Origin of the sequence: Aeromonas enteropelogenes, assembly GCF_000819845.1 — a bacterium.
GTDB classification, from domain to species: Bacteria; Pseudomonadota; Gammaproteobacteria; order Enterobacterales; family Aeromonadaceae; genus Aeromonas; species Aeromonas enteropelogenes.
Genome location: NZ_CDCG01000018.1, coordinates 190,126 through 289,204 on the forward strand (window position 1 = coordinate 190,126; position 99,079 = coordinate 289,204).

The following is a 99,079-nucleotide window of genomic DNA, read 5'->3' on the forward strand; positions in this document are numbered from 1 at the left end:
GAGCCGACCAACCACCTGGACATCGAAGCCATCAACTGGCTGGAAGAGTTTCTGAAAGATTTCCGTGGCGCCATCGTCTTTATCTCCCACGACCGTGAGTTCATTCACAAGCTGGCGACCCGGATCATCGATCTCGATCGTGGCGTGATCACCTCCTGGCCCGGCAACTACGACGAGTACCTGCAGGGCAAGGAGGAGTGGCTGCGGGTCGAAGAGCTGAAAAATGCCGAATTCGACCGCAAGCTGGCCCAGGAAGAGGTGTGGGTGCGCCAGGGGATCAAGGCGCGCCGGACCCGCAACGAAGGCCGTGTGCGCGCCCTCAAGGCGATGCGCATGGAGCGGACCCAGCGCCGTGAGTTGCAGGGCAAGGCCAAGCTGCAACTGGACGAGGCGGGACGCTCCGGCAAGCTGGTGTTCGAAGCCGAAGGGCTGGGTCTCGATTTTGGGGAGCGCACCCTGTTCCAGGGGCTGGATCTGCAGGTGCTGCGTGGCGACAAGATTGCACTGGTCGGCCCCAACGGCTGCGGCAAGTCCACACTGATCAAGCTGCTGCTCGGCCAGATCGACGCCACGCGCGGTTCGGTACGCCAAGGTACCAACCTGGAAGTGGCCTATTTTGACCAGTACCGCGAGCAGCTCGATCCCGAGAAGACGGTGGTGGACAACGTGGGGGAGGGCAAGCAAGAGGTGATGGTGCGCGGCCGCTCCCGCCACATCCTCGGCTACCTGCAGGACTTCCTGTTTGAGCCCAAACGGGCCCGCACGCCGGTCAAGGCGCTGTCGGGGGGCGAGAAAAACCGGCTGCTACTGGCCAAGCTGTTTCTCAAGCCCAGCAACCTGCTGATCCTCGACGAACCGACCAACGATCTCGACGTCGAGACCTTGGAGTTACTCGAAGAGCTGCTGGCGGACTACCCCGGCACCCTGCTGCTGGTGAGTCACGACCGTCGCTTTATCGATAACACGGTCACCGGCTGCTGGTTGTTTGAAGGGGATGGCCGCATCAGCGACTATGTCGGTGGCTATGCCGATATGATGGCCACCCGGGCCCAGCAACAGGCGGCGCTTCAGGCCAAAAGTGCCCCGAGCAAGGCCCCCGAGCCCGTGGTGGTGAGCGAAGCGCCGAAGAAGAGCAAGAAGCTCTCCTACAAATTGCAACTGGAGCTGGATGGTTTGCCTGCCCGTCTCGAGCAGCTGGAAGCGGAGCTGGAGGCCCTGCAAGGGGAGATCAACCAGCCCGGATTCTTCTCCCTGCCTAGCGATCAAACCCAGCCGAAACTGGATGCCCTGAATGCGGCCGAGGCGGCGCTGGAAGAGGCGTTTGCCCGTTGGGAAGAGCTGGAAGGACTCAAAAATCAGGAGTAAGTTCCCTGTAATTAAAACTTAATCCAGTTCAGTGTCTTGTGTCACACAGGCCGGTTAGTATGGCAGTTTTTGTTTGACCGGCCCTGTTCACTGGGGTAAAGATGAAAGCGACCGATGGAAAATTGGTCGCTTTTTTTGTTCCACGAAGAGGGTCGTAGATGATGAAGAGACAGAAACGGGACCGTCTGGAGAGAGCTCGTGCTCGTGGTTATCAGGCTGGCGTTGTCGGCAAACAGAAAGAAGCGTGTCCGTATCAATGCCTGGATGCCCGCGGGCACTGGCTTGGAGGTTGGCGTGAAGCCATGGAAGGGCGGGGCTCAGGCCTCTTCATGAAGTAACCGGTACTTCATCACTCATGACAAAAGGAAAGGGGCCATCGAGGCCCCTTTGCGTTGCTGTTCATCATCTGTTTTTGCAGATCAGAATGCGGTGGTGTCCTTGAACAGGCCCACTTTCAGGTCGGTCGCGCTGTAGATCGGACGACCATCCACCTCGACCACGCCATCGGCGATGCCCATCACCAGCTTGCGGTTGATCACGCGCTTGAAGGTGATCTTGTAGGTCACTTTCTTGGCGGTCGGCAGGATCTGGCCGGTGAACTTCACTTCACCCACACCCAGCGCACGGCCCTTGCCCGGGCCGCCTTTCCAGCCGAGGAAGAAGCCGACCAACTGCCACATGGCATCCAGGCCAAGGCAGCCAGGCATCACGGGATCCCCCGGGAAGTGGCAGTCGAAGAACCAGAGATCCGGCGTAATCTCGAGCTCTGCCAGGATCTCGCCCTTGCCATGCTCACCGCCGTGGTCGTTGATCTTGACGATGCGATCCATCATCAACATGTTGGGGGCGGGCAGCTGACTGTTACCCTCACCAAATAATTCGCCACGGCTGCAAGCGAGCAGCTCTTCACGAGTAAAAGACTCTTTGCCCTGTTCACACAGAGAAAGGCGGGCTTCCATGGTGGTATTGTCTGGGGTCACGCTGTATATCCTTCAAGTGGGTCAAAGCGGGGCCAATTTAGCGTACAGTTGTGCGCTAAACAACTCCGATCACTTCGTTACCTGTCCAGCAGCCGTGCCAGCAGGGCACGCAGCCCGGTGGGCTTGACGCTGGTGCCATTTAATTCATCCAGCCGCTCCTGAATGCGGCCAAACAGGGTATCCGGCATATCCGGCTCGCCGGCCACGCACCCTGTCAGCAGCTCGATGGCTTCCTCCACATGGTCCACCGGATGGATATGGAACTGGCCTGCTTCCACTGTGGCTATCACCTCATCGGAGAGGTTCAGCTGCTGGGTATTGGTGCCCGGCAGAATGATCCCCTGTTTGCCGGTGAGACCGTGGATCTGGCACACCCGGAAGAAACCTTCGATCTTCTCGTTGACGCCCCCCACAGCCTGCACATTGCCAAACTGATCGACGGCGCCGGTCACCGCGAAGTGCTGGTAGATGGGCTGGCGGGCGAGGGCAGAGAGCAGGGCGCACAGACCGGTGAGAGAGGCGCTGTCGCCGTCAATCTCGTGATAGGACTGCTCGAACACCAGATTGGCCGACAGCGGCGAGGGGTTCTCGGCACCAAATTTGTTGGAGAGATAACCGTGGATGATCATCATCGCCTTGGCATGGATATGGCCGGCCAGTTCAGCCTTGCGTTCGATGTCTGCCACATCGCCATCCCCCAGATGCACTGTGGCGGTGAGGCGCACCGGTTCACCGAAATCATACGGGTGGCCCGAGACCTGGATGACGGAGAGGCCGTTGATCTGGCCTATCTCTTCGCCATCGGTTTGCAACAGGATCTGGCCATCGATAACCCCTTGATCTGATTGTTCAACCAGGTAGTTGAGGCGGTAATCCTGTTCCTCCAGCGCGCCGCGAATATGGGCATCGGTGACTACTTCCGACTCCAGCTCCCGAGCTAGGCTGTCCGACATGCGCATGATGGCGGAGAGCTGTATCTCGGACAGGGAGAGCCACTCCTGATGATCGCACAGGCGGCTGGCATGACGGCAAATGGCGGCAAGGGCTTCCGGGGTGAAATCCAGCAGGTTCCAGCGCTGGCGCAGCCAGGCCAGATATTGCAAGAATTCGGGCAGTTGTTCCTCTATGTTGACCTCGGAAACCAGATCGGCGCGCAGGAAGATACGCTCCGACATGTCCCGGTCCAGCATCTGGAATTCCGCCACATCGAGGCGATCCCCCACCAGGATCAGCTTGAGCTTGAGCGGGGTTGCCTCAGGGGTGAAGAAGGGGGTAAGGGTTTTGCCTTCCTGATAGGCAATCCAGTCCAGCTCGCCCTTTTGCATGGCATTTTTCAGCTTGAACCAGAGGTGAGGCTGATCGAGCAACTCGTCCAGCTGCAGGATGAGATAACCACCGTTGGCCTGGCGCAGCAGACCCGGCTCCAGCAGATGCTGGTTGGCATAGACGGAGCCCTGCTCTGTCTGGTAGTTGATGGAACCGAACAGGGTATCCCAGTTGAGATCCCGCCCGTAAATGATCGGCGCCTGCTGATCTTCGTGATGGATCAGCAAATTGATCAGCACGGGATGCTGGAACTCCAGTCCCAGGGCGACGTGGGCGGCGAGATCGGTCAGGAAGTCATCAATCTTGGGATCGTTGTTCTGCTTGCGCATGATGCGGGTCACCAGACGCTCGGCGTCCAGATGGTGGCTCATCAACTTTAGCAGTTCACCCACCATCTCACAGAATTCGATGCCGGTTCCCGGTTGCAGCCGCAGCCAGATGGGCTTGAACGGGTTGTTGAGGTTTTCGGTATAGCAGAGGTCGAACAGGTCGCCATCCTTGCCGTTGGAGTCGGCGATCAGCGTCTGGCAGACCCCTTCATAATCGGCGCCGGGAAAACCGTTGAGCAGCATGACCGGACAATCGCCATCGAAGCTGGCCAACCGTTTGACCGCCGAAATGGCTCTGGGCTGCAAGGCTGCAAAGGGGATGGGTTCAAGCTCACTGAGCATGGAAAACTGTTCAATTGCAAAAGCGGGTTTTAGTTGTTCTGATGTTAATTCAGCCACTTAAGACATCCGGTCGAAAAATAGGATCAATTGTTGCCATTATACACAGTTCAACTAGTGGTGACAGGAAACAAGGAGCCTGTTTATAGGCTCCTTGTTTCCTGCTGCATTAGGGTATGCAATTGATTTTTAGGCGCAAAATTCAGATCTTGGCACCGTGCTCGAAGGCTATGGCAACAGCCAGCGGGTGCTGCGATGACGTGATACCATCCAGCTTGTCAACAAGGAGGCCGCACCGCTTAGGGTGACCCATAGCGGGATCGCCCATACAGGGTTGCCTTCTTGCAGCATGGTGTAGTTTTTTAGCGGCCACAGGAAGATAGGGTGTAGCAGATAGATACCCAGACTGTGTTGACTGATGACATTCACGCCTTGCTGCCAGGACAAGGGCAATCTGGTGGCCCAGGTTCGTGCCAGGACAAATATCATGCTGGCGATCACCACGACATTGAGGGTCTTGTAGGAAAACCATAGCCCCACGCTGTACTCGCCCTGGGCAAGACTTAATGCGACCACTTCACTGACAGTGAGATAGAGAGCCCCCAATCCGGACAGTGTCAAAAGCTGCAGGCTCCATCGGTTGCTCGGCCACTTGTGGTACAACAGATAACCCAGTGGCAAATACCCGGAAAACAGCCACAAATCGTTGCTCCATAGCCCATCAACACCAAGCAGGAACAGGGTCGTTGTGATGAGCCACGGCACAACCAACCAGTAGAGGAGGGGATCACCCCAGCGCTTGACGCCCCATTGCAGAAACGGGATCACCAGATAAAGCGGGATGAAATAATAGAAAAATCCGAGATGGTAATAAGTTGCCTCTTGCGGGCTGGCGAGCAGGGTTTGCCAGGCCGTGCCGCCCTCAAAGCCACTGGTGCTCCATCCCGATAACCATGCATAGAACAGCGACCATACGACAAACGGGATAACTACTTTCCCCAGTCGACGCCGCACATAGTAGCGAAGATCAAATGGGCGCCGATCGCTTAGCATCAGCGCGCCGCTAATCAGAATAAATATGGGCACGGCCCAACGGCTCGCGCCGTTGATAGCAACTGCGGTCACCCATTGATTAAACGGTATCGTGCCGAGCGAGTCGCAATAGGTGGCGACTACATGGATGGCGATCACCGCAACAGCGGCCATCACTCGCAATAAACTGAAGAAAAAGACACGCTGCTGCATTTCTGTTCCTGTTTATGGGGGATGTGATATGGGTGAAGGCCAAATGTCATCATCCTGTGCCCATTGGCCGCATGATTGGACTGACTTGGCGTGTGATAAGAGCAAGAAGAGAAAATGGAGGGCTCGACGGAGTAGAGATCGTCGAAATGGTGCACGCCTGAATCGGCCATCACAGCGTGCAGGGGAACATAAAGTCGGGTTATGGGATGACGGGTGACAAGCCACAATTGCAGAAGAGCCAGCAGGAATGGACTTGCACCGGTTACCCATAGTCATCCCGTTTGCGGTAGAAAATACACGGCAACAAGCAAAAGCTTGCAGTACCGTAGCACCCATTTTCTCGTCAGTTCGAAAACGGTACACCTAGGCCAGCGTCAATGAAATGCACCCAGCCATGCGGCGCGTCATGGGCTTACGCAGTAATCAGGCTCGGTGTGTCACTCGATACAACGAGACCGGCTAAGCAAACAAGCTGTAGGGGGTTGATTCTATAAGGATGTCTAGAGTTTATCTCTATATGTTATTTAACATAATATACATTATGCGCAGTGTCGTTGGGTGGGAAGCGTTGAGTTGGAGACCCGTGGTAACATTGAAAATCATGCAACATGCAAGTGGGATTTCTCATGGATTACACATTGATTTCAGGCATTGTTGGCGGTTTGGGGATTGGTACATTGTTGAATTCGATCATCAGCAACTTTATCGCCAGGTCTGCAAAGCGTACCGACCGTCTTTATGAAGAAAAACGAAATGCTTACCTTGGTTTGTTGGACGCACTTCACAAAGCGGCTGTCCATCCATCGGATGCTGCATCGAAGGAGTTCGCTTTGTGGCAGACGCGTTGCAATCTGTTTGGTTCCGAAGAGGTTTCGCGATATACGCAGAGAATTATTGATACCAATGACGGGCCTCGGTCAGAAAGAAATGACGCGTTCGATGGTCTCCTCAAAGCGATGAAAACGGATCTGGCGAAATGAAATATGGCTTACCAAGCTGGATAGCTCTGTCAGCCATGAGATATATGATCGATTTCTGCAAGTGCCGTCCGCCATTAACAAGTTAGCTAGGCCTGCGGAGATTCTTTTGCACAACACACTACCGGTCTGGTTCCCTGCAGATCGCCTGTAACACATACGCATTGTGTGACACCGCAGAGCACGCGTTTAGCAATGACGGAACCAATATGGGATCTGGATGACGCGTTGATCGAACAGATTCATCCCAGTTGCCCATCATTTTTATCCAGGAGGCTCTTGTTGCTTTCGTTGAGGTATTTGTGGGTGTGTATAACCCCATCACCTTGCTCCATAATGCCAATGCCGATAAATGGGGTTATCGGCATTATTTGAGAATTTCAATTGGCCGAATTTATCCGTTTCTTCGATATGAGCATGCCCTTTAATCAGGCGATAGCGAAATGTTAACCGACCAATTTGTTTAACAACCCGAGACGCCTCTTCCAACCCAACTTCAATGAGCTTCCTGGCTATTTGGAAATAGAAGATCCCCCGACCGTCAGATCCACCCAGGCCTCCTCGCTCACCATGATTTCGCGCTCAGCTGGATAATCGAATAGCCTGTTCCTGGTGTGAGGTGTTATGGCAATAACAATAGATCCCCCTCCCCCTGATCCGGCATCGTGAAGCCACGATATTTGGCAAGACGGGAAGTGGGCGATAAGAAGGGAAGATGTTGACTTCTGCGGGAAACAAATCACATGGCCGTCCCTGGCCAAGGCCCCATGCATGGGGTCCCTCCCCTGCCCCTGTCAATCAACCTAACGTCATAAAAGAAGCTGAGAGTTGAGTGTGGTGAATATATTGTTTTCTGATCTGTTATCTCTCACTTTTTAGCCAAGTCGATCCAGTGGCTTTTTCTGGGCACTCTCATGTCGCTCGCTATTGCTGATATGCAGATATTTCGAGGTGGTATCTATGCTGTCGTGGCCGGCATCGGCCTGGACGTGAGAGAGCGGTCGGCCGTTGAGATTGATATCGTGAGTGATGCCGGTGTGGCGGATGGCATGGGGCGACAGTTGGCGCATCTCGGCCGCATCCTGAGCAAAGCCATCCTGCTCGGCATGATCGGCTCCCTTGGCGATCACCATCATGATGAGATCCCGCAATTGACGGATCCCCAGATTGGCGTTGAGTTGCCCCTGTTCGCGACCATGACCTGCCGCCTTGTGCCGGATAAAGAGCGGTGTCTGTTCGTCCGGCGCCGGCAACGGCGTCAAGCCCAGAAAACGGCGGTAGCGGCCAAGAGCCTCTAGCAGCGCCTGCGACACGGCCACGGTTCGCCGTTTGCCACCCTTGCTCTGGGGAATGTAATAGCCCCAGACGCCGGTTTTGCGATCCCGGCGAAATTGCCCCATGACGGGGGTAAAGCCCGGTCTGGCGGCCACTTCCGAGATCCGCAGATAACAGGCGTACATCAGTATGGTAAGAAATCGGCTGCGTTCGTGCTGCTCGGGATTGTCGCTGGCCAGCCACTCGGCGGCCTGCATGACATAGGACCATTGCAGCTCGCTGAAAGATTGCACCTGATCATCCGGTTCCTTCTCCACCGGGTGTTTCATCCGCTGCAACAACAGCACCGGGTTTCTGTCCATGTACTCTTCCTGGATAAGGTACTGGAAAAAGGCTGACAGGATGGCGAGCTTGGTCTTCATCGCCTGCTCGCTCAGCCGATATGGTAGGGCCCGCCCGAGATCCTTTTTGCCGAGAAAAGGTCGCCAATGGGGATTAGGCAGGCGCTCCCCCCACTCTTTGTCCAGCACGAACTGCGCCACATTGCGATAGGCAATCAGCTCCTGTGGTGGGGACTGGCAGTAGTCCAGATAGCGCATCATGATGCGGCGAGTCAGATCTTTGGGGCTGATGGCGGCCTCGCGAAAGCACCAGTGGAAAAAGGTGGTCAGCTCGCTGCGGTAGGTCTTGTAGTTGTTTTCGTTATGGCGCTGTTCCAGCAGCCAGTCGACCGCCAGTTCGTAGACCAGCCCGGCGTCGGGGACATCGTTCAGGCTGAGGTTGGCTAGATAGAGATTGACCTGGGTATTACCGGCTTCCAGGTAGGCCAGACCGTCAAAAAGCGGCATGGCGGGGGGCAAAGAACAAGTTGGATGAGTCATGGTGTAGCTTGTAATGATGATGCTATGGCTTGGCAAGAGTGCATTGATTCAAGGGTAAGTTCAGGGTGTGGATACAAGACCCGCTCGGTTGCCAGCTAATCAGGCTCCCTGACCTGCGGGGCTGCGACTATCGATAAGTCGATGCTGTTAGGCCCGGCATCAGGCCGATACGGCGCTGGCGACCGCACTCTAAATACGGCTCTGATTTATGCAATCAATATGCAGTGTTGTTAAAAAATTATCGGGGTAAATACCAATAAAAATGACTAAAAATGCTGATTTGGTGAATGCGGTAGATATTTACCCCAGGCGCGGCGTATCAGGGGTCCTTAGGCCACCTGCTTGAGCGGCTTCTCTTTGCGTTTGGTCGGCGCCTGTTCATCTTCCTTGCCGCCTGTCGTCTGCAGCTTGCCGCCACGCAGCAGGGTTTGCAGTCGATCACGCTGTTCGGCCAGGTAGAATGCCAGGCTCTCTTGCTGCTGCGGGGCCAGCTCGATGGGGGCCTCTTCCAGCAGCAGCATGAGCTCGTCCGCCGTATCCAGCAGCTTGTCATAGGCATCTGCCTCTTTCTTGCTGGCAAAGGTCATCTTCTCCACTCCCCCACGAACCACGACATATTTGATTTCGACAGCCATGATGGCCTCCTCTTGGTGTTGGTCAGTAGAGTGTATGTATGGATATACAGTATTGCAAACAGGGGAAGGGAAAAGTGCGATGGAGGAAGCAGCTATTGACGTCGTTAGATAGTAAAGTGTCATTTGGCTTCTAGGTCTGACTGGTCGGAGCATGGATTGATGACGATCGTACAACACCTGTTTATCCTGCTGATGGTGGAGGTGCTGTTGCTCGGGGGCATTGGCCGCCTGGTGATGGATCTCCCCTGGCTGTTGACCCTGCTGTGGGTGGCGCTGACTTTGCTGATGTTGCGCTGCCTGGTGGTGCTGGGCAGCTGGCTGTTCACCCGCTTTTACCCCTCCCCGGCTATCAGCCTCTGGGCCAGGGTCAAGATGATGGCTGGCGAGATGCTTGCCTACCTCTACACCTTCACCTGGCTGCTCCCCTTCGAGCCGCTGCTGATGGCCCCCGATCGGTTGCCACCCTGCCGGCGTCCCGTGTTGCTGGTACATGGTTATGGTTGCAGCCGCGGGATCTGGCGCACCCAGCGAGCCAGACTTGAGGAAGCTGGCCATGTGGTGGCGACCATCACCCTCTCTCCGCCCTTTGGTCATATCGACGAGATGGTGCCCCTGCTTGCCCGGCGGATTGACCATGTGCTGGCCCAAACCGGTGCCAGCCAGCTGGTGCTGATCGGTCACAGCATGGGGGGGCTGGTATGCCGCGACTATCTGGCGGTCGCAGGCGGTGACAAGGTGGCCGCGCTGATCACACTGGCGACCCCTCATCAGGGCAGCCAGCTGGCGATGCTGGGGGTGGGTGCCAATGCCCGCGAGATGGAGCCGGGCTCCGGCTGGTTGCAACGCTTTGCCAGCGTGCCCCTGTGCGTGCCCGGGGTGTCGGTGCGCACCAGCCACGACAACGTGGTGATGCCCCAGGAGCGTCAGCGGCTGGACGGGATGGAAGATATCGAACTGCCCGCTCTCGGCCACCTCTCGCTGCTCTACTCCCGTCGCACCACGGATCTGCTGCAGGGGCTCTTGAAACGCTTCTGAAAAAAAACGGGCCTGATCACTCAGGCCCGTTGTGTTTATGACTTCTTTCGTGTTGCTAGAAGTGGATCCCCTTGATCAGGGTCGAGACCGCGACCTGATCGGCGGTTGCCTTGGATTGATCGCCATCTTTGGGGTCGGCAAAGGTGCGAAAACTCGTGTTCATGATCACCTGGGCCACTCGCGGGGCCAGAGCATGGACCACCTGACCGAAGACCCCGAGGCGGGTCGCCAGCCGTACGTGCTTGTTGATGATGGTGTCGCACACCAGATCGGCCGCCTCTTCCGGCGTCATCATGGGCACCTGGTCATAGACCTTGGTCGGCGCCACCATGGGGGTCTTCACCAGCGGCATATTGATGATGGAGAAGTTCACCCCCTTGTCGGCAAACTCGGAGGCCGCGGTGCGCACCCAGGCGTCGAGGGCCGATTTGGAGGCAACATAGGCCGAGAAGCGCGGCGCATTGGTCAGCACCCCGATGGAGGAGATGTTGATGATGTGCCCCTTCTTCTTCTCGATCATCCCTGGCAGTACTCCCATGATCACCTTGAGCGCTCCGAAGTAGTTGAGCTGCATGGTGCGCTCAAGATCGTGGAAGCGATCGAAGGAGTCCTCGATGGAGCGGCGGATGGAGCGACCGGCATTGTTGATGAGGATATCGACCCCGCCATGATCCGCCACGATTTGTTGGGTGATGGCTTCCCCCTGTGCCAGATCGGCCAAGTCACCCTGATAGACCTGCAGTGACAGGCCGAGTTCGGCAAATTCGGCCCGGGTCTCGGCAATCTTCTGCTCATCGCGGGCGATGGTCACGACGATAGCCCCCGCCCCTGCCAGTTTGCGGGCCGTGGCCCGACCAATGCCGGAAGTGGCGCCGGTGACCAGTACCACCTTGCCCTCGACTCGGCCGCGCAGGGTGCGGTCGATGAAGAGCTCGGGATCGAGGTGGCGCTCCCAGTAGTCCCACAGACGCCAGGCGTAACTGTGCAGCGGTGGTACCTCGATGTCGGTTCCTTTCAGTACGCGCTGGGTCTCCCGGCTGTCGAAGCGGGTCGGATAGTTGATGAGGCGAAATACATCCTTGGGCAGCCCCAGATCGGCGATGGCGGCATCGCGGATGCGGCGCACCGGCGTCATGGTCATCAGCATCGCCATCAGGTGGCGCGGGATAAAGCTGAACAGGGAGGCATTGATGCGGATGGCGGGTTCCGGGGCGTGGGCGGCGCGGGAGAAGGTGCTGAGCATATCGCCGACCCGCATCGGGTTGGGATCCGTCAGGTGGAAGGTCTTGTTCTCCTCCCCCGCCTGATGAGAGATGTGGGCCATGGCATCGACCACGAAGTTGACCGGCACCACGTTGATGCGTCCTCCTTCCACCCCGATGGCGGGCATCCAGGGGGGGAGCAGGCGACGCAGCTTCTGGATGGTCTTGAAGAAGTAATAGGGGCCGTCAATCTTGTCCATCTCGCCGGTGTTGGCATCCCCTACCACGATCCCGGGCCGGTAGATGCGCCAGGGCACCATGCACTCCTTGCGCACGATCCCCTCGGCCTCGTGCTTGGTCTGGAAATAGGGCAGATCGAGCTGCTCGGCCTCCTCGAACATGTCTTCCCGAAACAGGCCGTCGAACAGGCCGGCTGCCGCGATGGAGCTGCAGTGATGAAACTGGCGGGCGCCCAGCTGGGCCGCCAGCTGTACCGCCTGACGGGTGCCGTCGACGTTGACCTGCTGCTGGACGCCCGCCTTGGCGTTGAGATCATAGATGGCGGCCAGGTGAAAGAAGTGATCGATCCGATCGCGAAGCTCCCCTTGCAGCGCCTCTGTCACTCCCAGCAGCGGCAGCGTCATATCCCCGAATACCGGAGTAGCTCGTCCTTCATCCACCTGCCAGTAGTCGTGAAGCTCAGGTAATTTATCCTGATTGGCGGCGCGCATCAGAAAATAAATGTGATTGTCAGGGGATTGTGCCAGCAATTTCTTAATCAACCTGCGCCCGATAAAACCACTTCCGCCTGTGATGAAATAGTTCATGTTATGGTTCCGCTACTGATTTTACTGTTAGTTGATGTTAGGTATATCACGATTCATATGGGAATCTTCAATACAATTACCGGTTCGTGAGCCATCCCTAAATTCAGTTAATCGACTATTTCGTTATTAGGTAGAACCCTCTATTTTTTGTCCATAGACTGAAGATGAAAAATCAGTAATGCCTCAACCGGATTGCCGTTGTCGTTGTCGCCATTACATGTATCTGCCGTTATTCAAGGAGCAATATCATGGCTAAAAAACTTAAAGCGCTGGCCGGTTCGGTCACCGACAACCAACTCGCCTCCACCATCAAGGAGTCGACCCAGCAGATCTGGTTGGCAGGGCTCGGTGCCTATTCCAAAGCCCAGGAAGAGGGTGGCAAGATCTTTGACGCCCTGGTGCAGGAAGGGGAAGCTCTGCAGGCCAAGACCCGCCAGAGCGCCGATGAGAAGATCGCTGCCGTGGCCGACAAGACTGCCGGTACCTGGGGCCGTCTGGAGCAAGTGTTCGAGGAGCGCGTCGCCCGTGCGGTGGCCAGCCTCGGGATCCCGACCCGCAAGGACATCGACAAGCTCTCCAAGCGCATGGCCGAGCTGACCGAGGTGGTGCAACAACTGCTGGATGCCCAGGAGGGCGAGGCCCCAGCCGCCGAAGCCAAACCCGCTCCAGCCAAAAAGCCGGCCCCCCGCAAGGCTCCGGTAAAGAAAGCGCCGGTCGCCAAAGCCAAGGAGGCGGTCGCTGAAGAGGCTGCGGATCTGCTCTCCGCCGCCGAAGAGGCGGTAAAAGAGGTCAAGGCCAAGGCGGAAAGCGTCCTCCCTTGATCCCCTGACGGTGCACTGCTAATCGAGACCGGCCCATGCCCTGCGCTGGGCCGGTATCGTCATGAAAAGTGTCATGGAGAGGGAGGCGACTATGAGTACGATCGCGATGGCCCTTGCCGGCGGCGGCCCACTTGGTGGTATCTATGAAGTCGGTGCCTGTGCGGCGCTCTCCGACAGCATCCGTGGGCTGCGCCTCGAACATGCGGATATCTATGTGGGGGTCAGCTCAGGCGCCGTGGTCGCCTCGGCTCTGGCCAACGGCATTTCGCCGGAGAAACTGGTGCGGATCCTGCTCAGTGACGATGCCGGCGAGATCTTCGACCCCGCCACCCTGCTGCGTCCTGCCTTTCGTGAATATGTCGCGCGCCTTGGCACCATACCGCCGCTGGCGTGGCAGAGCCTGACCCACTATCTGGCCGCCCCCTGGAAACACAGTCTGTTCGAATCCCTGCAGGGGCTCGCCAAGGCGATCCCGACCGGCCTGTTTGACAACCGTGGGGTGGATCGCATCCTGACCCAGTTCTTCTCCCGTCCCGGTCGCAGCAACGATTTTCGCGAGCTCAGTAGCCGCCTCTTTGTGGTGGCGACCGAGCTCGATACCGGTCACCCGGTGGCTTTCGGCAGCCCGGGGTACGACGATGTGCCCATTTCGGCCGCGGTGCAGGCCTCAGCCGCCCTGCCCGGCCTCTTTCCCCCTTCGCTTATCAACGGTCGTCACTATGTGGACGGGGCGCTGATCAAGACGCTGCACGCCTCGGTGGCGCTACAGGAGGGGGCGGATCTGGTCCTCTGCATCAATCCGCTGGTGCCCTTCGATGCGGACATGGCGACCAGCGAGCCCACCAATCTGGTGGATAGCGGCCTGCCGGTAGTGCTGGCCCAGACGTTTCGCGCCATCATCCACTCGCGCATGCATGTGGGGATGGACCGTTACCAGCATCAGTATCCCGATGCCGACGTCCTGCTGTTTGAACCCTCCCCCGCCGATGGCGAGATGTTCTTTACCAATGTGTTCAGTTACCGGGATCGCCGCCGTCTGTGCGAGCACGCCTATCAGCACACCCGTCGGGATCTCTGGGCGCGGCGCGAGATCCTGGCCCCTGTGCTGGCCCAGCATGGCCTCGAGCTCAATCTGGCGGCGCTGACGGATGAACAGCGCTCCCTGCTCACCCCCAGCACGGATGCGGTGGCGGCTCTCGACCGCTCGCTCGAGCAGTTGCAGCACTGGCTTACCCGCCGCTATGGCCAGGGGACTCGGCGCCCCGTGTCAAAGGAGTAACATGGAACGCAAACCCAAGCGGCGCACCCGTGAGCGGATCCTGACCACCGCCCTTGCCTGCTTCAACCAGCAGGGTGAGAGTGCCGTCACCACCACCGCCATCGCGGCCGAGGTGGAGATAAGCCAGGGCAACCTCTACTACCACTTCCACAACAAGGAGGAGATAGTCAACGCCCTGTTCGGCGAATTCGAGCAGGAGATGACCCGTCTGCTCGATGCGGTCAGCGCCCCCTCCGACGAGCCGGAAGATATCTGGCTCTTCCTGCACCTGATGTTCGAGACCATCTGGAAATACCGCTTTTTCTACTACGACATCTCGGCTCTGATGAACGGCTATCACCGGGTCGAGCGGCACTTTTCCGCCCTGCTGCGGCGCAAGGAGCAGACCGCCGCGGCCATTTGTCACCATCTGCAAACGGTGGGGCTGATGTCGGGCACCTTGCAGCAGATTCAGTCGCTCGCCGTCAATATCGCGCTGGTGGGCACATTCTGGATTTCCTATCAACGGGCCCTGCACCCTGGCGAGGACGCCGATATCGCCCGCGGCGTGTTTCAGGTGATGCAGCTGGTGGCCCCCTATTTGCGCGAGGATGCCCGTGTTCATCTGGACGCCCTCGCCCACCACTACACCAGCAAGGTGTGAACCACATGCAACAGGGAGAACATGCATGACAACCTCACAGTCCCAACTCTCCGATTTCATCCCTTTCCCCTTTCCAGGCGGGGCCTATGAGTACCCGGGCGACGAGCTGGCCGAACAGTGGGCCAGGCTGCATCAGGGGGATGCCGAACCCTGGCCCGAAGATCCCAAGGTGCAGGATGCCTGGCGCGCCTACCACGCCGGGGATTTTGCCCGGGCGGTGGCCCTTGGCAACGACGCCGGGGAGGCAGGGCTCAATGTGGTGAACAAGGCGCTGGTGATCCACGCCAGCTACCTGCTGGAGGACAAGTACGCCAAGCGGGCCGCCTTCGAGCTTGCCGCCAGCAACGCCGAGAAGCTGCAAAAACGGCAGCCTGACAATGCCAACGCCTGGTATTTTCACGCCTTGGCGCTGGGGCGTTACAGCCAGGTGATCTCCATCTCCAAGGCGCTTTCCCAAGGGATCGGCGACAAGATAAAGAGCAGCCTGGAGAAGGCCCTGGCGCTTGCCCCCGAGCACGCTGAGGCGCATATCGCCTTCGGGGCCTGGCATGCGGAGATCGTCGACAAGCTCGGTGCCATGATAGGCGGCCTCACCTACGGGGCGAAAAAGGAGGAGTCAGAGCGCCACTTCCAGGCGGCGCTGGCCCTTATTCCGGACTCCGCCATCGCCCGTATGGAGTACGCCAATGCCCAGGTGATGCTCTATGGCAAGAGCCGTTTGAAGGCGGCCGAGGCCCTCTATGCCGAGGCGGCCAGCTGCGAGCCGGCCGATGCCATGGAACGGCTGGATGTGGAAGCGGCTCGTGATGAACTGGAAGAGGAGTAACGATTCCGGATTCCGTTTAGCGCAAACAAGGAGGCCAACCGTCGGGTTGGCCTCTGTTTTTTTAAGCAAAGGGCATGCGAGGTGGCGGCTCAGCCCAGCAGCGCATCCAGCCCATCCGGATCAAACAACAGCTCGGGATCCATCAACACCAGCAGCAACAGTTGCTCGAATTCCACCGCGAAGCGTTCCACTACGCTGTCGGGATCCGGCACTCTCAGCTTGTCGGTGATAAGGCCGAGCTGCACCTTGTTGTCGTAGGAGAGGATCGATACCCCGACCCCGATATCGCCGGCCTGGGGTACCCAGAACAGCGGCTGGCGCAGGCGGGCTCCCGCCAGATAGAGGGTCTGCTGGGGGCCCGGCACATTGGTGATGACGGCACTGGCCTTGGCCGAGAGCAGATCGACCGCCTGCTGCTGCACCGTCTTCGGGGCCATGCCCAGCACCTCCAGCAAATTGAGCACCACCACAGGCTGCAACGAGCTGCGCAGGGCCTGCATCCGATCGCGCACCGTGAAGAGCCGCTGCAGCGGGTGTTCGATATCAAGGGGCAGATCCAGGGCCACCAGCCCGAAGCGGTTGCCAAGGGCGCCATCATCGTCTGGCGCTCGCATATTGACCGGCACCAGGGCGCGGATCTCAATCTTGTCAGCGTCCTCCCCGTGGGCCTGCAGGTAGTGGCGAAACGCGCCGGCGGTAGCCGCGATAAGCAGATCATTGACCGAGCAGCCGAGCACCTTGCCCACCGCCTTGATGTCCGGCAAGGGGATCTGCTGCGACCAGGCCACCCGCTTGGTGCTGCCGGTCTTGCCCTTGAGGCGGGAGGGGGAATCGTCCGCCAGAGTGGCGATGTTGCACAGCTCGCCCGCCACGTCACGGCCGGTCTTGAGATAATCCACCGCCCTGGTCGGGTGAGTGAGTACCTCGACGTATTTGGACCAGAGGGTGCCGGTGAGTTTGAGCCCGGCCCGCACCAGGCGGCTGCCTTGATGCGACTCCTCCTCTTCCTCGTTATCCTCATCTATGCGGGGTTCGGACAAGGGAGTTGCGGCCGGTTTGGGGGTGTTGTCCATCATGGTGAGCATGGCCTTAACCAGGGAAAAACCGTCCCCCATGGCGTGATGGATGCGCACCACCAGCGCCTGACCGCCAAGCGAGGTGTCGGTCAGGTGCATGTCCCACAGGGGGCGCTGCGGGTTGAGGGGGGTGGAGGCAAGATCGGCCACCAGCTTTTCGAGCTCCAGCTTGCCCGCCTCGCCCGGCAGGATCACCCGTTTGAGATGCTGATCGAGATCGAAGTCGGGATCGTGGCGCCAGTAGTAGCTCCCCCCTTCCAGCACGGCACGCTGGTGAAAACGTGGTTGCAGGGAAATGGTGTGACGAAGACCTTGTCTCAGGCGCGCTTCGTCGAGCTGTCCGTCAAACATCAATACCCCGATGATCTGCATCAGGTTGTTGGGTCTGTCCATGCGCAGCCAGGCGGTATCGACGCAGGAGATAAATTCACTCAATGGCATCTTTGTTTCCCTACAAAATGCATTTTCGAGCTCATCAGTCATGCCGAACGGCATATTGGCATGGGGCATGTGCACGGTGAAATGACAATAAAAAGAGACGGCTTTCAATTAAACAAAACAAAAAGAGTTGTGTGGTATTCAAGCAGCCTGAGGCAGATTATTTATTCCCTGGTTAAATAATCGGCTCGTTTCAAAAATAGATATTCAAACAAGGCGTCTTGCGAAAATTTATTATCCGCGAGGCGCATTGAAAGAGTTTTAAACGGATTTCGGGCAAGGGAGCCGATGTTTCACATAATCGAGGATCTCCTGCTCCAGCACGCTGCGTACCGGCAACAGCATCAATCCCAGATGCACTTCAAGATGCAGGGAGTCTTCGTCGAGAGTGAGCAGCCCCTGTACCCCGGAGCCGCGAAAGCGCAGTTCCGTCTCCTCCTCGTTCGCCCATTCGCAGTCAAGCTGGTAGCTCTCCCCCATATCCTGGGCGATGGCTTCGGCGGCCAGTCGCGCTGCCGCCAGGCCCAGTTCATGCTGGCGGCTGACCTGAATGGTGGAAAGTGGGTTGCTGCCGCTGCGCGAGTCATAGAGGAACATGGCGAATACCTGCTGGGAAATGTTTATTGATATTAAACACATGTTCACGACAAGTGAAAGAGGTGTGCCAATAAATGGGACTCACTTAACAGAGTCGGTGGTCTGCCACTGGGCACCCGGGCTTGCCATTTATTCCCGGCCGCCGGCGCGTTACACTTTCTCTGACGCTATGGCAAAGCCACTGATTTTTCGACCCTTTGTTTATCCCCAGGCCAGAGAGCACGACATGACCCATCAGGATGACGCGAGTATCCAGGAGCGGCTCTATAGCCAGCTCAACCGGGTTGCCTCCCTGCGCGAGCAGATCCGCACCCACCCGCAAGACAGGGCGGACCGGGACAGGCTGCGCCAGTGGCAGGCTGACCGGCTGGGGCGCACCCATCAGGATCTGCTGCAAAGCGATCGTTATGGCCCGGCAGCCGAGTTCTTCCTGACCGATCTCTATGGCCCCGGGGATTGTGCCCGCCGGGATGCGGACGTGATGCGGGTGATGCCGACCGCCGAGCGTTTCTTGCCCGAGTCCGGCCTCAAGGTACTGGCCCAGGCGATCGAGCTTGATGCCCTCTCGGAGGAGCTCGACTATCTGATGGTAGTGGCGCTGCGCCGCATCGATGGCATCGACCCCATCAGCGCGACCCATTACGCCATCGCCTATCGCGCCGTGGGAGAAAGGGCGCGGCGGGAGCAGCAGATTGCGCTGGTGGGCGAACTGGGCGCGACCCTGGATCGACTGGCCCGAAAGCCCCTGCTCGGTACCACCCTCAAACTGGTTTCCGGACCTGCCCATCTGGCGGGGCTTGGCGAGCTCTTCTCCTTCGTCGAGCGCGGCTATCGGGTCTGCCACCAGATGGGGCGGGCCGATGAGTTTCTGGCCACCATTGCCAGCCGCGAGACGGCGATCATGGACGCCCTGTTTGCCGGGGATACTGACGTGCTGACCTAAACGGAGGGATTGGCGGGCAGTCAGCGCGTTGCGCCTCTTTTCCGATAACCAGGGTAAGAAAAAGCGGGCCATATGGGCCCGCTGTCGTAGTTGGGTTTTTTAGATGGCCAGTATGGCGGCAGATCAGATCACCAGCAGATCCATGAAGGTGTGGACCGGGGTGCTGGCCAGCTGTTTGCCATCCTGGCAGAGGGCGAGGATCTCCCCTACCCGCTTGGCCGGGAAACGGGTCGCCAGATTGTGGCGGAATTTCTCCACCAACAGCGGGATCCCCTCCTCACGGCGGCGGCGGTGACCGACCGGATACTCCACCTCCACCTTGGCGGTGTGAGTACCATTCTTGAAGAACACCTGGATGGCGTTGGCAATGGAGCGCTTGTCCGCTTCAAGATATTCGCGGCTATAACGTTTGTCCTCCTGCACCACCATCTTGTCTCTCAACGCATCGATGCGGGGATCGGCGGCGATATCGTCCTCGTAATCCTCGGCGATGAGGCGACCGAAGATGAGGGGTACCGCCACCATGTACTGCAGGCAGTGATCCCGATCCGCCGGGTTGTTGAGGGCGCCCACCTTGCTGATGATGCGAATGGCCGACTCATGGGTGGTGAGCTCGATGCGGTCGATCTCATCCAGCCGCCCCTTCACCTCGCCATGGAGCTTCATGGCGCACTCCACCGCGGTCTGGGCATGGAATTCGGCCGGATAGGAGATCTTGAACAGCACGTTCTCCATCACATAGCTGCCATACCCCTGATGAAGGGCGAACTGGTTACCCTTGAACAGGACGTCGTAGAACCCCCACTTGGGGGCGCTCAGCACGCCGGGATAACCCATCTCGCCGCTCATGGTGATGAGGGCCAGGCGCACCGCGCGGGATGTCGCATCCCCCGCCGCCCAGCTCTTGCGCGAACCTGCGTTCGGCGCGTGGCGATAGGTGCGCAGGCTCTGGCCATCGACCCAGGCCTGGGAGACGGCATCGATCACCTGATCCCGGGTGCCCCCCAGCATGTGGGTCACCACGGCGGTGCTTGCTACCTTGACCAGCACCACGTGATCCAGGCCCACCCGGTTGAAGGAGTTCTCAAGCGCCAGCACACCTTGAATTTCATGGGCCTTCACCATGGCCACCAGCACATCGGCCATGGTCAGCGGCGCCTTGCCCTCGGCCACGCGGGTACGGGAGAGCCAGTCGGCGATGGCCAGGATCCCCCCCAGATTGTCAGAGGGGTGTCCCCACTCGGCAGCGAGCCAGGTGTCGTTGTAGTCGAGCCAGCGAATGATGGCGCCGATATCCCAGGCCGCCTTGACCGGATCGAGGCAGAACTGGGTGCCGGGCACCCGGGCACCAAAGGGGACGACAGTACCGGGCACTATGGGGCCCAGGTGCTTGGTACACTCGGGAAAGCGCAGGGCCAGCAAGCCACAGCCCAGGGTATCCATCAGGCAGTGGCGGGCGGTGTCGAGGGCCGCTTGGCTGGTAATGGGGTGGCTGCAGACGTAATCGGCAATATCGACCAGTACCTGGTCAGGATCGGGTCTGTGGTTGACGTCGACGTTGGCGGACATCGTGATTTCCTTATCGTTGTTGTAGAGAGACAAAATGACGGGGGGCCGGGCCGACGTAATCGGCGCTCGGGCGGATGATCCGGTTGTGCTCGCGCTGCTCCATCACGTGGGCGCACCAGCCGGTGACCCGCGAACAGACGAAGATGGGGGTGAACAGCTTGGTCGGGATCCCCATGTAGTGATAGGCGCTGGCATGGAAGAAGTCGGCATTGGGGAAGAGCTCTTTTTCTTCCCACATCACCTTCTCCGCCTCGCAGGAGACGCGGTAGAGACGATCATCACCGACGGCTTGGGCCAGTTGCTCCGCCCACCCCTTGATAATGACGTTGCGCGGATCCGAGGTGCGATAGACCGCATGGCCAAAGCCCATGATCTTCTCCTTGGCTGCAAGTTTAGCCAGCAGCTCGCGTCTGGCCTGGGCCTCGTCCTGCCAATCCTCGATCATCGCCATGGCCGCCTCGTTGGCGCCACCGTGCAGGGGCCCACGCAGGGTGCCGATGGCGGCGGTGATGCAGGAGAAAATGTCGGAGAGGGTCGAGGCGCAGACCCGGGCCGCGAAAGTAGAAGCGTTGAATTCGTGCTCGGCATAGAGGATGAGGGAGACGTGCATGACGCGCCGCTCCAGCTCGCTCGGGGCTTTCTGGTGCAACAGCGCCAGGAAGTGGCCGCCGATGCACTCCTCGTCGGTATCCAGTGGGATGCGCATGCCTTCGTGGCTGAACTTGTACCAGTAGATGAGAATGCCCGGGAAGGCCGCCAGCAGGCGATCGGCCACCTCGTGTTCACGTTCGAAGCCATCTTCCGGCTCCAGATCTCCCAGCATGGAGCAACCGGTGCGCAGCACGTCCATGGGATGGGCATCGGCGGGAATGCGCTCGAGCACCTCCAGCAGCGCGGCTGGCAGGGCGCGCAGGCGACGCAGTTCGCGTTTGTACTCCTGCAGTTGCTGCTTGCTCGGCAGTTCGCCCTTGAGCAGCAGGTAGGCGACCTCCTCGAACTGGGCGTTGTCGGCCAGCTCCTTGATGTCGTAACCGCGATAGGTGAGCCCGGTGCCGCTCTTGCCCACGGTGCAGATGCTGGTCTCCCCCGCACTCTGTCCGCGCAGGCCGGCGCCACCCAACGGTTTTTGCTGTCCCATTGCCTCTTCCTCCTAGTCCCTGGATGTGAACAGACGATCCAGTGTCTGTTCGTAGTGGTGATAACCGAGGAAGTCGTAGAGTGACTCCCGGGTCTGCATGGTCTCCACGACGGCGCGTTGGTGGCCATCCTGGCGAATGTGTTGATAGACGTTGAGAGCCGCCTGATTGGCGGCGCGATTGGCACTCAAGGGGTAGAGCACCATGTCGACCCCGTGGGCGGCGAGCTGCGTTTTATCAAACAGCTCGGTTTTGCCGAACTCGGTCATGTTGGCGAGGATCGGTACCCCGGCCGCCTGCTTGAAGAGATCGTACTGGTCAAGCTCGGTCACCGCCTCGGCGAAGATCATGTCGGCCCCGGCGGCCACGTAGGCGGCGGCGCGCTCCAGCGCCGAGCCAATCCCCTCCACCGCCAGTGCATCGGTGCGCGCCATGATGACGAAGTGTTGATCCTCTCGGGCATCCACCGCCGCCTTGATGCGATCGCACATCTCCTCCAGAGAAACCACCGCCTTGTTGGGTCTGTGACCACAGCGCTTCTGGGCGACCTGATCTTCCATGTGGACGGCAGCCACCCCTGCCCGCTCGAAGGCCCGCACCGTGCGGGCGATGTTGAAGGCGCCGCCCCAGCCGGTGTCGATGTCCACCAGCAGTGGAACACGGGTCGCCGCCGTGATCCTTTCAGCATCGGTCAAGACGTCGTTCAGGCTGGTCATGCCAAGATCCGGCAGGCCGTAGGAGGCATTGGCCACCCCGGCACCGGAGAGATAAAGGGCCTGAAAACCGCTACGCTCGGCCATCAGCGCCATGTAGGCATTGATGGTTCCGACGATCTGCAGGGGGCGTTCATTGGCGAGGGCGGTGCGAAAACGCAGGCCCGCCGAGGGGGGCAAACTGGACATCATGACTCCTTTCATCTGTCTGGTTAACTCATCTAATATCACGTTTACGTTAACGTCAATCATACTTTCGTGGCAGACCCGCGCCAGGCAAGACAGATGACGGCTTTTAAGGTAAATTTCACCAATTCCTTCAACAGGTTGAATCGTATGATGGAGCCCGGTTCCGTGATCGTTTGCCCGGCGTGTGACTTGCTCATTCAGCGCAAGGCATTGCCGCTGCGTCGCCATGCCCACTGCCCGCGCTGTCACCAGCATCTCTACGGCCGTTACGCCTTTCGCCCCTCGCAACTGATGGCGCTCACCATCACGGGGTTCATGCTGCTTCCCTCCGCTTTTTTTGAACCCCTGCTCTACCTGCGCCTCGCCGGCGTCAATTCGGACGCCAACCTGCTGCGGGGGATCATGGTGTTGTTTGAAGAAGGAGAGCTCTGGGTTGCCAGTCTGGTGCTCTGGTGCGCCGTGCTGGCGCCGGTGGGGTTGCTTGGGGGGATCTTTGCTCTCGCCTCCGGGCTCGCCAAGCGCTGGCATCTCCTGGCGCCAACCTTGAAGGCAGTGGAGGTGTTTCGTCACTGGGCCATGCTGGAGGTCTACATCGTCAGCCTCCTGGTGGCCCTGTTCAAACTGGTCGATATCGCCGATGTGCGCCTCGGCGGCGGTTTGCTGAGCCTTGGCATTTTGATGCTGCTCAACATGACCCTGCTTATCCTGTTTGATCCCGCCCCCTACTGGGAACGTATTCCTCTCAAGGAGCCGCAACGTGACCAGCGCCCGTGAACTGGGACTGTGCCGCTGCCACACCTGCGGCCTGCTGGTGCGCTATCAGGTCGGTAGCGTTTGCCCACGTTGCGCCAGCAAATTGCAGGTGCGGATCCCCCGTTCCCTGGCCTGGTCATGGGGCTTTCTGGCGCTCGCCACCTTCATGTTGTTGCCTGCCAATCTCTTGCCCATCACCCATTTTTACAACAAGGGGTTGCTGCAGTCTGACACCATCTTCAGCGGCATCATGGCCCTCTATCGCAGCAAGATGGGGGGTATTGCCACCATAGTGCTGACCGCCAGTATCCTGGTACCGGTGGGCAAGATCCTGGGGCTGGGCTGGATTTGCTGGCAGTTGCAACGCAGCAAGCCGGTGCGTCGCAAGCGTCAGCTGTTGATGTACCGGGTGATCGATTTCATCGGCCGCTGGTCGATGCTGGATCTGTTCGTCATCTCCCTGATGGTCGCTCTGGTGGATCGCGGCGTCATGCTTAGTGTACGGGCCGGCCCCGGTGCCACGGCCTTTGCCGGAGTGGTGGTGCTGACCATGATGTCGGCCCGTATGCTCGATACCCGCCTGCTGTGGGACAAAGCGGCCCGTTGAATCATTCTCTGTGTTTAGTCGATACGCTGTCGAAGGCAGCCAATAAGGAGTCACTATGATCGGGGCTGAACCCGTCATTGAAAAACGTCGCTGGTTATCGCCGGTCTGGTTGTTGCCCCTCATTGCCCTGCTGCTGGCGGGCGGCTTTCTCTATCAGCAGATAGCGAGCCGGGGCCAGCTTATCCAAATCAACTTTGCCCAGGGCAACGGCATCCTGCCCGGCAAGACCCAGATCCGCTATCAGGGGGTTGCCGTCGGCGTGGTGCAGGAGCTGGAGCTGGCCGAAGATGGTCGCAAGATTGCAGTCATGGCCAAGATAGAGAGCAGCGCCCGCTCGCTAATCCGCAAGGGCTCCGATTTCTGGCTGGTGAGCCCGAAGGCGTCCCTTACCGAGATCTCGGGCCTCGATACTCTGGTCTCCGGCAACTACATCAACTTGCAACCGGGGCGCGAGAGCAACCCGTTTGAAGATACCTTCGATGCTCTGGAAGGCCCTCCCCCGGGGTATCAGGCGCAGGGACGTATGCTGCACCTGACCGCGGATTCGCTGGGCTCGGTAGGAATTGGCTCCAAGCTCTATTTTCGTGGTATCGAGGTGGGCAGCGTCATCAACACCCGCCTCGGCCAAGACAACCAGAATGTGTTGCTGGATCTGGTGATCGAGCCCCGTTTTGAGCACCTCATCAAGGCCGATACCCGCTTTTGGAACATCAGCGGCATCAAGGGCTCCTTCAGCCTGGCCGGCGTCAACGTCGAGGCTGGCAGCCTGACTTCCATCCTGAGCGGCGGTATCGCTTTTGATTCACCAAAAACCTCACCTGAGGCTGAAGCGGGACAAATCTTCACCCTCTTCAAGGGACTGAATGAAGCAGCCCGGGGGACACGCATCGCCATCAATGCGGGGGACCTGCCAGTCAAGGAGGGGATGCCCATTCTCTTCGAAGGGATCGAGATTGGCCGCATCGACCCGATTATCCTGACCGACAAGGGGCGGGACGTGACGGCGCTGATCAACCCGGAGCAGGCCTGGCGGATCACCGACAAGAGCCAGTTGGTCTGGGAGAGTGCAGCGCTCTCCCCCACCGGGGTCAAGCATGCGGATCGCCTGCTGGCTGGCCCGGCGATTCGTCTGGACTATGTAGCGGGCAACCAGGTCGAGCAGATGACGCTCACCGACCGAGCCCCCCAGACGGGGACCCGCATCAGCCTGCAGGCCGAGGATCTGGCCGGGCTCAATCAGGATGCGCCTATCTGGTACAAGGGATTGCAGGTGGGCCGCATCAACCAGCTCATCCTCGACAAGCAAGGCAATGCCAGCGTCGAGCTGATGATCCAGCCCGAGCACCAGCACCTGCTGGCTCGCGCCCGCTTCTACCGGGCGGCGCCGTTGCAGATCGCTGCTGACTTGAGTGGCATCAAGGTCGAAACCAGTCCGGCCAGTGCCTGGCTCAGCGGCGGCATCAAGCTGGTGCAGGCTGCCAGTGGCGAGCGGATCAACCGCCTCTATCCCAGCCGGGAGCTGGCACTGCTCGGCAGCCAGGATGCCAAGCCGCAGCGCTGGTTGCTCAAGGCCGCCCAGGCAGATGGCATCGGCATCGGCACGCCCGTGCACTATCTGGGGCTGGCAGCAGGCAAGGTCACACAGTTGCGGGCCATCAACGAAGGAGTCGAAATAGCGCTCGAGATCGACGGTGTCTATGCGCCCCTGCTGGCGAAGCAGCCGCAATTTTGGAAAAAGGCAGCGGTCGATGCCAGGGTCGGGGTCGATGGCGTCAAGGTGAAGGTCGGTAATCTCGCGACCCTGCTGCGCGGTGCCATCGAGTTCGATCTGCTGGGCACAGGTCGCAGCAGTCATCAGTTGTTTGACAGCAAGGAGCAGGCCACCGCGAGGGTGCGGCCACTCACCCTGGTTGCCGAGAGCAATCCTGGCCTTGGGGTGGGCAGCCCGATCCGCTATCGCGGTGTCGAGATCGGCAAGATTGAACAGATCGAACTGGAACCTGCGCTGGGTCAGGTGATCTTCAAGGCGCAACTGGATGGTCAGTATGCCGAACGCTTCCTGCAATCCGGGGCTCGTTTCACTCTGGTACAGGCCAAGCTGGGTCTGGGCGGGGTGAATCATCTCGATACCCTGATCAAGGGCGCCTTCGTGGAGGCCTTGCCCGGCAAAGGGGCAGGTAAAGAACGTTTCCCGCTGAGTCAGACTGATCCCGTGGGGCTGGCCTTGACCCTCAAAAGCCCGTCAGTCAATGGCTTGAGCGTCGGCAGTCCCCTGCTGTTTCGCAAGATGGTGGTCGGTAGCGTGACCAGGGTCGCTCTGGCCCGTGATGGCAGCGAGGTGCTGATCGATGTGAACGTCAACAAGGAGTATGCCCATTTGGTACGAGCCCACTCCCGCTTCTGGAACGTCTCCGGCGTCAAGGCTGACATCGGTCTGACCGGCGGCACCATAGAGGTGGAAACGGTGCAGAGCCTGCTGGCCGGTGGTATTGCCTTCAACACCCCGGAGCGGGACATGGGGCCGACCGTCAAGGCAGGCCACCGCTATCCGCTCTATGCCAAGGCGGAAAAAGAGTGGCTGGAGTGGAGCCCCAGGATCCAACCCTGAGCGCCTCCTCTTTTTAACCACAAACCTTGACCACAAGCCCGGCTCTGCGCCGGGCTTGTTATTTTTCCCGGCACCAGCGTTCAGGATTTCACTGGGCATGTGGTAAAATGCGCCCCTTTTTCAGGTCTGACGAGACGGCGCCGTGCACGACAATACCTACCTTCCCGATCATTTTTTATGTCATATCGCGGCCATCATGCCGGCTCACCTCGCCATGGAGGAGTTCGTAGCCAGCTGTCGGCGGCCGCTACGGCGCAGTATCCGGGTCAATACCCTGAAGATCTCCGTGTCTGACTTTGTGGCCAAAATGGCCCCCCTTGGCTGGCAACTCGATGCCGTGCCCTGGTGTGACACCGGTTTCTGGCTGACCCGGGCCGATGAAACCGTCCCTCTTGGCAACACGGCGGAACATCTGAGCGGTCTCTTCTATATCCAGGAGGCGAGCTCCATGTTGCCGGTGACGGCGCTTTTTGCCAGCGACAAGATCAAAACCGACGGCATGTTGCTCGATGCTGCCGCCGCCCCCGGCTCCAAGACCACCCAGATCGCCGCGCTGATGAACAACCAGGGGATGCTGGTTGCCAATGAGTACTCCAGCAGTCGACTCAAAGTATTGAGTGCCAATATCCAGCGCTGCGGCGTCACCAATGTGGGCATGACCCATTTCGATGCCAAGGTATTTGGCCAATGGTTGCCGGAGACCTTCGACGCCATTTTGCTCGATGCCCCCTGCTCCGGCGAAGGGACGGTGCGCAAAGACGAGGATGCCCTGCGCAACTGGAGCCTGGAGAGCATCGAGGAGATCGCGGCGGTGCAAGCCGGCTTGCTGGAGAGCGCCTTCCATGCCCTCAAGCCCGGCGGTGTGCTGGTTTACTCCACCTGCACATTGAGCCAACAGGAGAACCAGGCCATCTGCCAATCCCTGCTGGACAAGTTTGGCGATGCCTTGAGCTTTGACTCGCTGGCTAGCCTCTTCCCCGGGGCCGAGCAGGCATGCACAGCGGAAGGATACCTGCACGTTTGGCCCCAAATCTTCGACAGTGAAGGTTTTTTCGTCGCCAGATTGCGCAAGCACCACTCAGTGCCCAACACCATGTTCAAGCCGGGCAAACTCGGCAAATTCCCCTTCTCGCCGCTGCCGGCCAAGGAGGCAGATCCCATGGCGCGCGACATCGCAGCCACGTTTGGGGTGGCGCTGCAGGGACAGTTATTTGGCCGCAATGACGAGATATGGTGCTTCCCCGCGCTGTTCGAACAGGTTCAGGGCAAGCTGCGCTTCGATCGCATTGGCTTCAAATTGGCAGAGACCTTCAAAAAAGGCTATCGCCTCACTCACGAGTGGGCCCTGGCCCATGGTGACCTGGCAACCCGGGGATTTGTCGAGCTCGACAGTACAAATGCACGGGAGTTCATGATGGGACGGGATGTCTGGCCCGAGCAGGAGGCTGGCGCCGGCGAGGTGATCGTACGTTACCAGGGACATACCCTGGGGATGGGGAAATGGGTCGGCAGCCGGGTCAAGAATGCCCTGCCCCGCGAGCTGGTGCGAGATACCAATCTGTTTGCCGAATGACCACAGGTTAGAAAGGGTTGGGCTCCGCCTCTGTTCGAGTCTGGAAAACCCACACTTCGGTTGAACTTTTCGTCGGATCTTGAAAAGCCGGGTTCATTGTCTAAGCTTAAGGCAATCCGAACACCAGTTAGCGCACGGCTCTGCAAGGAGCCAATTCCCCTATGCCAGGTACAAGGAATTGGTACCTGGCTTTTTTTATATCTGATGTTTCCCCTTCCCAGCTACTCGACAGGTTCGAGCAAGGTTTCCTTGACCGGGGATGGCGATGACAAGATCTCATGCTGATAAAGCAGATCGATCGCCTGCTCTATCAGGGAAGCCTGACTGTCTTCAAGATGAATACCCAATTCATGCAAACGTGCGGCATGGCGATTGCTGATCCAACACTGCAGACGGGTATGGGTTTCCTGTTTGCGCTTCACATGTTGGCGCTGACGCTCTGCATTATCGAGGGCCGAATTCTCTTTCGTTTCCTGACTCATAAGTGCTACAAACTTTAATTACCAACCTTGTTATCTCTCACCTTCAATACCGACAAGGTATGGACAAGAGAAACTCCCCGCTCCCCCGTTCGAAATGGGGGCCTTGTATAAGCGCGATAAATATACCACCAGATCAAAGAGATATCATTTAACATAAAATTGTGAGTGACGCGGTAATGATTACAGCAATCCATCAAGCGCATGGTCGGAGAACTTGTTTGCATCGTCGAAGTACTCCTGCAAGGTACGCATGTCTTTGTGGCGAGTCACTTCGATGATCTTGTTCATGGGTTTGCCTGCGGTCACCGCCGAGGTAATAAAGCCTCGGCGCAAACTGTGACCACTGACATAGAGATCATCAATGGCCTGGCCAGTACGACGCTTGATCATCAGGTTGATGCCTTGCGGACCGAGCGGTTCCTCCGTGAGTTGCCCCCAACGGTTCATCCGGCGAAACAGTGCCCCCTCCTTGATACGGCTTTTTTCCAACCAGCGCTGTAGTCCCTGAACCGGACAATATTGCTTGCCAGGCACCAAAGCTATTTCGGTTTCGTGCAGCTGATGTTTGCTGGGTTTGAGACGAAGCCTTATCCCCTGCCCCACAAAATCCAGGTCGCAGACTTCAATTCGTGCCGCTTCCGATCGGCGCAATGCGCCACTGAACATCAGCAGCAACAAGGTATGGTCACGAAGGCCCGCCAAGGTTGAGGTATCGATCCCGCTCAGCACTCTGGCCAGAGGTTGTAGTGTCAGGGCACCAGTTTTGCGCTTTCGGTTGTCACCGAGCCGCACTATGCCGCGCATCATCTCCTTGATTTCGGGATGTTCGGTTGGCATGGGGTGAATGCCTTTTTGCTTGAAGGCGTAGCGGATCCCAGCCAGTCGTCTCACCAGAGTAGCCGGCTTGCGCGGCTCGCCATTACGTAGCTCCCCCTTGCCCTCTTCCTTATCCAGCCATACCCAGTCGGCTAATACCCCATCGGCCTGATCCGCCAGAAAGTTCATGATGTCGTGATGGGTTGTTTGCAGTGGATCAAGCCCATGCAACTGGCACCAGAATACGAAGATGCGGGTATCCGCCTGATAGGCATTGAGTGTGGAATCAGCCTTGGCACTGCGTAGAAATCGCCTGGCCCGGCTATTTAGCTGGGCATCAAAGACGGTTTGCAGTGACTGATGTGCGGGGTTTGAAAAAGTAGGGTAAGCCACGTAACACTATGATTCTATGTGAAGTTTCGAAAGATCTTACAGGATCTTCAAGATCCTTCAAGTATCGATAATGAATATTATCGATACTTAAGAGGCTTCATTTCATAAAGTAAACACCGAGGACAATCCTTTATTTTTTAAGACACTCGTTAACTCGTTTAGCAGCAACATTGGCATGAAGAAATATCTTTTGTGAGAGATAGCGTATGGGGAACATGGAAAATGTGAATACCATGAGTCTGATTTTTAAAGAAAATGCCCCGCTTTTGCGGGGCATTTTGTGACTAAGGTTTGGCTAGTTTGAACAATTCGAAGAAATTCCGGCTAGTGGCTTCTGCCAATTTGGCCAGGGGGATCTGACGGAGATCTGCAATAAACTGGGCAACATCTCGTACAAACGCGGGTTCGTTCTCCCTCCCCCGATGGGGCACGGGGGCAAGATAGGGTGAGTCCGTTTCGACCAGCAGTCGCTCCAGAGGCAGCGCCTTGACCACGGCTTGCAAGGCAGATGCATTCTTGAAGGTCGCAATACCCGATATGGAGATATAAAACCCCATCGCCATGGCGGCCTCGGCCATTTCCAGGGATTCGGTGAAACAATGCAGCACGCCGCCCACCTGATCAGCCCCCTCTTCACGCATGATCTGCAGCGTATCTTTCTGGGCATCACGGGTATGGATGATGAGTGGCTTGTTCAGGGCGCGCGCTACCCGGATATGTTCACGGAACGAAGCTTGCTGCACCGCCTTGTTTTCCGGCGAATAAAAATAATCGAGCCCGGTTTCACCGATGGCAACGACACGGGGATCGGCGGCTTGGCGCAGCAGGAGATCGGCATCGACACCCGGCTCTTGATTAAGCGGATGCACCCCACAGGACGCAAACACCTGGGGATAAGGCGCAATCGCTGCCATCATGGTTGGAAACTGCGCCTGGGTGACGCTCACACACAAAAAATATCCCACATCCAGCTTCGCCGCCTTGGCCAGGACATCTGCCATATCGGTTTGCTTGCTGCCATAGCTGAGGCGGTCAAGATGACAGTGGGAATCAACGAGTAACATAAACAACCTTTCTTTTCAGATCTATAACCAGCGGCTGAGCCAGTTCATCAGATGGATGGTGGGATTGGAAAGCTGTCCCGGCTGACAAACAGCCTTGAGGGCGACCAGCTGCTGCTCCGCGTCGAGCAGTTTTTCGCTGGAGTGTTGCTCGGCCAGCTGTCCACTGAGCGCCGCCAGATCCGGCATCGCCAATTGATGATGGCCACAGCCAGCCTGGATTTTTAGAGCATCACATAAAAAGAGTTGCAACCAGTGCAAGCGGACCTGTGTCTCCTGACCCAGTTGTGAGCAGAGTACGGTTGCCTTGCTCGGCGCCTTGCCGAGGGCCACGAAGTGCTCCAACAATTCGCGACGGGCGCCATCCTGTTGCTGCTCGATATAGTCGAGTACCCGCAACGGTGCCCCCTGACAGATCCGCACCTGAGCCTGGGTGGCCTGATGACCTTGCTCGGCGAGCCAGGACAAGGTCTCCCCTTCCGCCGGCAACTGGCAGACATGTTTGTGGCAACGGCTGAGAATTGTGGGCAGCAGGCGGGAAACCTGGGAGGCGATCAGCAGCAGCAAGCTGTCGCCAGCCGGTTCTTCCAGCGTCTTCAGCAGAGCATTGGCCGCCGATTCCGTCATTCGCTCCGCATCGGGAATGATCACCACCTTGCCACGCCCCAGCTGGGCAGACCCCTGCAGCCGGTTGCAAATATCGCGAATGGCCTCGACCCCGATGGTTTTCCCCTCACGGGATAGCTGACCCAGATCCGGGTGATTGCCCTTGTCAAACAGTTGGCAAGAGTGACAATGACCGCAGGGCTCTCCCCGATCCGGTTGCTGACAGAGGTGAAGGCGGGCCAGGCGTTCCGCCAGCTGCTCCTTGCCAAGACCGGGATCGCCCAGCAACAACCAGGCATGGCCCAGCCGCCCACTGGCGGCTGTCTGGCTCAGGGCCTGCCAGTCGGGGATCAACCAGGGATACATAAATGCGTATCCAGCGCGCTTTCGATGGCGGCTTTTACCTGATCCGGAATCTGCTCTGCATCGATCACCACAATGGAATCATCTTTGGCCGCGAGCTCAAGGTAACGGTGGCGGGTACGTTCAAAAAAACAGAGCTGTTCGAGCTCGATGCGATCCAGCTCACCGCGATGACGGGCCCGCTGTAAACCAACGGCAGGATCGATATCGAGATAGAGAGTCAGATCCGGTTTGAAGTCACCGAGCACCGCCTGCTTGATGGCACCAATCAAGTGGGCGTCGATGCCGCGGCCGCCCCCCTGATAGGCCTGGGAGGAGAGATCGTGGCGATCCCCCACTACCCAGATCCCCTCGGCCAGCGCCGGCTTGATGCGGGTTTCCACCAGTTGTACCCGGGAGGCATACATCAACAGCAGCTCGGCCTCGATGGTGAGCCGCTCGTCGTGCACCTCCTTGACGATGCTGCGCATCCGCTCGGCCAGCGGCGTGCCACCCGGTTCGCGGGTGCACTCGATGCGGTCGATGCCATGGTTATGCAGATAATCGGTGACATAACGCACCGCGGAGCTCTTCCCTGCCCCTTCCAATCCTTCGATCACGATAAATTTAGACATTAGGACTTCTTCAATATGTATTCACGAACCGCCCGATTGTGTTCATCGAGGGTCTTGGAAAAATGGTGGGCACCGCCCCCTTTGGCGACAAAATAGAGATAATCGGTCGACTTGGGATTAAGGGCTGCCTCAATGGAGGCCTTGCCAGGCATGGCGATGGGGGTGGGCGGCAAGCCGTCGATCACATAAGTGTTGTACGGGTTCTTGTCGGTCAGATCGCTGCGGCGGATATTGCCATCGTAGCGATCCTTCACCCCGTAGATCACGGTGGGATCGGTCTGCAGCTTCATGCCAAGACGCAACCGGTTGACGAAGACAGAGGCAATTTGTGCTCGCTCCTCTGGTTTGCCGGTCTCCTTCTCGATGATGGAGGCCATGATCAGCGCTTCATAAGGGGTCTTGTAGGGCAGGTTGGCCTGACGTTTTTCCCAGCTCTGCTGCAGGAAGGCTTCCATATCCTGATGCGCCCGCCGCAAGATGGAGAGATCGCTGGCATGGGTGGTATAGGCATAGGTTTCCGGCAGGAACCACCCTTCGAGCTTGCCATTTTCAATGCCAAGCTCGCGGGCCAGTTCGTCCTCGGATTGCTCCACCGTCAGGCGCTCCAGATAAGGGGCGCTAGAGAGCTGCTTTTGCCAGTCCTCGAAACGGGAGCCTTCGACAAAGGTCAGACTGAAATGAAACTCCTTGCCCGAGGCAAACAGGGAGAGCGTCTCCTTGAGCGGGGCTCCCTCCTTGATTTCATAGGTGCCTGATTTGATCGCGACCAGTTCGGGATGACCCCGCAACCAGAGCCGCACCGCCCAGGGGCTGGTTTCCCCCTCCCCCAATTCGGCGATCAGACGAGCGGCATGGGCCCCTTTCTCCACCGTAAAGAGCCGGGTCGGCCCCTTGTTGGTAAGGGTCTCCACTTGTTGCCACTTGTAATGCACATAACCCCCGGCGGCGGCCACTGTCAGGGCCGCCCCCGCGAGCAGGGTGTAAAGCCGATTAAACTTCAATGACCAAACGCTCCTGTAAACGACGACTCAATACTGCTGCGGGGTAGCGAAACGCTTCAATGCCGTTGACCGGCACCACACCCATCAGGGTGTTGGTGAGCCACACTTCTTCCGCTTGTCGCAGTGACTCCAGCGGAGCCTCTACCACACGCAACTCAATACTCATCTGTTTCAACATCATCATGATCTTGCGCCGCATGATGCCATCGACACCGCCACGGGCCAGATCGGGCGTGAACACCGTCTTGCCCCGACGCCAAAACAGATTGGCACTGACCCCTTCCACCAGACAATCCCTGCTGTTCAGCACTACTCCTTCGACTGCACCGCGACTGACTAGTTCGCTTTTAAGCAACACTTGTTCCAGTCTATTCAAGGTCTTGAGACCTGCCAGCATGGGAGCATCGCCAATCCGCTGCCGGCATACCAGCATCTCGATCCCGCTTTGTTGCCATTCGCTGTAATGTTGCGGGAAAGGCGCAAGGGAGAGGATCCGGGTGGGATGCCGGCAGTCACTGCCATCATAACCACGTCCACCTTCGCCACGTGTCAGGACAACTTTGGCCACACACTCTGCTTGTTCGGCCACGAGCGAATCAAGTTCCTCTGCCAGCAGCTCCCAATCCGGGTCTGTGATCCCCAGACGGAGGTTAGCCTGCTGCAGCCTGGCCAGATGGGCAGGCCACTCCAGCACTCGACCATTCCTGACCGCCATGGTAGTGAAATGGCCATCTCCATAGGCAAGACCGCGATCCTTGGCCGAGATGGCATCGACATTCATTCCATTGATAAGCAAGGGATCCCTCCGATAAAAAAGGCCCGATACCGGCAGTATCGGGCCCCTGTCATTGCCCTTCGGCAAATTATACGCGTTTGAAGATCAGTGAACCATTAGTACCGCCAAAACCGAAGGAGTTGGAGAGGGCGTATTCGAAGTTCCCCGGCTTGGCCACGTGAGGAACCAGATCCAGGTCACACTCCTCATCCGGGTTATCCAGGTTGATGGTCGGCGGCGCGATCTGATCGCGCAGGGCCAGAACGGTAATGATGGCCTCAATGGCGCCCGCAGCACCCAACAGGTGACCGGTCATGGACTTGGTGGAGCTGATCATCAGGGACTTGGCATGCTCGCCAAATACCTCTTTCATGCCACGCAGTTCGGCAACATCGCCCAGCGGAGTGGAGGTGCCGTGCGCGTTGATGTAACCGATCTGCTCGGGCGCGATCCCGGCATCCTTGATGGCGTTCTTCATGGCGCGAGCACCACCATTGCCATCGGCGGGAGGCGCTGTCATGTGATAGGCATCGCCACTCATGCCAAAGCCAACCAGCTCGCCATAGATCTTGGCACCACGGGCCTTGGCATGTTCGTACTCTTCCAGCACCAGTACACCGGCACCGTCACCCAGCACGAAACCATCGCGATCCTTGTCCCATGGACGGCTCGCCTTCTGCGGTTCGTCGTTGCGGTTGGAGAGTGCCTTGGCTGCGGCAAAGCCGCCCATCCCCATCGGGGTGGAAGCCTTCTCGGCACCACCGGCGACCATTACGTCCGCATCGCCATAGGCGATCATCCGACCGGCCATGCCGATGGCATGAGTGCCCGTGGTACAGGCAGTGGTCACGGCGATGTTGGGGCCCTGCATGCCTTTCATGATAGAGAGATGACCGGACACCATATTGATGATGGTAGACGGCACGAAGAAGGGGCTCAGCTTGCGGGGGCCACCGTTGACCAGGCTGCTGTGGTTCTGTTCGATCAGACCCAGGCCACCGATGCCGGAGCCGATGGCCACACCGACACGCTCGGCATTCTCTTCGTTGATAACAAGGCCAGAATCATCCAGTGCCTGGATACCGGCGGCCACGCCGTATTGAATGAAGAGATCCATCTTGCGAGCTTCTTTACGGTTGATACCGTACTGCTCGGGATCAAAATCTTTGACTTGGCCGGCGAAACGGGTTGCAAACTCGCTGGCATCAAAGTGTTCGATGGGGGAAATGCCGCTCTGCCCGTTGAGCAGGGCTTGCCAGCTGGATTCAGCAGTGTTGCCCACCGGGGAAAGCATCCCCAAGCCGGTCACCACGACTCTGCGTTTTGACACTGAGGTAGTCTCCGAGAGGTATTTTGAAAGGGAACAAATATAAAAGAAGCGGCCCTTGGGCCGCTTCCTTCAGAACAGGAAATTATTCCTGATTAGCGGTGATGTAGTCGATAGCCGCTTGAACAGTGGTGATCTTCTCGGCTTCTTCATCAGGAATTTCGGTATCGAATTCTTCTTCCAGCGCCATTACCAGTTCAACGGTATCCAAAGAGTCAGCGCCCAGGTCGTCGACGAAGGAGGCAGCGTTCTTAACGTCTTCCTCTTTAACACCCAGTTGTTCGATGATGATTTTCTTTACGCGTTCTTCGATGTTGCTCATGACCTGAATTTTCCTTTAAAAATACGCTATTGCGTCTGGTTGGGGTAGTTTATTCAATTGCCGTGAGTTTGCAAGTAGCTTGCCGCTGGTCAAACCACGAAATTCGCCAAACTTCGGCGTACTATCGCAAATTTGAACAGATCTCACGACAAATTGATTACACCATGTACATCCCGCCATTAACATGCAGGGTTTCGCCAGTGATGTAGGCGGCATCATCCGATGCCAAGAATACCACAGCAGCGGCAATTTCTTTTGGATCGCCCAGACGAGCGGCAGGTACCTGGCTCATGATGCCGGCACGCTGCTCTTCATTGAGCGCCTTGGTCATATCGGTCTCGATGAAACCGGGGGCAACCGCGTTCACGGTAATGCCGCGGGAGGCCACTTCACGGGCCAGCGACTTGGTGAACCCCACCAGGCCCGCCTTGGCGGCCGCGTAGTTGACCTGACCGGCGTTGCCCATGGTGCCGACCACGGAACCGATGCTGATGATGCGGCCATTGCGCTTCTTCATCATGGCGCGCAGCACCGGCTTGCTCAGACGGTACAGGGAGGTGAGGTTGGTGTCGATGATCTCGTTCCACTCATCATCCTTCATCCGCATCAGCAGGTTGTCACGGGTGATCCCGGCGTTGTTGATCAGGATGTCGATGTCGCCAAAACGCGCCTTGATGGCGGCGAAGACGGCTTCGATGGATTCCTGGCTGGTCACGTTCAGCGCCATGCCGCAACCCTGTTCACCCAGATAGGCGCTGATTGCCTCGGCGCCGCTCTCGCTGGTCGCAGTGCCGACTACCTTGGCGCCACGGGCAGCAAAAGTTTCAGCAATCGCACGGCCGATGCCACGACTGGCACCGGTCACCAACACAACCTTATCGGTAAAGCTCATTCATTGCTCCTGTTTACTTGATCTGGGCCAGCGCCTGCTCGAAAGAGGCGGCATCGTTGGCATGAATACCTTCCACGCGCTTGTCGATGCGCTTGGCGAGCCCGGTCAGTACCTTGCCCGGTCCCATTTCGATCTCGAGGATGACTCCCTCGTTGGCCATCCGCTCGACAGTCTCGGTCCAACGAACCGGGCTGAACAACTGACGCACCAATGCCTGCTTGATGGCGGCCGGATCCTGCTCACAGGATACGTCGACATTATTGATGACGGCGATGGCAGGAACCTTGATCTCGATCCCGTCCAGCGCAGCTGCCAGTTTTTCGGCGGCAGGTTTCATCAGCGCGCAGTGGGAGGGCACAGAGACCGGCAGCGGCAGCGCACGCTTGGCACCGGACTCTTTCATCAGCACGTTGGCGCGCTCGACGGCCTCTTTGTGACCGGCGATGACCACCTGGCCCGGGGAGTTGAAGTTGACCGGAGAGACCACCTGCCCTTCAGCCGCCTTCTCGCAGTTGGCGGCGATGGCGTCGTTGTCCAGGCCGATGATGGCGGCCATGGCACCGGTGCCTTCCGGCACGGCTTCCTGCATGGCCAGACCACGCAGCTCAACCAGTTTGACCGCATCGGTAAAGGCCAGCGCGCCGCTGCAGACCAGGGCGGAATACTCACCCAGACTGTGGCCTGCCATCACGGCGGGGGTCGCTCCACCCTGCTGTTGCCACAGGCGCCACAGCGCGACAGAAGCGGTCAGCAGTGCAGGCTGGGTACGCCAAGTCTTGTTCAGCTCTTCGGCCGGACCTTCCATGACCAGGGCAAACAGGTCATAACCCAGCACCTGGCTCGCCTCGGCGAAGGTCTCCTTGATCACGGCATGTTGTTCGGCCAGCTCGGCCAGCATGCCGACGGTTTGGGAGCCCTGTCCCGGGAAGGCAATGGCAAATTGGGTCATCATTGATTCCTTTAAATAAGAGAAAAATGAGAACGGCAGGATGAGACGCTCGTCCCATCCCGCTGACGATCAGAGGCGAACCAGCGCCGAGCCCCAGGCAAAACCGCCGCCGAAGGCTTCCAGCAAGACCAGCTGGCCCGGTTTGATCCGGCCGTCACGCACCCCTTCATCAAAGGCGATGGGCACGGAGGCGGCAGAGGTGTTGCCGTGTTTGTCGAGGGTCAGCACCACCTTGTCCAGCCCCATGCCAAGTTTCTTGGCGGTGGCGCTGATGATGCGGAAGTTGGCCTGATGGGGCACCAGCCAGTCCAGCTCGCTCGGCTCGGTGCCGGCGGCGGCCAGGGTTTCGGTGACGATCTCGCTCAGACGGGTGACCGCGACTTTGAAGACATCATTGCCCTTCATGTACATGTAGGCTTCGAGCTCGGCCCCCGGCATGCCGCGACGGGGCTGCGGCAGCTTGAGCAGCTCGCCGTAACGGCCATCCGCATGCAGATGGGTGGAGAGGATGCCGGGGGTGTCGCTCGCACCGATCACCACGGCCCCTGCCCCATCCCCGAACAGGATGATGGTGCCACGATCCCCGGGATCGCACATGCGCGACAGCACATCGGCGCCGACGACCAGCACGTAGCGGGCGGCACCGGATTTGACGAACTGATCGGCAATGGAAAGCGCGTAGGTAAAGCCGGCGCAGGCGGCCGCCACGTCGAAGGCCGGGATCCCTTGCACCCCGAGCAGCCCCTGCAGTTCACAGGCGGCGGCCGGAAAGGCGTTTTCGGCGCTGGTGGTGGCCAGCACTATCATGTCGAGATCGGCGGCCGTCAGGCCCGCGGCCTCCAGTGCGCGCAGGGCTGCTTGGTGAGACAGGGTTGCAACGGTTTCATCGGCACCGGCAATACGGCGTTCACGGATCCCAGTTCGCTCCACAATCCATTCGTCACTGGTCTCTACCATCTGTTCGAGGTCGGCGTTGGTACGTACTGAGTGCGGCAGATAGCTGCCAGTACCCAAAATTTTGCTATGCATAGAGTTCTTATAGGTCCCTGTCGGAGAAGACAGCTTCAAGGCGATCTGCTATTTGCAGTGGGAGTTGATGTTTGGCCTCTTGTGCGGCCAGCAGGATCGCATTACACAGGGCGCGTCGTTCGGCCCGCCCATGACTTTTTACCACAATGCCGCGCAATCCTAACAGACTTGCGCCGTTATACTGGTCGGGGTTCAGGTAAGAAAAACGCCGTTTGAACAGAAATCCTGCGATCCGGCCAAGAAAAGTACGCTTCTTGCGGGGATATCCGGCCAGTTCGGCCATCATCCTCACTACCCCTTCCGCCGTTTTGAGGGCAACATTGCCGACAAACCCGTCGCATACAATGACGTCGCTATCGCCGCTGAAGATGCGATCTCCCTCGACAAAGCCAACATAGTTGAGGGCGGAGCACTGACGAAGCAACTCGGCGCTGTGGCGTACCAGATCGTTCCCCTTGATCTCCTCCTCGCCAATATTGAGCAAGGCAACCCGGGGGTCAGCAATGCCCTCGACCTTCTCAGCCACCACAGACCCCATCACCGCGAATTGCAGCAAGGTATCGGCATCGCAACTGACGTTGGCCCCCAGATCCAGCATCACGGTACGTTTGCCACTCAAGGTGGGCAGCGCCTTGATAAGAGCTGGACGGTCGACGCCGGGCAGGGATTTGAGCACGCACTTGGCCATGGCCATCAGGGCACCGGTATTGCCGGCACTGACGCAGGCATCGGCTTCGCCGGATTTCACCAAGTTGAGCACTACCCGCATGGAGGAGTCTTTCAGGGTACGCAGCGCCACGATCGGCTTGTCGCCCATTCCCACGACCTGGGAGGCATGCACGAAACGAACGCGGGGGTGATTGAGCAAGCCATGTTGCTGCAGCAGTGAGGAGGTCTGGTGTTGCTCACCGACCAGAATAAGTTTTAGTTGGGGTAAAAGAGACAGTGCCTGCACGGCGGCAGGCACTGTTTCCGAGGGGCCAATATCTCCCCCCATGATGTCTAGCGCGACAGTTTGCGTAGACAAAGGCAATCCTTAAGCGATTACCTTTTTACCGCGGTAGAAACCATCGGCAGTCACGTGGTGACGACGATGGGTTTCGCCACTGGTCTGATCAACAGTCAGGGCAGCGGTGGTCAGCGCATCGTGGGAACGACGCATGCCACGCTTGGCACGGGTTTTACGGTTCTGTTGTACGGCCATTGTAGGCTAACTCCTAAATTCACTTACGTTTAAGCTCTTCAAGAACTGCAAAGGGATTCGGCCGCTCATCAGCAGGTTCGATTTCACCCCAGGTCATCTCCATGTTGCCTCGCGGGCACGCATCCAGAGAATGCATGGCCACTTGAGGCAACGAGAGGATGAGTTCATCCTCCAGGATTTGATGAAGATCTATCTCGCCGTTTTCGTCCAACTCAATGGGCTCATAAGCTTCCGGCAGTTCTTCCTCGTTTGTTCTTTCGAACAGCGGAGTGTAGATAAATTCAGCTTCACAGAGATGTTCGAAAATCTCTCCGCAGCGTTGGCAAACCAGGTCAACCTTGGCATGGGCAGTGCCTTTCATAACGGTCAACTTCTGGACATCTTTGCCAAAGTGCAGTGATACCTCGATATCACTCTGCAAGCCAGCGGTTGATTCCTCCAGCCTGGGCATCTGCGACTTTTCCACCATCCCGACATAATCGAGCAGCTTCGAGGCACTACGGACTGGATCAACCTTAACGGGCAACTTCACCTTTTGCATAGGGCGCGAATAATATAGGTCTAACAACTGATAGTCAAAGGAAAAAGTCCTTACCGCCGATGATTTTAACCTCACAAGTCCCTAGAATGCCGGTACTCGTTCTCATCGGTACCTGAATTATGCCACAGAATCTGATCCTCGCCTCAACTTCTCGTTACCGCAAAGCCTTGCTGGAGAAGCTTGGCCTCCCCTTCGAATGCGCAGCCCCCGAGGTGGATGAATCCCCCCAGCCCGGTGAAACCGCCGAGGCGCTGGTGGCTCGCCTTGCCCACGCCAAGGCCGCAGCCATCGCCAATCGAGTTGATCATGGCTTGATCATCGGTTCTGATCAGGTGTGTGTATGCGATGGTCGTATCCTCGGTAAACCGGCTACAGTTGACAGCGCCGTTGCCCAACTGATGGCGGCGCAGGGACGCAGTGTTACCTTCTACACCGGACTCTGCGTACTGGATGCCGTTTCCGGTCGTGCCGAACAATTGGTAGAGCCCTTTACCGTCCATTTTCGTACTCTGGGCGAGGATGCCATCCGGCGTTATGTGGAGGCCGAGATGCCACTCGACTGCGCCGGCAGCTTCAAGTGCGAAGGAATGGGAATAGTGCTGTTCAAAGGGCTGGAGGGACGCGATCCCAATGCGCTGATCGGCCTGCCGCTGATCGGCCTGATCGAGCTGCTAGAGCGTCACGGTCTTGCTCTCCCCTGACCTCATGACTCGGCATAAAATGCCACAAAATAAAACGGGAGCCCAGGCTCCCGTTTTTTGATCAGCAACGACTCGAAAAGAGCGCGCCGGATATTGGCATCAGCGAGGCAACCCGTTCAGGAAGGTGTCGAGCTCGGGGGAAAGCGGCGCCTCGACTTGCATCTCGCGGCCATCGGCCGGATGGGTAAAGGTCAGCTTCCAGGCATGCAAAAAGAGTCGTTTCAGCCCTTGGCTGCGCATTTTCTCGTCAAACGCGGCTTCTCCATACTTATCATCACAGGCGATCGGGTGACCGGCATGCAGGGTATGGACACGGATCTGGTGGGTACGACCGGTGATCGGACTGCACTCGACCAGGGTCGCCTCGGCGAATTGACGCACGATCCGAAAACGGGTTTCCGACGGCTTGCCATCGGCACTGACCCGCACCACCCGCTCGCCAGATTGCAACTCATTTTTGCGCAGCGGCGCATTCACCACCCTGACATGTGACTGCCACTGGCCACGTACCAGCGCCAGATACTGTTTGCGCATGGTCTTGACCCGCAGCTGTTCGTGCAGACTGCGCAGGGCACTGCGCTTCTTGGCGACCAGGAGCACACCTGAGGTATCGCGATCGAGACGATGCACCAGCTCGAGGAAACGGGCTTCGGGGCGCAGCGCGCGCAGCCCTTCAATCACGCCGAAACTGAGGCCACTGCCGCCATGCACCGCCATACCGGAAGGCTTGTTCAGTACGATCATGGCATCGTCTTCAAACAGGATCTGACTCTCGAGGCGCTGGATAACCCCAAGGTTGGCCGAGGGCAGCTCATTTTTTTCGGCCACACGCACGGGGGGCACCCGCACTTCGTCGCCCGCGCAGAGTTTGTACTCCGGTTTGATGCGCTTTTTGTTTACCCGCACTTCGCCTTTGCGAAGGATGCGATAGATCAGGCTCTTGGGGACGCCCTTTAGCTGAGTCTTGAGAAAATTGTCGATGCGCTGCCCGTCATGCTCAGCTTCGATGGTGAGCAGCTGCACTTGTTGATGTATCTGTGTCATGGCGCGGATTTTAACACTGCCTGAGCCCCTTGGCTGCATGGTTTGTTGAAAAATGGCGCCTTGCTATAAAAGAGGTTTAAATGGGATAATAAACAAGGTTTTGTCATTGTGTTCAAGCCTTGTACTAAGTGGCCAAAAAGTATGCCACCCAATCCCGAAACACCGTGTATACAAGAACATGTCGGTTCCCGGGTGCGAGGTACAACGCATGGAGAACACAAACATCACCTTTAATTTGTCTCCACTGCGGCATCCGTAACGTCCCTTCTCGAGAAGTGATGACCAGAGCGCCCTCAGTTTGCGCCTCATGCATACCCCAACCGGGAGGTTGCCCCAGTATGCTGAAGACCCGAGGCCGGCGCCGGCAGGACCCAGGTGGAGGAAATCAAAATGACACAATAATGAGAACTCAATGAAAAGAATGCTGATCAATGCAACTCAAGAAGAGGAGTTGCGCGTAGCGCTGGTTGACGGACAACAGCTCTACGATTTGGATATTGAAAGTCCGGGACACGAGCAGAAGAAAGCGAACATTTACAAGGGCAAGATCACCCGCGTAGAACCCAGTCTCGAAGCTGCTTTTGTCGACTACGGCGCCGAGCGCCACGGTTTCCTGCCTCTCAAGGAAATCGCCCGCAATTACTTCCCCTCCGGTTACTCCTATCAGGGTCGTCCCAACATCAAAGAAGTGGTCCGTGAAGGTCAGGAAGTTATCGTCCAGATCGACAAGGAAGAGCGCGGTACCAAGGGTGCAGCCCTCACTACTTTCATCAGCCTGGCCGGTAGCTACCTGGTACTGATGCCGAACAACCCCCGCGCCGGTGGTATCTCCCGCCGCATCGAGGGTGACGAGCGGACCGAGCTGAAAGAAGCCCTGAGCGGACTGACCGTGCCGGACGGCATGGGCCTCATCGTGCGCACCGCAGGTGTGGGCAAGTCTCCGGAAGAGCTGGAGTGGGATCTGAACGTTCTGCTCAACCACTGGGATTCCATTCACAAGGCCTCACAACAGCGTGCCGCTCCCGTGCTGATCCACCAGGAAAGCAACGTGATTGTGCGCGCCATTCGTGACTACCTGCGTCGCGATGTGGGCGAGATCCTGATCGACAACCCGGTGATTTTCGAGCGTGCCAAGGCTCACATCGAGCTGGTTCGCCCCGATTTCCTCAATCGTGTGAAGCTGTACAAGGGTGAAGTTGCCCTGTTCAACCACTTCCAGATCGAGAGCCAAATCGAGTCTGCCTTCCAGCGTGAAGTGCGCCTGCCCTCCGGCGGCAGCATCGTCATCGATCCAACTGAAGCACTGACTTCCATCGATATCAACTCCTCCCGTGCAACCAAGGGTGGCGATATCGAAGAGACCGCCCTGCAGACCAACCTGGAAGCGGCCGACGAGATCGCTCGCCAGCTGCGCCTGCGCGACCTGGGTGGCCTTATCGTCATCGACTTTATCGACATGACCCCGGTTCGCCATCAGCGCGAAGTGGAGAATCGTCTGCGTGAAGCCGTGCATCAGGACCGTGCCCGCATCCAGCTGGGCCGTATCTCCCGTTTCGGTCTGCTGGAGATGTCTCGTCAGCGTTTGCGTCCCTCCCTCAACGAGTCCAGCAGCCACATCTGCCCCCGTTGCCAGGGCCAGGGCGTGATCCGCGACAACGAGTCGCTGGCTCTGTCCATCCTGCGTCTCATCGAAGAAGAGGCCATGAAGGACAACACCGAACAGGTGCATGCTCAGGTACCGGTCGATGTCGCCGCCTATCTGCTGAACGAAAAACGTTCCTCCATCGCCAGCCTGGAGCAGCGTAATGATGTTCGCGTCTACATCATTCCGAATCAGCATCTGGAAACACCGCACTATGAAGTGACACGCATCCGCCAAAGCGAGATCCCGGAAGGGGCCAGCTACGAGCTGAAAACCGAAATTGCCAAGCCGGTCTATCAGCCCAAACAGGCTCAGGTGATCGAACGCGAGCAGCCGCTGCTGCAAGGCTTTGCCCAGCCGACTCCGCCAGCGCCTGTTGCCCAGCCGCAAGCGGCCGCGACCGTGGCGACTCCGGCACAGAGCAGTGGCTTCTTCAGCAAGCTGTTCAAAGGGATCGCTGGTCTGTTTGGTAGCGAACCCGCTCCTGCAGATGTGAAAGTGCCTGCCGAGAAAGCGGCCGCTGGTCGTGAGGCGCGCAAGGAAGAGGGTCATCGTCACCAGCGTGAAGAGGGCCGTGGCCGTGGTCAGCGTGGTCGTCGTGATGACAACCGCGGTAACCGCAACAATGCCGATGCGTCCGAGAAGCGTGACAACGCCGGCCGTGACAATCGTGAAGGAAGCGAGAACCGCAACCGTCGTCCCCGCAAGGAGCGTGAACCGCGTCAGGATCGTGAAGTACGCACTGAACAGCGTATGGAACGTGAACCTCGCGAGCCGCGTCAGGAACGCGAACAGCGTGAGCCTCGTGCCCCCCGCCAGCCTCGTGCCCCCCGCGAACCGCGCGCAGAAGTGCTGGTTGACGCCGTAGAGACCGCAGCCGTTGCCGCTGAACCGCGTCAGGAAAAAGAGCAGAAAGTGGCCGAACGCCGCGAACGTCGTCAACTGCGCAAGCAGATCCGTGTCGATGTTGCTGCCGCTGACACCCCTGCCCTGCCGGTTGAGGACGTTCAAACCGCCGCCGTGGAAACAAATGTTGCCCACGAGCAGGATGAGCAGGCCGAAGGCCAGCGCCGTTCCCGCCGCACTCCGCGCAACCAACGCATCGAAGGCCAGCGTCGCAAACGCATCAACGAAGAGGCTCGTAGCCAGCGTGATGAAGAGCCGCAGGCCGAAGTGACAATGACTGCAGCGGCTCAATCCGATGCCGCCCAGGTCAAAGTGGAAGAGCCTGCAGTACCGGTGATCACCATTCCGAGCGCCGAAGCTGTTGCCGCAGCCCTCCAGGCCTCTGCCGCGCTGACCGAGCATGTGGTCGTTGAAACCATCGCGGAAGAAGCTGCCAACAAGGTGGAAGCCACTGTTGCTGACACTCAACCAGAAACTGCCGAAGTTGTTGTAGATGCAGCTCCTGAAGCCGTTACCGCCTCCTCCGAGGTCGAGAGCGTAAGCGTGGTTGAGGCTGTAGAAACCGCAGAGGTTGCAGAGCCGGTTATCGTAGCCGAGCCAGTGGCTCCTGTGGTGGAAGACGTTGTCGCACCTGTTGTCACCGCAATCAAAGAGGTTGCTGTGGAAGAAGCGGAACCTGCTAAGACCATCAACAAGCAGGTTATGCACGGTGCTGGTTTGCTGGCGCGCGCCCGCAAGGCATCTGCGCCGATGGCTACTCCGGCCGAAGCCCCTGCCCTACCTGCCCGCGAGCCAGTTGATTACCCGCCGCTGGTCCGCAGTGAGGTCAGCAGCTCAGGTCGCCATGGTGGCAGCACCGCTGCCGTCAACGCGGCATCCTGCCCGGCTGGTCGTCCGTAATCGCTTAATCAGCAAGCCTGATTTGCAAAAAGCCACTCCCAGGAGTGGCTCTTTTTATTTGTCGCACAGTTAACTTTAGCCAAATATCAGTTTTCTCCTGTTGGATACGGTACCTGCTACTTGCTTTGACTTGATCATCCAAGTACTACTGCGCCCGTGCCTTCGGACCAAGCTCCCTTTCCCATCCGTCAGATCTTCACTATTACCCTCATCATCTTGCCAATCACCTCCGACTCTTTACTGCCTGGCCTTGTTAGAGAGTATTGAGGTTTCAGGTCTGGGTTTAAAATATTGTCATCAACATTTAGTTTGTTGGCATATATAGAGATTCTTATCGACACATCTCTGTTCTCGGCCCCCCTTCCAAATCAACAACATGGCTGATGATGGATGATAACCAGTGGCAAGTTTCAATGAATGGACCAGTGCATCACCTTGGGCAATTGATATGAGATAACAAACACGGAAATGGCTCGACAGGAACATCATCTAGCCCTTCAGTTACGACTCTTCGCTACATACGGCCGTCACGCATACAGAACAGACAGTGCCGCACGTTCAGCCTCTGCCGACAAGGCAATCTATTTTCGCCGCTAACCAACTCACCTCTGCTCTCCCCTCACAACCCCCCTGTGGCCATTCAAGTCTTGTCCTATGATTTCCTTCCCCTTGCCTTATCACCATCGTGAAAGACCTGGAAATTAGGAGTCCCCTCTTGTCGCCAAGTAAAAGCAATCTGACAACAAAGCCCATGAAAAGCTGTCTGCGCTTTTGAGAGGGTCAAGGCATCGACTGCTCTCAAGCTGCGGACAAGAAAAAAGGACCCGCAGGCCCTTTTATAAAATTACGTTGCTGTTCAACCAAACAAATGATTGCTGATAATGAACAGGCCACCGGAGAGCAACATAGTCAGCGGTAGGGTCAGCACCCAGGCCATCAGGATGGTCTTGATGGTCTGGCTCTGCAGACCAGACTTGTTCGCCACCATGGTACCCGCAACTGCAGAAGAAAGGATGTGCGTAGTGGATACCGGCATGCCGGTCAAGCTGGCGACCCCGATGGAGCTGGCTGCGGTGATCTGGGCCGCAATGCCCTGGCTGTAAGTCATGCCAGAGGAACCAATCTTCTCCCCCACGGTGTGAACGATACGGCGCCAGCCCACCATGGTGCCACAACCGAGCGCCAGCGCGATGGAGACGATGACCCAGGTCGGTGCGTATTCGGCGGTCGCGGTCAGATCCTTGCGCCACTTGGCCAGATCGGTCAGCTCCTTGGCCGGCAACGGCAGTTTGGAGACCTTGCGAGCAGTATCGTCGATACAAAGCAGCAGACGGCGCACTTCACGACGATCACTCGGGCTCAGTTGATCGTAAGTACGCACGGCGTCAAGTCGGGTATCCAGCGTCGCCATCGCCTGCAAGGCACTGTCGGCAGAGCAATGAGTCAACAGCTCTTCCTTGCTGGCTGCCGGCGCCGAGAAATTGATCACCTCACCCAAAGCAGCCTGGTTACGCTGATAGATCTCCATGATGCGATGATTGGCATCCTGGGTGCGATCCAGATCGTAGGCGCGGCTGTTCATGTCCAGTGCGAAGTAGGCCGGCGCCATGCAGATGAGCACCAGCATCACCAGACCGATCCCTTTCTGACCATCGTTGGAGCCATGTACAAAGCTCACCCCCATGGCCGACGCAACCAGAGTGAGACGAGCCCAGAATGGCGGGTGCTTTTTGCCATCTACCAATTGACGCTCTTCCGGCGTTTTATGGATCTTGTTGCTGGTCCAGATACGCTTCATCGCCAGCAGCAACAGGGCCGCGACGATAAAACCGATGGTAGGAGAGATGATAAGGGAGAGCATGATGTCGATGGCCTTGCCCACGTTGATCCCCTGGGTCACCGGTTTATGGCTGATCCAGGCATAGGCACCGCCAACCCCAAGAATGGAGCCAATCAAGGTGTGGGAGCTGGATGCCGGGATCCCGAAGAACCAAGTACCCAGGTTCCACACGATGGCGGAAAACAGCAAGGAAAACACCATGATCAATCCCTGGGTGGAATCCATCCCGAGCAGCAGATCGATGGGCAGCAAGTGAACGATGGCGTAAGCCACCCCCAGGCCACCAAACATGACACCAAAGAAGTTGAAGATCCCGGAGGCCACAACCGCCAGATGAGCGGGCATTGCCTTGGTATAGATCACCGTTGCTACCGCATTGGCGGTATCGTGAAAGCCGTTGATGAATTCATAGGCCAGCACAAAAAAAACGGCCAATACCAAACCGATTGACCACCACAAACCCAAACCACTGAACATTTCAAACATAAAAAAAAGCCTGTTTATGAGTTGCGGCGGATTATGCCAGATGGCGGCCAACGCCATAGCCACCCATGAAATATTTCAGCCATAAAAAAAAAGAGCATTTTTCATCAGTACAGCTTAGGTACAGGTTCCATGCGGCCTGTCGAGGATTAATTAAATCAACCAATCATTGCTTAAAACGCGTTTTTTCATGTGCTTTCTAATTACAAAAACGCTTTTTTTACTATTTATAAATCCCAAAACGACCTAATCAAGGTCATAAAACGCACAGCAAAACATCTTTTGTTGCTGGCCGTGTCTCCTTAGATGACCCCTCATTCCCATGGTTGTCGACAGCCGGATACAAAAAAGGAGCACTGAGTGCTCCTTTTCATGTTATCTGCCGCCACCTCAATCCTGGTTGATACGGCTCGCAACGGCGCCCTGCTGGCTCTTGTACTTGGCATTTTCCCGTTTGTTGTAGGGACGTGCCGCAGTCCCCGAGAGCATCTCGAAGTTCAGCGCGCCGATCTTCATCTTGGGACGCAGCGCCAGCGGCAGCTTGCCGCCGTTGTAGAACTCCAGCACGATGCGGCCGGACCAGCCCGGATCGATGCGGTGTGCGGTAACGTGCACCATGAGACCAAGGCGCGCCAGCGAAGAGCGACCATCCAGCCAGCCGACGATATCCGCAGGCAGGGTAACGGATTCATAAGTCACAGCCAGTGCCAGCTGGCCCGGGTGCAGATAGAAGGCTTCGCCATCCGGAATGTGGATCTCGTCGCTCATCACCCGATCGATGGCGTCGGCCATTTCACTGCTCGGGCCGCTCAAATCGATATAGGGGGCGGTGTGATCGCGAAATACCCGAAACTCGTTGCCGAGCAGCACATCGACGCTGACGCCACTGATCCGCTCCACACCGGGTCTGGGTTCGATGATGATCTTGCCTTCATCCAGATGACGTTCGATATCGGTATCACAAAGACGCATTGGGCGACTCTCCTGACAAATTATTCATTTAAAAAAGCCGGGCATCACCCGGCTTGTTTCATCTTAACCAATCAACATGTGGCGGATACGCGCCTTGAGCATGTCGATCGCGATACGGTTCTTGCCGCCACGGGGCACGATAACATCGGCATACTGCTTGGAAGGCTCGATAAACTGCAGGAACATGGGGCGCACGGTTTTCTGGTACTGCTTGAGTACGGAATCCATGGTGCGGCCACGCTCCTGCACGTCGCGCACCAGACGGCGCAGCAGGCAGATGTCCAGCGGGGTATCCATGAAGATGGAGGCATCCATCAAATCGCGCAGACGGCTGTCGGTCAGCAGCAGGATCCCTTCCAGAATGATCACCTTGCGCGGTGCAAAGCGGGTCACTTCACTCATCCGTGTGTGCTCGGAGTAGGAGTATTGCGGGATCTCGACCCCCTCCCCCTTGAGCAGAGAACCCAGGTGCTCTACCAGCAGGCTGTGATCCATGGAGCTGGGATGGTCATAGTTGGTTTTGACCCGCTCTTCCATGGTCAGGTGGGATTGATCCTTGTAGTAGCAATCCTCGGAGATGACACCGATTTCCCCAGCCCCCAGCTCAGCCACCAGCTCTTCATAAATGGTCTGGGCGATAAGACTTTTACCGGACGCAGACGCGCCCGCAATACCGATGATCACACACGAATGTTGAGTATCAGACATGACAAATACCTAAAAGAGAAGAGCTGTGGGGATGATTTAAACCGATCCATTATATGAAAAAGGGTGGGCCATGCCCACCCTCAATTCCTTTTCAAGCTATCGACAGCCGATTAATCACCCAGCGCCCGGGTATAGAGGGGGGTCGCAATCGGTTTTGCGCTGAAAAAGAGTTCAGCCCCTACCCTGCGGGCCAGCTTCAGATAGGCCTGAGCCAGGGTGCCTTCCGGCGCACCGAACACGGTCGGACAGCCATCATCCATGTGCTGGCGAATGTCGATGTGCAGCGGCATCTGGCCAAGCAGCGCCACATGATACTGCTCCGCCATCTTCTGGCCGCCGCCGGTACCAAACAGCGGTTCGTGATGACCGCAAGCGCTGCAGACGTGGTAGCTCATGTTCTCTATGATGCCGAGCACGGGTACATCGACTTTGTTGAACATGGCCACCCCCTTGCGCGCATCGGCCAGCGCCACATCCTGCGGCGTGGTGACGATCACCGCTCCCGAGGTAGGCACCTGCTGGGCCATGGTAAGCTGGATGTCGCCAGTGCCAGGTGGCATGTCCACTACCAGATAATCCACTTCGCCCCAGCGGGTTTCACCCAGGATCTGCGCCAGCGCCTTGCTTGCCATGGGGCCACGCCAGATGGTGGCGTCCTGCTCGGCAACCAGATAGCCGATGCTGTTGCTCTTGAGGCCGCACGCCATGACCGGCTCCATCATCTTGCCATCATGGCTGACGGGGCGCTCCTTGAGGGTACCCATCATGGTTGGGATGGAGGGGCCATAGATATCCGCATCCAGAATGGCGACCCGCGCCCCCTCCTTTTGCAGCGCAAGCGCCAGGTTGACGGCGGTGGTGGACTTGCCCACCCCCCCCTTGCCGGAGGCGACCACGATGATGTTGCGAATGCCCTGCACCGCCGCCAGACCCTGGGCCCGCGGCATGCTGGCGACGTCTATCTCCAGCTGCCAGTCGATGCGGGAGACCCCAGTCGCCGTGCGCAGCCTGGCGTCGAAGTCCTCCTTGAGCTGCTCGAGCAGCGAGAGACCGGCAAAGGGCAACACCAGCCGAATGGTGAGCCCCTGATCTTCATGGATGATCTCGCGCACGAAGCCGGCATCGACCAGATCCTTGTGCCAGCCGGCAGGCTTAAATTCGGCGAGGATCTGTTTTACTGAATCAATCACCATTAACTCCTCATTATCTCGTCATTATCTTGAGGTGAACGGTTACCGCACACAAATCAGTGGCTTGCCTGCCGCGCTCAATACGGCGTCCACCGGGCGGGGCAGCGCCACAACCCTAGGCAGGCTACCCCCAATTCGGGTAACATGCACGGCACTGTATCATCCCAACAAGCACATCAAGAACGTATTATGGCAACTGATCCTCGTACAATGCTGGTAACCTGCGCCCTTCCCTATGCCAATGGCTCCATTCACCTTGGCCACATGCTGGAACACATCCAGGCCGATATCTGGGTTCGTTATCAGCGAATGCGCGGTCATCAGGTCCACTTCATCTGTGCCGATGATGCCCACGGCACCCCGATCATGCTCAAGGCGCAGCAGATGGGGATCACCCCGGAAGAGATGATTGCGGCGGTTTCCCAGGAGCACCAGGCCGATTTCGCCGGCTTCAACATCAGCTTCGACAACTACCACTCCACCCACAGCGAAGAGAACCGCGAGCTGGCGAGCCTCATCTACACCCGCCTCAAAGAGGCCGGCAAAATCAGCAGCCGCACCATCTCCCAGCTGTTCGATCCGGAAAAGGCCATGTTCCTGCCGGACCGCTTCGTCAAGGGCACCTGCCCCAAGTGCAAGTCTCCAGATCAGTACGGTGACAACTGCGACAGTTGCGGCGCCACCTACAGCCCGACTGAACTGATTGACCCGAAATCCGCCGTCTCCGGCGCGACCCCGGTGATGAAGGATTCCGAGCACTTCTTCTTCGACCTGCCCCAGTTCGAAGCCTGGCTGGCCGGCTGGGTACGTGGCTCCGGCGCCATCCAGGAAGAGATGGCCAACAAGATGCAAGAGTGGTTCGAAAGCGGCCTGCAGCAGTGGGACATCACCCGCGACGCCCCCTACTTCGGCTTCGAGATCCCGGGCGCCCCTGGCAAATACTTCTACGTTTGGCTGGATGCCCCCATCGGCTATATGGCGTCGTTCAAGAATCTGTGCAACAAGCGCGGCGACATCGATTTTGACAGCTACTGGAAAGCGGATTCCGACGCCGAGCTCTACCACTTCATCGGCAAGGACATCGCCTACTTCCACTGCCTGTTCTGGCCGTCCATGCTGGAAGGGGCGGGTTTCCGCAAGCCGACCAAGGTCAACGTACACGGCTATGTGACCGTCAACGGCGCCAAGATGTCCAAGTCCAAGGGCACCTTCATCAAGGCTTCCACCTACCTGAACCACCTGGATCCGGAGTGCCTGCGCTACTACTACGCAGCCAAGCTCAACAGCCGCATCGACGATCTGGACTTGAACCTTGAAGACTTCGTGCAGCGCGTCAACGCCGACGTGGTCAATAAGCTGGTCAACCTCGCCTCCCGTAACGCCGGCTTTATCGCCAAGCGCTTCGGCGGCAAACTGGCCGCCACCTGCGCCGAGCCCGAACTCTATGCCGAGTTCGCCAACGCCCGCGCCGCCATCAGTGAAGCCTACGAGAGCCGCGAATTCAGCCGCGCCATCCGCGAGATCATGGCCCTGGCCGACAAGGCCAACCGCTATGTGGACGACAAGGCCCCCTGGGTCATCGCCAAGCAGGAAGGGGCAGATGCCGAGCTGCAAGCGGTCTGCTCCGTCGGTATCAACTTGTTCCGCGTGCTGATGGCTTACTTGAAGCCCGTCATGCCCCAGCTGGCCGAGCGCGCCGAGGCTTTCCTGGGTGAGACCCTGGCTTGGGACGGCATCGCCTCCCCGCTGGTCGACCACACCGTCGCTCCGTTCAAGGCGCTGTTCTCCCGCATCGAGCCGGCCAAAATTGAAGCCATGATCGAAGCCTCCAAGGAGGATCTGGCCAAGGAGCAGGCGCCGAAAGTGACCGGTCCCCTGGTAGACGATCCTATCAGCGAGACCATCGCCTACGACGACTTTGCCAAGATTGACCTGCGCGTGGCGCTGATCAAGAAGGCCGAAGCGGTGCCGGAAGCAGACAAGCTGCTGAAACTGCAGCTCGACATCGGCGGCGAAACCCGCCAGGTGTTCGCCGGCATCAAGTCCGCCTACAACCCCGAAGATCTGGAAGGCAAGCTGACCGTGATGGTGGCCAACCTGGCCCCGCGCAAGATGCGCTTTGGCATGTCCGAAGGCATGGTGCTGGCTGCTGGCCCCGGCGGCAAGGATCTCTGGATCCTGGAGCCCCAGGAAGGCGCCCAGCCCGGCATGCGTGTCAAGTAAGCGCAATTTCACATCCCATTCAAAGAGAGGCCCCTGGCCTCTCTTTTTTCATGCCCGCGCCGCTGTGCCAAGGGCTAACAAGAAGACTTGCCCTCCTCCCTCGCGGATGGTTGTCGCCATCGTGCAATTTGCCTAGACTGGCGGTTCTCGTCGGGTCATCGACCCGTCATTCATCACGGCAAGGAGTAAGCATGATCACCTTATATGGAACCCCTGTCAGCCGGGCACTGCGTGTCTCCTGGTTGCTGGAAGAGCTGGGTATCGAGTGGCAGTTCCAGTTTCTCGACTTTGCCAAGGGGGAAAACCGCAGCGACTGGTTTTTGACCCTCAACCCGAGTGGCAAGATGCCGGTGATCAAGGATGGGGAGTTCGTTTTGACCGAATCTGCCGCCATCATGCAATACCTGGCCGAGGTCTACGGGCCAGAGTGGCTGCCAGAGAGAGGGACGCAGGCCTCGGCGCTGCACGCCCAGTGGGTCAGTTTCATCACCTGCGAGCTGGAGCAGCCGCTCTGGACCATCGGCAAGCACCGCTTCGCCCTGCCCGAGGCCCAGCGCCTGGCGGCCATCTTCCCCACCGCCAAGTGGGAGTTTGACAAGGCAGCTGCCATTGCCGAATCCTGGGTGCCTGAGCAGGGCTACCTGCTGGGGGAGCAGATCACTATCGCAGATCTGCTGCTGGCCCATACCCTGATGTGGGCGACCCGCTTCGAGCAGAGCATACCGCCAAAACTCGCGGCCTATCGGGATCGCCTGGCCAAGCGCCCGGCCCTGCAGGCGGTGCTCGCCAAGACCCAGGCCATCGCCGACGCCGCGCAGGCCAAATAATGCAAACAAAAGCGGGAGCCCACGGGGCTCCCGCTTCCTTTCGTCGATCTCAATTGGTATGAAAACCCTGTCCCTTGGGCGGCGGCGCCTCTTCATACTCCATCCGGGTCACCCTGGCGGTACGCGGGCCATGCTCCAGCCAGCCCAGCATCATCTGTACCCCCTGCGTTGGACCGCAGATCAGGATCTCCACCGAGCCATCTTCCAGGTTGTAGGCATGCCCTCGCAGGCCCAGTTGCAAGGCGCGCTCGCGAGTGAAATAGCGAAACCCCACGCCCTGAACCTGTCCCCACACCCGAATGACAAACGATTGCTCTCCCATTTCTCACACCTTCTGCTTAAGGAATTGGCTGCCAAGACGATAATGTGCGCGACACTCTCTCTTCTGCAGGATGCAGCTCCATTATGAAAGAAGTTAAATTCCGTTGGGTTGACCGCTATCTCATTCACCTGACCATTGGTGAAAAATTCTACGTCTCGTTTTGGCTCCCTCTGCTGATCATTGCCTTTCTCAGCTGGTACATGCTGGCCAGCAGTCATGAACAGGAGATCCAGCTCAGAGTCCAGCAGTTGCAAGAGCAGGTCAAAACGGTGGCCCAGCTGGTGAGCCAGCAACCCGGCCTCGTCCTGCCCGCCGATCTGCGTCTGGAGGCGCAAGGCAGCGCCGGCCTGCAGCAACAGGGGGAGCACTACCGGTTCAGCGCCGCAGCGGGCCAGGCGGGCTACGTCACCGGCCAGCTCGATGTCAGCAACATATCCATGTGGGATGATCAGGGCTCAACTCTGATCCTCATCGCCATCCTCGCAGTCCTGATGGCCCTGGTCATCCACTATATGATGACCTTTGTTTCCGGCGCCCTCTACTCCACCAACAAGGCGTTGCAGACCGTCGCCGACGGGGACCTCACCTTTCGTCTCAACTTCTTCCCGGTGCGGGACGAATTCTCGGTGCTGGCGGGCAGCATAGACCGCTTCACCGACCGTCAACACAAGATAGTCAAACTGGTGGAAGAGTCCGCCGAGGCGCTCACTCTGGCTGCCGACGAGTTTCGCGAGCACGCCGGCGAAGGGGAAGCCATGGCCCGCGCCCAGCGCTTGCACATGGATTCTCTCGCCACCGCAATGGAGCAGATGTCCGCCGCCATCCGAGAAGTGGCTCGCAACGCCAACGACACCCTGCAACAGACTCGCCAGTCCAGCGAGGAGGCGGCCAACGGTGCCGAGCGGGTGGCCCGTACCATAGAGGCTATACGCACCCTGGCCGACGAGATTGGCAACGCCTCCGGCGCGGTGGAGCGGCTGACTCACAACGCCAATCGCATCAACGAAGTGGTCAACGTCATCAACGCCATCTCCCAGCAGACCAACCTGCTGGCGCTCAATGCCGCCATCGAGGCCGCCCGCGCCGGCGAGCAGGGACGCGGTTTTGCGGTGGTCGCCGACGAGGTGCGCACCCTCGCCAGCCGCACCCAGCAGGCGACGGTGGAGATCCAGCAGATGATTGAAGAGCTGCAGGCCGGCACCGGGGCGCTGAACGACATCATGGAGAAGACCGTCGGTCGCGCCGCCAGCAGCCAGCAGCTGATCAGCGAAGTGGGGCTGGATATCGAAAAATTGAGCAACCACAGCGATGCGGTGCTGGAGATGAGCACCCAGATCGCCACCTCCAGCGAGGAGCAGAGCTCGGTGGCCGCCGAGATCACCCACAACCTGGATCAGGTGCGCCACGAGGCGGCGCAGGTGGAGGAGTCCGCCAGCGCCTCGGTGGCCGGTACCCAGGGACTGAAAGCCACCGCCAGCGAACTGACCCAGGCCCTCAAGGGGATCAAGATCTAATCGCGTAATTCGCCAGATCAGGCCGGAGGGCGTAAATGCGCCGGGTCGTTTGAGTTTTACCTGCGGGCCACATAGAATGTGGCCCCTTTTCTTTCTACCATCGGCAACTACCCATGAGCGCTTCCATCTATCTCGTCAAAGGCCGCGAAAAATCCCTGCTACGTCGCCACCCCTGGATCTTCTCCAAGGGGATCGAGCGGGTTCAGGGCAACCCCATCGACGGCGACACCGTCGAGATCTACTCAAACGATGGCAAGTGGCTCGCCCGTGGCGCCTGGTCCGGCAGCTCCCAGATCCGCGCCCGAGTCTGGACCTTCGACAAGGACGAGACCATCGATCTCGACTTCTTTATCCGCCGCCTCTCCTATGCCCAGGAGTCCCGCGATCCGCTGATCAAGCGCCAGGGTCTCACCGGCTATCGCCTGTGTGCCGCCGAGTCCGACGGTCTGCCGGGTCTGACCATCGACCGTTACGCCGATTTTCTGGTGTGCCAGATCCTCTCCGCCGGTGCCGAGTTCCAGCGGGACCTCATCACCCAGGCCCTGCGCACCCTCTACCCCGAGTGCAGCATCTATGAGCGCTCCGACGTGGCGGTACGCAAGAAGGAAGGTCTGAAAGAACGCACCGGCGTGATTTACGGCGAGACCCCGAACGAACCCGTGATGATCGAGGAAAACGGCGGAGTCAAGATCCTGGTGGACATCCGCAACGGCCACAAGACCGGCTTCTATCTGGATCAGCGTGATAACCGTCAGGCGGCCGCCAAATACACCGAAGGCAAGCGGGTGCTCAACTGCTTCTGCTACACCGGCGGTTTTGGCGTCTATGCCCTCAAGGGCGGCGCCAAGGAGGTGGTCAACGTCGATCTCTCCCAGAACGCACTGGACATCGCCCGTCAGAACGCCGAGCTGAACGGCCTGGACACCTGCAATACCCAGTTCGTGCGTCACGACGTGTTCAAGCTGCTGCGCGAATATCGCGAGAAGGGCGAGAAGTTCGACGTCATCGTGCTGGATCCCCCCAAGTTTGCCGAGAGCAAGGCCCAGCTGCTGGGTGCCTGCCGCGGCTACAAGGACATCAACATGTTGGCGTTCCAGCTGCTGGCGCCGGGCGGCGTGCTGCTCACCTACTCCTGCTCCGGCCTGATGGAGCAGAGCCTGTTCCAAAAGATCGTCGCCGATGCGGCCCTCGATGCCGGTCGCGATGCCCAGATCCTGGAGCTGCTCTCCCAGGCCTCCGATCACCCCATCGGTACCGCCTATCCGGAAGGTTTCTACCTCAAGGGGCTGGTGGTGCGCGCCCGCTGATCGGCAAGCGCCCTCTCTTTTTGATCAATCAGGCCCCGTTGCGGGCCTGATTTTTTGCCGCGCCCTTGTCGTTTGTGCCGTACCCACCCCCTCTCCTTTCACCTTCTCGGCCCGCTTGGCCCCTGTCATCCTTTACTGCGTGTTTTTGCACAATAAGTGCACATCTATGACTTCAATCACACTCGTATGACTCTCTTTCTCGTAACGTAAGCCAGCCTGAGGCGATCCTGCGTCCGGGATGCCGCCCCATCAGGACTGAGGGGTCGGCACAACAACAAAAATCGATGTCAGGCCAAGCTGAACATCACAAGGGATAACGTCATGAATCAATCATTGCCGCTGTTAACGCCGCTGCGGGGCATCGCTGCCCTGATGGTGGTGCTGTTCCACGCCCGTCTGTTGCTCTTTCCCCAGTGGATGGAGTCGATAGCTGGGGTCACCCAACTCATCGAGAATGGCTATCTCTGGGTCGATCTCTTCTTTATCCTGAGCGGGCTGGTGCTGGCCCATGTCTACGGTGAGGCCTTCACCGCCCCCCGCCGCACCGTCAGCTATGGCCGCTTTCTCTGGCTGCGACTGACCCGGGTTTACCCCCTCTATGTTGTGACCCTGGTGCTGCTGGTAGGCTGGGAGCTTTACAAGGCGCAGCACGGAGTGGGCTTCTACGGCGGCCCCCTGTTCAAGATGTGGGAGTGGGAAGGAATGCCTCCGTTCGGTTCCCCCTTTACCCCGGCCGAGGCGCTGCCAAGTGCACTCCTGCTGCTGCAGGTAGTGACAGATCAGGGGCTGACCTGGAACTTCGCCGCCTGGTCCCTGAGCGTGGAGTGGATAAGCTATCTGTTGTTCCCGCTGCTCATTCCGCTCGCAGTCACCCGCAGCCGCTGGAGTCACCTCGCCCCCATGCTGGCACTGACAGTGCTTGCCTTTATCGTGCATAGCCGGGGGACCCTGGATGTCACCAGCGGGGCGCTGGCCGTTGGTCGTGGGGTGAGTGAGTTCGTGCTCGGCCTCTGGTTGCTGCCCAGGGTCAAGGCAGCGCGGAGTTTGTCCATGATGCAACGGGATCTGCCACTGCTTATCGCCTTCCTGCTGCCCTTCGTGCTGCTGCAGTTCACCATGACACCGCAACTGACCCTGCTGCTGATCTGCGCCTACGTGCTGCTTATCTGGATTGCCGCCTCTCAAGGGAAGCGCCAAAGCCCGCTGCTGCGCTTGCTCGACAACCGCCTCACCAACTGGCTGGGGGATCTCTCCTACTCCATCTACCTGCTCCATGCTCTGGTGCTGCTAACCGGTTGTGAGCTTATCCACTACCTGGCGCCAGAATTGACCGAGTGGTGGTATGCCCAGACCAACCCGCTGTTGGGAGTGGTGGCAACCCTGTTGATGCTGGCGGTGTTGATCGCGCTCTCGGCGGTGAGCTATCACCTCTTTGAGCGGCCACTGCAGCGGCGCCTGCGCCGCGTTGGTCAGGCGCGCCAACCGGCATTGGAGCGGGCAGGATGATGACCTGCTCCAAAAGTGCCAGGCCGGTTAGCTTAGCTCATCCAGACTGTTCATGACCCAGGCACTGGGGTGCTGGCCAAACCCGAGGCGGGGGTAGTAATCCACAGCCTGGGGAGCGGCCAGCAAGATCAGCTTGCAGCCCGGTTGCAGCTGCAGGAAGGTCTCGCGGATCAATGCCTTGCCAATCCCCTGCCCTTGCACCGCCTCGGCCACCGCCAGATCAGAGAGATAGCAACAGTAACAGAAATCGGTCACCGAGCGGGCCACCCCCACCAGTTCCTCTCCCTGCCAGGCGGTTACCAGCAAACCGGCGTTATCCAGCATGCCCTGAATGGTCGACAAATTCTCCGTGGGGCGCCTGGCCCCCAATGTGGTCTTCGCCAGCAACTGGACGAAGGCTTCTGGCGTGATGGGATGGTTGACCCGCAGTGTCGTGTTCACCTGAACTCCTTGTAATGTTCCGTTTATGACCCATTTCTCCCGATAACGGGGCCAATTGTCCAGCAATTGGTCGTTTTGGCCATGAATTCCTGTTCGAACCTGCGGGGCCGATTGTGGCATAATACCCCGTCCTGTGGCCCTTGACGGGGCTACGCTGGCGCATCTGATCGCCCCCTTTCCCCGTCCGGCTTGGCAGCCCTGCGTGACTGCCTGCGGCGCCGCCTTTGATGGCAGCCAAGGCCACCCGTTTTTTGCGGTTCATTCCGCCCGTTTATCAAGGCGCCCCACCGGAGCGCCTGCACAAGCAAGGGGGTAAGTATGTCTTCCATTCGTCTGACCCAATACAGCCACGGCGCTGGTTGTGGCTGCAAAATCTCTCCCAAGGTGCTCGATACCATTCTCAAGAGCCAGATCCCGGGGTTCAACGATCCGACCCTTATCGTCGGCAACAGCAGCAAGGATGACGCGGCCGTGGTCGATATCGGCAACGGTCAGGGCATTGTCTCCACCACCGACTTCTTCATGCCCATCGTCGATGATCCTTTCACCTTTGGCCGCATCGCCGCGACCAACGCCATCAGCGACATCTACGCCATGGGCGGCAAGCCCATCGTCGCCATCGCCATCCTCGGCTGGCCCATCAACACCCTGCCCGCCGAAGTGGCTCAACAGGTGATCGACGGCGGTCGTCAGGTGTGTCACGAGGCAGGGATTTCACTGGCCGGCGGCCACAGCATCGATGCCCCCGAGCCTATCTTCGGCCTGGCTGTGACCGGTATCGTGCCACTGGACGCCATCAAGCAGAACGACACCGCCAAGGTGGGTGACACCCTCTATCTGACCAAGCCCCTTGGCATCGGCATCCTCACCACCGCCCAGAAGAAGAGCAAGCTCAAGCCCGAGCACGAGCAACTGGCCCCCAACGCCATGTGCACCCTCAACAAGATCGGCCAGCAATTCGCCGCGCTGCCGGGGGTCCACGCCATGACTGACGTGACCGGTTTTGGTCTGGCCGGTCATCTGCTGGAGATGTGCGAAGGCTCAGGGGTCAGCGCCCGCCTCGACTTCAAGGCGCTGCCGCTGCTGGACGAAGTAGATTACTACCTGAGTGAGGGTTGCGTGCCGGGCGGTACCCTGCGCAACCACGACTCTTACGGCCACAAGCTCGATGCCATGGACGATCGCACCCGCAACATCCTGTGCGATCCGCAGACCAGTGGCGGCCTGCTGGTAGCCGTAGGCAAGGAGAGCGAGGAAGCCCTGCTCGCCATCGCCCGTGACGCTGGCCTCTCCCTCTCGCCCATCGGCGAGATCAAGGCTCTGGAAGGCAACCGCTTTATCGAGGTTATCCAATGAGCGGATTGCCGCTGATCACCGACTACGCCCGGGTCTTTCTGGACGACATCCCCCTGATTGACCTGCGCGCCCCTATCGAGTTCAAGGAGGGGGCTTTCCCCTGTGCCACCAACCTGCCCTTGATGACGGACGATGAGCGTGCCCAGGTGGGGACCTGTTACAAGAAGCAGGGTCAGGCCGCCGCCATCGAGCTTGGTCACAAGCTGGTGGGGGGAACGGTGCGTGCCGAGCGCATCGAAGGCTGGCTGGCGCAGTTGCGCCAGCAGCCAGATGCCCTGCTCTACTGCTTTCGCGGCGGCCTGCGCTCGCAAACCGTACAACAGTGGCTCCATGATGCAGGGGTTACCCGTCCCCGCATCGCCGGAGGCTACAAGGAGCTGCGCCGCTTCCTGATCGACACCCAGGACAAGGCCTCTGCCGAGTGTCACTGGAGCGTGCTGACCGGCATGACCGGCTCCGGCAAGACCCATATGCTGGATCAGGTGACCCAGGCGGTGGATCTGGAGGGCCATGCCCACCACAGGGGGTCGTCGTTTGGCCAACTGCCGGGGGGCCAGCCCAGCAACATCAACTTTGAAAACAACCTGGCCATCGAGCTGCTCAAGCGTCGTCACCACGGCGAGCAAGCGTTCGTGGTGGAAGACGAGAGCCGCCTTATCGGTCGCTGCTGCCTGCCGCTCTCCCTCTATGAGACCATGTGCCAGGCACCGCTGGTGGTGGTGGATGTGCCGCAACACGAACGCGCCGAGCAGATCCGCGAGGATTATGTGCACGATCTCTGGCTGCGTTATCAGGCCATGTATGGCAATGAAGCCGGCTGGCCCCTGTTTGCCGCCTACCTGACCGACGCCCTGGCCCGCCTCAAGCGCCGCCTGGGGGATCAGGCCCACCGCGAGCTGGATCAGCTGATGCAAACGGCCCTTGAAGAGCAAAGCCGCAGCGGTGATACCTCGCTGCATCTGGCCTGGATCACCCTGCTGCTGACCCGCTACTACGACCCCATGTATCTCTACCAGCTTGGTAACAAGCAGGAGCGCATCGTGTTTCGGGGCGACAAGCAGGGATGTCTCGACTATTTTGCCGAGCAGCACGCCAGCCAGGCGATCTGATCCGGCCCTTATCAGCAAGCGCTGCAAGAGGAATTCCCATGTTGAAATTCGAGGTGATCCCGGTCACCCAGTTCGCCCAGAACTGCTCCCTCATCTGGTGTGACGAGACCCGTGAGGCGGCCCTTGTCGATCCGGGTGGCGAAGCGGACAAACTGCTGGCCGCCATCGCCAAGCGGGGGTTGACCCTGACTCACATCCTGCTAACCCACGGTCATCTGGATCACGTGGGCGCCGCCGCAGAGTTACGGGAGAGAACCGGCGTCACCATCACCGGCCCCCACCAGGAAGATGCCTTCTGGCTCGACATGCTGCCCCAGCAGAGCCAGATGTTCGGCTTCACCCATACCCCTGCCTTCGCCCCCGACCGCTGGCTCGAACAGGGTGACAAGGTGCAGGTGGGCAAGTGCGCGCTGGACGTCTACTTCTGCCCCGGCCACACCCCTGGCCATATCGTGCTGCTCAGCCAAACCGAGCGGCTCGCCTGGGTCGGTGACGTGCTCTTTGCCGGCAGCATTGGCCGTACCGACTTCCCGCGCGGGGATCACGGGACGCTGATCAAGTCGATCACCGAGACCCTGCTGCCGCTGGGCGACGAGATCGTCTTTATCCCGGGTCACGGCCCCAGCTCCACCTTCGGCCGCGAGAAGGTGAGCAACCCCTACCTGACCCAACCCATCTGGTGATCAAAAGGCAGCGGCATTGGCCGCTGCCTCTCTTCCCTTTCTCTTTGCTTCTAAGCTGTCATTTTGCAGTTAACTGGCACCTTTTCCGCCGCTGCATCCTGCTTTTTGCCCATTGCCACCACCTATTGCCGCCAAGTGAGGCCGCTATCCGGGCGGGTCAACCACGAGCTCAACTCTGCCTTCAAGAGCAGAAAACAAAAATCCCCACCCGGGGGTGAGGATTTTTCAGGCCGCAAAGCGTTGGCTTACTGCTCCAGCAGATGGCCTACCAGCTCATGACGCCACCCTTGCAGCAGCATGGGCTTGTCGGCGCGGGCCCGCTCTTCGTCGCTCATCCGCCAGCTCCAGGTGAAGTACTGGTGGATGATCTTCTTGCTGGCGATCAGCTCGGGCGGAATATTGCTGACCTTGGCCTTCTCGTCCACCAGGGCCTTGATACGCTTGAGCTCGGCCTTGTATTTGGGGAAGTCCACCAGCCGGCGAATGGGCTCGGGCCAGCTGTCGGGATCGCTCTGCTGGGCCTTGGCGACGATATCCAGCATCCGCTTGCCGTGGATCTTGATCTCGATGGGCGAGAGCCCCAGTTCGTTGAGATCGCGAAGGGACGCGGGACGGCGTTCCGCCACCTTGAACAGGTGCAGCTCTTTGACCACGAAGTTGAGGGCGAGATCCCGGCGGACCGCTTCCTGCTGGCGCCAGGCGGCCAGCTCGCGCAGGATCGCCAACTCGCGGCGACCCAGTTGCCAGGCGTTGACGATCTCGAGATAAGCCTGACGAGGATCGTTGCCCTGGGTCTTGCGGGCGGAGTGGTTTTGGCACTCCTGCTCGAACCAGGGAAATTTGCCACTTTCACGCAGCTTGCTCATCACCTTGTCGTAGAGGGGCATCAGGTAGAAGACATCGGCCGCCGCGTATTCGAGCTGGCGGTCTGTCAGCGGGCGAGCCAGCCAATCGGTGCGGGCCTGATCCTTCTCAAGGGCCACGCCGAGGAATTCATTGACCAGGGCACCAAAGCCCACCGAGACGCCATAGCCCAGAAAGGCGGCCGCCAGCTGGGTATCGTGCATCTGATTCGGCAAATGACCGGCCTCGTGCTGGATAAGTTCGAGATCCTCGCCGGAGGCATGCAGGATGGCGATCTGCCCTTCCCGACCAAGCCGTCGCCAGAGCGGGGCGAGATCCAGAGTGAGCGGATCGAGCAGCGCCAGCTGCTTGCCATCGTAGATTTGAAACAGGCCCAGTTGAGGGTAATAGGTGCGGGTGCGAACGAATTCAGTATCGATGGCCAGGGGAACGTCGGCCAGAGAAGCGAGATACTGCTCCAGTTCGGCTTGCTGTGAAATGAATTGATAGTGCATCTTTGCCTGCAAGTTTTCAGGGCCAAAAGAAAAAACCGTGGGATGTCCCACGGTTTTGCATCACTGCGCTGCCTGGCCAAGAGGCCTGGCGACGCCGGTTACTGCTTGGCAATCTCTTCGTCGCGCAGGACGCGGCGCAGGATCTTGCCCACATTGGTCTTGGGAAGTTCGTCGCGAAATTCTACCAGTTTCGGCACCTTATAGGCAGTCAGATGTTTGCGGCAGTGGGCAATAATCTCGTCATCCTGCAGTTTTGCATCTTTCCTGACCACGAAGATCTTCACCAGCTCGCCGGAGACCTTGTGCGGCACGCCGACGGCCGCCACTTCCAGCACTTTCGGGTGCAGCGCCACCACGTCTTCAATTTCATTCGGGTAGACGTTGAAACCGGAGACCAGGATCATATCCTTTTTGCGATCGACGATCTTGAAGAAGCCCTGCTCGTCGCACACGGCGATGTCGCCGGTACAGAGCCAGCCATCCTGCATCACCTCGGCAGTAGCCTCGGGACGCTGCCAATAACCGACCATCACCTGCGGGCCGCGTACCTGCATCTCGCCCGGCGTGCCAAATTCGGTGATCACCTGACCATTGTCATCTACCAGACGGATATCGGTGGAGCAGACCGGCAGACCGATAGAGCCGTTGTAATCGCTCAGATCGTACGGGCAGACGCTCACCAGGGGAGAACACTCGGTCAAACCATAACCTTCCAACAGCGGGGTGTCGGTCAGCGTCTTCCACTTCTCGGCCACCGCCCGCTGCACCGCCATGCCGCCGCCGATGGTCAGCTTGAGCTTGGTAAAGTCCATGCCCTGGAACTCGTCGTTGTTGACCAGCGCATTGAACAGGGTGTTCACCCCGGTGATGCAGGTGAAGGGGTACTTCTTGATCTCTTTGACAAAGCCCGGGATGTCGCGGGGGTTGCTGATGAGCAGGTTGTAGCCACCAAGGCGCATAAACAGCAGGCAGTTCACGGTGAGCGCGAAGACGTGGTAGAGCGGCAGCGCGGTGACCACGAACTCCTTGCCCCGCTCCAGCATGGGGCCGTAGACACCGAGGCACTGCTCGACGTTGGCAATCATGTTGCGGTGGGTCAGCATGGCCCCCTTGGAGAGGCCTGTGGTGCCGCCGGTGTACTGCAGGAAGGCAAGATCGTCGTTGCTGATCTCGGGTTTGATGTACTGCAGGTAACGCCCCTTGGAGAGGGCCTGGCGCATGGTGCTGGCGTGGGGCAGATTGTATTTGGGCACCAGCTTCTTGACGTATTTCACCACGAAGTTGACCAGGGTCCCCTTGGCCAGCCCCAGGTTGTCCCCCATCCGGGTCAGGATGACGTGCTTGATCGGGGTGTCATAGACCACTTTTTCCAGGGTATGGGCGAAGTTGGAGACGATGACGATGGCCTTGGCGCCAGAGTCATTGAGCTGGTGCTCCAGCTCCCGCGGGGTGTAGAGCGGGTTGACGTTGACCACTATCATGCCGGCACGCAGGATGCCGAACACGGCGATGGGGTACTGCAGCAGGTTCGGCATCATCACCGCCACCCGATCGCCACGGCTCAGCTTGAGCTCGTTTTGCAGGTAGGCGGCAAAGGCGCGGGACTGCTCTTCCAGTCGGCGGTAGGTAATGGTCTGCCCCATGTTGACGAAGGCGGGCTGGTCGGCGAACTGGTTTACCGACTCTTCAAACATATCGACCAGGGAGCTGTATTGGTCTGGATTGATCTCGGCCGGAACCCCTTCCGGATAACGCTTCAGCCAGACTTTTTCCACGAACTTCTCCTGCATAACTAGCACCTGTGCGCTCACTGTGTTGCCTCCGTCCCTGTTCACTGCAATTTCAATCAACTGTTTTAAGCTCATACTCTAACGCCGCCCATATTTACATAGGGCAACATCAATTAACAGCACATTAACAATGAAAAAGTGTGAGGGGGAAAACAAACCTGGAATTATTGAAAGCCACTGATTCTACCGAATTTTGCAGAAATTTTCGATACAAACAGCGGTCTTGGCACAATTTTCCATATGAAAATGGTGATTTCCCGCCAACAGGACCCGCTCTATCTCTCTGAAAGCATCCTGACGCGACTGCCATTGTGCCTGCAGGCTGGCAAAGCCCTGCTCCCCCTGAATGAAGAGCACGGGCGCGCGGATTGCCCCCATCAGCGCCCTGGCCTGCCCCTCGCTCATGCGAAGGGGCGAGAGATCCCGCAATCTGGGGTCGCTGCGCCAGTACCAGCGGCCATCTTGCTCCACCAGCTGGCGCTCGCAGATAAGGCGTGCCGCTGCCGAAGAGATATCCGCCACCTTGCAGCGGGCGGCCACCGCATCGTCGATAGAAACAAACCCGCCGGTGGCACGCTCGCGGGTACGGCTGCGGTTGACAATGGCACGTTTGAGCTGGGCTGGCACCTCTTCATCAGGCTGACTCAGCGGCCCCAACCCCTCCAGCATGATGAGCCGCGCCACCTGCTCGGGAAATACCCCGGCATAGGCCGAGGCGATCAGTGCCCCGAGGGAGTGACCAAGCAGGGTGAACCTGGTCCAGCCCGCAGCCTGGGTGATCTGGTAGAGATCGTCCAGCCAGTCGACGAAGACATAGGGAGTCTGCTTGTGATCCGAGTGACCATGCCCAGGCAGATCGACGCAGATGAGGTGAAAGGCATCAAGATGAGGGGCGAGAGGCAGAAAGCTGGCACTGTTGTCGAGCCAGCCATGCAGGGCCACCAGCAACGGCTTGCCCTGCTGGCCATTGTCGAGCAGGGCCACCCGGCGACCATCCGCCAGGGTGAGAAAGCGCTCCTGCAGGCTGTCAATCATGTTCACCCCTAGCGGCGCAGCGGCCGTCTCGGCCAGAAGGGATCATAGAAGGGGTCGTAGAAGTAAGGGTCCATATAGCGGATCTCCACCTCCTTGACCGGCGGCCACAGCTTGCTGCCCGTCACCTTGAGCACCGGGAAGCGATACTTGTGCTCGCCAATCTGGCCGTCCACCGGCTTGTCCGTGGTCCCCAGCACCGTCAGGCTGCGCCCCTTGGCATAGAGGGTCGGGTCGACAAAGCCCTGCATGACTGCCAAAAAACGCCCCGGACTCTGCTCGGTCTGCTCCGGTATCCCGTTGGATTTAAGCGGAAGATAGACCACCTCGATAACGCTCTGATCCGCCTTGTTGTGCACCGCGGCAATCACCCCGCTCCAGCGGGCAGGCTTGCCCTCCAGTGCCAGCGCGGGCTGATAGGCCACCAGCTGGTTTTCAGGCTCATAGGCCAGCTCTTTGGGCACAGAGCTGCAGGCTCCGAGCAGCAACACGGCCGCTCCCATCACCATCGCACGCTTGAACATGTCACTCTCCTTTTCAGATCGTCAGTTCCCGCGCCGACCAGTGCTAACTGCACCGGCCGACAGGGGATGTTCATCGGTTGGTAGCAAGGGTGGCACCACGGCCATTGCCTACCCTGCCCTTACTCGCGACCCGGCAGCTTCTTCCAGGTCACCTTGTCACGCAAGTAGACCGGAGTCGCTTTTTCTACCGGGACGGCCTCGCCCGCCAGCCAGGCGGTGCGTGCCAGGGGCAGCATGTCTTCTGCTGCCGGAAAGCGCACCTTGCTCCCCATCCGCTCGTCGGCAAGCCCTGCGAGGGTGTCACCATAGGTTTCAAAGCCGGTGCCGACGCAAGTCACCTGGTCTGCCAGCTTGCCACGACTTGCCACCAGGGCGGCGGGATCGCTCACCACTTCCTCACCTACCAACTGCATGCGACTATCGCGCCATTCATAGTGACCGAAGTAAACCTCGTTCATCCGCGCATCGATGGCGGTCAGCACATGCTCGGCCCCGTCCAGACGATGAGCCCCCTGCGCCATGGCCGCCAGGGTGGAGATGCCGATAAGCGGCACACCGGCGCCAAAGGCCAGCCCCTGGGCGACCCCGATGCCGATCCGCACACCGGTAAAGGAGCCAGGGCCACGGCCGAAAGCGATGGCATCCAGCTCGCTCAAACTTATCCCGGCTTCCTCCAACAGAGCCTGAACCATGGGCAAAATCTTGCGGGTGTGATCCCGCGGCGCCTCTTCCCAACGGGAAAACACCTTGTCACCCATCAGCAAGGCGGCAGAGCAGGCTTCGGTGGCGGTATCAACGGCCAGGATCTTCAACTCGTTCATGCGTTCCAATCTCGATTACATTCAGTCAATGTCATTACCGACCGGCAAACAGTGCCGATCTATTGTTCAAACAAGTTCAATCACGCTAACAGTGCTCGCAGACCCGACGCGCTGCCAGCAAGCGCCCAAGGGATATACCCCGAGCGCGAGGTCTCAGCCCAACTCAGCACAACGAGTTCGTCTCGGCTGCGTCATGCCTTGGCGCCAAAGAAATCCCCCAGCATGGCCAGCTCCCGGGTACGGGGAATGGCGGGCAGACTCTTGATAAAAGTGGCGCCGTAGGGTTTGTTGACCATGCGGGGATCACAGATCACCAGTACCCCATGATCACTGCGATCACGAATAAGCCGCCCCACCCCCTGTTTCAGGGCAATCACCGCCTTGGGCAGCTGGAGTTCGGCAAAGGGATCGCCCCCCTTGAGCTTGCAATCATCGACCCGCGCCTTGAGCAGCGGATCGTCAGGGCTGGCAAACGGCAGCTTGTCGATGATAACACAGGAGAGCGCAGCCCCTCGCACGTCGATCCCCTCCCAGAAGCTGCTGGTAGCCACCAGCACGGCGCGGCCATTTTCCACGAACTCCTTGAGCAGCCGCTGCTTGTTGTCCTCCCCCTGCAACAGCACGGTGCGGCCGATCTCCCGGCGCAGCACCTCGGCCACCTGACGCATCACCTGATGACTGGTGCAAAGAAAGAAACAGCCCCCCGGGGTCTTGTTGATAAGGGGGATCATCAGGTTGGCCAACTGTTCGCCCCGACCAAAGGCGTTGGGCTCGGGCAGATAGCGGGGCACGCACAGGCGCGCCTGCTCACTGTAATCGAACGGGCTGTCCAGAATAAGCTCGGCGCTGCCGGCCAGGCCCAGCTCGGCCACGAAGTGATCGAAGCGCTGATCAACCGTCAGGGTGGCGGAGGTGAACACCCAGGCCACCTCGGGACTTTGCACCTCGGCCCCGAAACGCTCGGCCACCGAGAGCGGGGTCAAGTTGAGGGAAAAATGGAGCCGCGAGCAGTCATACCAGTAGGAAAAACCGGTCTGGTTCACCGCCAGCACCTCGCCAAGGCGAGTGCGCAGCTCGCAGATCCGCTCGAAGGCGTGATCCAGCTGCTCGCCCCGCCCCAGCGCCAGTTTCAACACCTCGTAACAGAGCCCGATGGCGTCGTTGAGGCGAGCCAGCGCCTGTCCCCAGAGGGGCTGGCGCAGCATATCGCGGGTATTGCCGCGCCCGCCATCTACCCCGAAGGCGAGGCGCAAGTCCTGGCTCGCGATGGCGAGCCGATCCGCCGCCTTGCCAAGCTGGGCCATGTCGTGGGCTTCGGCCCGATAGGCGAGCTGGATATCCTGCGCCAGATCCTGAATGGTGCGACTGCCCACCGACTTGCCAAAGTAGTTGGTGGCGATCTCGGGCAACTGGTGCGCCTCGTCAAACACATAGACTTGCGCCTGTGGCACCAGCTCGCCAAATCCCGTGTCTTTCACCGCCAGATCGGCGAAGAAGAGGTGATGGTTGATCACCACCACCTGGGCGTCCATGGCGCGGCGCCGGGCAATGACCAGGTGGCAATCGTCGTAATAGGGACAGTCGCGCCCCAGGCAGTTGTCGTTGGTGCTGGTGACGTGGGTGAGGATCTCGGCGTTTTCCTGCAGTCCCGGAATATCTCCCACATCGCCGTTGTCGGTGGCAGTGGACCAGGACTTCACCTTGACCAGATCATTGAGGATCTCGGGCTTTTGCAGATGGGATTCGCTCAAGAGCCGGTTCATCCGCTCGATACACAGGTAGTTGCTGCGCCCCTTGAGCAGGGCCACCGGCGGGGTATAGGAGAGTGCGCCGGTGATGGTAGGCAAGTCTCGATAGAAGAGCTGCTCCTGCAGGTTTTTGGAGCCCGTACTGATCACCACCCGCTTGCCGGATTCCAGCGCCGGCACCAGATAGGCGTAGGTTTTGCCGGTACCTGTCCCCGCCTCCACCAGCAGACGGCCACCACTCTTGATGGCACGGGCCACCGCCTCGGCCATCTCCAGTTGTGGAGCGCGGGCTTTGAAACCGTCGATATGGCTGGCCAGAGGGCCGTCTGGCTTGAACAGGGTCTGGATGGTCAAAAGGGAGTCCCGCAGCAAAAGGGGGCATTATGCCAAAAGCGCGGCGAAAGCGGGACTGATTCTGCGCTCAGACGAAGAGATCGATCTGATGCTCGGGATCGGGCTTGTGATCGTCCTCCTCCGACGTTGGCTGATCATGCTTGGCCGAGGGGTACGGCTGCTGGCGCTGCTGGGAGTCGCTGTTATCAGTGCCGGTCTTGCGCAGCTGATGCTTTTGGCTGATCTGGGTCACTTCCCGCTTGATCTCTTCGCTGCCAGGCGTGGCGGGCGCCCGGGGCAAGATGGGGAACAAGAGGTCCTGGCTGGGCATGATGTCGACTCCTGCTAGGGGTTATTGTCTAGTTATCGACCAGAAAACCGTTTTCTCAATTTTAATCGATCAAATCACAATTTCGGGTTGCTTTTTCTGTCAAGGCAGGTAGTTTAAATCAGGCGTCAATTACGACATCTTATTTGTAAAGGATTGATTACATGCAGTTCACCACCCTGAAGACTCATCACCACCATCATCATCCCGAATAGTCTTTCAGGAGGTTGACTGCTGGAAGACACTTAACTGGTGACTTCCAAAAGGACCGCAAGATTCATAAACCCTCGGAAGCACCCACTTCCGAGGGTTTTTTCGTTTTTGACTAGAAGGAAATCGAGCAAATGGAAACACAACGTCTGCGTATCGCCATGCAAAAGTCCGGTCGTCTGAGCCAGGACTCCCAGGCCCTGTTCAAGAGCTGCGGCCTCAAGATAAACCTGCGCGAGCAACGCCTTATCGCCCATGTCGAAAACATGCCCATCGACATCCTGCGGGTGCGTGATGACGATATCCCGGGACTGGTGATGGAAGGGGTGGTCGACCTTGGCATCATTGGCGAGAACGTGCTGGAAGAGGTGCAACTCATCCGCGCCTCCCAGGGCCAGTCCTTTGCGGTCAAGACCCTCAAGCAGCTCGACTTCGGCGGCTGCCGCCTCTCCCTGGCCGTACCGGACGACGTCAACTACACCGGACCACAGAGTCTCGCCGGCAAGCGCATCGCCACCTCCTACCCAGGCCTGCTCAAGCGCTTCTTCGATGAGAAGGGGCTCGGCTTCAAGAGTGTGATGCTCGGCGGCTCGGTGGAAGTGGCGCCGCGCGCGGGCCTGGCCGACGCCATCTGCGATCTGGTCTCCACCGGTGCCACCCTGGAGGCCAACGGTCTCAAAGAGGTGGAGGTGATCTACCGCTCCAAGGCGGTACTGGTACAGGCCCCCAACCCCTTGTCTGATGCCAAGCAGAAGCTTATCGACAAGCTGCTGCCCCGCATTCAGGGGATGCAGCAGGCCCGCGAGAGCAAGTACATCATGCTGCACGCCCCCAAAGAGAAGCTCGATGCCATCACCAGTCTGCTGCCGGGGGCCGAGCGCCCCACCATTATGCAGCTGGCGGGCGAGACCAACCAAGTGGCCCTGCACGTCGTCTCCAGCGAAACCCTGTTCTGGGAAACCATGGAGCAGCTCAAGGCCCTGGGGGCCAGCTCCATCCTGGTGCTGCCCATCGAAAAGATGATGGAGTGAGGGGACAAACCATGCAGACCCTGATCTGGAAGACCCTCTCCCCCGCCCAGCAGGCCGACGTGCTGACCCGGCCCGCCTTGAGTGACGAGGCCGATATCGGCGCCGTGGTGCGGGATATCATCGCTGCGGTACGCAGCCGGGGCGACGAGGCCCTGCGCGAGCTGAGCCAGCGTTTCGAACGTGCCCCGCGTCAGCAACTGCAGGTAAGCAATGCCGAAATAGAGGCCGCCTGCGAGCGCCTCGATGACGACATCAAGAGCGCCATCGAGGCGGCGATTGCCAATATTCGCGCCTTCCACGCCGCCCAACAGCAGCCCGTGGTGCGAGTCGAGACCCAGCCCGGGGTGGTGTGCGAGCTGCGTACCCAGCCCATCGGTCGGGTCGGCCTCTATGTGCCGGGGGGCAGCGCGCCGCTCCCCTCCACCGTGATGATGCTGGCCATTCCCGCACGCCTGGCCGGTTGTCGCGAGGTGGTGCTCTGCACTCCGTCCCCCGCCAGCGACGAGATTCTGTTCGCCGCCCGCGCCTGCGGCGTGCAAAAAGTGTTCGCCATCGGCGGCGCCCAGGCCATCGCCGCCATGGCCTATGGCACACAGAGCATCCCCAAGGTGGACAAAATCTTCGGCCCGGGCAACGCCTATGTGACCGAAGCCAAGGGCCAGGTGTCGCGCGACTGGCGCGGCGCCGCCATCGACATGCCCGCCGGCCCCTCCGAGGTGCTGGTGATCGCCGACGAGAGCGCCAACCCGGCCTTCGTGGCGGCGGATCTGCTCTCCCAGGCCGAGCACGGCCCCGACAGCCAGGTGGTGCTGGTGACCACCTCCCCCCTGCTGGCCGATGCCATCGGCGCCGAGATCAAGGGCCAGCTGGCCAAGCTCACTCGCCGCGACATCGCCGCCAAGGCGCTGGGCAGCAGTCTGGTGATTCTTTGTGACGATCTGGCCGAGGCGTGTGCCATCTCCAATGCCTACGCGCCGGAGCACCTTATCGTGCAGACCCGTGGCCCCCGCGAGCTGCTGGACCGACTCGAGAATGCCGGCTCCATCTTCCTCGGGGCATGGACACCGGAATCGGTCGGCGATTACGCCAGCGGCACCAACCACACCCTGCCCACCTATGGCTATGCCCGCACCTGCTCGAGCCTTGGCCTCGCCGACTATCAGCGCCGCTACACGGTGCAGGAGCTGAGCGAGAGCGGCATCCGCGGCCTTGGCCCCATCGTCGAGCGCATCGCCCAGGCCGAGGGGCTCGATGGCCACAAAAATGCCGTCACCCTGAGATTGCAGGCCCTCTCGGGCGCCGTCCAAACCGGTTCACAGCAAAAGGATTTGTCATGAGCATTGCCAATCTGGCTCGCCGCGTGGTGCGCGCCCTCACCCCTTACCAATCTGCCCGTCGCATCGGTGGCAAGGGTCACGTCTGGCTCAACGCCAACGAGGCGCCACAGGCCTATCCCTTCACCATCGAGGGCAGCCGTCTCAACCGCTACCCCGAGTGTCAGCCAGCCGAGGTGGTGAACGGCTACGCCGCCTACGCCGGAGTCAATCCGGATCAGGTGCTGGTGAGCCGCGGCGCCGATGAGGCCATCGAGCTCTTGATCCGCACCTTCTGCGAAGCGGGTGAAGATCAGATCCTCATCTGCCCGCCCACCTACGGCATGTACGCCATCAGCGCCGAAACCTGTGGCGTCGGCATCGTCGAGCAGCCCTTGACGCCTGCGCGTCAGCCGGACTGGCCCGCCATCGCCGATCGTCTCGGCGACGTGAAGCTGGTGTTCCTCTGCTCCCCCAACAACCCCACCGGGGATCTGGTGGGCCGTGACGGACTCATCGCCCTGCTGGAGAAGGCCCGGGATCGCGCCATCGTGGTGGTGGACGAGGCCTATATCGAGTTCTGCCCCGAGGCTTCCGTGGTGGACTTGCTGGTCTGTTTCCCCAACCTGGTGGTGACCCGCACCCTCTCCAAGGCCTTTGCCCTGGCGGGGATCCGCTGCGGCTTTACCCTGGCAAGCCCCGAGGTGATCGCCATGCTGGCCAAGGTTATCGCCCCCTATCCCATCCCGGAGCCCATCGCCCAGATTGCGGTCCAGGCCCTCTCTCCCATGGGGCTGGCACTGATGTCGGAGCGGGTATTGGAGCTCAACAAACAAAAGGCGCAGCTCAAGGCCGAACTGGCCACTCTGTCGTGCGTAAAAGAGGTGTTCGAGGACAAGGGCAACTTCGTGCTGGTGCGCTTTGTGGATGGCGCCGGCGTGTTTGCCGCCATGAAGGCCGCCGGCATCATATTGCGGGATTTCTCGACCAAACCCGGCCTTGATAACAGCATTCGCATCACCATCGGCTATCAGGGCGAGATGGACGCCGTGCTGGCCGTGCTGCGTGATCTGCCCTCTCCCACTTTGTAAGACAAGGATGTAGCGATGAAGACCCCGTTTTTGTTTATCGACCGCGACGGTACCCTGATTGAAGAGCCGGTGACCGACAAGCAGGTGGACAGCCTCGCCAAGCTGCGCTTCGAACCCATGGTGATCCCGGTGCTGCGCGAGCTGCAGGCCGCCGGCTACGTGCTGGTGATGGTGACCAACCAGGATGGGCTGGGCACCGCCAGCCTGCCGCTGGAAAACTTCCAGCCGCCCCACGACCTGATGATGCACCTCTTCGAATCGCAAGGGGTGAGCTGGGAAACAGTGCTGATCTGCCCCCACTTCCCCACCGACGGTTGCAGTTGCCGCAAGCCCCACCTTGGCCTGGTGAAGGAGTATCTCGCCTCGGGCCGCATCGACTTTGCCAACTCCTTCGTGATTGGCGATCGCCAGACCGATCTGCAGCTCGCCGAGAACATGGGCATTGGCGGTATTCGCTACCACCCGCAAGATCACAACTGGCTTGCCATCCGTGATCAGCTGCTCTCCAGAGGGCGGGTTGCCGAGGTGGAGCGCTACACCAAGGAGACCCGCATCCAGGTGGCAGTGGATTTAGACAAGAGCGGCGGCAACCAGATTGAAACCGGCATTGGCTTTTTTGATCACATGCTCGATCAGATCGCTACCCACGCAGGTTTCAGGCTCAAGCTCAAGGTGAGCGGCGATCTGCACATCGACGATCACCACACGGTGGAAGACGTCGGCCTCGCGCTCGGTCAGGTGCTGCGCCAGGCCCTTGGCAACAAGCGCGGCATCGGCCGCTTCGGCTTCGTGCTGGCGATGGATGAGGTACAAGCGGTCATCGATGGCCGGCCGCGTGCGGATGAAGAGACCCCGCTCACCGAGCAGGAGGTGGCCACCGCGCTGGATTTAAGCGGCCGCCCCTACTTCGTGTTCGACTGCCCGAGCGGTTTTGGCCGCGACAGCGTGGGCGAGATGGCCACCGAGATGGTGCCCCACTTCTTTCGCTCCCTCTCGGACGCCATGGCCATCACCCTGCAGATGAAGGTGGGCAGCGGCAACACCCATCACCAGGTAGAGGCACTGTTCAAGGGCTTTGGCCGCGCCCTGCGCCAGGCGATCCGGGTGGAAGGGAGTGAACTTCCCTCCAGCAAGGGGGTGCTGTGATGGATGTGAGCAAACAGAAGCTGGTTATTATCGACACGGGGTGTGCAAACCTTGCCTCGGTCAGGATGGCGTTCGAACGCCTCGGCGCGGCGCCGCAGGTCTCCCGCGAGGCGGCCGATATCGAAGCGGCTGACAAGCTGATCCTGCCCGGGGTCGGCACCGCCGTGGCCGCCATGAAGAACCTAAACGAGCGCAATCTTGTGCCGCTTATTCGCGCCGCCAGACAACCGCTGCTGGGCTTTTGTCTCGGCATGCAGATGCTGGCGGAGGCCTCCGAAGAGATCATGAGTAAGGACGAGAGCAAGGGGGGGCTTATCGACTGCCTCGGCATAGTCCCTGGCAAGATCCGGCTGATGGAGGTGGGCAACTTGCGCCTGCCCCATATGGGTTGGAACCAAGTGGAGCACGACGAGAGCCACCCTCTGCTCAAGGGCATTCCAAGTGGCAGCTACTTCTACTTCGTCCACTCCTACGCCCTGGAAGTGACCGGCGCCACCATCGCCACCTGCGACTATGGCCAGCCGTTTACCGCCATCGTGGGGCGGGACAACTTCTTTGGCGCCCAATTCCACCCGGAGCGATCCGGCGCTGCCGGTGCCCGTTTGCTGCAAAACTTTCTGGAGCTGTGACTGCCATGATTATTCCCGCAATCGATCTTATCAACGGCCAAGTCGTGAGGCTCTATCAGGGCGACTACGGCCAGAAGACCGCCTACAGCGACAGCCCGCAGGCCCGCTTCGACGAATATGTCTCCCAGGGGGCGGTGCAGCTGCACCTGGTGGATCTGGACGGTGCCAAGGATGCCAGGGCGCGCCAGCTCCCCCTCATCGCCCAACTGCTGTCGGCGACCGAAGCGCCGGTGCAGGTAGGGGGCGGTGTACGCAGCGAGCAGGATGTGGCGGATCTGCTGGCCGCCGGCGCCAGCCGGGTGGTGATCGGCTCCACCGCCGTCAAATCCCCAGATCTGGTGGCCAGCTGGATGGAAAAATACGGTCCCGAGCGCATCGTACTGGCACTGGACGTCAATATCGATGAGGAGGGCAATCGCCATATCGCGGTGGCCGGCTGGCAGGAGAACAGCGGGGTAACCATAGAGGCGCTGATCGAACGCTTCCTCCCCGTCGGGCTCAAACATGTGCTCTGCACCGACATCAGCCGTGACGGCACCCTGACTGGCACCAACGTCGAACTCTACCGGGATCTCTGCACCCGCTACCCGAGCGTTGGTTTCCAGGCCTCCGGCGGCATTGGCGGCATCGAGGATATCGAGGCGCTCAAGGGCTCCGGGGTCAAGGGGATCATCCTCGGCCGCGCCCTGCTGGAGGGCAAGTTCTCGGTGGGTGACGCCATCGCCTGCTGGGCAGCGCCCGCTGCATCTACCCCGACAGAAACAGGAGGCAACTGATGCTGGCAAGACGAATTATCCCCTGCCTCGACGTCAAGGATGGCGTGGTGGTCAAGGGTGTGCAGTTTCGCAACCATGAAGTGATGGGCGGCATTGTCGAACTGGCCCGCCGCTACGCCGAGGAAGGCGCCGACGAGCTGGTGTTCTATGACATCACCGCCTCAAGCGATGCCCGGGTGGTGGACAAGAGCTGGGTGAGCCGGGTGGCAGAGGTGATCGACATCCCCTTCTGCGTCGCCGGCGGCATCAAGAGCGTCGAGGATGCCCGCCAGATCCTCGAATTTGGTGCCGACAAGGTATCCATCAACTCCCCTGCCCTGGCCGATCCCCGCCTTATCACCCGGCTGGCCGAGCGCTTCGGCGTGCAGTGCGTGGTGGTGGGCATCGACTCCTATTTTGATGCCCAAACCGGCCACTATCAGGTCAAGCAGTTTACCGGTGACGAGAGCCGCACCCGTACCACCACCTGGCACACCCTCGACTGGGTGCAGGAGGTACAACAGCGTGGCGCGGGCGAGATCGTGCTGAACGTGATGAACCAAGATGGCATGCGCCAGGGTTATGATCTTGAGCAACTCAAACTGGTGCGGGCCGTCTGCAAGGTGCCGCTTATCGCCTCCGGCGGCGCCGGCGCCATGGAGCACTTTCGCGATGCCTTCACCCTCGCCGATGTGGACGGGGCCCTGGCCGCCTCCGTGTTCCACAAGGGGCTTATCCCCATTCCCGAATTGAAACGCTGGCTGAAAACCGAAGGAGTCGCCATCCGTGAATAATCAAGCTGTAAATAACGACGTGTCGCTGATCGAGCGCCTGGACTGGGCCAAGTGCGACGGCATGATCCCCGCCATCGTCCAGCATGCCGCGAGCGGCGAGGTGCTGATGCAAGGTTTTATGACCAAGGAAGCCCTGGACAAAACCCTGGCGACCGGCCAGGTCACCTTCTTTAGCCGCAGCAAGCAGCGTCTGTGGACCAAGGGGGAGAGTTCGGGCCATGTGTTGAAACTCGTCGCCATCAGCACCGACTGCGATCAGGACTCCCTGTTGGTCGCCGCCGATCCCGTAGGCCCCACCTGCCACAAAGGGACAACCTCCTGCTTCGACGGTCACCCGGTGCCGCCCCTTGGCTTTTTGGCCGAGCTTGAGCAGATCCTGGCAGCACGCAAAGGCGCGGATCCAGCCACCAGCTACACCGCCAGCCTCTATGGTAAAGGCACCAAGCGCATCGCCCAGAAGGTAGGTGAAGAGGGGGTGGAAGTAGCCCTGGCCGCCATGGCCAAGGATCGGGAGGAGCTCATCAACGAATCCGCGGATCTGCTCTATCACCTGACCGTGCTACTGCAAAACGAAGGGCTGGGATTACAGGATGTGGTGCAGCGACTTTATGAGCGGCACAATAAATAACTGTATATTGATAGATGGGCGTAAAGCCCATCTATCATAGTAACAAGGTAGATAATTCGACCAGCTCTATATAGTCAGAATTTGCCAATCTTTTACTTTCAAGACACACTTGATAATATTCACCTCGATCATCATACCTAACGCCAGATTTTGTATAAGTAAGCTGGTTTATATCATTAGGTTTATAACCATTACTGCTAGAGTAGTAACCATCGAGAATTTTGTGAACCTGTAACACATACGAATAAAAGTCATTCGTTTGACAAACTACCTTTTCATTGCGTCCTGAGTGAACGCCTGACCAATAACTAACAATTAATGATAACTTTATTTTGTTTTTAAATGAAAAAACACTATCTCTATTTGCTCTCATATTATTAAGCTCAATTTCTAGGAGCTCCCCACCATTGCGAATGGTCATGTATGCAATGGGGTTTTTTGAATGCATGATAACTAAAGCAGACAAATAAATGATATCAATAGAGCCTTCAGAAGTTGAGTGCAATATAGCAAATAATGTATCCAAGAATGCTTCAATCTCTCTTGCAGACAGTGAAAATGCATCCACAATGTCTGCCATTACTTTAGAAAATTCATTAACATCAGAAAAGCAATGAAATGTTTTACTACATAGAAGCTCAAAACGGTCTGAAACAAATTCTGCTATGAGAAAATAACTTGGACATTTATTCAAATAAAAACGTCTTTTGAAAAACCTGCCTAGATAAGTCTGAGCATCAAACCCTTCCCCATAAATTACCTTGATAGTATGTTGCAACTGCTCGGTATCCGTCGCCAGCACAAATACTACACCTGGAATATCGAAGATATGCTTGATGGTTTCCAGCATCTCTACCGCATAAGAAGGGCGACAACGATCCAGCTCATCGATCAAGATAAAGGCTGGGAAATCCAGTTTTCTCTCACTTAAACCAACAGCCCCCTCAACCCATTGCCGTATCTCTTGTTTAAGATACTGGATCGATTCATAACGCTCTTTCTGATTGCTACAAAGGGCGTCAACCAACTGATTGGCATCCTCCCCTTCCAGAGAAAAATCGTCTTCTTCCAGTCCGGCTTTCTTGATGGCCGCTTTCAACGCAAGCTTGCTACCTACCTTGAATAATCCCAATAGTCGCTGGCGCATACCTTCCGGGATTTTATTGTCTTTCCCTGCAACCTCTTTTAGCTGATCGATTATCGACGAAATGACCGTCAATAAGGGATCATCGGAAAAATCCTGCTGCCAGGCATCGATATAGACGGTGGGATAGTGCTGTTTCAGCTCCATATACCAACGCTTTATAAACCAGGTTTTACCCGCCCCCCACTCGGCATTGAGATTGAGCACATAGTTGCGCTGTATGCCTTCGGCGGCGAGATAGTTGGTCAGAAAATGGGCGTACTGAGCGCGTTCCAGCCGATCGACACTCAAGCGCTCTTCACTGCCCGCGATGGCTCCCGGCCCCTCCCAGATTACCGAAGCACTCCAATCAAACCCCGCCGATGTCATCTCACTGATCTCCCGATAGATATTGCCGGGAATAATATCAATACCTGCGGAAAAATAACTTGATAAAGGCGCTGTTTGTGACCCTTTTATGCGCGCACCTGCCCGACAGGCAAGGGAGCAGAAAGGGTGATCGGGCAGCAATAAGCATAAAAAAGGCGTATCCGCAGATACGCCTTGCTATAGAGACTCGCCACTTCGTGGTGACAGCCAACCTTTAGGAGGCCAGCTTGCCGTCCAGCTCGGCAATCTTGGCCGACCAGTAGGCCGGACCTGTCTCGTGGATATTGTTACCCTGGGAGTCGACTGCCACAGTCACCGGCATATCTTCCACTTCAAACTCGTAGATAGCTTCCATGCCGAGATCGGCAAAGGCGACCACGCGAGCCTTCTTGATGGCCTTGGCCACCAGATAGGCGGCGCCGCCGACGGCCATCAGATAGACGGCCTGGTGTTGCTTGATGCTCTCGACGGTTTTCGGGCCGCGCTCGGACTTGCCGATCATGCCGATAAGGCCGGTTTCACCCAGCATCATGTCGGTGAACTTGTCCATCCGGGTGGAGGTGGTGGGGCCAGCGGGACCAACCACTTCGTCGCGCACCGCATCGACCGGGCCAACGTAATAGATGAAGCGGTTGGTGAAATCGACCCCTTCCGGCAGCCCTTCACCGCGCGCCAGCATGTCGGCGATACGCTTGTGGGCGGCGTCACGGCCGGTGAGGATCTTGCCCGACAGCAACACGGTATCGCCGCTCTTCCAGCTGGCGAGCTCGGCCTTGGTGATGCCATCGACGTTGACGCGGCGCACGTTGCCGCCCGCCTCGCGGGTGATCTCGGGCCAATCTTCCAGTTTCGGCGGGGTCAGTTCGGCCGGACCGGAGCCGTCGAGTTCAAAATGCACGTGACGGGTGGCCGCGCAGTTGGGGATCATCACCACCGGCTTGGAGGCGGCGTGGGTCGGAGCAGATTTGACCTTCACATCCAGCACGGTAGTGAGGCCGCCAAGGCCCTGGGCGCCAATGCCGAGCTTGTTGACCTTGTCATAGAGCTCGACGCGCAGCTTCTCTTCGGTAGTTTCGGGGCCGCGGGCGATCAGCTCCTGAATGTCGATATGCTCCATCAGGGCCTCTTTGGCCAGCACGGCCGCCTTCTCGGCGGTACCGCCGATACCGATGCCAAGCATGCCCGGCGGGCACCAGCCCGCACCCATGGTGGGCACTGTTTTAACGACCCACTCGACGATGTCGTCGGAGGGGTTGAGCATCACCATCTTGGATTTGTTCTCGGAGCCACCGCCCTTGGCGGCGATGCTCACTTCCACCTTGTTGCCCGGGATCATGTCGATGTGCACCACGGCCGGCGCATTGTCTTTGGTGTTCTTGCGGCTGCCGGCCGGATCGGCCAGCACGGAGGCGCGCAGCGGGTTATCAGGGTTGGTGTAAGCGCGGCGGGTACCCTCGTCCACCATCTCCTGCACCGTCATGTCGCTGTCCCACTGCACCTGCATGCCGATCTTGACGAAACAGGTGACGATGCCGGTGTCCTGACAGAGCGGACGGTGGCCCTCGGCGGACATGCGGGAGTTGATCAGGATCTGGGCCAGGGCATCTTTGGCCGCCGGGTTGGCTTCCCGATCATAGGCGGCCTTGGCAGCCTGAACGAAATCGAGGGGGTGGTAATAGGAGATGTACTGAAGGGCGTCGGCGATGGAATCGATAAAGTCCTGTTTTTTTATAATGCTCATATCTTCCTCACTGGTCCTTGTCCGTGCCACAGGGCAAAACAAGGGCTTCCATATGATTGGCTATGCAGTCGTGCTGACCAAAAACTATCAGCCAGCAAAAAACGAACGGCACAGCAGTTTTTTCTTTAGTCACCGACACCTATGATACGCTTGCCGTCCCGCACCGACTAGGGGCCACAAACTAAACTGTTGCCTGTGTAACAAAAAATGACGCCAACACTTCATATTTATCACTTCGATCATCACCCGCGCCTGCACGATCAGTTCGCCCTGTTGCAACACCAGCCCTGGGCCATGCTGCTGGAGTCAGCCGGGCCACTCGGCGCCGACAACGGTTTTGACATCATCATCGCCGATCCGCTGGCCACCCTGGAGACCCGGGGGCCCCTCACCACCCTGCGCCAGGGTGATCAACAGAGCGAGTACCATGACGATCCCCTCGCCCTGCTGGCCCGCACCCAGCGCGCGCTGCTGGGGGAACTTTCAGAGCAAGCAACCAGGCTCCCGTTTATCGGTGGGGCACTGGGGCTCTTTGGCTATGATCTGGGTCGTCGCTTCGAGCGATTGCCGGTGCAGGCCGCCGCCGATATCGACGTGCCAGACATGGCGGTGGGGATCTACGACTGGGCGCTGCTGCGCGATGTGGCGAGCGCCCGGTGGCAACTGGTGCACTGGGGCGACGAGGCTGGGCTGGCGAAGCGCCTGGCCTGGCTTGAGCAGCAACAGAGCAAGCCGGCGCCGGCCTTCTCCTTGCAAGGTGAATGGCAGAGCAATATGAGCCGCGCCGAGTATGGCGAGAAGTTTGCCCGCATCCAGGCCTATCTCGCCGCCGGGGATTGCTACCAGATCAACCTGACCCAGCGTTTCCAGGCCCCCTATCAGGGGGACGAGTGGCACGCCTATTGCGCCCTCGCCGTCGCCAACAAGGCCCCCTTCTCCGCCTTTGTCCGATTGCCGCACAGCACCATTTTGAGCCTCTCCCCCGAGCGCTTCCTGCTGCTCGATGGCCGTCATATCGAGACCAAACCCATCAAGGGCACCCGGGCCCGCCACTCTGATCCAGAGATGGATCGCCAGATAGCCCAGGAGTTGGCCCAGGCGGACAAGGACAGATCGGAAAATTTGATGATCGTAGATCTGCTGCGCAACGACATCGGCCGGGTGAGCCGACCCGGCTCGGTCAGCGTGCCTCATCTGTTTGCGGTGGAATCCTTCCCTGCCGTGCATCACTTGGTCTCCACCATTCACGGTGAGCTCGACGAGCGCTGGCAGGGAGTCGATCTGCTACGGGCCTGCTTCCCGGGCGGCTCCATCACCGGCGCCCCCAAGATCCGCGCCATGGAGATCATCGAGGAGCTGGAGCCGCAACGGCGCAATGCCTATTGCGGCAGCATCGGCTATGTGAGCCAGCACGGACGGATGGACACCAGCATCTGCATTCGCACTCTGATCGCCGAGAATGGCCATCTCTCCTGCTGGGCCGGTGGCGGCATCATCGCCGACTCCGATGCCGACAGCGAATATCAGGAGACCTACGACAAGGTGGCCCGGATCCTCCCCCACCTCTCGGCCTTGTGATAAAAATCTTTTTCTTTAACCCGGCATGGAGCCACGGCACAGTGGCTAACGATGAACATGGATAGCCACGACATGGATAGCAATGAACTGCTGACCCGCTTTCAACTTCAACTGCCGGCGCCAGCCCATCGGCTGGCCATCGCCGGACTCAAACCGGCGGCCGTACTGCTGCCGGTGGTAGAACGCGAGCAGGGGTTGCAGCTGCTGCTGACCCGTCGCAGCCCCCATCTGCGCCACCATGCGGGCCAGATAAGCTTTCCCGGGGGGCGCCAGGATCCGCAAGACAGGGATCTGATCCAGACCGCTCTGCGCGAAACCGAGGAGGAGCTCGGCATCAGCCCCCGCCAGATCCGCGTCATCGGTACCCTGAGCCCGCTCAATACCGTCTCCCAGTACGATGTGCTGCCGGTGCTCGGGCTGGTCGAGGGGGATTACCAGCTCACCCTCAGTCAGGATGAGGTGGCTCAGGCATTCGAAGTGCCCCTTGCCCACCTGCTCAATCCCGCCAACCACATCGCCCTCACCTTTCCCCGCAAGCAACAGTGGCACACCGTCTACTGGATACCCTGGCAAGATCATTTCATCTGGGGTGCCACCGCCAGCATGATCCGCCAACTCTCACAGCACATCACAAAATAACAATCTGGATACATTTTGGCGTACAGAATTTGCGCTTTAACATTAAACTAACGTGGCAAATGATAAACAAAAATTGATTTTTTAGTATTTTGATCACGTTTCTATAAGAAAGTGCGGTTTTTCACGTTAGTAAGGTGAATTTGATCAACATTTTTAATCGAAAAAAAAGTATCCTTGCGCCGACTCAATAAAAAACCACACATTCGGGGTGAGATAGATGTCTAAAACTGTCATTGGCGCACAGGATGTTGCGACCGCACAGGAGCAAGGATTCAGCTCCGTCCAGACCACCAAGGGTTGGGCGAAACAAGACACCACCTGGGTGATCAGTCTGTTCGGTACCGCCGTCGGCGCCGGCATTCTGTTCCTGCCAATCAACGCCGGTATGGGCGGCTTCTGGCCGCTGGTCGTGATGGCGCTGCTGGTCGGCCCCATGACCTACCTGGCACACCGCGGCCTGGCCCGTTTCGTCCTCTCCTCCAAGCAGAAAGATGCAGACATCACCAAAGTGGTGGAAGAGCACTTCGGCGTCGGCGCAGGCAAGCTCATCACCCTGCTCTACTTCTTCGCCATCTACCCCATCGTGCTGATCTACGGCGTGGGCATCACCAACACGGTTGAAAGCTTCATGGTCAACCAGCTGCAGATGGCCGCCCCGCCGCGCTGGATCCTCTCCATCGTGCTGATCATGGGCATGATGTCCGTGATGCTGGCCGGTGAGAAGCTGATGCTGAAAGTGACCGAGTTCCTGGTCTACCCGCTCATCGCCATCCTGGCCGGTATCTCCCTCTACCTGATCCCGGACTGGACCGGTGCCGCCCTGGCGCAGGTGCCGTCTGCCAAGGATTTCGCCACCACCCTGTGGCTGACCATCCCTGTGCTGGTGTTCGCCTTCAACCACAGCCCGGCCATCTCCAGCTTTGCCCTGGCCCAGCGTCGTGACTACGGTGATCGCGCCGTCGAGAAATCCGATGCCATCCTCAAGCGTACCGCCATGGTGCTGCTGGGCTTCGTGATGTTCTTCGTCTTCTCCTGCGTGATGAGCCTGACTCCGGCCCAGCTGGCCGAAGCCAAGGCCCAGAACATCGCCGTGCTCTCCTACTTGGCCAACCAGCATGCGAGCCCGATCATCTCCTACTTCGGTCCGCTGGTTGCGTTCGTCGCCATCGTCTCCTCCTTCTTCGGCCACTATCTGGGTGCCCGTGAAGGCCTGAAAGGGATGATCGTCCAGAACATGACCAAGGCGGGCAAAGAGCCGGATCAAAAGAAGGTTGAGCTGTTCATCATCGGCTTCTTCATCCTGACCCTGTGGGGCACCGCCGTGGCCAACCCCTCCATCCTGGGCATGATTGAATCGCTGGGCGGCCCCATCATCGCCACCATCCTGTTCCTGATGCCGATGTACGCCATCAAGCGTGTACCGGCCATGGCGAAGTACCAGGGCCAGATCAGCAACGTATTCGTTGCCACCATGGGTCTGATTGCCATCTCCGCCATCTTCTATCAACTGGTTGGTTAATCCCTCCTGCTACCGAACCAAAATGCCAGCCGTTATCCGGTTGGCATTTTTTATGGGCGCGCTGCGCCAGTCCCTCCTCTCTTGCCGACATATCCCATCTAACATCCCCTGTTTCCCCTAAGTTCCGTTAACCCTGTCCTGTTTCCCGAATAACCGGCCTCTCCCATCCCGTGAAGAAGGGATCGGGCACGGTACACTCGGCCACACTGTTGCTTGCGCCAGCCCACTGCCGCCTATTTGTGCTGTGCGGAAATACGCGCCGTCACACCTTTCACGCAGCTCGCCAACAGTTGACTAAAGCCATGGCTAAAGATGCCATCCTGGCCGCCATGGCGTTGCCAATCCACGGTAAAGCCCCGGACGTTGCAATAAGGTGTAGTGCAGTCGTAGCTTGCCCTTCCCGCCATGAGTTTCTCATCTTTGTATCCAGCCCCTCACTCGTGCTCTGAACCAGACATGGCGTTCAGGCATGACAGGCCAGCAAGCGACTGGCTCAACCTGATGCGATGCCAATGCCCCGCAAAAACCTTATTTGCAGGCATAAAAAAGCGCCCTCCGAAGAGGGCGCCAAATAACAGAGAAGGTGGGTAACGAGATCAAGCTTCGCGGCTTGGGATCGCCTCGGCGTCCATCAGGCTCTCGTCTTCGGCCATGCAGGCCGCGGCGGTAAACAGCACGTCGGTGGAGCTGTTGAGGGCCGTTTCGGCGGAATCCTGCAGTACCCCGATGATGAAGCCAACGGCCACCACCTGCATGGCGATGTCGTTGCTGATCCCGAACAGGCTGCATGCCAGCGGGATCAGCAGCAGGGAACCACCGGCCACACCGGAGGCACCGCAAGCACTGACGGTGGCAACTACGGAGAGCAACAGCGCCGTGGCCAGATCCACTTCCACTCCCAGGGTATGCACTGCCGCCATGGCCAGCACGGTAATGGTGATGGCGGCGCCGGCCATGTTGATGGTGGCGCCCAGCGGAATGGAGACCGCATAGGTATCTTCCGGCAGACGCAGTTTTTCACACAGAGCCATGTTGACCGGGATGTTGGCGGCGGAGCTGCGGGTAAAGAAGGCGGTCACGCCGCTCTCTTTGAGGCAGGTCAGCACCAGCGGATAGGGGTTGCGCTTGATCTTCCAGAACACGATCAGCGGGTTGACCACGAAAGCGATGAACAGCATGCAGCCGATCAGCACCACCAGCAGCTGGGCATAGCCGAACAGGGCATCGAAGCCGGTCTCGGCCAAGGTGGAGGCGACCAGGCCCAAGATACCGAGCGGAGCGCAACGGATCACCGCCTTGACGATGGTGGAGACACCGTGGGAGAGATCGGAGATCAGCGCCTTGGTGCTCTCGTTGGCATGACGCATGGCGATGCCAAGGCCAATGGCCCAAGCCAGGATCCCGATGTAGTTGGCATCCATCAACGCCTTGACCGGGTTGGTCACGATGTTGAACAGCAGGGTTTGCAGCACTTCTGTGATGCCGCCCGGCGGAGTGATCTCGGCGGTGTTGGCTACCAGATGCAGGTTGGAGGGGAACAGGAAGCTGGCCATGACGGCGACGACGGCCGCCGCGAAAGTGCCAAACAGATAGAGTACCAGCAAGGGGCGGATGTTGGTTTTCTGCCCCTGCTTGTGGCCTATGATGGCCGCCATCACCAGCACAAAGACCAGCAGTGGTGCGACCGCCTTCAATGCGCCGACAAACAGGCTACCGAGCAGGCCGGCTGCCCTGGCCCACTCGGGGGCAAACATGGCCAGCAGGATACCGAATACCAGACCAACCAGGATCTGGCTGACAAGACTGGTGCTATTGACCAGCCGGATAAGAGGGTGTTGTTGTGTCATCAAAAAGTCCCTAGGCACCGTAGTGCATGATTCATGAGTCCTGTCTGCAATCCCGCATTGAGAAGCGCCTGCCCCTCATATGAGATAACCGCGGCCAGCCTTCTGTCGGGCCGATCCGGCGGTTATCAGGATTGCTTGATGGAATATCCCACTCGCCACCTTTTTTTTCCAGAGAATCACCAAAAAATATCCGGCTTTTATCACAAAATCCCGCAACAAACTCTTAACCGGAAGGCAACCACCCGTTTTTGTACGCATTTCAACCAGTCTTTACCGACTTACTCACTCCCGTTATCAAGGGGTCGCTGTGTTATCATCGCCAATTTGCGCTGGAGCCCTGCCATGATCCCGACCCTGCTGACCCGACACTTTGGTTTTTCCGGACTCAGATCCGGCCAGGAGGCGGTGATCAACCGGGTGCTGGCAGGCCAAAGCGCGGCCGCCATCTTCCCCACCGGCTCAGGCAAATCCCTTTGTTATCAGTTGCCCGCCCTCGCCCTGCCCCATCTCACCCTGGTGATCTCACCCCTGCTGGCCTTGATGCACGATCAGCTAGCCTTTCTCAAAAACAAGGGGATCAGCGCCGCGACCCTCGATTCCAGCCAGAGTGCGGAAGAGAGCCGTCAGGTGATGCAGCAAGCCCTGGATGGCCAGCTGAAGATCCTGATGATCTCGGTGGAGCGTCTCAAGAACGAGCGCTTTCGCCGCTTTATCCAGCAGGTGCCGCTGTCGCTGCTGGTGGTGGATGAGGCTCACTGCATCTCGGAGTGGGGTCACAACTTTCGCCCCGACTACCTCAAGCTGCCGCACTATCGCGAGGAGCTGCAAATACCCCAGGTATTGCTGCTGACCGCCACCGCCACCCGGGCGGTTATCGAGGATATGCAGGCGAAATTTGCCATCGAGCCCGATAACGTGATCGTGACCGGCTTCTATCGCCCCAATCTCGATCTCGCCGTGGTGCCGCTTCGCCCCGAGGAGCGCGATAGCTGGCTCGCCCAAACCTTGCGCGCAGACCCCGGCCTGCCCACCATCATCTATGTCACCCTGCAACACACCGCCGAGCAGTGCGCCGGGATGTTGCAGCAGCAGGGGCTCAGTGTACGTGCCTATCACGCCGGGCTTGATGCTGAGGTGCGCAGCCAGATCCAGCGGGATTTCATGACCGGTCGGGTGGATTGCATCGTCGCCACCATCGCCTTTGGCATGGGGATCGACAAGGCGGATATCCGCCGGGTGATTCATTACGATCTGCCCAAATCCATCGAGAACTACAGCCAGGAGATTGGCCGGGCCGGTCGCGATGGGCAACTCTCGCACTGCACCGTACTGGCCAACCAGAGCCAGCTGCCGGTGCTGGAAAATTTCGTCTATGGCGATACCCCGGATCTGGCGGCCATCCGCCAGTTGCTTGACATCATTGCAGGCAGCGGCCCGCAGTGGGAATTCACCCTGCTGCGCCTCTCAAGCGAAATAAATATCCGCCAGCTGCCCCTCAAGACCCTGCTGGTTTATCTGGAAATGGCGGGCATCATCACGCCGGCCTACAGCTATTTTGCCGACTACCGCTTCAAGTTCGTGCTGGATAAAAGCGACATCCTCGCCCGCTTCAACCCGGATCGGCGCCAGTTTCTGGAACAATTGTTTGCCTGCGCGCCCTTGGCACGCAGCTGGTGCACCATGGATTTCGAGGCACTCTGGCAGGGTTATCAGGGAGAACGTCAGCGGGCGGTTGCGGCCCTCGACTACCTGCAACAACAAGGATGGATAGAACTCGAGAGCAAGCAGATGACTGAGGTCTACCGGGTCAATCAACAGGGGTGGAACAAAGAAGAAGAGGCGCTGCGGCTGCACGGCCTTTTCTTGCAAAAAGAGCAGAGCGAGCTTGCCAGACTGCAGGCCATGCTGGACTTTTTCACCGCTGGCGACTGCCTGAGCCACCGCCTGGCCCGCTATTTTGCCGATGAGGCCGCCCCCGCCCGGTGCGGCCACTGCTCCGTCTGTCGCGGCCAGGTTGCCGTGCTCCCGCCCTTGCCCCGACTGGCCATGCCAAACGAGGCGGGCATCCGCGCCTGGTGCGAGCCCCTCATCGCCAAGACAGGCACACAGGATGAACGCGTCCTGGCCCGTTTCCTGTGTGGCATCGCCACACCGCTCACCACCCGGGTCAAGGCCAGATCCCTGGCCGGGTTTGGCCAACTGGCAGCCCATCCCTTTGCCAACGTGTTGCAGGCCTTAAAGCAGGCCTACTCCTGAGTACAAAGCAGGCTGCGCACCGCTACAATTTTTCAGCAGACAAAAAAAGAAGACCCTCGCCTTTGCGAGGGTCAAGCCAACGGAAACGTGCTTAAACAGAGCTTAGTGCCACGACAAGCCGCTCTCTTGCTAAAGCGCCTTGCCACCTGCACATGGCCAATCTAGATGAGTGGAATTGTAGCGTCAATGTAAAAATTAGAGCTGTAACTTCAAACAAACCACATTACGTTGACGTTAGCGTAATGATAGATTTATTGATATTCCCGCCAACGGGCGCCACGTCTGGCTTCCCGTTTCACCTGCATCGACTCGCCCGGACCTGCCCGCAAGCAAAGAAACATTTATTTTTTATGTCTTTGACATTTACCTCACTATCATGGCAAAAATAATTTAACAGTCAGTAACATAGCTGTGTTGCTGGCTGACCGGCCCACTCGGTAAGCCGGCCGGTTTCGTCACTGTGTCATCAATCAAATAGGGATGGATTACTGGGGCCTGTTGACTAGGCTTTAAATGCAAGACCAAACAAATAGTGATCCGCTCATTTTCAGGGTAAGCGACTATAACGAGGGCAAAGTTATGGGCATCTTCGAGCATTACCAACAGCGATATGAGAAAGCCAGGGAAGAGGAATACAGCATCCAGGAGTTTTTGGACATGTGTAAGCAGGACAAATCCTGCTACGCCTCTGCCGCCGAACGCCTGCTGACCGCCATTGGCGAGCCGGAGATGGTCGATACCTCCGCCAATCCCAGACTGAGCCGGCTCTTCTCCAACCGGGTCGTGGCCCGCTATCCCGCCTTCAAGGACTTCTACGGGATGGAAGAGGCCATCGAACAGATCGTCTCCTACCTCAAACACTCCGCCCAGGGGCTGGAAGAGAAGAAACAGATCCTCTATCTGCTAGGTCCGGTCGGGGGCGGTAAATCCTCTCTAGCAGAGAAACTCAAATCCCTGATGCAAAAGGTGCCCATTTATCGCATCAAGGGCTCACCGGTCAACGATCACCCCTTCTGCCTGTTCGACATCGAGGAAGATGGCGAGCTGCTGGAGAAGGAGTACGGCATTCCGCGCCGTTACCTGCGTCCCATCATGTCCCCCTGGGTTGCCAAGCGACTGCACGAGTTCGGGGGCGACATCACCAAGTTCAAGGTGGAGAAGGTCAATCCCTCCATCCTCGACCAGATCGCCATTGCCAAGACCGAGCCTGGCGATGACAACAACCAGGACATCTCCTCCCTGGTCGGCAAGGTGGACATCCGCATGCTGGAGCACTTTGCCCAGGATGACGCCGACGCTTACTCCTACTCGGGTGCCCTGTGCAAGGCGAACCAGGGGATCATGGAGTTCGTCGAGATGTTCAAAGCCCCCATCAAGGTGTTGCACCCACTGCTGACCGCGACGCAGGAGGGGAACTACAACGGCACAGAGGGGCTCTCCGCCCTCCCCTTCGACGGCATCCTGCTGGCCCACTCCAACGAATCCGAGTGGCAACAGTTCCGCAACAACAAAAACAACGAGGCTTTCCTCGACCGTGTTTACATCGTCAAGGTGCCCTACTGCCTGCGCGTTTCGGAAGAGGTGAAGATCTACGAAAAACTGCTGGTCAACAGCGAGCTAACCGAGGCCAAGTGCGCCCCGGGCACCCTCGAGCTGCTGGGCCAATTCTCCGTGCTGTCGCGCCTCAAGGAGCCGGAAAACTCCAGCATCTACTCCAAGATGCGGGTCTATGACGGCGAAAGCCTCAAAGACACGGATCCCAAAGCCAAGAGCTATCAGGAGTACCGCGACTACGCCGGGGTGGATGAGGGGATGAATGGTCTCTCTACCCGCTTTGCGTTCAAGATCCTCTCCCGTGTCTTCAACTTCGACCACGCGGAAGTGGCCGCTAACCCGGTGCACCTTTTCTATGTGCTGGAACAGCAGATCGAACGGGAGCAGTTCCCGCAAGAGCTGCACGATCGCTATCTGGAGTTCATCAAGGGCTACCTGACTCCGCGCTACGTAGAGTTCATCGGGAAAGAGATCCAGACCGCCTACCTCGAGTCCTACTCCGAGTACGGCCAGAACATCTTCGACCGCTACGTCACCTACGCCGACTTCTGGATCCAGGATCAGGAGTACCGTGACCCCGAAACCGGCCAGCTGTTTGACCGCGCCTCGCTCAACAGCGAGCTGGAGAAGATCGAAAAACCCGCCGGGATCAGCAACCCGAAAGATTTCCGTAACGAAATCGTCAACTTCGTGCTGCGCGCCCGGGCCAACAATGCAGGCCGTAACCCCAACTGGACCAGTTACGAGAAGCTGCGCACCGTGATCGAGAAGAAGATGTTCTCCAACACGGAAGAGCTGCTGCCGGTTATCTCCTTCAACAGCAAAACCTCGGCCGAGGAGCAGAAGAAGCACGATAACTTTGTCGAACGGATGATGGAGAAAGGCTACACCCGCAAACAGGTGCGACTGCTCTCCGAATGGTATCTCAGGGTCCGCAAGTCATCCTGACCCTGACCTGTTCAAGGGGGAGTTATGGCGCATTTTATCGACCGCAGGCTCAACGGCAAAAACAAAAGCGCTGTCAATCGGCAGCGCTTCATCCGCCGCTACAAGAAGCAGATCAAACAAGCGGTCTCGGATGCTGTCTCCAAGCGCAGCATTCAGGACGTAGACAAGGGTGAGAGCATCAGCATCCCGACCAAGGATATCGGTGAACCCCATTTCCATCAGGGACAAGGGGGCAAACGGGAGATGGTGCATCCTGGCAACGATCAGTTTGTCACCGGCGACAAGATTGAACGCCCCAAGGGAGGGGGTGGCGGACAGGGTTCCGGTGAGGGACAGGCCTCCAATCAGGGGGAAGGTTCGGACGACTTCGTGTTCCAGATCTCCAAGGACGAGTATCTGGATCTGCTGTTCGAGGATCTCGAGCTGCCCCGCCTGCAAAAGACCCAGCTCAACCAGCTGATGGAGATGAAAACCTACCGGGCGGGCTACACCTCTAACGGGGTGCCCGCCAACATCAACGTGGTGCGATCCCTGCAAAACTCGCTGGCACGGCGCATGGCGCTGCAGGCGGGCAAGAAACGCCTGCTGCACGAGTTGGAGGATCGCCTGGCCCTGCTGGCTGCCGATCCCAACGAGCACTTTGCCGAGATGGCCCAGCTCGAAAAGGAGATCCGCGAGCTGAAACGGCGGATCGATGCGGTGCCCTTCATCGACACCTTCGATCTCAAATTCAACAACTTCGTCAAGCGACCGGTACCTTCCAGCCAGGCGGTGATGTTCTGCCTGATGGACGTCTCGGGTTCCATGGATCAGGCCACCAAGGAGATGGCCAAGCGCTTCTACATCCTGCTCTATCTGTTCCTGAGCAGAACTTACAAGAATGTCGAGGTGGTCTATATCCGCCACCACACCCAGGCCAAGGAGGTGGATGAACACGAGTTCTTCTACTCCCAGGAGACGGGGGGCACCATCGTCTCCAGCGCGCTCAAGATGATGAACGACATCATCAACGATCGCTATCCGGCCAACCAGTGGAACATCTATGCGGCGCAAGCGTCAGATGGCGACAACTGGGCCGATGATTCCCCCCAGTGCCGGGAGATCCTGGTGCGGGACATCATGCCGCGGGTGCGCTACTACTCCTACATCGAGATAACCACCCGTGCCCACCAGACCCTGTGGCACGAGTATGAATCGGTGGCCAGCCAGTTCCCCCACTTTGCGATGGAGCATATTCGCAAGGTCGAGGATATCTATCCGGTATTCCGGGAGCTGTTCAAGAAGCAAGCGGCGTAAGGAGGTCACATGATCGAAACCGAAAAACGAGTGACGCCACTGGATGACGGGCCGGACTGGAACTTTGATCTGCTGGAGACCTACCACCAGGAGATCGCCCGAGTCGCCAGGTTCTACAGGCTGGACACCTACCCCAACCAGATCGAGGTGATCACCGCCGAGCAGATGATGGATGCCTACTCCAGTGTCGGCATGCCCATCGGCTACCAGCACTGGTCATTCGGCAAGCGCTTCATCCACACCGAGCGCAACTACAAGCGTGGCCAGATGGGTCTTGCCTACGAGATCGTCATCAACTCGGATCCCTGCATCGCCTACCTGATGGAGGAGAACACCATGCCGATGCAGGCATTGGTGATGGCCCACGCCTGCTACGGCCACAACTCTTTTTTCAAGAACAACTACCTGTTCAAGGCGTGGACCGATGCCTCCTCCATCATCGACTACCTGCTGTTTGCCAAGAACTACATCATCCAATGCGAGGAGAAGCACGGTATCGATGCGGTGGAGCAGCTGCTCGACTCCTGCCATGCCCTGATGAACTTCGGGGTGGATCGCTACAAACGCCCCCAGAAGATCTCGATGGCGGAGGAGAAACGGCGCCAGAAGGCACGGGAAGATTATCTGCAGACCCAGGTCAACGAGCTGTGGCGCACCCTGCCCAAGCAGCACAAGAGTGCCGGGGTCGAGGACAAACGCTACCCCGCCGAGCCCCAGGAGAACATTCTCTACTTCATCGAGAAAAATGCCCCCCTGCTCGAGCCCTGGCAGCGCGAAATCGTGCGCATCGTGCGCAAGATAAGCCAATACTTCTATCCCCAGAAGCAGACCCAGGTGATGAACGAGGGGTGGGCCACCTTCTGGCACTACACCATCCTCAATCACCTCTATGACGAGGGCAAGATCAGCGATCGCTTCATGATGGAGGTGCTGCACAGCCACACCAACGTGGTCTATCAACCGGCCTACAACAGCCGCTACTACTCGGGCATCAATCCCTATGCACTGGGGTTTGCCATGTTCACGGATCTGCGCCGCATCTGCGAGCACCCGACCGAGGAGGACAGGTACTGGTTCCCGGACTACGCCGGCAGCAACTGGGTCGAGACCCTGCACTTCGCCATGCAAAACTTCAAGGACGAAAGCTTCATCAGCCAGTTCCTGAGTCCCAAGGTGATGCGGGACATGAAGCTCTTTGCCATCGATGACGACGATCTGAAGAACTACCTCAAGATCTCCGCCATCCACAATGACGAAGGCTACCGTCAGGTGCGCAACACCCTGTCGGCCCAGTACAACCTGAGCAACCTGGAACCCAACATTCAGGTCTACAACGTGGCAGTAAAAGGGGATCGCTCCCTCACCCTGCGCTATGTGCCCCACAACCGCATCCCCCTTGGCGATTCCCGCCACGAGGTGCTCAAGCATCTCCACCAGCTGTGGGGATTCGATGTGGTGCTGGAGCAGGACAATGGCGACATGCCGCCAGACATCATAGGACGCTGCCCGGAGCGCAAACCCGGGATCTGACTCATCGCCCCTCCCCAATGGCCCACCTAAGTGGGCCATTCTTTTGCCTCCTTTTTCTCCACGTCGTACCCGCCCCTGCATACCATCAGCAACGGCATAAAAAGAGGCCCGCACCTTCGGGTGCGGGCCTCTTGTCTGGTTATCGCGGGGCGCTCTATCAGTAGAAGGTCTGCTGCTCCGCGGCCATCGCCTTAAGGCGCTCACAGGGGGCGAAGCGATCGCCGTGGCGCTTCTGGTAATACTCCAACCTGCCGACCAGATGGTCGATGCCAAGAGCGTCCATATAGCGGAAAGGACCACCGAGGAAGGGCGGGAAACCGATGCCGAAGATAGCGCCAATGTCGCCATCACGGGCCGAGGCCACCACGCCGCCATCGAGGGCCATGGCCGCTTCGTTGAGCATCAGCAGCACGCAGCGCTCGGCGATCTCCTGCTTGGCCAGTTTGGCCACCGGCTTGATCCCCAGCACTCCATAGACGCTCTCGTCCACCTTCTTCTTGCCCTTGGCAGCCTTGCCGTAGAGGTAGAATCCCTTGCCGTTCTTGCGACCCTTGCGATCGTTCTCCAGCAACTTGTCAAAGGCCTTGGGCGCCTGAAACTGCTCGCCCCCCAGCTCTTTTTCAAGGATGGGCGAGATCTTGGCCCCCACGTCGATCCCCACCTCATCAAGCAAGGTGATGGGGCCCACTGGGAAGCCAAAGTCGAGCAGAGCGCCGTCCAGTACCTCCACCGGTTCCCCTTCCAGCACCAGACGAGCCGCCTCGTTCATGTAGGGGGCCAAGATGCGGTTGACGTAGAATCCCGCCTCGTCTTTTACCACGATCGGGGTCTTGCCCTGAGCACGGGCGAAGGCCAGAGTGGTGGCCACCGTCTCGGGGCTGGTCGTAGCATGGGGAATGATCTCGGCCAGCGGCATCTTGTCCACCGGGCTGAAGTAGTGCAGCCCCACCACCCGCTCAGGGTGCGCGGCGGCGGCCGCAATCTGGTTGATGGGAAGCGACGAGGTATTGGAGGCAAACACGGTATGCTCGCCACACTCGCGCTCCACATCTTTCACCATCTGGTGTTTGAGGGAGAGATCTTCAAACACCGCCTCCACCACCATGTCGACCCGGTGGAAACCGGAGTAGTCGAGGGTGCCGGTCAGCAGGCTCATCTGTTTTTCCAGCTCGCTGCGCAGGAGTTGGCGACGCTTTAGCTTCTTGGCCAGGATGTCGTAGCTGTAGCGCATGGCATTACCGATACCGGCGTTGGCCACGTCCTTGATCCGCACCGGTACACCCGCCTTGGTGGCGGTGACAAAGGCGATGCCGCCCCCCATCAAGCCACCGCCCAGCACGGCGGCATGGCCCACCTTGCGCGGCTCGGCCCCCTGATAGGTGACCTCTTTCTTCATCTCGGTAGTGGCGAAGAAGATAGAGCGCAGAGCGGCAGATTCGCGGGTCATCACCAACTCGCCAAAGTGGCGGGACTCTGCGGCGAGACCTGCCTGCATCCCCTCCTCCACGCCGATGCGCACCACCTCGATGATCCGCTCGGGGGCCGGATAGTTGCCACGGGTCTTGGCCTTCACCCCTTTGCGCGCCTGATCGAACAGCACTTTGCGACCCCATTTGTTGGTTTCCAGCAGCTTGCCCTGCAGATCCCGTTTCAGCTGGTGACGCGGCTTGCCCTTCTTGGCAAGCTTGATGGCGGCCTCAAGCAAAATGGAAGGCGGCACCACATCGTCCACCAGTCCCAGTTTTTTGGCCTGTTTGGCCCGCACCTGTTTGCCGGTCAGCATCAGATCCAGCGCCTTGGCCACCCCGATAAGGCGAGGCAGACGCTGGGTTCCGCCAGAGCCCGGTAGCAAGCCCAGTTGCACTTCGGGCAGACCGAGTACGGTTTTACCATGCTCAGTTACCACCCGGCCATGACAGGCCAGCGCCAACTCCAGCCCACCGCCAAGGCAAGGGCCGTGGATAGCGGCGATCACCGGAATGGTCAGGGACTCGATCTCGGCGAAGATGATCTGCCCCTCGCGAGACAGTGTCTCGGCATCCTGGGCGCTGGCACAGGCCGCCAGCATGCTGATGTCAGCCCCGGCGATGAAGGAATCCTTCTTGCCTGAGGTGATCACCAGGCCGATCAGATCCCGGTTGCCTTTCACCTCGGCCAGCAGGTTTCGGATCTCCTCTGCAAAAGAGGCCTTCAGGGTATTCATGCTCTCGCCCGGCACATCTATGGTGAGGATACCGATGCCATCTTTGCGTACGTCCAGTGAAAAAGTCTTCGCGCTCATCATTCAACCTCCAGCACCATGGCCGCACCCAATCCGCCTGCCGCGCAGGCGGTGTTGAGCCCCAATCCCCCACCCCGACGACGCAGCTCGTGCAGCGTCTGGGTGATCATCCGCGCGCCGGTGGCGGCAAAGGGGTGACCGTAGGCCAGGGAACCGCCTAGCACGTTGAACTTCTCCATGTCCACCTCGCCAATGGCCTGATCGCGGCCCAGCTTGTCACGGGCAAACTCTTTGCTTGCAAACATCTTGAGGTTGGCAAGAGTCTGGGCGGCAAACGCTTCGTGCATGTCGATGAGGGTCAGATCGGCCAAAGTGATGCCGGCGTGGTCCAGCGCCAGCGGCGTGGCATAGGAGGGCCCCATCAGCATGTCCTGCCAGACGTCGATGGCAGAAAACGCGAAACTGCGAATAAACCCAAGCGGCTCCAGGCCGAGCTCCTTGGCCCGCCCTTCGCGCATCAGCAGCACGGCTGCAGCACCGTCGGTGAGCGGGGTGGCGTTGGCGGCAGTGACGGAGCCGTGCACTCGATCAAACACCGGTTTGAGCTTGGCATAGCTTGCCAGATCAGATGCCTCGCGGATGTTGTTGTCCCGCTCCAGCGGTGACTTGTAGGGCGGAACGTGGGCGGTAAACACCTCGCCACTGAGCTTGCCGTCGGCCCAGGCCTGCGCGGCCAGGGTATGGGAGCGATGGGCCAGCGCATCCTGCGCCTCGCGGCTGATGCCGTGGGTCTTGGCCATCTGCTCGGCGGTCTGCCCCATGGAGAGGCCGGTGGAATATTCGGCCACCGCGGGGGGCACCGGCAGCAGATCCTTGACCCGCAACTGGCGCAGAATGTTGAAGCGCTGCTGCAGATTGCGCGCCTTGTTGAGATCCACCAGGGCGCGAGCCAGCTTCTTGCTCACCCCGATGGGCAGCACGGAGGAGGAGTCAGCGCCGCCGGCAATGGCGATATCGGCCATGCCCGCCATGATGGACTCGGTGACATTGGCCACCGCCTGGAAACTGGTGGCGCAGGCACGGGAGACGCTATAGGCATCCGTGGTCACGCTCATGCCGGTACCGAGCACGATCTCACGGGCGATGTTGGGGGCTTCCGGCATCTGCACCACCTGGCCGAACACCAGCTGATCGATAAGCTTGGGATCGAGATCGGTACGGGCGAGCATCTCGCTCACCACCAGTTTGCCGAGATCCACCGCAGGCACGCCGTGATAGGCAGTCGCCTGCTTGGCAAAAGGGGTTCGCAGACCCGCCACGACGGCAATCCGTTCGCCCTGGCGAGTCGTCAGTTTCAATGGCTGTTTCATCCTGGCTCCTTGGGTTATAAGGCAGAGGTCTGACCTCACTGCGCCACATCTTAACAATCCAATCACAAGTTTCATACAGCTGATTGAAACTAAATTGAGCGCAACTCGGCCCCCTGGCTCGCCCTCGCGGGTCAACTGGAGTATAAACAGATCAACTTCCATAAAAACAACGGGTTTATCGCATGGCTGTGGCCGAATTCAGACAATTGAGGAACTATTTGAGCAGCCAGATCCTGGGACAGGATGAGCTGATTGAAGGCTTGCTGATCGCCCTGCTATGTGAAGGACATGTGTTAATCGAAGGGGCCCCCGGTCTTGCCAAGACCCGGGCGGTCAAAGCGCTGGCCGGCGCCGTCGAGGGACGCTTCGCCCGCATCCAGTTCACTCCGGATCTGCTGCCAGCCGATCTCACCGGTAGCGAGGTGTTTCATCCCCAGGATGCCAGCTTCGTGTTCCAACCCGGCCCCCTCTTCAACCACCTTATTCTCGCCGACGAGATTAACCGAGCCCCGGCCAAGGTGCAGTCCGCGTTGCTGGAGGCGATGGCCGAACACCAGATCACGGTGGGCAAGAAGAGCTGGCGCCTGCCGCCCCTCTTTATGGTGGCAGCAACCCAAAACCCCATCGAGCAGGAGGGCACCTACCCTCTGCCGGAGGCCCAGCTCGATCGTTTCCTGCTCAAGCTGATGGTTGATTACCCGAGCCCCGCCATGGAGCTCGCCATTTTGCGGCTCAACGCCAAAGGCGAGCAGCTGGCCGCCGCCCCCGTGACCCTGAGTCAGGCCACCTTGCAGAGTGCCCGCAGCGAGGTGCTGGCCGTGACGATGCAAGAGCGGCTCGCCCACTATATGGTGGCGCTGGTGTGTGCCACTCGCCCGGGCAGCGGCCTGTGCCCAGCTCTCGAGCCCCTCATCGCCGTCGGTGCTAGCCCCAGAGCCTCGCTGGCCCTGGCCCGCTCGGCCCGCGCACGGGCCTGGCTTGCAGGACGAGACTATGTAGTGCCGGAAGATATCCAGCTGCAGACCTATCCTGTACTGCGCCATCGCCTCATTCCCAGCTATCAGGCCCTGGCGGACAACCTGGACAACGACACCCTGATCGCCCGCCTGCTGGATCTGGTGCCATGCCCCTAGATCCTTGCCAGCATCCCGATATCGCGCTGGAACTGCCTCGCCTGATCAATATACGGCTGTGGGCGAAAGCGCAGCGCAAGGCTGGTAGAAGCAGTGCCGAGCGAGGCAAGCCGGGCCGCTCCCCGGGCCTCACTTTCAGGGAGCTGCGCGCCTATCAGGCCGGTGAC

Annotated in this window: 84 protein-coding genes and 1 other annotated feature; of the genes, 39 read left to right on the forward strand and 45 right to left on the reverse strand. The window is 59.0% G+C overall.

Going from position 1 to position 99,079, the window contains the following annotated elements:
• Window positions 1-1,365, forward strand: a 1,365-nt coding sequence (locus tag BN1123_RS07645) for an ATP-binding cassette domain-containing protein (RefSeq protein WP_042026213.1), incomplete at its 5' end; no start/stop codon positions are given.
• Between the two features lie 158 nt (window positions 1,366-1,523).
• Window positions 1,524-1,703, forward strand: a complete 180-nt coding sequence (rmf, locus tag BN1123_RS20805; RefSeq protein ID WP_185378225.1) for a ribosome modulation factor — start codon at window positions 1,524-1,526, stop codon at window positions 1,701-1,703.
• Window positions 1,704-1,784: 81 nt separating this feature from the next.
• On the opposite strand, the gene fabA is transcribed toward rmf, so the two are convergent.
• The 3 genes from fabA to BN1123_RS07660 all read right to left on the reverse strand — a co-directional run bounded on the left by fabA (window position 1,785) and on the right by BN1123_RS07660 (window position 5,584).
• Window positions 1,785-2,345 carry a 3-hydroxyacyl-[acyl-carrier-protein] dehydratase FabA gene (gene fabA / locus BN1123_RS07650; RefSeq protein WP_042026215.1) on the reverse strand — a complete coding sequence of 187 codons (561 nt, stop codon included), beginning with the start codon at window positions 2,343-2,345 and terminating at the stop codon, window positions 1,785-1,787.
• 77 nt (window positions 2,346-2,422) lie between these two features.
• Window positions 2,423-4,399, reverse strand: a complete 1,977-nt coding sequence (locus BN1123_RS07655; RefSeq protein WP_042026217.1) for a Lon protease family protein — start codon at window positions 4,397-4,399, stop codon at window positions 2,423-2,425.
• A 168-nt stretch (window positions 4,400-4,567) separates the two neighbouring features.
• A complete protein-coding gene (locus BN1123_RS07660; RefSeq protein ID WP_042026218.1) occupies window positions 4,568-5,584 on the reverse strand; it encodes an acyltransferase in 1,017 nt (338 codons plus the stop codon).
• 626 nt (window positions 5,585-6,210) lie between these two features.
• Here BN1123_RS07660 and BN1123_RS07665 point away from each other — a divergent pair.
• On the forward strand, window positions 6,211-6,564 hold the full coding sequence (locus BN1123_RS07665; RefSeq protein ID WP_042026475.1) for a hypothetical protein: 354 nt from the start codon (window positions 6,211-6,213) through the stop codon (window positions 6,562-6,564).
• An 872-nt stretch (window positions 6,565-7,436) separates the two neighbouring features.
• Here BN1123_RS07665 and BN1123_RS07670 read toward each other — a convergent pair.
• Both BN1123_RS07670 and BN1123_RS07675 read right to left on the reverse strand, forming a co-directional pair.
• Window positions 7,437-8,684 (reverse strand): tyrosine-type recombinase/integrase, encoded by a 1,248-nt coding sequence (locus BN1123_RS07670; RefSeq protein WP_197064484.1) that lies wholly within the window; start codon window positions 8,682-8,684, stop codon window positions 7,437-7,439.
• A gap of 362 nt (window positions 8,685-9,046) precedes the next feature.
• Window positions 9,047-9,352 (reverse strand): YebG family protein, encoded by a 306-nt coding sequence (locus BN1123_RS07675; RefSeq protein WP_026456866.1) that lies wholly within the window; start codon window positions 9,350-9,352, stop codon window positions 9,047-9,049.
• 159 nt (window positions 9,353-9,511) lie between these two features.
• Between BN1123_RS07675 and BN1123_RS07680 the strand changes: the two genes are divergently transcribed.
• On the forward strand, window positions 9,512-10,387 hold the full coding sequence (locus BN1123_RS07680) for an esterase/lipase family protein (RefSeq protein WP_042026221.1): 876 nt from the start codon (window positions 9,512-9,514) through the stop codon (window positions 10,385-10,387).
• Window positions 10,388-10,442: 55 nt separating this feature from the next.
• Here BN1123_RS07680 and BN1123_RS07685 read toward each other — a convergent pair whose 3' ends face one another.
• Window positions 10,443-12,416, reverse strand: a complete 1,974-nt coding sequence (locus BN1123_RS07685; RefSeq protein WP_042026222.1) for an SDR family oxidoreductase — start codon at window positions 12,414-12,416, stop codon at window positions 10,443-10,445.
• A 248-nt stretch (window positions 12,417-12,664) separates the two neighbouring features.
• On the opposite strand from BN1123_RS07685, the gene BN1123_RS07690 reads away from it, so the two are divergent.
• From BN1123_RS07690 to BN1123_RS07705, 4 genes are all read left to right on the forward strand, one after another.
• Window positions 12,665-13,237 carry a phasin family protein gene (locus BN1123_RS07690; RefSeq protein ID WP_026457568.1) on the forward strand — a complete coding sequence of 191 codons (573 nt, stop codon included), beginning with the start codon at window positions 12,665-12,667 and terminating at the stop codon, window positions 13,235-13,237.
• A gap of 91 nt (window positions 13,238-13,328) precedes the next feature.
• Window positions 13,329-14,516: a patatin-like phospholipase family protein gene (locus BN1123_RS07695; RefSeq protein WP_042026223.1), complete on the forward strand. Its 1,188-nt coding sequence runs from the start codon at window positions 13,329-13,331 to the stop codon at window positions 14,514-14,516.
• Between the two features lies 1 nt (window position 14,517).
• Window positions 14,518-15,159, forward strand: coding sequence for a TetR/AcrR family transcriptional regulator (locus tag BN1123_RS07700; RefSeq protein ID WP_042026226.1), 642 nt, complete (start codon window positions 14,518-14,520; stop codon window positions 15,157-15,159).
• A 25-nt stretch (window positions 15,160-15,184) separates the two neighbouring features.
• On the forward strand, window positions 15,185-15,985 hold the full coding sequence (locus tag BN1123_RS07705; protein WP_042026228.1) for a tetratricopeptide repeat protein: 801 nt from the start codon (window positions 15,185-15,187) through the stop codon (window positions 15,983-15,985).
• Window positions 15,986-16,074: 89 nt separating this feature from the next.
• On the opposite strand, the gene BN1123_RS07710 is transcribed toward BN1123_RS07705, so the two are convergent.
• The gene (locus BN1123_RS07710; protein WP_042026230.1) at window positions 16,075-17,502 is read right to left on the reverse strand and encodes a wax ester/triacylglycerol synthase family O-acyltransferase; all 1,428 of its coding nucleotides are present in this window, start codon (window positions 17,500-17,502) and stop codon (window positions 16,075-16,077) included.
• Between the two features lie 258 nt (window positions 17,503-17,760).
• Window positions 17,761-18,138 (reverse strand): polyhydroxyalkanoic acid system family protein, encoded by a 378-nt coding sequence (locus BN1123_RS07715; RefSeq protein ID WP_156130436.1) that lies wholly within the window; start codon window positions 18,136-18,138, stop codon window positions 17,761-17,763.
• A gap of 184 nt (window positions 18,139-18,322) precedes the next feature.
• On the opposite strand from BN1123_RS07715, the gene BN1123_RS07720 reads away from it, so the two are divergent.
• Window positions 18,323-19,039 (forward strand): DUF8198 family protein, encoded by a 717-nt coding sequence (locus tag BN1123_RS07720; protein ID WP_042026232.1) that lies wholly within the window; start codon window positions 18,323-18,325, stop codon window positions 19,037-19,039.
• Window positions 19,040-19,162: 123 nt separating this feature from the next.
• Here the strand turns inward: BN1123_RS07720 and BN1123_RS07725 are convergent, their stop codons facing one another.
• Genes BN1123_RS07725 through prpB form a run of 3 tightly spaced genes read right to left on the reverse strand, consistent with a single transcriptional unit; the run spans window position 19,163 to window position 22,646 of the window.
• Complete coding sequence (locus BN1123_RS07725) at window positions 19,163-20,608, reverse strand: bifunctional 2-methylcitrate dehydratase/aconitate hydratase (RefSeq protein WP_042026233.1); 1,446 nt, start codon at window positions 20,606-20,608, stop codon at window positions 19,163-19,165.
• Between the two features lie 10 nt (window positions 20,609-20,618).
• Window positions 20,619-21,746 carry a bifunctional 2-methylcitrate synthase/citrate synthase gene (prpC, locus tag BN1123_RS07730; protein ID WP_042026234.1) on the reverse strand — a complete coding sequence of 376 codons (1,128 nt, stop codon included), beginning with the start codon at window positions 21,744-21,746 and terminating at the stop codon, window positions 20,619-20,621.
• A 12-nt stretch (window positions 21,747-21,758) separates the two neighbouring features.
• On the reverse strand, window positions 21,759-22,646 hold the full coding sequence (prpB, locus tag BN1123_RS07735) for a methylisocitrate lyase (protein WP_042026235.1): 888 nt from the start codon (window positions 22,644-22,646) through the stop codon (window positions 21,759-21,761).
• A 147-nt stretch (window positions 22,647-22,793) separates the two neighbouring features.
• Here prpB and BN1123_RS07740 point away from each other — a divergent pair, with 147 nt between their 5' ends.
• From BN1123_RS07740 to rsmF, 4 genes are all read left to right on the forward strand, one after another.
• The gene (locus BN1123_RS07740; RefSeq protein WP_042026236.1) at window positions 22,794-23,420 is read left to right on the forward strand and encodes a paraquat-inducible protein A; all 627 of its coding nucleotides are present in this window, start codon (window positions 22,794-22,796) and stop codon (window positions 23,418-23,420) included.
• Complete coding sequence (locus BN1123_RS07745) at window positions 23,404-24,006, forward strand: paraquat-inducible protein A (protein ID WP_026458124.1); 603 nt, start codon at window positions 23,404-23,406, stop codon at window positions 24,004-24,006. Before BN1123_RS07740 ends, BN1123_RS07745 begins: the two co-directional genes overlap by 17 nt.
• Window positions 24,007-24,061: 55 nt before the next feature.
• Window positions 24,062-26,614, forward strand: coding sequence for an MlaD family protein (locus BN1123_RS07750; protein WP_042026237.1), 2,553 nt, complete (start codon window positions 24,062-24,064; stop codon window positions 26,612-26,614).
• A gap of 142 nt (window positions 26,615-26,756) precedes the next feature.
• Window positions 26,757-28,187 (forward strand): 16S rRNA (cytosine(1407)-C(5))-methyltransferase RsmF, encoded by a 1,431-nt coding sequence (gene rsmF, locus BN1123_RS07755; RefSeq protein ID WP_042026239.1) that lies wholly within the window; start codon window positions 26,757-26,759, stop codon window positions 28,185-28,187.
• A gap of 221 nt (window positions 28,188-28,408) precedes the next feature.
• On the opposite strand, the gene BN1123_RS20810 is transcribed toward rsmF, so the two are convergent.
• The 15 genes from BN1123_RS20810 to yceD form a co-directional block, all read right to left on the reverse strand.
• Complete coding sequence (locus tag BN1123_RS20810; protein WP_082037493.1) at window positions 28,409-28,669, reverse strand: RepB family protein; 261 nt, start codon at window positions 28,667-28,669, stop codon at window positions 28,409-28,411.
• A gap of 180 nt (window positions 28,670-28,849) precedes the next feature.
• The gene (locus tag BN1123_RS07765) at window positions 28,850-29,878 is read right to left on the reverse strand and encodes a site-specific integrase (RefSeq protein WP_156130438.1); all 1,029 of its coding nucleotides are present in this window, start codon (window positions 29,876-29,878) and stop codon (window positions 28,850-28,852) included.
• A gap of 284 nt (window positions 29,879-30,162) precedes the next feature.
• Window positions 30,163-30,942, reverse strand: coding sequence for a TatD family hydrolase (locus BN1123_RS07770; protein WP_042026243.1), 780 nt, complete (start codon window positions 30,940-30,942; stop codon window positions 30,163-30,165).
• 21 nt (window positions 30,943-30,963) lie between these two features.
• Window positions 30,964-31,911 carry a DNA polymerase III subunit delta' gene (gene holB / locus BN1123_RS07775; RefSeq protein ID WP_042026244.1) on the reverse strand — a complete coding sequence of 316 codons (948 nt, stop codon included), beginning with the start codon at window positions 31,909-31,911 and terminating at the stop codon, window positions 30,964-30,966.
• A complete protein-coding gene (gene tmk / locus BN1123_RS07780; protein ID WP_042026245.1) occupies window positions 31,896-32,522 on the reverse strand; it encodes a dTMP kinase in 627 nt (208 codons plus the stop codon). Before tmk ends, holB begins: the two co-directional genes overlap by 16 nt.
• Window positions 32,522-33,523 carry an endolytic transglycosylase MltG gene (mltG, locus tag BN1123_RS07785; protein ID WP_026458414.1) on the reverse strand — a complete coding sequence of 334 codons (1,002 nt, stop codon included), beginning with the start codon at window positions 33,521-33,523 and terminating at the stop codon, window positions 32,522-32,524. The genes tmk and mltG overlap by 1 nt, the downstream gene beginning before the upstream one ends.
• A complete protein-coding gene (pabC, locus tag BN1123_RS07790) occupies window positions 33,513-34,319 on the reverse strand; it encodes an aminodeoxychorismate lyase (protein ID WP_042026246.1) in 807 nt (268 codons plus the stop codon). The genes mltG and pabC overlap by 11 nt, the downstream gene beginning before the upstream one ends.
• A gap of 67 nt (window positions 34,320-34,386) precedes the next feature.
• Entirely contained in the window at window positions 34,387-35,628 is a 1,242-nt protein-coding gene (gene fabF, locus BN1123_RS07795) for a beta-ketoacyl-ACP synthase II (RefSeq protein WP_026457724.1), read from the reverse strand.
• An 82-nt stretch (window positions 35,629-35,710) separates the two neighbouring features.
• On the reverse strand, window positions 35,711-35,947 hold the full coding sequence (acpP, locus tag BN1123_RS07800; protein WP_005300909.1) for an acyl carrier protein: 237 nt from the start codon (window positions 35,945-35,947) through the stop codon (window positions 35,711-35,713).
• 157 nt (window positions 35,948-36,104) lie between these two features.
• Window positions 36,105-36,839 (reverse strand): 3-oxoacyl-ACP reductase FabG, encoded by a 735-nt coding sequence (gene fabG / locus BN1123_RS07805; protein ID WP_005300916.1) that lies wholly within the window; start codon window positions 36,837-36,839, stop codon window positions 36,105-36,107.
• Between the two features lie 13 nt (window positions 36,840-36,852).
• Window positions 36,853-37,788, reverse strand: coding sequence for an ACP S-malonyltransferase (gene fabD, locus BN1123_RS07810; RefSeq protein ID WP_017788074.1), 936 nt, complete (start codon window positions 37,786-37,788; stop codon window positions 36,853-36,855).
• A 69-nt stretch (window positions 37,789-37,857) separates the two neighbouring features.
• On the reverse strand, window positions 37,858-38,817 hold the full coding sequence (locus BN1123_RS07815) for a beta-ketoacyl-ACP synthase III (protein WP_042026249.1): 960 nt from the start codon (window positions 38,815-38,817) through the stop codon (window positions 37,858-37,860).
• A 7-nt stretch (window positions 38,818-38,824) separates the two neighbouring features.
• Window positions 38,825-39,844 carry a phosphate acyltransferase PlsX gene (gene plsX, locus BN1123_RS07820; RefSeq protein WP_042026250.1) on the reverse strand — a complete coding sequence of 340 codons (1,020 nt, stop codon included), beginning with the start codon at window positions 39,842-39,844 and terminating at the stop codon, window positions 38,825-38,827.
• Window positions 39,845-39,853: 9 nt separating this feature from the next.
• Entirely contained in the window at window positions 39,854-40,021 is a 168-nt protein-coding gene (gene rpmF, locus BN1123_RS07825; RefSeq protein WP_026458762.1) for a 50S ribosomal protein L32, read from the reverse strand.
• A gap of 19 nt (window positions 40,022-40,040) precedes the next feature.
• Complete coding sequence (gene yceD / locus BN1123_RS07830) at window positions 40,041-40,562, reverse strand: 23S rRNA accumulation protein YceD (RefSeq protein ID WP_042026477.1); 522 nt, start codon at window positions 40,560-40,562, stop codon at window positions 40,041-40,043.
• A gap of 119 nt (window positions 40,563-40,681) precedes the next feature.
• Between yceD and BN1123_RS07835 the strand changes: the two genes are divergently transcribed.
• Window positions 40,682-41,263: a Maf family protein gene (locus BN1123_RS07835; RefSeq protein ID WP_042026251.1), complete on the forward strand. Its 582-nt coding sequence runs from the start codon at window positions 40,682-40,684 to the stop codon at window positions 41,261-41,263.
• Between the two features lie 99 nt (window positions 41,264-41,362).
• On the opposite strand, the gene rluC is transcribed toward BN1123_RS07835, so the two are convergent.
• Window positions 41,363-42,307, reverse strand: coding sequence for a 23S rRNA pseudouridine(955/2504/2580) synthase RluC (rluC, locus tag BN1123_RS07840; protein WP_201977591.1), 945 nt, complete (start codon window positions 42,305-42,307; stop codon window positions 41,363-41,365).
• A gap of 412 nt (window positions 42,308-42,719) precedes the next feature.
• Here rluC and rne point away from each other — a divergent pair, with 412 nt between their 5' ends.
• The gene (gene rne / locus BN1123_RS07845) at window positions 42,720-45,755 is read left to right on the forward strand and encodes a ribonuclease E (protein ID WP_042026253.1); all 3,036 of its coding nucleotides are present in this window, start codon (window positions 42,720-42,722) and stop codon (window positions 45,753-45,755) included.
• A gap of 856 nt (window positions 45,756-46,611) precedes the next feature.
• Here the strand turns inward: rne and BN1123_RS07850 are convergent.
• The 4 genes from BN1123_RS07850 to apbC all read right to left on the reverse strand — a co-directional run bounded on the left by BN1123_RS07850 (window position 46,612) and on the right by apbC (window position 50,951).
• Complete coding sequence (locus tag BN1123_RS07850) at window positions 46,612-48,081, reverse strand: inorganic phosphate transporter (RefSeq protein WP_042026255.1); 1,470 nt, start codon at window positions 48,079-48,081, stop codon at window positions 46,612-46,614.
• Between the two features lie 387 nt (window positions 48,082-48,468).
• A complete protein-coding gene (gene dcd / locus BN1123_RS07855) occupies window positions 48,469-49,050 on the reverse strand; it encodes a dCTP deaminase (RefSeq protein ID WP_026457951.1) in 582 nt (193 codons plus the stop codon).
• A gap of 63 nt (window positions 49,051-49,113) precedes the next feature.
• Complete coding sequence (gene udk, locus BN1123_RS07860) at window positions 49,114-49,758, reverse strand: uridine kinase (protein WP_026457952.1); 645 nt, start codon at window positions 49,756-49,758, stop codon at window positions 49,114-49,116.
• Window positions 49,759-49,868: 110 nt separating this feature from the next.
• On the reverse strand, window positions 49,869-50,951 hold the full coding sequence (gene apbC / locus BN1123_RS07865; RefSeq protein ID WP_042026256.1) for an iron-sulfur cluster carrier protein ApbC: 1,083 nt from the start codon (window positions 50,949-50,951) through the stop codon (window positions 49,869-49,871).
• A gap of 186 nt (window positions 50,952-51,137) precedes the next feature.
• On the opposite strand from apbC, the gene metG reads away from it, so the two are divergent.
• Window positions 51,138-53,171 carry a methionine--tRNA ligase gene (gene metG, locus BN1123_RS07870; protein ID WP_042026258.1) on the forward strand — a complete coding sequence of 678 codons (2,034 nt, stop codon included), beginning with the start codon at window positions 51,138-51,140 and terminating at the stop codon, window positions 53,169-53,171.
• A 191-nt stretch (window positions 53,172-53,362) separates the two neighbouring features.
• Window positions 53,363-53,998, forward strand: coding sequence for a glutathione S-transferase family protein (locus BN1123_RS07875; RefSeq protein ID WP_042026260.1), 636 nt, complete (start codon window positions 53,363-53,365; stop codon window positions 53,996-53,998).
• A 49-nt stretch (window positions 53,999-54,047) separates the two neighbouring features.
• Here BN1123_RS07875 and yccX read toward each other — a convergent pair whose 3' ends face one another.
• The gene (gene yccX / locus BN1123_RS07880) at window positions 54,048-54,320 is read right to left on the reverse strand and encodes an acylphosphatase (protein ID WP_026457925.1); all 273 of its coding nucleotides are present in this window, start codon (window positions 54,318-54,320) and stop codon (window positions 54,048-54,050) included.
• An 83-nt stretch (window positions 54,321-54,403) separates the two neighbouring features.
• Here yccX and BN1123_RS07885 point away from each other — a divergent pair, with 83 nt between their 5' ends.
• The 3 genes from BN1123_RS07885 (at window position 54,404) to BN1123_RS07895 (ending at window position 58,647) form a co-directional block, all read left to right on the forward strand.
• Entirely contained in the window at window positions 54,404-55,834 is a 1,431-nt protein-coding gene (locus BN1123_RS07885) for a methyl-accepting chemotaxis protein (protein WP_042026261.1), read from the forward strand.
• Window positions 55,835-55,947: 113 nt separating this feature from the next.
• Entirely contained in the window at window positions 55,948-57,141 is a 1,194-nt protein-coding gene (locus BN1123_RS07890) for a class I SAM-dependent methyltransferase (RefSeq protein WP_042026262.1), read from the forward strand.
• Window positions 57,142-57,462: 321 nt separating this feature from the next.
• Window positions 57,463-58,647, forward strand: a complete 1,185-nt coding sequence (locus tag BN1123_RS07895) for an acyltransferase family protein (protein ID WP_042026263.1) — start codon at window positions 57,463-57,465, stop codon at window positions 58,645-58,647.
• Between the two features lie 27 nt (window positions 58,648-58,674).
• Here the strand turns inward: BN1123_RS07895 and BN1123_RS07900 are convergent, their stop codons facing one another.
• On the reverse strand, window positions 58,675-59,088 hold the full coding sequence (locus BN1123_RS07900) for a GNAT family N-acetyltransferase (RefSeq protein WP_042026264.1): 414 nt from the start codon (window positions 59,086-59,088) through the stop codon (window positions 58,675-58,677).
• A gap of 318 nt (window positions 59,089-59,406) precedes the next feature.
• Between BN1123_RS07900 and selD the strand changes: the two genes are divergently transcribed.
• Genes selD through BN1123_RS07915 form a run of 3 tightly spaced genes read left to right on the forward strand, consistent with a single transcriptional unit; the run spans window position 59,407 to window position 62,236 of the window.
• Complete coding sequence (selD, locus tag BN1123_RS07905) at window positions 59,407-60,444, forward strand: selenide, water dikinase SelD (protein ID WP_042026265.1); 1,038 nt, start codon at window positions 59,407-59,409, stop codon at window positions 60,442-60,444.
• Window positions 60,441-61,553, forward strand: a complete 1,113-nt coding sequence (gene mnmH, locus BN1123_RS07910; protein WP_042026267.1) for a tRNA 2-selenouridine(34) synthase MnmH — start codon at window positions 60,441-60,443, stop codon at window positions 61,551-61,553. The genes selD and mnmH overlap by 4 nt, the downstream gene beginning before the upstream one ends.
• Before the next feature lie 38 nt (window positions 61,554-61,591).
• On the forward strand, window positions 61,592-62,236 hold the full coding sequence (locus BN1123_RS07915; RefSeq protein ID WP_042026269.1) for an MBL fold metallo-hydrolase: 645 nt from the start codon (window positions 61,592-61,594) through the stop codon (window positions 62,234-62,236).
• A gap of 245 nt (window positions 62,237-62,481) precedes the next feature.
• Here BN1123_RS07915 and rnd read toward each other — a convergent pair whose 3' ends face one another.
• The 7 genes from rnd to BN1123_RS07950 all read right to left on the reverse strand — a co-directional run bounded on the left by rnd (window position 62,482) and on the right by BN1123_RS07950 (window position 70,173).
• Entirely contained in the window at window positions 62,482-63,594 is a 1,113-nt protein-coding gene (gene rnd / locus BN1123_RS07920) for a ribonuclease D (protein WP_042026271.1), read from the reverse strand.
• A gap of 98 nt (window positions 63,595-63,692) precedes the next feature.
• A complete protein-coding gene (gene fadD / locus BN1123_RS07925; RefSeq protein ID WP_156130460.1) occupies window positions 63,693-65,369 on the reverse strand; it encodes a long-chain-fatty-acid--CoA ligase FadD in 1,677 nt (558 codons plus the stop codon).
• 198 nt (window positions 65,370-65,567) lie between these two features.
• Window positions 65,568-66,419, reverse strand: coding sequence for an alpha/beta fold hydrolase (locus BN1123_RS07930; RefSeq protein WP_042026275.1), 852 nt, complete (start codon window positions 66,417-66,419; stop codon window positions 65,568-65,570).
• 8 nt (window positions 66,420-66,427) lie between these two features.
• On the reverse strand, window positions 66,428-66,940 hold the full coding sequence (locus tag BN1123_RS07935; protein WP_042026276.1) for a Slp family lipoprotein: 513 nt from the start codon (window positions 66,938-66,940) through the stop codon (window positions 66,428-66,430).
• A gap of 119 nt (window positions 66,941-67,059) precedes the next feature.
• Window positions 67,060-67,761: a tRNA (adenosine(37)-N6)-threonylcarbamoyltransferase complex dimerization subunit type 1 TsaB gene (tsaB, locus tag BN1123_RS07940; RefSeq protein WP_042026279.1), complete on the reverse strand. Its 702-nt coding sequence runs from the start codon at window positions 67,759-67,761 to the stop codon at window positions 67,060-67,062.
• A gap of 191 nt (window positions 67,762-67,952) precedes the next feature.
• Window positions 67,953-69,863 (reverse strand): DNA repair helicase YoaA, encoded by a 1,911-nt coding sequence (locus tag BN1123_RS07945; protein ID WP_042026281.1) that lies wholly within the window; start codon window positions 69,861-69,863, stop codon window positions 67,953-67,955.
• A gap of 67 nt (window positions 69,864-69,930) precedes the next feature.
• Window positions 69,931-70,173 (reverse strand): hypothetical protein, encoded by a 243-nt coding sequence (locus tag BN1123_RS07950; RefSeq protein WP_042026283.1) that lies wholly within the window; start codon window positions 70,171-70,173, stop codon window positions 69,931-69,933.
• 187 nt (window positions 70,174-70,360) lie between these two features.
• Window positions 70,361-70,489 (forward strand) — a sequence feature (His leader region).
• A 25-nt stretch (window positions 70,490-70,514) separates the two neighbouring features.
• On the opposite strand from BN1123_RS07950, the gene hisG reads away from it, so the two are divergent.
• The 8 genes from hisG to hisIE are packed head-to-tail and all read left to right on the forward strand — an operon-like array spanning window position 70,515 to window position 77,767.
• Window positions 70,515-71,411, forward strand: coding sequence for an ATP phosphoribosyltransferase (gene hisG / locus BN1123_RS07955; RefSeq protein ID WP_042026284.1), 897 nt, complete (start codon window positions 70,515-70,517; stop codon window positions 71,409-71,411).
• An 11-nt stretch (window positions 71,412-71,422) separates the two neighbouring features.
• On the forward strand, window positions 71,423-72,748 hold the full coding sequence (gene hisD, locus BN1123_RS07960) for a histidinol dehydrogenase (RefSeq protein ID WP_042026285.1): 1,326 nt from the start codon (window positions 71,423-71,425) through the stop codon (window positions 72,746-72,748).
• Window positions 72,745-73,815 carry a histidinol-phosphate transaminase gene (gene hisC, locus BN1123_RS07965; protein ID WP_042026286.1) on the forward strand — a complete coding sequence of 357 codons (1,071 nt, stop codon included), beginning with the start codon at window positions 72,745-72,747 and terminating at the stop codon, window positions 73,813-73,815. The genes hisD and hisC overlap by 4 nt, the downstream gene beginning before the upstream one ends.
• A 15-nt stretch (window positions 73,816-73,830) precedes the next feature.
• A complete protein-coding gene (hisB, locus tag BN1123_RS07970) occupies window positions 73,831-74,961 on the forward strand; it encodes a bifunctional histidinol-phosphatase/imidazoleglycerol-phosphate dehydratase HisB (protein WP_042026287.1) in 1,131 nt (376 codons plus the stop codon).
• Complete coding sequence (gene hisH / locus BN1123_RS07975) at window positions 74,961-75,590, forward strand: imidazole glycerol phosphate synthase subunit HisH (RefSeq protein WP_042026288.1); 630 nt, start codon at window positions 74,961-74,963, stop codon at window positions 75,588-75,590. The genes hisB and hisH overlap by 1 nt, the downstream gene beginning before the upstream one ends.
• Before the next feature lie 5 nt (window positions 75,591-75,595).
• A complete protein-coding gene (gene hisA, locus BN1123_RS07980) occupies window positions 75,596-76,366 on the forward strand; it encodes a 1-(5-phosphoribosyl)-5-[(5-phosphoribosylamino)methylideneamino]imidazole-4-carboxamide isomerase (protein ID WP_042026290.1) in 771 nt (256 codons plus the stop codon).
• Complete coding sequence (gene hisF / locus BN1123_RS07985; RefSeq protein WP_042026292.1) at window positions 76,366-77,139, forward strand: imidazole glycerol phosphate synthase subunit HisF; 774 nt, start codon at window positions 76,366-76,368, stop codon at window positions 77,137-77,139. The genes hisA and hisF overlap by 1 nt, the downstream gene beginning before the upstream one ends.
• Window positions 77,132-77,767: a bifunctional phosphoribosyl-AMP cyclohydrolase/phosphoribosyl-ATP diphosphatase HisIE gene (hisIE, locus tag BN1123_RS07990; RefSeq protein ID WP_042026293.1), complete on the forward strand. Its 636-nt coding sequence runs from the start codon at window positions 77,132-77,134 to the stop codon at window positions 77,765-77,767. Before hisF ends, hisIE begins: the two co-directional genes overlap by 8 nt.
• A gap of 34 nt (window positions 77,768-77,801) precedes the next feature.
• Here hisIE and BN1123_RS07995 read toward each other — a convergent pair whose 3' ends face one another.
• Together BN1123_RS07995 and BN1123_RS08000 are read right to left on the reverse strand one after the other, a co-directional pair.
• The gene (locus tag BN1123_RS07995) at window positions 77,802-79,280 is read right to left on the reverse strand and encodes a KAP family P-loop NTPase fold protein (protein WP_052449249.1); all 1,479 of its coding nucleotides are present in this window, start codon (window positions 79,278-79,280) and stop codon (window positions 77,802-77,804) included.
• Between the two features lie 214 nt (window positions 79,281-79,494).
• Window positions 79,495-81,021, reverse strand: coding sequence for a fumarate hydratase (locus tag BN1123_RS08000; RefSeq protein ID WP_042026294.1), 1,527 nt, complete (start codon window positions 81,019-81,021; stop codon window positions 79,495-79,497).
• A 294-nt stretch (window positions 81,022-81,315) separates the two neighbouring features.
• On the opposite strand from BN1123_RS08000, the gene pabB reads away from it, so the two are divergent.
• The 3 genes from pabB to BN1123_RS08015 all read left to right on the forward strand — a co-directional run bounded on the left by pabB (window position 81,316) and on the right by BN1123_RS08015 (window position 84,757).
• Entirely contained in the window at window positions 81,316-82,599 is a 1,284-nt protein-coding gene (pabB, locus tag BN1123_RS08005) for an aminodeoxychorismate synthase component I (protein WP_042026479.1), read from the forward strand.
• A gap of 72 nt (window positions 82,600-82,671) precedes the next feature.
• Window positions 82,672-83,238: a CoA pyrophosphatase gene (locus BN1123_RS08010; RefSeq protein ID WP_042026481.1), complete on the forward strand. Its 567-nt coding sequence runs from the start codon at window positions 82,672-82,674 to the stop codon at window positions 83,236-83,238.
• Window positions 83,239-83,455: 217 nt separating this feature from the next.
• Entirely contained in the window at window positions 83,456-84,757 is a 1,302-nt protein-coding gene (locus BN1123_RS08015) for a serine/threonine transporter (RefSeq protein ID WP_026458036.1), read from the forward strand.
• A gap of 596 nt (window positions 84,758-85,353) precedes the next feature.
• Here BN1123_RS08015 and sstT read toward each other — a convergent pair.
• Entirely contained in the window at window positions 85,354-86,604 is a 1,251-nt protein-coding gene (gene sstT, locus BN1123_RS08020) for a serine/threonine transporter SstT (protein WP_042026295.1), read from the reverse strand.
• A 342-nt stretch (window positions 86,605-86,946) separates the two neighbouring features.
• Between sstT and BN1123_RS08025 the strand changes: the two genes are divergently transcribed.
• From BN1123_RS08025 to BN1123_RS08040, 4 genes are all read left to right on the forward strand, one after another.
• The gene (locus BN1123_RS08025; RefSeq protein ID WP_042026296.1) at window positions 86,947-88,860 is read left to right on the forward strand and encodes a RecQ family ATP-dependent DNA helicase; all 1,914 of its coding nucleotides are present in this window, start codon (window positions 86,947-86,949) and stop codon (window positions 88,858-88,860) included.
• A gap of 579 nt (window positions 88,861-89,439) precedes the next feature.
• Entirely contained in the window at window positions 89,440-91,362 is a 1,923-nt protein-coding gene (locus BN1123_RS08030; protein ID WP_026457556.1) for a PrkA family serine protein kinase, read from the forward strand.
• A gap of 24 nt (window positions 91,363-91,386) precedes the next feature.
• Window positions 91,387-92,658, forward strand: a complete 1,272-nt coding sequence (locus BN1123_RS08035; RefSeq protein WP_042026298.1) for a YeaH/YhbH family protein — start codon at window positions 91,387-91,389, stop codon at window positions 92,656-92,658.
• Between the two features lie 9 nt (window positions 92,659-92,667).
• The gene (locus BN1123_RS08040; protein ID WP_042026300.1) at window positions 92,668-94,188 is read left to right on the forward strand and encodes a SpoVR family protein; all 1,521 of its coding nucleotides are present in this window, start codon (window positions 92,668-92,670) and stop codon (window positions 94,186-94,188) included.
• 157 nt (window positions 94,189-94,345) lie between these two features.
• On the opposite strand, the gene fadJ is transcribed toward BN1123_RS08040, so the two are convergent.
• The gene (fadJ, locus tag BN1123_RS08045) at window positions 94,346-96,469 is read right to left on the reverse strand and encodes a fatty acid oxidation complex subunit alpha FadJ (protein WP_042026482.1); all 2,124 of its coding nucleotides are present in this window, start codon (window positions 96,467-96,469) and stop codon (window positions 94,346-94,348) included.
• A complete protein-coding gene (fadI, locus tag BN1123_RS08050; RefSeq protein ID WP_042026302.1) occupies window positions 96,469-97,779 on the reverse strand; it encodes an acetyl-CoA C-acyltransferase FadI in 1,311 nt (436 codons plus the stop codon). The genes fadJ and fadI overlap by 1 nt, the downstream gene beginning before the upstream one ends.
• Window positions 97,780-97,961: 182 nt before the next feature.
• Between fadI and BN1123_RS08055 the strand changes: the two genes are divergently transcribed.
• Window positions 97,962-98,912 carry an AAA family ATPase gene (locus BN1123_RS08055; protein WP_042026304.1) on the forward strand — a complete coding sequence of 317 codons (951 nt, stop codon included), beginning with the start codon at window positions 97,962-97,964 and terminating at the stop codon, window positions 98,910-98,912.
• The last annotated feature ends 167 nt before the right edge of the window (window positions 98,913-99,079 follow it).

Excerpts from the sequence above, each read along its gene's own strand:
- rmf (WP_185378225.1), top strand. The coding sequence starts at position 1,524 with ATGATGAAGAGACAGAAACGGGACCGTCTGGAGAGAGCTCGTGCTCGT.
- BN1123_RS07875 (WP_042026260.1), top strand. The coding sequence starts at position 53,363 with ATGATCACCTTATATGGAACCCCTGTCAGCCGGGCACTGCGTGTCTCC.
- rpmF (WP_026458762.1), bottom strand. The coding sequence starts at position 40,021 with ATGGCCGTACAACAGAACCGTAAAACCCGTGCCAAGCGTGGCATGCGT.
- BN1123_RS08025 (WP_042026296.1), top strand. The coding sequence starts at position 86,947 with ATGATCCCGACCCTGCTGACCCGACACTTTGGTTTTTCCGGACTCAGA.
- mnmH (WP_042026267.1), top strand. The coding sequence starts at position 60,441 with ATGAGCGGATTGCCGCTGATCACCGACTACGCCCGGGTCTTTCTGGAC.
- BN1123_RS07915 (WP_042026269.1), top strand. The coding sequence starts at position 61,592 with ATGTTGAAATTCGAGGTGATCCCGGTCACCCAGTTCGCCCAGAACTGC.
- BN1123_RS07950 (WP_042026283.1), bottom strand. The coding sequence starts at position 70,173 with ATGCCCAGCCAGGACCTCTTGTTCCCCATCTTGCCCCGGGCGCCCGCC.
- BN1123_RS20810 (WP_082037493.1), bottom strand. The coding sequence starts at position 28,669 with ATGAGTCAGGAAACGAAAGAGAATTCGGCCCTCGATAATGCAGAGCGT.
- prpC (WP_042026234.1), bottom strand. The coding sequence starts at position 21,746 with ATGGGACAGCAAAAACCGTTGGGTGGCGCCGGCCTGCGCGGACAGAGT.
- rluC (WP_201977591.1), bottom strand. The coding sequence starts at position 42,307 with ATGACACAGATACATCAACAAGTGCAGCTGCTCACCATCGAAGCTGAG.
- BN1123_RS07700 (WP_042026226.1), top strand. The coding sequence starts at position 14,518 with ATGGAACGCAAACCCAAGCGGCGCACCCGTGAGCGGATCCTGACCACC.
- BN1123_RS07750 (WP_042026237.1), top strand. The coding sequence starts at position 24,062 with ATGATCGGGGCTGAACCCGTCATTGAAAAACGTCGCTGGTTATCGCCG.
- BN1123_RS08015 (WP_026458036.1), top strand. The coding sequence starts at position 83,456 with ATGTCTAAAACTGTCATTGGCGCACAGGATGTTGCGACCGCACAGGAG.
- yccX (WP_026457925.1), bottom strand. The coding sequence starts at position 54,320 with ATGGGAGAGCAATCGTTTGTCATTCGGGTGTGGGGACAGGTTCAGGGC.
- BN1123_RS07675 (WP_026456866.1), bottom strand. The coding sequence starts at position 9,352 with ATGGCTGTCGAAATCAAATATGTCGTGGTTCGTGGGGGAGTGGAGAAG.
- BN1123_RS07720 (WP_042026232.1), top strand. The coding sequence starts at position 18,323 with ATGACCCATCAGGATGACGCGAGTATCCAGGAGCGGCTCTATAGCCAG.
- BN1123_RS07815 (WP_042026249.1), bottom strand. The coding sequence starts at position 38,817 with ATGCATAGCAAAATTTTGGGTACTGGCAGCTATCTGCCGCACTCAGTA.
- BN1123_RS07680 (WP_042026221.1), top strand. The coding sequence starts at position 9,512 with ATGACGATCGTACAACACCTGTTTATCCTGCTGATGGTGGAGGTGCTG.
- BN1123_RS07725 (WP_042026233.1), bottom strand. The coding sequence starts at position 20,608 with ATGTCCGCCAACGTCGACGTCAACCACAGACCCGATCCTGACCAGGTA.
- hisC (WP_042026286.1), top strand. The coding sequence starts at position 72,745 with ATGAGCATTGCCAATCTGGCTCGCCGCGTGGTGCGCGCCCTCACCCCT.
- acpP (WP_005300909.1), bottom strand. The coding sequence starts at position 35,947 with ATGAGCAACATCGAAGAACGCGTAAAGAAAATCATCATCGAACAACTG.
- hisF (WP_042026292.1), top strand. The coding sequence starts at position 76,366 with ATGCTGGCAAGACGAATTATCCCCTGCCTCGACGTCAAGGATGGCGTG.
- BN1123_RS07695 (WP_042026223.1), top strand. The coding sequence starts at position 13,329 with ATGAGTACGATCGCGATGGCCCTTGCCGGCGGCGGCCCACTTGGTGGT.
- BN1123_RS07740 (WP_042026236.1), top strand. The coding sequence starts at position 22,794 with ATGATGGAGCCCGGTTCCGTGATCGTTTGCCCGGCGTGTGACTTGCTC.
- BN1123_RS08010 (WP_042026481.1), top strand. The coding sequence starts at position 82,672 with ATGGATAGCAATGAACTGCTGACCCGCTTTCAACTTCAACTGCCGGCG.
- hisH (WP_042026288.1), top strand. The coding sequence starts at position 74,961 with ATGGATGTGAGCAAACAGAAGCTGGTTATTATCGACACGGGGTGTGCA.
- tsaB (WP_042026279.1), bottom strand. The coding sequence starts at position 67,761 with ATGAACGAGTTGAAGATCCTGGCCGTTGATACCGCCACCGAAGCCTGC.
- yceD (WP_042026477.1), bottom strand. The coding sequence starts at position 40,562 with ATGCAAAAGGTGAAGTTGCCCGTTAAGGTTGATCCAGTCCGTAGTGCC.
- fadJ (WP_042026482.1), bottom strand. The coding sequence starts at position 96,469 with ATGAGCGCGAAGACTTTTTCACTGGACGTACGCAAAGATGGCATCGGT.
- hisA (WP_042026290.1), top strand. The coding sequence starts at position 75,596 with ATGATTATTCCCGCAATCGATCTTATCAACGGCCAAGTCGTGAGGCTC.
- BN1123_RS08040 (WP_042026300.1), top strand. The coding sequence starts at position 92,668 with ATGATCGAAACCGAAAAACGAGTGACGCCACTGGATGACGGGCCGGAC.
- rne (WP_042026253.1), top strand. The coding sequence starts at position 42,720 with ATGAAAAGAATGCTGATCAATGCAACTCAAGAAGAGGAGTTGCGCGTA.
- tmk (WP_042026245.1), bottom strand. The coding sequence starts at position 32,522 with ATGTCTAAATTTATCGTGATCGAAGGATTGGAAGGGGCAGGGAAGAGC.
- BN1123_RS07685 (WP_042026222.1), bottom strand. The coding sequence starts at position 12,416 with ATGAACTATTTCATCACAGGCGGAAGTGGTTTTATCGGGCGCAGGTTG.
- BN1123_RS07770 (WP_042026243.1), bottom strand. The coding sequence starts at position 30,942 with ATGTTACTCGTTGATTCCCACTGTCATCTTGACCGCCTCAGCTATGGC.
- hisG (WP_042026284.1), top strand. The coding sequence starts at position 70,515 with ATGGAAACACAACGTCTGCGTATCGCCATGCAAAAGTCCGGTCGTCTG.
- BN1123_RS07705 (WP_042026228.1), top strand. The coding sequence starts at position 15,185 with ATGACAACCTCACAGTCCCAACTCTCCGATTTCATCCCTTTCCCCTTT.
- prpB (WP_042026235.1), bottom strand. The coding sequence starts at position 22,646 with ATGTCCAGTTTGCCCCCCTCGGCGGGCCTGCGTTTTCGCACCGCCCTC.
- udk (WP_026457952.1), bottom strand. The coding sequence starts at position 49,758 with ATGTCTGATACTCAACATTCGTGTGTGATCATCGGTATTGCGGGCGCG.
- BN1123_RS07835 (WP_042026251.1), top strand. The coding sequence starts at position 40,682 with ATGCCACAGAATCTGATCCTCGCCTCAACTTCTCGTTACCGCAAAGCC.
- selD (WP_042026265.1), top strand. The coding sequence starts at position 59,407 with ATGTCTTCCATTCGTCTGACCCAATACAGCCACGGCGCTGGTTGTGGC.
- BN1123_RS08030 (WP_026457556.1), top strand. The coding sequence starts at position 89,440 with ATGGGCATCTTCGAGCATTACCAACAGCGATATGAGAAAGCCAGGGAA.
- BN1123_RS08035 (WP_042026298.1), top strand. The coding sequence starts at position 91,387 with ATGGCGCATTTTATCGACCGCAGGCTCAACGGCAAAAACAAAAGCGCT.
- BN1123_RS07660 (WP_042026218.1), bottom strand. The coding sequence starts at position 5,584 with ATGCAGCAGCGTGTCTTTTTCTTCAGTTTATTGCGAGTGATGGCCGCT.
- BN1123_RS07665 (WP_042026475.1), top strand. The coding sequence starts at position 6,211 with ATGGATTACACATTGATTTCAGGCATTGTTGGCGGTTTGGGGATTGGT.
- BN1123_RS07885 (WP_042026261.1), top strand. The coding sequence starts at position 54,404 with ATGAAAGAAGTTAAATTCCGTTGGGTTGACCGCTATCTCATTCACCTG.
- BN1123_RS07895 (WP_042026263.1), top strand. The coding sequence starts at position 57,463 with ATGAATCAATCATTGCCGCTGTTAACGCCGCTGCGGGGCATCGCTGCC.
- hisD (WP_042026285.1), top strand. The coding sequence starts at position 71,423 with ATGCAGACCCTGATCTGGAAGACCCTCTCCCCCGCCCAGCAGGCCGAC.
- BN1123_RS08055 (WP_042026304.1), top strand. The coding sequence starts at position 97,962 with ATGGCTGTGGCCGAATTCAGACAATTGAGGAACTATTTGAGCAGCCAG.
- BN1123_RS07690 (WP_026457568.1), top strand. The coding sequence starts at position 12,665 with ATGGCTAAAAAACTTAAAGCGCTGGCCGGTTCGGTCACCGACAACCAA.
- metG (WP_042026258.1), top strand. The coding sequence starts at position 51,138 with ATGGCAACTGATCCTCGTACAATGCTGGTAACCTGCGCCCTTCCCTAT.
- fabG (WP_005300916.1), bottom strand. The coding sequence starts at position 36,839 with ATGAGCTTTACCGATAAGGTTGTGTTGGTGACCGGTGCCAGTCGTGGC.
- BN1123_RS07710 (WP_042026230.1), bottom strand. The coding sequence starts at position 17,502 with ATGCCATTGAGTGAATTTATCTCCTGCGTCGATACCGCCTGGCTGCGC.
- apbC (WP_042026256.1), bottom strand. The coding sequence starts at position 50,951 with ATGGTGATTGATTCAGTAAAACAGATCCTCGCCGAATTTAAGCCTGCC.
- fabD (WP_017788074.1), bottom strand. The coding sequence starts at position 37,788 with ATGACCCAATTTGCCATTGCCTTCCCGGGACAGGGCTCCCAAACCGTC.
- hisB (WP_042026287.1), top strand. The coding sequence starts at position 73,831 with ATGAAGACCCCGTTTTTGTTTATCGACCGCGACGGTACCCTGATTGAA.
- dcd (WP_026457951.1), bottom strand. The coding sequence starts at position 49,050 with ATGCGTCTTTGTGATACCGATATCGAACGTCATCTGGATGAAGGCAAG.
- BN1123_RS07850 (WP_042026255.1), bottom strand. The coding sequence starts at position 48,081 with ATGTTTGAAATGTTCAGTGGTTTGGGTTTGTGGTGGTCAATCGGTTTG.
- BN1123_RS07670 (WP_197064484.1), bottom strand. The coding sequence starts at position 8,684 with ATGCCGCTTTTTGACGGTCTGGCCTACCTGGAAGCCGGTAATACCCAG.
- rnd (WP_042026271.1), bottom strand. The coding sequence starts at position 63,594 with ATGCACTATCAATTCATTTCACAGCAAGCCGAACTGGAGCAGTATCTC.
- sstT (WP_042026295.1), bottom strand. The coding sequence starts at position 86,604 with ATGACACAACAACACCCTCTTATCCGGCTGGTCAATAGCACCAGTCTT.
- BN1123_RS07930 (WP_042026275.1), bottom strand. The coding sequence starts at position 66,419 with ATGATTGACAGCCTGCAGGAGCGCTTTCTCACCCTGGCGGATGGTCGC.
- BN1123_RS07935 (WP_042026276.1), bottom strand. The coding sequence starts at position 66,940 with ATGTTCAAGCGTGCGATGGTGATGGGAGCGGCCGTGTTGCTGCTCGGA.
- holB (WP_042026244.1), bottom strand. The coding sequence starts at position 31,911 with ATGTATCCCTGGTTGATCCCCGACTGGCAGGCCCTGAGCCAGACAGCC.
- BN1123_RS07890 (WP_042026262.1), top strand. The coding sequence starts at position 55,948 with ATGAGCGCTTCCATCTATCTCGTCAAAGGCCGCGAAAAATCCCTGCTA.
- BN1123_RS07995 (WP_052449249.1), bottom strand. The coding sequence starts at position 79,280 with ATGACATCGGCGGGGTTTGATTGGAGTGCTTCGGTAATCTGGGAGGGG.
- BN1123_RS08000 (WP_042026294.1), bottom strand. The coding sequence starts at position 81,021 with ATGAGCATTATAAAAAAACAGGACTTTATCGATTCCATCGCCGACGCC.
- fadI (WP_042026302.1), bottom strand. The coding sequence starts at position 97,779 with ATGAAACAGCCATTGAAACTGACGACTCGCCAGGGCGAACGGATTGCC.
- BN1123_RS07715 (WP_156130436.1), bottom strand. The coding sequence starts at position 18,138 with ATGTGTTTAATATCAATAAACATTTCCCAGCAGGTATTCGCCATGTTC.
- pabB (WP_042026479.1), top strand. The coding sequence starts at position 81,316 with ATGCTGCTGGAGTCAGCCGGGCCACTCGGCGCCGACAACGGTTTTGAC.